Raw genomic sequence first — 115,343 nt, 5'->3', positions numbered from 1 at the left:
TTTACCGCCACAACGTGTTCGTATAGCAACACCAGCTCGTCTACTTGCGTCAAGCAGTGTAGTGCCTTGTTTTACCTTAGCCTTTTTACCCTCAGGCAGAAAGGTTACTTCTACCATATTCATTGCACATTATCCTCTACATATACATAATACTTCTAATAATAATTTCAACATAACACCTGAAATTTATGAAGTTAGACCAAAGAAACCACCATCATGGGCATTGCAATAATTAACATAGCAAAAGCAACGACTGATAATACGAACTTAACAGCCCCTTTTGTTCTTGTTCTGGCAAAAGTAATTAGCAAAGACGCCAAAACTAATAACAGGATCGCACCTAAAGAAATATACATTTTCGTCATACTTGACATAATTAATAATAACCTCCTAGAAACATAACCAGCTACTAATAATAAAATACTGAAAAATATAATAATCAAATAACAATCATTATAGCATTTAACAAATTCTTTGGAAAATGAACAAAAACGCACAAATACTTGTGTAACTGACTATCCATAAAGGAATATAGAGTAATGTTTTCCTTTCATTACAACAAATAAGCCTCCAAATCCACAATTAGAGTGGAAGTGAAGGCTTCATTCTCTCGAATCATTATTGCATGATCTACGAGACAGACTTAAGATTATTTTTTGAGTAATGCACCCATAAGCTGTGTGATGTTCGATCCGTCAAGATCACTAGATTTGACTGCATTGACAATCTCTTTAATAGTTTCTTCTGACACTGGAACATTCACAAGTGAAGCCACTTGATTAATTAACTGGCGAAGCTGAGCTTCACTCTTAACTGTTGAAGATTTTACACCGCTGGCTAATTTCTGTATATCTTTCTCGGAAACAGCCTTACCGGTTTTTTTCTTAACAGTGTTTAACACATTTTTAGAAAAATCCTTACTTGACATTTCAGCGCCTCCTTACATAAATGGACCCAAGCCTGCTGTTCGATTCCTTAGTCATTCAGCAACTCAGGTCCTGTCTATGGTATTATATGACGCCTTCATGTATACGTGTGGGCTGTGGATTACAACCACTCCGATTGTCCACTCTTAGCTACCTCTTCAAGCTCCCGCGTACGGACACGACCCATTAGAGCCTCCACAGCTTGCTTCGGCGGCTTGTTCTCGAACAAAACCCGGTAAAGTTCTGTCGTAATCGGCATCGTTACTTGATATTCAGCAGCTAAGGTGTAAGCTGCCTTCGTTGTTTTCACACCTTCAACGACCATTCCCATCTCTCTGAGAACATCCTCTAATGCCATCCCCTGGGCAAGCATGGAACCAGCACGCCAGTTCCGACTATGACTACTTGTACATGTCACGATCAAGTCCCCGACGCCAGCTAGGCCGGCAAATGTAAGCGGGTTAGCGCCCATATCAGCGCCTAGCCTCGCAATTTCAACTAGACCTCTTGTCATGAGCGCAGCCTTGGCGTTGTCACCAAAGCCAAGCCCATCCGACAGACCAGCTCCAAGCGCGATGATATTCTTAAGTGCTCCACCAACCTCGACACCAATAACGTCTGGATTTGTGTAAACACGGAAGTACGAATTAATAAATAAATCCTGCGCAGCTTCAGCACAATCATCGTCTTCTGATGCTACAACTATCGTTGTTGGATTACGGCGAATCACTTCTTCAGCGTGACTTGGACCAGACAACACAACGATTCGCTTGGAATCAATCTGTGGTAATTCTTCCGCAATTACCTGTGTCATCCGTTTAAGCGAGTCAGCTTCAAAGCCTTTAGTCGCATGTATGATCAGCATATCAGACTTAATATAAGGCTGCATTGCAGTTACAACCTCACGCATACCAGAAGAAGGAACAACAAGCAGAATTGCAGTTGCATTCTTAACGGCCTCTTCTAGAGAAGTTGTTGCTACGATCCGTTCAGACAACTTCGTCCCAGGCAAGAAGTGTTCATTCGTATGTAGCTCATTAATTTCTTTGACTTGTTCATTACGTCTAGACCAAAGCGCTACATCAATCTGGTTTTCCGCTAATACTGATGCAAGCGCTGTACCCCAAGAACCTGCTACTATGACCGCAACTTTTCTATTCATGACTTTAATTCCCCCATCGTTTATCACACCTTATTTCGCGCCGATCTTATTCTCCTTACCATGCGCGAGCTTAACAATGTTGCTACGATGCCTAATAAATGCAAACACACCGATGACTATACTTCCTATGATGATTTCATAAGGTTTGCCCATTATCCAAATAAAGATAGGTAGAAGTCCAGCAAAAATAAGAGAGCCAAGTGATACATATCGAGTAATGAATATAGAAATAATGGCAATAATCCCGGCAAACAGTGCCGGAAGAAAACTTAATGTCGCCATAGCGCCAATTGTGGTAGCAATTCCTTTGCCTCCACGGAATCCAAAGAAAATAGGCCAGTTATGGCCAGCAATGACAGCAAGAGCACACAAAACTGATACCCAAACTACATCTGTCATCCACATACCGATCCAAACAGCGATCATTGCCTTAAATACATCCAGTAGAAGAACCGCAATAGCGGGTCCTTTACCAAGAACGCGGAGCGTATTCGTTGCCCCCGCGTTTCCTGAACCATACTTACGAATATCGATTCCCTTAACAAATTTGGCAATAATGAAGCTAAAGCTGATTGAGCCTATCAAATAGCTGGCTACTATGGCTAATACGCTTTGCAAGAGCCCTCTCTCCTATTCATCCCCTGATTTTTTGCGAGTAAAGATTCGTATTGGCGTCCCTTCGAAACCGAAAGCTGCACGAATTTTATTTTCCAAAAAGCGTTCATATGAAAAATGCATAAGCTCTGGATCATTGACGAAAAACGCAAATGCAGGAGGTTTAACTGTAACTTGAGTCGCATAATTAATTCGTAATCTTCTACCTTTATCTGTAGGAGGTGGATTAAATGTCACAGCATCTGATACTACATCATTCAGTACATTCGTCTTAATCCGCATCGAGTGCTGCTCAGCTACCTGATCAACAATTGGGAGAATGCGATTCACACGTTGATGTGTTTTGGCTGATACAAATACAAGCGGAGCATAGGTCATGAACAAGAAATGATCGCGTATTTTTTGTGTGAATTGGTGTAGTGTTTTATCATCTTTCTCTACAACATCCCATTTGTTTACGACGAAAATAGCTGCTTTTCCTGCATCATGTGCATAACCAGCAATATGCTTGTCCTGCTCAATGATACCTTCTTCACCATTAATAACTACGAGCACCACATCTGCACGCTCAATTGCTTTAAGTGCACGCATAACAGAGTATTTCTCAATGTTCTCATATACTTTGCCTCGTTTACGCATACCCGCGGTATCAATGATCACATATTTCTGTCCATCTTTCTCAAACGTTGTATCAATCGCATCACGAGTGGTACCCGCTTCACTGGAGACGATAACTCTCTCTTCACCAAGAATAGCATTCACTAGTGATGATTTACCGACATTCGGTCGACCAATAAGAGCCACCTTAATGACCTCATCTCCATATTCCTCTTCTTGCTCATCCGGAAAATGCTTTGCGCATGCTTCCAGAAGATCTCCAATTCCAATCCCATGAGACCCTGATATTGCTACTGGATCTCCAAAGCCTAGGGAATAGAACTCATAAATTTCATCTTGACGTTTAAAATTATCTACCTTGTTAACAGCTAGCACTATGGGTTTACGTGAACGGAACAATAATTGTGCTACTTCTTCATCAGCCGGTGTAATACCTGCTTTTGCATCAACCATGAACACAATTACGTCAGCTTCTTCGATCGCAAGTTCGGCTTGTACACGCATAGATCTTAGAATCTCATTGTCACCTTCAAGCTCAATACCACCGGTATCAATGACACTATATTCTTTATCTAACCATTCGCCGATTCCATATAGACGATCTCGTGTAACTCCCGGTCTATCTTCAACAATGGCTAACCGATCACCTATCATACGGTTAAAAATCGTGGATTTGCCGACGTTAGGTCTTCCTACGATTGCGATAATGGGTCTGGCCATTCGTCCTCACTCCTTTATAAGTCAAAGCATCTTGCTCGCTTACAATTATTTAAGTTCACTATTTTCACATTTACCATCATAGCAAAAAACATGCATTTTGGCGAGTTCCAACCATGTTCATTCCAAGTATAATTCATGTCCATTCCATGTAATCATATGGATTGATCAATGTTTGAATAGGATCATGACACCATTTTTTAGATCATGTGCTGTTGAATCCGTTATTTTCTCAAGGAGAAAAGATACCTTTTGCATTTCATCAACATCAGGAACTATAAATGTCGGCGCTCCACCACTAACCTTATCGGGATTCGTTGTTACGACCGCTACAATCGTATTATTCATTGGTTGTTACTCCTTTCCGCCCATGGCAACAGATTCCAGAGGTAATCTCACAGCACTTTCGAGCACCGGTACTCGGTTTATGGCTACCATCGCTCTTTTGACGTCTTTAAATTGTGGGAGTAAAAATACAGCAAGTGTTCCCGAATCTTTATCCAGCTTCGCTAGTGGAACGAGTGATGGTTCTCCTGTATCTCGATAAACACCGAGAATGATAGAACAATCATGAAGAATAGCTTGTCTCTGCCCAATATGTGCAAGGACAGCCCGACTGTTCAGATTCTTCGGTTTAAGTAACAGCCCAAGTCCCTGCTCCCGAATAATTTCCTGCGAGTCCGCAAGGCCTACGTTCATGATATAAATGTCACCTACGTACAAATCAGGTCCTTCCATTCGAACATCAGCGACCTCAACATCAGCAATGTCACTTATGCTCTTTCCCTTCTTATATAGATTAGCCAAAAGAAGTGAAACCGCACCTGATATAACTCCCCACACTGTTCCTCCTAGAATAGTAAACAATGTCGTCATAAAGCTGCTAAAAATTACTAAGTAATTCCGACCCTCAAATGCCATCGCAATCCCTTCTATGTAGCTCATTCCACGAGGTACTAACTCCATTTTATCGAGTTGCAACAAGCTCTGTCTCTCCATATTACGAACGTCCCTAAACTGCTGAGCGGCGAGCGATAGAAAGGTAATCGCTGTGTAGTCCTTATCAAGTAAGGAAGGCACAGCAACAGCTCCTAAACCTGCTGCAATTACGCCAAGTGAGATGTGAATAATTTTGCCATGTGGATACGTCGGGTATTGACGATAATCCGTTCTTAGCATAGATAGTCTAGTTAGTACGCCAAAAAGCACGCCCATAATAATCCCTAAAGTATAAGGTTCCACAAACATCGCTCTTATCATTTCCAACCTCTTTTTCTGAATGTTTCATATCTAAGTGCAAAGCGTTTATATGAAATGATGATCGCTTGCATGAATACTGTAAGCATTCGTACAATAATTATGGCAAGCCACCATTTATCCTGAAAAAGAGAGGAACCAAGAAGAGTTGACAATGAATCTTGATGAAAGTAAGCGTAATAAATATCACCAAATAACAGTCCAATAGACAAGCTTGCAATTTGAGCATTCGATTCGCGTTTTAAGAATAAACAGATGATGCTAAGTATGACCGCTATATCAAGTTCTACATTGAATATTACAAAGATTGGATCAAGCGTATAAAATTCGAGCAGTAAAAAATGTACGGATGCCAATAAAAGCCCTACTAATAGGATATGGATTTTGTTCATCCAGCTGGTTTTCCAAATTAAGATATAAAGACATAATCCACATATAACTACGGCACTTCCATTAATTTGTAGGAAAGGAAAGTAAGTCAGTGGGACCGTTATCTGTGAGCCTGTGATCCAAAAAACAAAAAAAAGAAGTATTTCCTTGTGTGAAGCTTTACTCAGAAATACTTCTTTCCATCCGCTTGATAGTAGTACAATCGTTATGCAGATTAGAAGCAATGAAAGATAACCAGGATTCATTTTCAATCACCTATAGGGGTTAATCATCTGATACAACAAGAAACGGTTTTACCGGGCATTTAAGACGGATGCGCTTCTTCACTTAGATCAGATGGTACCCTTAGTATGAGAAAATCAACAAAAATTACTCATAATTCCCTCTCGATTCGCATATTCATTTATATTTATTCCCCTAGATACACACCATTCAGCTGTTTCTCCAGTAATAACAAGTGGTTTATTCCACAGCTCTTGAATACTTGAAGCACCAAGTGCTGTCATAACCATCGTAAGACCACTATGCAACTCATCTACAAAGTGAAGTAATGATTCTGTCCCTTCGGTCTGTAATACACGCAGGAAAGCCCCTGCCATTCCAGTCAACGATGCTCCAGCTATTAATGCTTTCACAATATCGACCGGATTCTGAATACCACCAGAAGCAATAACTGAACCGCGAGGGAATACCGTAAGCGACTCCAGCAGAGCAATGCTAGTTTTATTTCCCCAATTATTTAACCAATCCACCTGTGCAGGGCGCCTAGCATTCTCAATTGCAGCGAAATTCGTACCACCTGTGCCACCGACATCAATAATGGATACTCCAAGTTTTTTAAGACGAGCAGCACTTTCTCGCATGATACCAAAGCCAACTTCTTTAACGATAACAGGTACTGAAACATTGTCTATGATCGCCGCAATCCGCTCTTCCATCCCAATAAAATTACGATCTCCTTCAGGCATGATCAGCTCCTGCATGACGTTCAAATGAATTTGTAGGGCATTAGCTTCAACCATCTCTATAGCTTGCTTCGCTTGTTCAACCGTAGCTTCACTACCTATATTAGCGAAAATAATACCGTCTGGATTCACTTTCCGAACAATCTGATAGCTAGACGCAACTTGCTTGTCCTTAATCGCAGCCATTTGTGATCCTACAGCCATGGCTAGTTTCTTTTCACGTGCGACTACAGCCAATTCCCGATTAATTGTCTCCGTCTCATCTGACCCACCCGTCATCGCGTTAATTAAAATCGGCGAGCTAAGTTGCAGCTCGCCGATTAATGTATGCAGCTTAATTTGCTGCGATGATGTTTCAGGTAAACAATTATGAACGAGTTTGAGATCATCCAAACCCTGTTGTCCGGATTGACCGAGTCTTAGCGCATGAAGCACATGCTCCATTTTACGTGACGTGCGCATCGACAGGCCTCCTTGAAACGATCATTATTATTTGAATTTAGCTAGCTTATCGCCAAACAGTTCGCCCAAAGTAGTGCTTAATCCTTGGCTGTTTAGGGACACGTTCTCGTTACCAGCGATGTCTTTAGCATGATTGCCTGACTTCTCGCCTCTTGGTTGTCTTTCTCTCTCAGGTTTTGCTTCTTGAGCAGGTGCTTCTTCTGTTTCCTTGATTGACAAGGATACACGTTTTTCAGCTGCACTAAAATCAAGAACCTTAACATTAACTTCTTGACCTTGTTCAAGAACTTCTTGAGGAGTGCTGATGTGACGGTGAGCGATTTGGGAAATGTGTACAAGACCTTCAACGCCTGGAGCGATCTCAACGAAAGCACCAAAAGTTGTAAGACGTTTAACTGTACCAGTCACGATTTCACCAGATTTAAATGATTGTGCTGCTGATTCCCATGGACCATCTTGAGTTGCTTTGATGGAAAGTGAAATTTTATCTTTCTCAGGCTCAACTTTAAGAACTTGTACTTTCACTTGATCGCCTTCTTTAACAATTTCTGAAGGGTGACCTACGTGATTCCAAGCCATTTCGGAAATATGAACAAGACCATCAATACCACCGATATCAATGAATGCACCAAATTGTGTTAAGCGTTGTACTGTTCCTTCTAACACTTGACCAACTTGAACGCCTGCCATAATTTCTTTTTTCTTAACTTCGTACTCTTCATCAAGTACATCTTTTTGAGAAAGAATAACTTTGTTCTTCTCACGATCGATTTCTTTCACGCGAAGACGAAGTGTGCGACCTTTATAGTCGGCAAAATCTTCAACAAAATGGCGTTCAACCATCGAAGCAGGAACAAATCCACGAACTCCGATATCAACAACTAGACCGCCTTTAACCACTTCAGCAACTTGTGCTTCAAGGATTGTTTTGTCTTCAAGCTGTTTATTCAATACTTCCCAAGCATTCTCGCTGTCAATAGCACGTTTGGAAAGTGTTAATTCTTCTTTACCATCATTAATGTTGATTACTTTAACTTGTACTTCTTGGCCAACTTCAACTGCTTGATTAGCAGAATCGATGCCTACTGATGAAAGTTCTTTTAATGGAATAAGGCCATCGTATTTGTAACCAACATCGACAAGCGCTCCACCATCGTCAACTTTAACAATTTTACCGGTGACAATATCACCTTTCTTAAGTACTGTTACTTGCGACATTGCCGCTTCTGCTTCATTCTGAGCTTGCACATTCATTTCTTCTGACATTGCATTAACCCTCCTACAAGTTATGTTTAACTTAAACTTATACTTCATGTTCACGACTAGAGAAAATGTCGGCAGCATAAGCTTAGAAAACAACTATTTTCATATTTATATCGCAATTTGCGAGAAAAAGCACGCCATTATCCGAACTTATGCACGTTTAGTATCAATAATTCTACTTAAATCCATACACACAGTTGTTATTTTCTTAAATGTTCGGAAGTCATAGCGCGAATTACGACCATAATTTTTTCGGTGGCCTTCTCTAAATCCTCAGAAGATCCTCCATCAAATCCAGTTAAATCGACAGGTTTACCATATTTCACAAGTGTTGGACGAAAAATCTTATAAGTACCAATAATTGCTACAGGGATCACAACAGCACCAGACTTTAATGCAAAAGAGGCTGCTCCTTTTTTGCCCATTCCACCAGTGCCACGAGTACCTTCTGGGAAAATACCAAGAATATTACCCTCTCGCAGAATACCTAGTGAATGGCGAATGGATTCCTTGCTGACACCACCCCGTTTAACAGGAAAAGCACCAAGATTACGAAGAATATTGCCAAACAATGCGTTTTTAAACAATTCTTCTTTGGCCATGAAATAAACTCTTCGTTTAAGACGAATTCCTACAGTTGGTGGATCGAGTACAGAAATATGATTTGAACATAAAATCACGGGTCCATCAGTCGGGATATTCTCAATACCTTCGGTACGTAATCGAAAGAATATGGAGTAAATAATATTAATAAGCATTCTAATGAAACGATAGAACATCGCACTAAATCCCCCAACCCAATTTATTTCTGCACATTTCCAGTATATAGTCTACAACCTCATTGATCCCCATATCCGTACTATCAAGCAAACTGGCATCCTCTGCTTTGACAAGCGGTGATAATTCACGCTCTTGATCAAGCTTGTCACGTCTTGAAATGTCTTGCTCTAGTTCGTCAAGTGTCAACTCCGGTTGTGTTTTTTGTAGTTCGCGGAACCTCCGTTCTGCTCGTTGCCTTACACTTGCTGTCAAAAAAACTTTGACCTCTGCTTCAGGCAATACATGAGTACCAATATCACGCCCATCCATTACGACACCTTTTGCATTAGCCATATCTTGTTGCTTATGTACTAGCAGTTCTCTTACCCGGCCGATACTAGCAACATGTGATACTAGATTTGTTACAGCAGGTACGCGAATTTCATTCGTTACATCCTGTCCATCCACAAATACCAATTGCCCATTATCTCCGAGCTTCAATTCGATCTGCAGCATTTCGGCAGTCTGACCGATTTGCTCCGTTTGCTCCGGTAATAGGTTTAGCTGCAAGACTTTCCAAGTAACTGCGCGATACATCGCCCCAGTATCAACATAAATAAATCCTAGGCGTTCAGCAACAAGTCTTGCAATTGTGCTTTTACCAGCTCCTGCGGGTCCATCGATAGCAATGTTAAACGGTTTCAATCTGGCACTCCTCCCACAACAGCCTTACGAATGATAGGTTTCATTAATTATTCTATGAGCAGATATCACTCAAAAAAGCAGGCTATGCCTGCTAACGAAAGCCATTATACCATACTTTAGAGCTTCATGCAAAGGAAGGAACGGCTCATCGATGATACGGATGACCCTCTAACAAATCTACAGAAGTAATAATCATCCTCACTGCTGGTATTTGTAACATAACCTGCGATAGGACGAGGAGAATTGCTAGAGCGATACTTAATCTTAACAAAACACGCTCAACACGATTAAAGAATTTCTTAATTTGCTCCTTATTCAACATAAACACCTGACCTTACGTACCATGAAAGTTGACCCTAGTATTGCCAAATTACTGCTAGGATATCCGCACATATAATAAATCGAGCCATCCCCTCGCTGGTAAGAACCAATTGGGATAGCTCGATATCTTGTGAAATTATTTTTGTGCTGCAACTGCTTGCTCAGGTTCAAGCTTCTCAATTTTCTCTTGTGCACCTGTATCGGCATTAATAAATATGCGGTAGTTCGTATTATCCAGTTGACCAAGGAATTCAAAGCACTGTGTATCTTCTCGTAACTCGTTTTGAATAATCGCAAGGCCTTTGGATTTAATTTGCATTTTTTCATTCAAACTTTTTTGTGCTACATCCATATCTAACGCAGGTTGCTTAAGCTCACGCGCTTTATGATTATAGACATAATCAGTAGCTTGCATTCCAACTACTTCACCATTATCAAGGGCTACCTTGATCATTATCTTCTCCGGATAAATCGTCACATCATTTTGTTTACGAGCAAATGTAATATCTGCGGAATTTCCAGAGGTATCATAAGATATCGGCGTCATATTCTTATAATTGTGCTGACTCAGAAAATGCCCAGCTTTATCAATTGCTTGATTCAGATCACAAGTAGGAGCTCCCACTTCTCTGGAGTTCATAAAGTAATAAGGATAGCCGCCTTTGCGTGTGAAGTCCATCTGACTCGTTCCCGATCCATTGTTCATATTTGCAGTGAACGTCTGGAAGTTAGTTCCTTTTCCATTTTCCGTAATTACAATTGACTGAGGATCAACATTCCAGAAGTGGGCTGCTTTATTCTTAATATCATCAGGACTCATAACCTTGCCTTCAAGAGCTTGACCATCATTCTTACGGAACATATTCGTAACAGATGTGTCCCACTCTACGTCTTTATAACCACTTACTTGTTTATCCATGGCTTGAAACCCATCGACAATCATATTATCATGTGGGCCTTTGTCAGAAGACAAGGCCATCTCGACATCAGACCATTTGAGATTCGTTGACAATGCTTTGGCCTGCATACCACGTAGTTCTTTGGTTAACTGCTCTGAATGTTTATAGAGAGAATTTAGAGTTTGAAGCTCTTTCTCGTCGAGTGGTTTTTTGGAAAAATCACGAATTCCAGCTTGATAAGAGAAATTGGCAACATTGGATAGGAATTGCTCCGTTTTACTAAATTCCATACCAACGAGTGGAAGCTGTGTCACTTCACTTTTGGCTTCGTTGGTTAATTGCCAGATATTAACAAGACCTTTTCGATATGAATCAACCGAAGTAGAGCTCATCGCGAGCGTATTACCTAACTGTGCATTCAGACGATCCATATTATAAGACAAGCTATGGAACGCGCGTTGATATTGGTTTTCCGCCTTGACCATGATTTTATTACGTTTGGTATATTCCGTGTATCCCCAGTACGCCGTAATAATTAGCGCAATAGTCATGACCGGAAATAAGATCATACTAATTCTTCTGTACATAGTGCAGCTTACTCCTTTCGCAAGTAGCGATTGTTTGAAGTTATATTTTGCCTAGCTGCACACATTTATACAACAATCTGTATCAATCAAGGTAAACAAAAAAAGACTGCCTTATGATGGACAGTCTCTTGTTAATCTTCTGTTTCGATTTCTAGATCATGTGAATTTTCGCATACACATTGTTTAAAGCCTGTTTCAATTCGATCTCTGTCTTTTCTGCCTCTTAGAATAAATCTTTCACCACATTGCTTGCAGCGGATTGTAACCTTAACCCGGCCTCTATGCATCCCATCACTCCTATGAGCCTTTACCCACAGTATATACGGAATTATCCTAGCTTAACCTTCTCCTCACGTTGAAAAACCCGAAAAGGTGAGTGCTCATTAGCACGTTCTACCTTCCACATTGTTCTCAGCCACAGGAATATCATGAGCGGAATCATAATCCACATCCAGTATGTGGTTGAAATCATCAAGATGTAATCAAATAGTCCATGCCAAAAAATAGGAATAAATAAAGCTAACATCAGATACATTCGCTTTTTATTCGGTTCGAACTTGGCTTTGCCTAAATAATAGCCCATCATAACTCCAAATAAAGCATGTCCCGATACGGGCAATAAAGCACGAATAAGCAAATTAGAGAATGACATGGAATTAAACAAAGCGTAGAAGATATTCTCGAGTGTAGCAAATCCTAAGCTAATTGAAACCGCATATACAATCCCATCATACGGCTCATCAAATGCTCTGTGTTTAAAAATAATATGGTAAAGCAGAAAAAATTTAAGGAATTCTTCGATTCCACTTGTAATCACAAAAGAAAACACCAGGTCACTTACAATCCCTATGTCTAGCAAGGCAGTTTGTAATACCATTGAAGGAAACACAAGTAGAGCACCAAGTAAAAACACCTTTATTACGAGATGAATGGGTTCTGACTCATAACGATCCTTTAAGTAAAAATATGCTAGCAAAGAGAGCCCCGGCGCAATTGCTGCCATTAAAATCGACAAAACTTGCATCAAAGCTCCCCTTTCAAATATCAATCATGTAGTTCCAATTTTTCATTGTTATGCACATTATAAACATTATCAAATTTATTTACCATTAATTCTTGAGAAATTTCTCTTGTTTGGATTGAATTAACAACATAAATGAAGCATCATCCGAAATATATTCGAGACGATGCTTATTTTATATTTACTCTAGAAATAATGACAGAGTTGTTTGACAGCATCAGATTTCATTACCGTGTGTCCATACTCTTGTATGACTGCCTGCGTAATCGAACTGGCTTCTCCAAATTCGGATAAGATGGCAATTAACGTTTGGTACTGTTGTTCTTCCAATTCCATATGATCAAATTGTAGAATCCATTTTTCTTTATATTTATATAAAGCTCCACCTTCTTCGATCATCGGGAGGATTATCTTGGATACTCGAACTACATCTTCAAAATCCTTGAATACATAAGTGATGATATCACTTTGCTCCAGCATAACTTCCATCGCGTAAACTTCCTCAGCTTCACTATCATCTAATAGATCATCGTGAGAATGATAGAATCCAACGGTTGATGAAGTTACAATCACAACCATTCCTTGTGCTGGCATGGAGAATACCTCTACAGCAAGTGGACCTGAAGGATCAAATCCAAGTTCTGAATACGCCTGGTCCATCATTTCTATAAACAGCTCACGGAGCTTATATGTCTCATTTAGCATATCATCCTTCGGAATCCCACGCTCCGACAAATCGTCGAAAGTAAGGAAAATCCGAATCTTATCCTGACTCAAACGCTCCATCTTCATGATAGGATCTTCCCCCTTTGTATAACCTTTAGAAACGCCGCATGTCGCTTGTAGTTAAGCAAGCTACTATTGTCCTATAAGGATGATTAAAACTTTCCAGCTTATTTCCTTAATATTAAATTATGAATTCATTAAAAAAAGGTGTGTACGCAGGTCTCGCCACATTTAAAATAATCAATTCTTTTTATAATGTTATCATGATTCTATAATGAATGCACGCAAAAAAACACAGTTCTCATAAGGTTATGAGCTGCGTTTTTTGCTTATTTTAGCTTATATTCTTCTTATTGATCAATGTTGAGAAGGATTTGTTGCAGCGGTTTTAGGAGCATGTTCATCTTGATTAATGATATCCAAAATGGTTTGCTTCAGTTGTGAATCTTGTTTAATCAATTGCTTGAATTTTTTGAGTCCATCAAGATCGATTTGTGAACTATCTGCTGATGAATGATTTGAATTTGAGCTTTGACCGGATCTTGAAGACGTTGCATCACCGGATTTCATTTCACTCATCGACGATCTCACTACAGACATCAACCTTGACGACATTCTTGAATTCAACGTGTATACTACTGCAGCACCTAACATTCCTCCAGCAATAAATGAGCCTAATCGCATGTATAGTATTCCTCCGTTCAAACTTTATCAAATTCTCTAGACTAGCTTGCTTCGAAATCCATTCATCAATTCACTCGAAACAGAGGAAATTTAAGGATTTACAGTAGCTTAATTATGTTACAATATACTGACAACTTTCATATAGTATAGGAGTTTGAACGACCATGAATAATAACAAACAAATTATGATTGCAGCAGCATTGATATTTCTGTTGACTGCCTGCAAACAAAACTCAGCTCAAGAATCAACACCTGATCCTCAAGCTGTAGTTACAGTATCCCCAAACGCTGTGTCATCAATAACGCCATCTCCAGTGCCTTCATCGGTGCCTTCATCAATTCCTTTAACTGAACCATCGCCAACAATAACGACTACACCTACTGAAAAAGCTATTTCTATAGCCAAAACGTATCACATGAACAAGGTGTATGATATTGTTCCGAATGACCCAGAAGGTAACAAGAAAGTGGTTCTTCTAACTTTCGATGATGGCCCGAAAGATCAAAAAATGATTGAAAGCTTGATTACTACACTGGAAAAGCATCAAGCAAAAGCGATTTTTTTCATGAATGGCTACAGAATAAAACAACATCCCGAACTTTTAACGTATATACATGAGCAAGGACAAGTACTTGGTAATCATTCCTGGGATCATATCTCACTAAAGTCCGAAAGTGCAGATAAAGTTGCTCAGCAAATGGATGATGTTCAAACGATCGTCAAAGAAATAACAGGTGAAGAGCCCCAATTTTTTCGACCTCCATTCGGTTCTGGCGGCGATGTAGTTAAAGATGCGGCCAAACAGCGCGGTATGTTATTCATGACCTGGTCAAATGGTTCTCTAGACTGGGAAATGTCAACTAAAAAAAATGATCCCAATAAAGTTATTGATAATGTGATGAAACAGCTTCATCCTGGCTCAAATATACTCATGCATGAACTGCAATGGACCGTAGATGCGCTTGATAAACTATTAACTGAGCTAGAGGAGAAGGGATATAGTTTTGTGGACCCGCAATCAATTGAGCTTGAAATGAGATAAATGATAAAATAAGGAGCATTTCTAAGCGCTACTTGCACTAAGAAATGCTCCTTTAGTTTAACAAGATTTGACTAACTACTACTCCGTAAAGAATACACCCCAAACACCAAGACCAATCACAAGTAAGATAAGTAATATAAGCAGGATTCGATAGAAAACGATTGTCCATTTCCCTTTTTCTCTTTTATGTACTTGCTTTCTTGATGGTAAAAAGTAAATGTCCTTGTCTTCCTCTTCTTGCATTCACGAATCCTCCTTACTGTATTTAATAATACAGCCCATAATAAGATCGATAACAAAATGTGCTATTATGGGTACCCATAAAGTGCCTGTAAATTCATACATTAACCCAAGTCCATACGAAATACTAAACACTAGGCCAGTCATAAGCCAGTGTTGTAAGTAACGAACATGAATTAGGGCAAAAATAATACTTGTCCAGTATGGACCTATTGCTCCTCCTATTGCCCCACGAAACAATACTTCTTCGCAGATGGAAACAATGAAACAGATCAACACAATATGCCAGAGGGGTCTAGCGGCGAACAATCTTTTATTCATGCCACCATCATCCGTCATTTCCTCAGGTACAAACCTAGAAATCGCAAGATCAACGACAATAACTAAACCAGCGAAGCCAGCCCCGTATAGCGCGATTGTAGGAAGCCCCTGTTTAATAGAAAACATAGAGGATAAATCTGGATTTTGGAAAAACAGAATAACAACACCAATCAAAAGCGTGATAAACTGAGTGAGATATAAATTAAGTATAAGCGTTCGATCATCTATATCTGCTAATGAAATTTGCTTCAGTTTAAATCTACTAAAATCAGGTTTTTTCATTGAGCACCTACTAGTCTCAAATCATGTTCAATTTGCGACTTTTCCCCTATATTATTAATATACTTATCATAACATGGAATAGGCTTAACAATAAATTTTTAAAAAAATGATATAATTTAAGCTCAACTCACCATTCTGTGCTTTTTAATATTCTTTTTTGAATTGTGACATTCTTGTGATTATTTACTTCCAATCTTGACACTCTTCAAAACCTCATGTTACATTGGATGAAAATATTTTCGTTAAAGCGTTGATGGAGAAATGCGTTAGTGTAGCATCCAGAGAGTCGATGGTTGGTGAGAATCGACAGCAAAACTTACGTAAAGCACTCCAGAGCATTGTTTTGAAAGCTGAACAAGCAAGTAGAAGCAATCGGCAGGAATCCGTTATCATTCCTCATGAGGCTATGAGTGTAACTACTTATAGCGAAGTAGGGTGGCACCACGATCAGAAGCTTTCGTCCCTTTCATACGGAATACGTATGGGGGTTGGAAGCTTTTTTTGCATATATCGAATAGAGAATAGGAGTGTTCATATGTTTAAAGTACTAGTGTCGGATCCGATTAGTGATCAAGGAATTCAATTGTTGTATGATGCAAGTGATGTCGAGGTAGTTAAACAATCTGGCTTATCCGAGGATGAGCTCGTTGCAATTATTGGTGAATTTGATGCCCTACTCGTTCGTTCACAAACACGTGTAACTGAGAAAATTATGGATGCAGCTACCCGTCTTAAAGTAATCGGTCGTGCAGGTGTTGGAGTTGATAATATCGACTTAGAAGCTGCGACAAAACGCGGTATCGTAGTCATTAATGCTCCTGATGGTAATACCATCGCTACTTGTGAGCATACATTTGCCATGATGATGTCCGTTGCACGTTCCATCCCTCAAGCTTACAAAAAAACTGTGGACGGAGTATGGGATCGCAAAACTTTCGTTGGTGTTGAGTTACGCAATAAAACGCTTGGTATTGTCGGTATGGGACGTATTGGTACTGAGGTTGCTAAACGTGCCAAAGTATTTGGAATGGAAGTTATCGGTTACGATCCTTTCTTAACTGAGGAACGTGCAGAGAAGATTGGCGTTCAATTGATGACTGTAAATGAAATTGCTGCTAGAGCTGATTTCATTACTGTTCACACGCCATTAACTAAAGAAACTAGACATATCATTGGTCCTGACCAATTCGCATTAATGAAGCCTGGTATTCGGATTATTAACTGTGCACGCGGTGGAATCATTGATGAGCTTGCACTTGTAGAAGCAGTGAACCAAGGTATCGTTGCAGGAGCTGCATTTGACGTATTTACACAAGAGCCACCTGAAGCAGATCACCCTTTTCTAAACAATCCCAAAATTATTGTAACGCCGCATCTTGGTGCTTCGACAATTGAAGCGCAAGAAAATGTAGCAATAGACGTATCGGATGAAGTGCTGCATATCCTTCGTGATGAGCCATTTAAGAATGCAGTTAACATGCCTTCAGTACCTGCAAGTGTACTAAGTAAAGTTCAACCATACTTTGATCTTGGTGAGAAGATTGGACGTATTCTTGGTCAGATTACACAAGGTGCAGTTCAAGAAATCGTTATCGGCTATTCAAGCAGCTTAATTGATGTCGATACTTCGCCAATCACGCGTCATATCGTTAAAGGTGTATTAACAGATCGTCTTGAAGGTGTTAATATCGTGAACGCGATGCATCTTGCTAACACACGTGAGGTTAATATTGTTGTACAGAAATCTTCTACTCAAACTGCCTTTACGAATTTAATCACTGTTACACTTAAAACAAAGCAAGAAACCAAAAAACTCGCTGGAACACTAGTTGCGGAATATGGGCAACGTATTGTCCGTATTGATGGATATTCCGTTGATTTTGCTCCACAAGGGAATGTACTTCTTGTATCACATAATGATAAACCAGGTATGATCGGCCGCGTTGGTACGCTTCTTGGTAATAAAGATATTAACATCGCAACTATGCATGTCGGCCGTCAAATGATTGGTGGAGCCGCAATCATGGTGCTTACAATTGATAAGTCTGCTGACATAGACGTTGTCACTGAGCTAGAGAAACTAGCAGAAATTGTCGCTGTTCGCGAGCTATCCCTATAACTGTTTCACGAGCAACAAGATTTGTGTATAGGCTTCAACAAATAAAGGCGCAAACCGCTTTCATTAGTGGTTCGCGCCTTTATTATTTTGTCGAGCTTACGCACTTGATTGTATGACATTAATCAGTATTCGTATATTCCGGCAAGAAAATGGTGAACTTGGTACCTACACCAACTGTACTAGTCACATCTACGTTACCATTATGTGCTTCGATGATATTTTTAACAATTGCGAGTCCGAGACCAGTACCACCACCAGTAGATTTCCGTGTACGCGCTTTATCGGCTTTATAGAAGCGTTCAAAGACATATGGGAGATCCTCAGCGGGAATACCATCACCTTCATCACTAATTTCAATGAGTACGCCATCCATTCCATCCAGATGAGCTTTGCTTGCTCTCAGGTAAATACTAGAACCAGCATGAGTATGGCGAAGCGCATTATCGAATAAATTGGTTAGTACTTGCTCGAGTCGATCTTCATCGGCATGATGTAGCATTAGCTTTCCTTCAGAAACCTGACATTCAATCGAGATTCCTTGATCCTTGGATGATACAGAGAACTTTCTTTGAATACGCTTGAGCAAGCTGTTCAAATCCATCTCTCGATAGTACATCTGAAGATGCCCTGCTTCCATCCTCGCTAAATCAAGTAAATCACGTACGAGCCTTCCCATACGAAGCGACTCATCATAAATAACCTGAACTAGTTCCTTGCGCTCCTCTGGCGTGCCAGCGATATCATCGATCAAAGCTTCACTATAGCCCTGTAGCATTGACAAAGGCGTTCGAAGCTCGTGAGATACATTCGCCACAAAATCTTTACGAAGCTTATCTAGACGAAACTCTTCTGTTACATTCCGAAGTACGGCAACCGCTCCACGAACACCATCTCTTGCATAGAGTGGTGTCATGACAACTGACCATACATCACTTCGAACATGAATATTGCTTTGAATTTCCGTAGCATTCGTTAAAACTTCTTTAAACAAAGGTTGTAAGGGTTCAGGGATTTGTTCAAACTCATGCTTCCTGATTGCTGCATTCACATCTTGTGGCTGATCAGACCAATTACTAATACTACTCCATTCACGCAAAATCTTATTACCCTGTGGATTCGTAAGGATGATATTACCCTCCGCATCAAAGGTCATCACAACATCTGTCATCGAACGTAGAACGGATGCAAGATGTTCTTTCTCATGACTATGAGCGTTGATCGTCTCTTCCAATTCGCTAGCCATGCGATTAAAGGTAATAGCTAAATCACCGATTTCATCTGACGAGTCAATAGGTACACGAATACTTAATTCACCCATCGAAATCAGACCAGCTGCTTTCTTGAGACGTAGTAATGGTTGCGTGATTTTATAGAATAGGAAAAAAGCAAAAACTGTCGTCATCAATAACCCACATAAGGCTACATATACAAACATTCGGATAACATAAGAACTAGTCGTACTGTGTGAATTCAGTGGTTGATATAAAATGGCTACCTTATCAACTTCTTCAACTAAATTATTGATAGATTTCACAGGCACAGCGACAGCAGCATATTCGTTATGTGGACTGACTTTATTCGATTTCTGGATAATGGTACTATTATCGATTATTTGCCCTGCAAAAACTTGTTCAATCTCTGCATTCGTGAAAAAATCTATTGCACGATATAAAGTTGGTTTCTTATCCGTTTTTGGATAATTCGACTCTGATAATTGTTTGGTCAAAATAATCATATGGGCATCATGAAATCCAAGTAATTCATTCGTAAGCTGATTAAACATTGCATCATTCGTATTAGTTGTTGACAAAGTGGAGACGCGTTCAGCTAGCTTCGTCAGTGAAATCACCTGATCCTTGGATTCCGAGAAATAATTCTCCACATAAGGGATCATGAATGAACCTAACAAAATCATGACAACCGCTACTAACCCGATGATCGTCATCCATAGTTTACCAACAATGCTTTTGAAAATGAACACTTTATTTAGGCACCTCTAGCTTGTAGCCAACGCCCCAAACTGTCGTAATCATTGCTGCCGCATCAACAGATACTTTGTTAAGCTTCTCACGCAAACGCTTAACATGTGTATCCACTGTTCTTAAATCACCAAAAAACTCATAGTTCCATACGTCTTTAAGCAATTCCTCACGAGAGAAAACCTTATCAGGTGATACAGCCAAGAAATGAAGCAGCTCATATTCTTTAGGAGTAAGTGCAACTTCTTGTCCATCTGCTGAAACCCTGTGCGCGTCATGCTCAATAACGAGATGTGGGAAAACAATATTGTTACTCGAATACGTATCTTTAGATAAGAAAGCAGTTGCTGAAGAACGACGTAGAATAGCCTTAACCCGATAAATCACTTCACGTGGTGAGAAAGGTTTCACTACATAATCGTCTGCACCCGCTTCAAAGCCCTGAACACGATTCGTTTCTTCGCCCTTAGCTGTTAACATAATAACAGGCGTAGATTTAACTTGTCTTAGCTTTGCACATACTTCCACACCATCGATCCCTGGAAGCATAACATCCAGTAAAACAAGATCATAATTCGTCTGAGATGCTTTCTCTAGTGCACTTTCACCATCTTCAGCTTCATCAATTTCGTAGCCCTCTTTTTCTAGATACATTCTTAGAAGGCGGCGAATTCTTTCCTCATCGTCAACAACTAGAATACTAGACTTCATTTCCATAGAAAACACAATCCTTTCCTGTATCGATCGACAAGAAGTAACCATATTTCCCGTCTCTTAAGACGGGTGGATTCCTTGAATTAACTTCTATTTCATTTCATTAAACTCCTGCATAGGAATGTAAGCCAGCAATGACTAGATTCACACCTATCAATGTAAACATAACAACTAAGAAGCCAATAACCGCTAGCCATGCTGATTTCTTACCAACCCAGCCTCTTGAGAGACGAAGATGTAATAATACCGCATAGAACAACCACGTGATGAGTGCCCATACTTCTTTGGGATCCCATCCCCAGAATCGTCCCCATGCTTCCTGGGCCCATATCATAGCGAAAATTAGAGCGCCTAGTGTAAAAATAGGATAGCCGATTGCAATCCCTCGATACGAAATTTCATCTAGATCTTCAGGATCTACACCCTTCACAATTGGAGCGATTGCTGCCCCAAGCGGTTTACGAGTAATTAATCTCAATAGACCGTATACCAATAAACCTACAAATGCTGACCAAATAACTGTATTGAGCTTTCTAGCAGCAGAAGCACCTTTTAACCAAGAAGGGGATTCGAACAAAGGTTCTTTCATCCCTAGAAATGAATCCATTTCTACTACTTGCGAGTTACTAGGTGAAACGATAGGTGGTAATACATAAACACTTTCTTCAAGTTGTGCTTTGCCACTAACCATCTTCTCCGTTGTAAATGTAGCATTATAACCTGCTGCGTTAAAAGAGAAAATCAATACGATAAATGAGACTAATGCAACAATCGTAAATAATGAGAACTCAACACCAAAGCGTTCACGGCGATCATTCTTGGACGTTCCCGTGAAGTTAACCATACGAATCAAATACATTAAACCTGCTGCAAACCCAACTGCAAAAAATGCTTCTCCAAGTGCAGCCGTCGTAACGTGAATGCTGAGCCAGTAACTTTTGAGTGATGGAACAAGTGGCTGAATATCAGCAGGGAATACAGAAGCATAGGCAATGATAATAAATCCGACTGGCATTGCAAAAATACCAAATACAGGTGTTCTGTAAATTAAATATACTACAAGAAAGGCTAATATGACCATCATTCCAAAAAATGTTAAGAATTCAAACAGATTGCTAGTTGGAATATGTCCCGATTCTATCCAGCGTGTAATGAAATAAACGATCTGACATATAAACCCGATAACTGCTGTAAAATAACCCACCCAACCAAATCGTTTCATATGTCTTGCGGCAGACTCATCAGTACTATCGCGATTCCACCTTTTACCTAATATCGCTAGAACGAAAATAATGAACCCAATTAAATAAACAAAAAATGCAATTAATAAAGCTGATGAACTGAGTGAATTTAAACTCACGACTTATGGCCTCCATTATCTAGCGATTTTACTGTAATTATCTCTTCAGATTGATCCATAGATTTGTTTAAAGCATCTGCGATTTCTCTACGGAAACCAAACCAATTCTTATTCGTATAGGCACCGAGTGAAATAATCCGTTCATCAACTCGCAGCCAAACTCTTCTATGTTGCCAATAGAAGCCCATAATTAGTCCAATCATCGCAATTGCAGAACCAGTCCAAATAATCGGCATTGCTGAATCTACTCGTATATTTAATATGGTTGTATATTCTGCGAACTTTACATCTTCCATAGAATCAACAACAAGCTCGATTTTACTAGACATTGCACCGTTTATATCATCTTGCCTGAATTTGACCTTATCGATTTGTTTAGGAAAGTATAAATATATCTCTCCCTCTGGCTTAAGATTAGGACCTTTGATTAAGAAAATGAAAGCAGGAGCATTAGGAACATTAGAAAGCGTTGTCGGTACCCCTTGTGAATTCAATCCAAAATCAGGATAATAATCTCTTAAAAAGATCGTATAATCGCCTACTTTAATTTGTTCAGGTGGATTTAGCATCGGTAATTCAAATGTACCAATCTCATTGCCAGTCGCTTTATCAACAAGCTTCGGCTTCACAGTAACAAGTTGAAGCGTCGGTTCATAATTGTACTGATATGCTTGAAATCCTTTATAGGATAGTGCATCATTCACTCGAATATCATGTTTAGTTACCTCTTTCAAGACGGGTGTTGCACCTGGCTCATTACACTGTGCAGTACACTCGTAGAGGACGGCTTTGGTTTCGTACTGTTTAGGCATCGTCTTACCCTTAGCGCGGAACTCAACACTAACTTCATTCTCATCATAAACTTCTATTGTAAAATCTTTATTTTCAATATAATAATTCGTATTTGGTACTTGGACGATGCTGCCTTCCATGATGCTCACATATTGATCCATATGCCAACCTGGAATTGATCTAGCCAAGGTTCCTAATAAGAAAAGAATTAATCCGATATGTAGAACATAAGGCCCCCAACGTGAAAAACGGTTTTTCTCAGCAAGAAGTGCAGTTCCATCACGGTGAATCCGGTAATGCTTCTTTCCAAGTGCTTTTCCGATCGCCTCTGTCCACTCTTCATCCGTCATATTGTTCGGAACATTCCCAGTATATGAAACTTTCTGTCTTAGAAGAAAACTAAGATGCTTTCGAATATTTTGCCTCGATAAAGCGCGATAAAGTGGTAATACACGATCTAATGAACATATGACTAGTGAAACACCAATCATGAACAGTAACGTCATAAACCACCAAGAACTAAATGTATGTGATAAGCCAGTGAAATAATAAATGGATCCAAACATACCATAAGTCTCACTATAGTATTGTTTGGGATCTATATTCACTAGAATGCTTTCCTGAGGTAATATTGTACCAAGTCCAGCTCCGATTAGCGTGAAAATAATAATATAAACGGCGATTTTTACTGAAGAGAAGAAACGCCACACTCTATCAATTAGATTCGGATCTTGCTTCTGAGAACGACGGGCGATCCCATCGTATCGCATTTCAAGTAAGGCCGTACTATCTTCATCGTCAAACAGCGGTTTACCACAGTATTCACACAATACTGTACCGACAGGATTCTGATGCCCACACTCACATTTGGTATTCTCTATCATCCTGCACCTTCCTACCTCTCATTAACGATCCGTGAAAGCGTCTGTTCAATATACTGCTCTTTCATTTCACCAATAAAAATTTCTTTAATAATTCCATCCGCGCCAATAAATACGGTCGTCGGATATTCCCTAACGCCGTACATTTTGCGGACCACTTCCTTATCATCATGAAGAGAAGGAAAGCGAATCTTATATTGTTCTACAAAACGCTGAGCAGTGATCCGGCTACTATCCTCATTGATGCCGTAAACCACTACATTCTCTGATTGCCATTTATCAAATTGTCGCTGGATTGCAGGCATCTCATCTTTGCAATAGGTACAGAATGTCCCCCAGAAATTAAGCATGATTACTTTGTCTCGAGAAATGTCAGAGAAACTCGCTTTGTTCCCATCTAACCCAAGCAAGGTAAACTCAGGCGCATTAGAACCAACCTTAGGAATTTCTGGTTCTTTGGTTGACAGGTTTGTTATTACCGTAAAAGCACCTATGATTAATATCACGATGAATAAAATAATTTGTACTAACCTTTTATGTTTGCCCATGATAAAACCCCTTTACACAAGTAGCTTTATCTCGATTATAACGAAGTTTCCTGACATATCTCTAAACAACTTTTGAAATTTATGTGTCCTTAGAATAATTATCGAATAGCTTAGCGAACAGCTTCATCCTGTAATTCTTTAACTTCCTTAGGCGATAACAGTCTAAATTTACCCCGCGGTAGCCCATTTAACAATAAAGCGCCGAATTTAACACGTTTAAGTTTTTGGACTGGATAAGAAACTGCTTCAAACATTCGTCTTACTTGACGGTTACGGCCTTCATGAATTGTGATCGAAATAATAGACTGCTTACCCTCTAGATCTACGTCTACATATTCGACATCTGCCGGAGAGGTAATACCATCATCAAGCAATACGCCCTCACGAAGCTTGTCCAAGACAGAACCATGGGGAACACCCTTTACGGTTGCATGATATGTCTTAGGTACATGGTGCTTCGGATGCGTTAGTAAATGAGCAAATTCTCCATCATTCGTAAGAAGTAATAAGCCCTCTGTATCGTAATCAAGGCGTCCTACTGGATATACCCGCTCTGTAATTCCTTTCAAGTAGCTTGTCACTACTCTGCGTCCTTCCGGATCATTAGCAGATGTAATTACACCCTTAGGTTTATTGAAAATAATATATATTTTCTTCTCGCTTCCGATTGAGCGACCATCAACGGTAATAACATCCGTATTAGGATCGACCTTCACGCCAAGCGTTGTAACTGTCTCTTCATTCACTTGCACCCTACCTGCCACAATAATTTCTTCACATTTTCTACGTGATGCGACGCCGGCTGCTGCCATGACTTTCTGTAATCGTTCCATTGTTGATTCTCCTCAATATTTTGTACAAGCTCAAACTCAATGATAACCATCTGTAGATGAAATCACAAGTTCATTCCAAGGAAAATGTTCGCCTGGACAAGTATCTGAGTGTGCAAAGACATCATTAATCGTTAATTCGAAAACACGAAATAATCGCAGGAGCAGTTTTTGAAAAATAAACAACTGCTCGCGATTATCGTTCAAACTCGTATTTAGGGAGTTAAAATCCCCTTCTAAGCATATATGCAAGCTGCCAGCTTCAAATGGCTCAGTTGAAGCTATAACGGATCCTTCTTGCATGATCATATAATCATATCCTCTTCCATTTATCGAAGGACATGCTGAATGATGGACAATAATTCGCGTATACTGCATACAGTTCACCTCTTCTTGGTTGTCTGTAGCAGTATATGAGATTAGAGCTAAATTAGATTAGACGAAAGATCACATAAAGACAAGAAAACAGATAATAATGGAAGCAACAAAACCAACAAAATCAGATATGAGTCCTACTTTGAGTGCATATTTTGCCTTGCGAATGCCAACTGCACCAAAATAGACTGTAATTACATACAACGTTGTATCTGTACTACCTTGAATAGTTGCGGCGATACGCCCAATCATGGAATCAGGGCCAAACTGCTGAATCAAGTCAGTTGTAAAAGCAAGCGATCCCGCCCCACTTATGGGTCGCAAAATACCTAATGGCAATATTTCTGTAGGGACACCGATGCTCTCTAACATAGGCCTCAGCCATCCGGTGAGCAGCTCCATCGCACCAGAAGCACGAAATACAGATATTGCGACCATCATACCAACGAGATGTGGAATTATTCGAATGGCAGTATCAAACCCATCTTTAGCCCCTTCTACGAACGACTCGTACACGGGTACTTTACGATATGCTGCGTATAAAGGAATCGAAACAACCATAATCGGTATTGCCCAAGCTGAGATTAACGATATAATTGCATACACCAAGCATCATCCTTTCGAAACAGGTAGAGGTGGATGTTTCTCTCTACCTCGGTACCATCGATCAACCACAATGGCTACGGTAGTTGAAATCATTGTTGCCATTAAAGTTGTTCCAACAATTTCTGCCGGATTCATTGAGCCATATGTCATGCGGATGGCAATAAGAGTAGTCGGTACTAAAGTAACGGATGAAGTATTTAGTGCAAGTAGGGTACACATAGCAGCGGTCGGCGAATCTTTATTAGGATTAAGCTTCTGTAATTCCTGCATCGCCCGAATTCCCATCGGTGTTGCTGCATTCCCGAGACCTAAGATATTAGCACTCATATTCGTCATGATGTAGCCAATAGCAGGGTGATCCTTCGGCACTGATGGGAATAAGAAACGGATAAGCGGTCTAATCAGTCTAGCAATCTTACGAAGAATCCCCGCATCTTCAGCGATCCGCATAATCCCAAGCCAAAAGACGAGTATCGATATTAATCCAAAGCAAACTGTCACTCCGCTTTCTGCACCTTTGAACATCGCTTGGGTTGCTGCATCAATATTCCCTTGAACCCCTGCAACAATGAACCCTACCGCGATAAAAAATAACCAAATCAAATTCACCATAAATTGCTCCTCCTTTCATGAAACAATCAATTTAATGTAAACATAGAGTCCAAGGACTGATTAAGAGCATGTATTAGCCTTTGACCCCATGACTGCGACTGTGTTAAGGCTTGTTTAGTTGTGTCCTTAGCATAAAGTGGAATCGAACCAATTGTTCGTCCCTTTAATTGAAATTCAAGTTCTCCTCTTATCCCAAGCCGATAATCTGTAGAATCATCATAATTTACAACAACTTGTTCGACTAAATGAGATTTCTCTTCAGGTGTTAGTGGATAAAGAAATGATTGTCCGGCAATTAAATCCTGTTCACCAACTTGATCACCTTGCTGCATAACCATTTGTAAAGGGAATGACTCGAATCCGTAATTAAGCAATTTGGTATGATCAATCCAATCATCTGAATCATTTAAGGTAACAACTGCAAGCTGCTGATTGCCTCTAGTAGCTGATGAGATTAAGCAACGTTTAGCTAGCTTGGTGTATCCCGTCTTGACACCATCAGCTCCCTCATACAAAGAGAGCATTTTATTCTTGTTCGTCCACACATAATCCCATGTTTCATTCGGATTTGGTACACGCTTCACTTTCGTTCTTACAATCTCCCGAAAAGTTGGGTTCTGCAGGGCATATGCCGTAAGCTTGGCCATATCATTGGCAGACGCTGTATTTCCAGCACCCTCGTCAAGGCCAGTTGGATTGGAAAAAAGAGTGTGTTCCATACCGATTAAACTAGCTTTCGTATTCATGAGATAGACAAAGCCTTCCACACTGCCACCAACATGCTCAGCTATCGCGGTAGCTCCATCATTACCAGATCGAAGCATGAGACCATATAACATATGATTGAGGCTCATCGTTTCACCTAGTCTAAGATATAAAGAAGATCCTTCTTTACCCGCTGCTTGCTTATTCACCTTCACTTCATCGCTAAGTTTGCCATTCTCTATAGCCACGATCGCGGTCATAATTTTGGTGAGAGAGGCAATTCGCATAGGCTTATCCCCTTGTTTGCTATACAAAATACGCCCAGAAGCGACGTCAACCAGAGCTGCGCCTTGAGCCTGAATCCGAACTCCAACCTCTGCAGCCCACAACTGCGAAGGCATTGCTAATAAACAGACACACATAAGCAGGAAACATCCATATCTCAATCTGCGTAACATATCCTGTATCCACTCCAATCAAAGGGTTGTCTATCTCATGTATATGCTTGTATCATAGAATTAACTTCAACTTTTTTTCATTTCCTATATTTACAGAATTGAGAAATTTAGCTATAATACTATTTCAAGTGAATATTGGGAAATATACGGAGGAGCCTGCACACCAAGGCTTCTTTTTGCATTTTTTTGGCTTTCCCAAATGAAGGAGATGGAGTATATGGATCAAACATGGGTTGCACTGATCATTTTTTTAGTAACCTACGCGATTATCATTTCAGAGAAAATTAACCGCGCTGTAATCGCTTTATGTGGTGCCGGCTTGATGGTTATACTGGGTATCCTGGATATACATACTGTGTATACCAAATACATCGAATGGAATACGATTGTATTACTAATTGGAATGATGATTCTAGTCGGAATTACGAATAAAACAGGGGTGTTCCAATTTGTCGCCATTCGTGCAGCAAAGTTCAGTAAAGGACATCCGCTGAAAATCCTCGTTTTGCTATCATTAATGACTGCACTTGGTTCCGCATTACTGGATAATGTTACAACCGTGCTGCTAGTTGTACCTGTTACATTCTCGATTACACGTATTCTCGGTGTAAATCCAGTACCGTTCTTAATTTCCGAGATTATCGCTTCAAATATTGGTGGAACTGCAACCTTAATCGGTGACCCGCCGAATATTATGATTGGTTCTGCAAACCCACACTTAACATTTAATGCATTCCTAACAAATCTAGCCCCGATAGCAGTTATTATTATGGGTGTCACCACGTACTTATTGTATCTCATTTATCGTAAACAGCTTAAGCCAGATCCAGCTAAGCAAGCAGAGTTAATGAAGCTGGATGAGAGAGATTACATCAAGAATCGCACACTTATGGTTAAATCATTAATTGTTCTAGGTTTAACGCTTGTAGGATTTATGCTTCACTCCGTCATTCATGTTGAAGCTGCAGTGATTGCTTTATTCGGAGCTACATTACTGATGCTAATTGGTCTTAAAACAGAGCATGACATCGAAGAATCCCTCGGCTCAGTTGAGTGGACAACGATCTTCTTCTTCGGTGGGTTATTCGCTTTAGTTGGGGGCTTACAAGAGGTAGGTATTATCAAAAGTTTAGCGGGTAAAATGCTCGATATTACCAATGGTGATATCAGTATGGCAGCAACCCTAATTCTATGGGTATCTGGTTTCGCTTCTGCAACCATTGATAATATCCCTTTCGTTGCAACCATGATTCCAATGATTAAAGATATGGCTGAAGGAATGAACTTAGCTGTCGATTCAGTGGAGATCAACACACTATGGTGGGCACTTGCAATGGGAGCTTGCCTAGGTGGTAACGGTACTATTCTTGGCGCTTCAGCTAACGTGATTGTAGCAGGAATGGCCGCAAAAGAAGGTAAAGGCTTCTCCTATTGGGAGTTCCTCAAGGTCGGGGCACCGATTACACTTGTTTCATTAGCTCTTGCTTATGGATACTTATACTTCCGATACCTCATTTTCTTACCATAAAGTTAAACCAAACATACCCCCAAGCTCTTCCAGAATGATCCTGGATAGATTTGGGGGTATGTATGTTAGTAACCTTAATCCATTTATTGTAGGGAATTATTAGACGTACAGTTTGAGCTGTTGTTACCTTGAGTTATCGACGATTGAATATTCTCAACTAAAGTCGGAATTAATTCAATCAATTTTTCAACTACATGTGCACTGCGGTCCATTGAAAGCAGATTAACGCCCTGACTTCCAACTACTAAGAAAGCAATAGGTGTAATACTTAATCCGCCACCACTACCGCCACCGAACGGATAAGAATCCCCTTGTCCCTCTTTGGAACCCGGATTCCCCGTCACTGTAAATTCACTACCACCTGCTGCAAATCCAACACCAATTTTAGAAATAGGCATAATAACGGAACCATCGGGTGTTTCAACTGGATCACCGACAATTGTATTCACATCTATCATGCCTTTAATATTTTCCATTGCTGTCTTCATCAAGCCTTGAATCGGATGCTCGGACAATGACATAGTTTAAACCTCCTCTAAGTAAGAACATTTATTCACTTTGTTAATTAGTTTGTCCTCATTTCAATCCATTTATGTATGGAGTCTTAAGGTCCATTCAATTTACATTTTCTTAAGTAAGACGCTTTTCCAAACTTGAAAGCCTTTAGGTACCTTCATAATTCGGATGAGTAAGCCTATCAAAGCGGACAATAAATGAATAATCCTTACTCTACACGTAAATTGAATTTCAGTAGAGAAATCCCAAGTATTGTATTGAGGCATGACAGACATCTGTGGAATATTTCCTTTCATTTGCACAAAATGAATCCCGTAACCAACAAGCATCGATTTCAATGCATAGGCAATGCCAACCATACTAGCGGTTACAGGTGCGTCATTAAGACCAATTCTTGTATTCCACCGAAAAGAAGTACACTCAATTCTTCCAAGAGTTTGCTTGATCCAGCTACCCAATTGAATTGTATTCATTTGCAACTGTTTAAATTTATTTAAATAATTCTTAATAACTCTTTTGTTCACCTGATTCGATGATGCTTGCGTTTCTTCATTCGCATTCTCATTAATTTGTTCTTTCTTAAAAATGACTCCCTTACCCCAATTAGCCAATTTTAGCGTAGGGATATCAATTCGAATTTTAATAATCCCCCATAGAGCTTTAAATTCGACCATTACTTGATCATCTTTACCATCTCGCTTTGCAACCATTTTAGTTTCGATAAATGTCCAGGTTAGAGCAAATAATACACAAACAAGCAGTAAGAAGCACCATAAAAATAACGTCATAACTAACCTCCGGTGAACCTAAAGTGGCGTACCAACAAAAAAACTCCGATTGGAAGGTTTTTCTTCCATCAGAGTTAGTATAACAAGCTTTTTATAGGATCATACCTTACTTACCACATCTTCAAATGTCATTTGCTGATTATCCAATTTCTCAAATAACATCCTTGTCTCTTCTTCAAGATCAATTTGACCTTCAATCACAGCAGAATCAGGCAGTTCAGCTAATGATTTGAGACCAAAATATTCAAGAAATTGCTTGGATGTACCATACAGAATCGGTCTACCAACCGCTTCAGCACGACCAATTTCCTTAATCAGATCTTTACCCACTAGTGTCTGCAAAGCACGTTCAGACTTTACTCCGCGTATTTCTTCAATGTCAATCCGAGTTAGTGGCTGCTTGTACGCAATAATTGATAATGTCTCTAGAGCTGCTTGAGACAATGTAGACCTAGTAGGAGAATGGGCAAGCTTCTCAAAAATAGGGGCATGTGCTGGTAATGTCGTCAATTGATAGGCTCCTGCGACTTCAACAATTTGAACCCCTCGACGACCTTGCAATAACTCCTTTTTGAGATCTAGAACGAGCTCTGATGCCAAATGTACATCAATCTCAAGTACCTCTGCAATGGCTTTGGCATCGAGGCCTTCATCTCCGCTAACGAATAACATCCCTTCAATAGCTGACTTCATTTCCCGTAATTTCAACCGCGTATCCCTCCCCTCGCGTCATAATTACGATTTCGTCAAATGTCTGGAATTGATAACATATAACGACATTCCGTTTCATTAACTCTAACAAGGCTAAGAAAGTAACAACAATCTCTTCCCGTGTTAACTCATAATCAAATAGCTTGGAAAAAAGCAGCTTACTACTTTCTTCTAGCTTCGCTATAATTTCAGTCATCCTATCCTTAACAGATATCTCATCGCGACGAATTCTAGCAACGCTAGTTCGCCTCGTCAATCTTCGAAGTGATCGTTGAAAAGCAAGTAATAAATCATTAACATCCAGTCCTTGAACAGGATTCTCTTGCTTACGAGGTAAGAAAGGAGCTAAATCCTCAGGTTCTCTTGTGAAAACTAGGCTACGTTCAACCTCTTTTTCTCGAAGAACATCTGCAATAGACTTGTATTTTCGATACTCGAGCAACTTCTGAACAAGCTCCATCCGAGGATCGAGTTCTTCATCATATAAACCTTCTTCAATCTCAATAACAGGAGGTTTAGGTAATAGCATTTTACTTTTGATAGAGAGCAGAGTGGCCGCCATAACAAGAAATTCACTTGCTACATCAAGCTCAAGCTCGTGCATAGCTTGTACATATTCTAGGTATTGATCCGTAATTTCTTTTATCGGAATATTGTAGATATCAACCTCAGATTTATCAATAAGATGAAGCAATAGATCAAGGGGTCCTTCAAATACATCTAGCTTATATTGTACTTTCATTGAAGTCCCCCCCTCCTATTTTCTTGAAAATTAAATTCCAACTATAATCGATATCCATCGTTCTAGAATAACATAAATTTGGCCTAGGAGCCAACGTCCAAGTGGAACCACCATAAGAAAAATCACGAAGCATAAACCGATTATTTCCCATAGAGAAAAACGCCGACCTATACCTGATTTCTCCTGCCCAGCGGCATTCTCATTCGCACGATTAATAGAGTTATAAGGTTCAAGGCCTAAGAAAGAGCGAAGTGCATACCATCCCCCTAGTGGGTATAGCGGAATCAAGTGAAGGAAAGCATACATTAAGTTCACAATCATACTAAATTGCACGAATTGAGACCAGAACTGCCCCATCGTAGAGACATCGATACCACTCGTCAGGATCATGCGATGAATAAACCAGAACAACACACCTATCAGTAAATTCGCTAGTGCTGGAGCAAGCCAAACAATAACTGAACTTAATCGCGAAGATTTCTTGAATCTCCGCGGATCTATCGGCATTGATTTAGTAAAGCCATAAGGACCGAACAAGACCATTGCCAGCCCCAAAGGAGTGATATGTACAGCAGGATTGAAAGACAATCTCCCTTGTTCACGAGCTGTTCGATCACCTAGCAGGCTTGTTGTGTACGCGGACACGCTGTTATACAGAGTGGACGCCAGTAGAAATGCGAGCACTCTGTACAGTAACGTATCTAATTGTAAATAAGATGCGATTTCTATCATTATGATGAGAATTGTTTGCTTAGGTTAGCCATCTCAATCGCTGTTGTTGCAGCTTCCCAGCCCTTATTACCAGCTTTAGTACCAGCACGTTCGATCGCTTGCTCAATCGAATCAACAGTCAATACTCCGAAAATGGTAGGTACACCCGATTGTAAAGAAATAGCAGCCACTCCTTTAGTAACTTCATTCGATACATATTCAAAATGTGGTGTAGACCCACGAATAACCGCTCCTAGGGTAATAACAGCATCATATTTATTGCTTGTGGCCATCTTATTCGCAATGAATGGAATTTCGAATGCTCCTGGTACCCAAGCTACTTCCACTTCATCATCTTGCACGCCATGACGTTTAAGTGCATCAAGCGCTCCTGATAATAGCTTACCTGTAATAAATTCGTTAAACCGACCAGCAACGATTCCATATTTTAATCCACTTGATACTAAATGACCTTCATACATTTTTGGCATAATCGAAACACTCCTTCTGCTGTCTTTTGTTGAGAATGATAGTTCTTGTTACAATGATAGGGTATATTAGACATGTTTTTGTTAAAACATTAATCCTCAAATTGAAGCATATGTCCAAGCTTGCTTTTTTTGGTGCGCAAGTAACGTTCATTATTATCATTCTCTTGCATTTGGATAGGAACCCGTTCAACTACTTCGAGTCCATAGCCTTCAAGCCCTTTGATTTTGCGAGGGTTATTCGTTAACAATCGTATTTTACGTACACCAAGGTCTTTGAGAATTTGTGCCCCGATTCCGTAATTGCGTAGATCGGGAGCAAACCCAAGTTTTAAATTCGCTTCAACTGTATCTAATCCCTGCTCTTGCAATACATAAGCTTTCAATTTATTAATTAAGCCAATCCCTCGGCCTTCTTGTCTCATATATAAGAGAATTCCACAGCCTTCTTCTTCGATCTGTTGCAGTGCTGCTTCAAGCTGCGGACCACAGTCACATCGATGGGAATGAAATACATCTCCAGTTAAACATTCTGAATGTACACGGACAAGAGTGGGTATATTCGGATCAATCGTACCCTTCACAAGCGCGATGTGTTCTTGTTTATCCACTCGGTTCGAGTATACGCTCGCTTTAAATTCACCAAAATCAGTTGGAAGCTTAATTTCGGCTTCGCGCTGCACCAAGTTTTCCTTGAGGTTACGATACTGAATTAAGGCTTGAATGGTAATGATCTTCAGCTCATGCTTATCCGCAATTTTCATCAAATCAGGTACGCGTGCCATTGTACCATCCTCTTTGATCACTTCGCAAATAACACCCGCAGGATATGACCCACACATTCTTGCTAAATCAACTGCAGCTTCAGTATGACCAGCTCGGCGTAGCACGCCACCCTTCTTAGCAATGAGCGGGAATATATGCCCTGGCCGGCGGTAGTGTGATGACTTCGCCCTAGATGAAGTAATCGATTGAATCGTATGTGAACGTTCAAAAGCCGAAATACCTGTCGTTGTTTCTACATGGTCAATTGAAACCGTAAATGCCGTTTGATGATTATCCGTATTACGAGCAACCATAGGTGCTAAGTCTAGTTCCTGTGCACGCTCCTCAGTTATTGGCAAGCATACAAGACCACGACCCTCTCTGATCATAAAGTTAATGACCTCTGGAGTCGCTTTCTCCGCAAGCGCAATAAAATCCCCTTCGTTCTCACGATCCTCATCATCTACAACGATAACAACCTTACCTAACATTAGATCATAAATGGCATCTTCTATTGAATCGAATTTCTCTTTCATCTTGATAAACCCCTCCTATAGGTGATGTGGATATCTTGTTGAGTAAGCTGCGTGGACGGATTGTCCTTACGATCGCTATGCAACGCATATGGTCCTATCAATAGCTGCACAGACCAATTTACATAAATCCATTATCGACTAAGAAGCTTTCTGTTAATGAACTCATGCGTCCACTCTCTGCAGTTTTACTACTGTTCCTGGGATTTCCTATTCCGTTCAACTGCCCAAATAGCAGTCTTTCAATATATTTCCCAAGAATATCGCACTCAACATTTATTGTATCTCCTGGCTTCTTAAAATGAAGAACAGTTTCAGCAAGAGTGTGAGGAATTATGGATACAATGAACTCTTCATCTAATACATCTACAATTGTAAGTGAAATTCCATCCACTGTTATCGAACCACCACGCATCATATATTTCATGTGATCGGTGTGCTCGGGCTTGAAATGGAACACAACTGCATTCTCTTCAACCATACGAGATTTTAGCTTTGCAGTGCAATCCACATGCCCTTGTACGATATGTCCTCCAAATCGCCCACCAGCTAACATTGCTCGCTCCAAGTTAACAGGCATCCCAGCTCTTAGCTCACTTAAATTCGTTTTGCGATACGTCTCGGGCATGACATCGACTGTAAATGTAGTTGTCTCAAAAGCAGTTACGGTTAGGCAGACCCCGTTAACAGCTATGGAGTCACCTAGCTTTACATCGTTCAGAATCGTTCGTGCTGAAATGGTAAGCAGCATCGCCTGACCACTTCTACTTACGCGATTCATTGTGCCTACTTCTTCAATAATACCTGTGAACATCTGACACCTCCTTTCAATGAAATAGAAAAGCGTAGTATTGGCCAATATCGTGCAAAAACCCAGCCGTTTACGTTGCCATAGATTATGGATAATCTAAAGGTTAATCTAAAGCAGCCTTATATCTAGGATAACCAATTAGGCAAATATCGCTGCCAAATTGCTCAACACGCAAGCGATCCAGTTCAATCGCATCAGACATTCGTTCAAAACCTTCAAAAGCGAAGTTCGACGGGGCGCTCGAGCCGCCCCCAATAATCTTAGGCGCGTAGAACAGCGCCATCTTGTCAATCAGGCGCCGCTCGAGCATGGCGCCTGCAAGACCTCCGCCTCCTTCTAGCAGAATGGAGGCGATGTCTCGCTTGCCCAGCTCGCTGAGGGCAAGCGGTAGATCTACGTGCGGGCCATCGCCGCACGTTAGCACCTCAACGCCGAGCGCTTCAAGCTCGGCGCGGCACGTGGCTGACGATCCTGTGGTCGTCAGCACGATGGTGCGCTGCTGGGCCGTGCCTTGCAGCGCGCGAGCTGACGGCGGGACGCGCAGCGCGCCGTCTACGATGATCCGTACCGGTTGCAGAGCCGGTACGGATAGCCTTGTGCTCAGCTGCGGATCGTCAGCGAGCACAGTTTCTGCGCCAGCCATAATGCCTACATGCTGATGCCTCAGCATGTGGACATAGGCGCGCGAAGCTTCTCCGGTGATCCACTTGGAATCACCTGTTTTGGAAGCGATATGACCATCCAGTGTCGAAGCAAGCTTTAGTGTTACCCATGGCATACCTGTAACGATAAACTTGTTAAATACCTCGTTCATCGCTATGGCTTCTTCCTCCAGAATGCCTACATCAACTTGAATCCCTGCATCAAGCAGCTTCTTTATTCCTGAACCTGCTACTAAAGGGTTAGGATCTAGTGCTCCAACGACAACTCGTTTGACTTTCTGATTGATAAGTCTATCGCTACAAGGTGGTGTCTTACCGTAATGTGAACATGGCTCAAGCGTGACATAGGCTATACATCCTTCTGCTTTATTTCCTGCCATATGTAATGCATTCACCTCTGCATGTGCTTCCCCTCTTTGTAGATGGGCACCCATACCAATAATTCGGCCATCCTTCACTAACACGCACCCAACGACAGGATTGATCCCTGTTTGCCCCGTAGCGCTCTTAGCCAAATCTAGCGCAAGTCGCATATAGTACGTATCGCTGAGTAACTCCATTCATCACACCTCCTGATCATCAAGAAGCAGCTTTCCCATCTGTTTCGTTGAACACAAATAAACCCCGTCCATATAGGAACGGGGCTTTGAGAAAATGTCAAGTGCAATGAGGCGACCATGAATCACAAAATAACATCATGAAGATGAGTAGATTTAACTTGTCATGACCTTATAGGTATGACAAATAAAACCACCTTTGTTACTTTATGAGCATGTGAATAAAAGAACAACTTAAATTAAAAGTTGCTTTCCGTCTATGCAGCTCTCCTTCTCCCATCCAGACTATACTGTCGGTTCTGGTCTTGCACCAGATCAGCCATGGAGAATACAAAAATCTCGCGTTCTCCACAGGTCACGGACTTAGCTTAGAAAAAAACAACCCTGATTTTTAGAGTGTTGTTTCCACTGTCATAAAGTTAATTGATTCGTTCTTTATAACATAGAAAGTAAAAAATACTTTCTAGGCATCACCGTCGGTCGGGAATTTCACCCTGCCCCGAAGGATTGTATGAAATTAGTAATGCAGAATTAATTCATAAGGGGGCAATACCACCCGTATGAATTTAATTCGTTGACTGCATATTATCATTTTGCTATTTAAATAGCAAGGTAGTAACTCACCCGTGTTACGGTATTATTGAATCTCTCGAAATAAGTTATTCCCGATCATTTTGTTCGTTTGAAGTCTGGAATCGTTAACCAAAACACCCTTTTGCCAACCGATAAATGTGTTTTTTGAGACCGTCACACCATTAGAATTTTGGATGGAAAATAAGCCGTACTCCGAGGGGAGATTACCTTCTACAAGCTCAATGGTATTATCTTTGATGGAAATTTGATTGCAGCCTGATGATATATATATACCTATTACTTCGGCACGAATGATATTGTTTGAAATGATAGAATCCTGTGCATTCCACATATAGATTCCCACACCTAAATGATCGGAGAATCCTGCAACCGGACTGTTTGTATCTTTCGCAATATTCTCGATAATATTGTCTGTAATCGTTATGTCAGTGCTCTTCTTACCCGATGGTGGAAAAATCTCAAGCATCTTCATTCTATTATTGTGTATTGTTACATCTCGAGCACTTGAAATACGCATTTGACCGAATTCTGAACTTTCAATATGTATACCACTAAGATTCCACAATAAAGCATCTTGAAAGCGTGAGTTCCTGACAATAATTCCTGCCGATCTGTTCGAAGAAGCTGCATCCAGTCTAGTAAATGTGCAGTTTATAACCGTAACTCGCTTGACTAGGGGTTTCTCTGGCTCGATATCAAGCGAACCGGTTCCTGTACTATCTGTGATCTTAACATCGTAGCCATGAACAACCGCAATATCCTGACGACCAATGGACTCAAATGTAGATGCTTCAATGTTCACATACTGTGGAACAATTTTTAATTGTCCATCCTCCGTGATCCGGATGCCATCCCCACACATATTCTGAAAATGAACACGCTTGATCAAGACTTCTTTGCTACCGCCTTGTACATCAATGCCATGCATTTGAACATCACGCAGACCTATCATATCAGCTGATCCATCGATTGTTAGATCAGAAATAACAACATTTTTAGCTGGTACATCTCCTCCAGTGATGAGAACCATACTCCATACCTTACTATCAGAAGGCAGCTTTAACACAGTTGCCGCTCCTTCACCAATAAGATGAATCCCTGATTTTATGACAATATCTCGGACGATATAAGTACCAGCAGGTACTCGGATTTCTCCACCGTTTGGCAAGCTGTTTATTGCGTTCTGAAATGCGGTACTACTGTTAGTGGCACCATTACCACTGGCACCAAAGCTAGCAACATTAACGATATCGAGCGACTTCATAATGGATTGATCTCGTAATGAATAATAATAGAAAAGACTTGCAACCAAGATAAGACAGCAGCAAACTGCAACGATGATAAGTTTGGTCCGACGGATCATAACCTAGAACGAATGCAAAGCGTGAGAGTTAATGGCAGAAACTTGAGTTTTATTAAGATAAAGATACCATTCTAGTACTTTTTTCAAACCTTGCTCAAAATTAATTTGAGGTTGATAGTCCAAATAAGTTTGGGCTAGCTGAATGTCCGCCAAGCTATGTCGTATATCACCATTTTTAGCTTCTATATAAATGGGATTTACATTCTCACCTAACAACCGACACAATTTATTAAACAACTGGTTTAACGACACTTGTTCACTGCATGCAATATTAAACACTTTACCGCTGGACTCTGCTCCTGCATAGCAAGCTTTGAGATTCGCTTGAACAACATTATCAATGTATGTAAAATCTCGTGTTTGTTCTCCATCGCCATATATTTCTGGAGACTCATGGTTAAGTAGCTTGGAAATAAACTTAGGAATGACTGCAGCATATTGCGAATTTGGATCCTGCTTAGGTCCAAAAACATTAAAATAACGTAAACATATCGTCTGTAATCCATAAACACTATGAAAAACTGACGCATACGATTCCATTGCCAATTTGGAAGCAGCATATGGCGAAACAAGCAAAGGCAGCTCCGACTCTTTCAAGGGCATCTGCTCTGTATTTCCGTACGCTGCACAGGATGCAGCAAGCACAACTTTTTTTACACCTTCATCTCTTGCAGCCACTAGTATATTTAACGTACCATTCACATTGTTTTGATGTGTATGAATGGGATCTTTAATGGATTGGGGAACAGACCCTATCGCGGCTTGATGTAATACATAATCTATACCCCTAACCGCGCGAAAACATGTTTCTGGATTTTGTATATCACCTTTAATAAAATGAATATCCTTGATATAAGGCTGGATATTAGAAATTTTACCAGTTGACAAATTATCAAGTATTGTAACCTCATGCTGATTCATTAATAACGCCTCAACCAAGTTAGATCCGATAAATCCCGCTCCACCAGTCACAAGAAATTTAGACATTATCGATTTCCCCCATATTMCCTTAATTATGTCGTTTACTAAATGTATCAAAATAAGAATTTTAGATACGTTTTGTATCGTTACAGGAATAATCTATGATACTTTTTACGTATTGTCAAGATAATATTGGTATAAATTCAATATTTTAGGACAATTCTTTCACTGCTTTACATGATAGATATGCACTTTTAAGTTGTCTACTTTTTCTATTTCCTACTTATAATTTCTTTCTGATTAAATAGACTTATGCAAGATGATAAATCTAAAACTCTGAATATATTAAATTGAAACAAGGTATAAAAACGTAAGATAAATAACTTTAGGGGGAATCGTACGTGAGCCCATCTTCTGTAAATGTGATCACCTTTGGAGCTAAAGGCGATGGAAAAACGGATAGTAGTTCAGCTTTCCAGAAGGCGATTAATAGCTTAACTAACGGTGGAGAGGTTAGAGTACCAGTTGGTATCTTTATTATTAAGAATGTGGTTATTAAATCCAAAATTAGTTTAGTTGGCGAAGGAGCAGGAACGATATTAAAACTACCTGTAACCTCCAAGGTATGGGATATGGTTCTTATTACGGGTGGAAATGTACTAGCAGAGGACGTCATAATCTCTGATATGACAATTGATGGGTCTGCTGATATGATTAAGCTCAAAGATGTCCAGATGCATGGAATAGATGTTGAAGGTGGAAGCAAAAATTTAACCATCACTCGTGTTAATTTTCAAAATATCTGTGGAGATGGGATACGTACAACTGAGGATGGAGACCTTAAAATCGTCCCTCAATTTGTAAATATCACTTCTTGTAGTTTTAAGACAATAGGACGTCAAGATATTGCCGTTGTACATGCTTATGATGTATTGATAACTGATTGCATGGGAACCGGAGCGCTTGATATCGAACCTGAGAAGCCACTTGTTAAAAGAGTCACAGTAATTAACTGTACTTTTAATGAATTAGACGCAGCATCTAAGAACGACGCTGAACTAGCGGATATTGTAGTCAAAGATTCGCATTTTCAGGAATCACTGTTGTGGAGTTTGCGTGGAATGCTAGTTTATAATTGCGAAATCAATCACATGCGTATTTCGACTGCACGTGATGTTACGATTCAAAACAATACGATGAAAATGCTTGAGTTATTCCCTGCATCAGGTTCTGTTTGCAGTGCCATTACAGTTGTGGGTAATACCATTGATACGACGACAAGTGGTTCAGACAAACCGATTGCAGGCATTTCTGGGCAAGCAGGTACAGGACTATATATGTGGAATGCACAGAACTGCACCATCACAAAAAATACAATAGCTGGGGAAGTTTGCAGTATTTATGTTTCATCCGGATGTAATCAAACAACTATCAGTAATAACATTATCAAATATGTAAAAGGCAAGCTGTCACCCAAATCTGCTGTATTGGCTATCAATAAGTCAGATGGCTTAATAGTAACTGAAAACTCTTTGAATGGTTGGTCTAAGGGGATCGAAGCCGATGGATCAAGCAATCAGTCAAACATGATAATTGAGAATAACCAATTTACGTTGACTACTGAGCAATGTATTGATGTAAAGTCAAGCATCAATACATCAATAAAGAATAATACTTTCAATAATAATGGAGCTATCTATATTTATAAAGGCACAGCTTCGATAACCGATAATACTTTTAACAATTCAACCATGTACCGTGTCATTCTTGAAAAATGCACAGCAACAGTCGGAAGAAATAAAGCAACTAATTCAAATAATTTATACAAGAATGTCGGGTCTCAAATCACCTATTTATAAAATATCAAATGTTGATCAAAGAATAAGTGTTGTCCTGAAAGCAGAATATCCAAATTACTTTCGGGACTGCCCCATTTTTAACAATTCGGATTGAGTAGGAATTCCTTTATAATTTTGGATAAGGATTATAATTTTCCTTTTTATTACTTGTAAGCTTCTATAACTTACATAAGAAATAACGAATACACTAGGAGTATATAGCAGCTGAAATAAAAGTCTGTCAAATAAATAATTAAGTCCAAACAATTCTAATGAATTAACAACTAAGCTGATAAAAAAAGTATGTAGAACATAGATTCCAACAGATGTACTACCGATTTTTGAAAAAAAGGAGTTTTTGCCCAGGTTTTTACTCGTTAATACAAAGAGTATTAAACATATGATCAAAGGAATTGTCGAAAAATAATAATTTTCACCAGTGCCTAATCCATAATACTTCATTAGTATGCCTCTCTCCGCTATTTGAGTAATTGAAAAAACAAAAAAAAGGAATAGATATATCTTATTATTTAGTTTAAGTAAATTTGACTTAATCCAGTCAAATTGTGTAGCTATGAAGTACCCTAGCGTAGTATAGAATAAACCGTAGAATAAAGCGTCCCTTGTTTCAAGAGGTATTGTCAGAATTACAGAGTAGGATTGACCGAAAATCCCCACTATGTTTAACAACAAACTTCCAACTAACAAGTAGTTTAATTTTTTAAGTTTTATAAAAATAAATAGAATGACAACAGACCATATTAAGGATGTCAAGTACCACAACTGATGAGAGGTAGCCGGAGGTCCATAATACAAGGTATCTAATCTAAAAAAAGTCTCTAAATAATTATAAAATTTACCGCTTTCTCCCTTAATAAGAAAATAACATAATCGAGTGAAAATATCATAAATAAAAAAGAAAAGAGTCCAAGTTATAAATAATTTGCTTGTCTTCCATAAATATTTCTTGAAATAATTCTTTTTATTAACTAGATTATACGTTTTTTGTCCAATCAAAAATCCAGATATGACAAAGAAAAACGGAACTGTAAATCTTGAAAAAGTGTTTATAAAAAAGTGTAGATCAAACAGATTGGTAATATTAAACCCCTTCAAGAATCCAGTATGGACACATACTACAATTAATATTGCAAAAAATTTAATATAATCAATCGCATAATTTCGCTCCATCATTACATTAGACCTTCCCTCCAGTATTAATATTTATATAGAGGCGTATCAGTCACTAAAAAAACTTTCTGCAATTGATTTAACTTCTACTAAATCCGGAATCCAATAATAAAGCTCCATTCGTACTAACGGATCCATTAACCTTTCGCTGTGTCCTGGAATAGATCTGTATTCCATTTGATCGCTATTCATATCAGACATCATCCAAGCCAAGCTGATTAAATCCCCATCGGTAAAGTTTGTATCCAACACATCTTCTTTGACTTGCTCAATTAACGATGGCATTTGCTTCATATAATTCACTTGTAATAGCTTTTTAGCCAAAGCCTTGAGTATCAAGGCTTGATTTTTTTGCCTGCCGAAATCGCCGTCAGTAAGCGATTTTCGCTCTCTAACAAACATTAGCGCTGTCTCACCGTTCAGATGCACTCTTCCAGGACCAATTGTCTTGTGATCCGTATAGGTTAGGCTAACCTCATCTTCTAGTTCCACATCAATTCCATCTATCGTATTAATAAAACGTTCAAAACCTTCGAAATTTGTTTTAACATAGTAGTTAATCTTAATATTAAGAAAGTCGCTGATCACTTGCATAACTGATTGCGTCCCACCATGATTTCCACCTGTGCCTTCACCTAGAATATGCGAATGATTCACCTTGGTATAGCCTATCCCTGGGATGTTTACTCGTGTATCCCGTGGAATAGATATCAGATTAACTTGCTTTTTGATCGGATTCACATGCGCGACGAATATAACATCAGAACGAGAAAGTTCATCTTCTCTCGCATCCATGCCAAGTATCAGAACATTAAATGTTGGATCTCCTATAGGCTCTATCACATCGGAAGTTGGCATTGGATTGCTGGGTTCAACAGCCTTCTTTTCTAGCAATGAATCATTCTCTTGTGAAGGAGAGACATTCGGCATAACTAGCACAGGAATCTCTTTTTCATCAAAATGTCGTGAGGGCTCATATTGCCAATAAACCGAAAATCCGCAGCCAACCAAGCCAATCATGACCATAAGAGGAACGATGAACTTCCATTTCAATCTAACTTTCATGACCATTCACTCATTTCGTGAAACTTTGAATTTTCACATCTTTTCAGCAGATTCCGCAATGCTTGAGAGTGTTGTGACAGTCTGAACCCCTGCAGCCTGTTCTTTACTTAACACAACAAGTAGCGTTTGCAGCAAAATTTTGATGTCTAGCAGAAAACTATATTGACGTAAGTACATAAGATCAAATCGGTGTTTATCCTCTGCTGATGTATTATACTTTCCCATAATTTGAGCTAAACCTGTTATACCAGGCCGCATCGTCATTCGATAGCTGTACGTTGGTATTATTTCCATAAACTGATTGACGAAGAAGGGACGTTCTGGCCTCGGACCAATTAAACTCATATCACCTTTCAATACATTGATTAACTGCGGTAATTCATCCAGCCTTGTAGCACGTAGTATTTTGCCAACTCGTGTAATTCTTGGATCTTTATCCGTTGCTAGTATTGGTCCGCTTAACGATTCAGCATCATGGACCATCGTTCGGAACTTATAAATTTGGAACTCTGCGCCATTCAATCCTGAACGAATTTGTGTAAATATGGCTGACCCTGATGAAGTGAGCGTTATCCATATAAACAAAACCATAAACACCGGACTTAATAACACAAGTAATAAAAATGAAATAACTAAATCAAAAAATCGTTTAAAGAACCGTTCGCCCAAATTTAGACGGGGAGGTTTGATAGACAGTACAAGCAGATCATCCATATGTTGTACATCAGCATTCAAAATAAATAAATCTGACAATTCAGGTACAACTAGAACTTCCTTGCCTTTCAAAGCGCAATATCCCATGATTTCTTCCTTATCGGTAAAATTCAGTTGAATAAGAACGACATCAGAATTATCCAACTTATGCTTACTTTCCCTCCAATCTGTAGCATGAATGGAGTCCATGATCTCGAACCAACCACTTCCTATATTTTGAACCTTGTGCTCAAGTAACCTTCCTGCGTGAACACTTTCTCCAATAATCATCACCTTCTTTCTCCCAAACAAACGTTTATTCAAGCTGGAGAAGATGAGATGGAATAGGAAAATTAAAGCGATCTGAACCATGCATGCAGCTACATATACATAACTTGGCAAAGCAAATGGTTTAAAAAAGAGTGAAAGCAAGGCTATCGCACAGTTTAGTGTAATTACGGATAGTATCGTTGTGAAAACATCGCTTTGTATTCTTTTTCCTCGACTAACATTACTAAGCCCATATAGATAAAATGTAAATAGTGCGACCATGGAAACCCAAGGTAGATGTTTCCCATACAGCACTATAAAATAGCTAAGCGAGTGTAATTGATCATAAACCCAGTAGGCATATAGATACCCTAGATGAACCCAAGCAAGATCAGCAAGTAAAATCAATGCGTGAACCCATCGAAATTTGGAAATATTGCTCATACCCTACTCTCCCTTAAATCTATTTTGTCTTGAGTTATCTCCTCATATAAGGATAATATTTTGTCATTCATATGTTTAGACTTGAATTGAGTTTCAAATCTGTGACGACCTTCTTTTCCAAGCTGAACACGAAGCTCTGGATTCCAAATAAGCTGTTTCATCCGTTCAGTCAGTAGCTCAACATTACCTCGTGGTATGAGATATCCATTAACTTCATCCTCCACTGATTCTCGAACGCCCCCAACATCTGATGCGATTACAGGAATGCCCGCACGCATGGCCTCCAATATACTAATTGGGAACCCCTCCCAATTAGAAATCAACAAGAAAATCTGTGTATGTGTCAAAAGTCGGGGTACATCCTTGCATTCCCCTAAAAAATGAATATGCTGATCTAGCTGGAGCTCACGAACCATTATCTCCATTTGCGGTCTTAAAGGCCCGTCACCAATTAAATCTAATTCCCATTTCAAATCACGTATCTGTGCAAGTGCGAGAATGAGAGTGCGATGATCCTTCTGTGGCTCGAACCGTGCAACCATTACCAATTTTGCCGGATTATGACCGGGATGTGCTAATAGACTAGGTAAATCTGGAATGCCATTATGAATCGCAACAAGTTGATTCGCAGTCGCAACTTTGTGGCGTAACGCTAACACGAGATCATACTCGGATACCGTTACGATTCGTGTTGCCAAATGAGCAGCCAACTTCTCCGCAAATAAATACATCCTTCTCTGATTAGCAGGTACACCTTCTGCAAACGACCAACCATGTGCTGTAAATACAGTTGGTATGCCTAACGACCTGCCAACAATCCGTCCGATCCAGCCTGCTTTAGAGGAATGTGTTGCGACTAAATCTGGCTTCAATTGCTTGATAACCCGGCGAATTTCCATAAAAGCCCGCCAATCCGGAATCGGTCGTATCGAGCGAACCAATTGTCGTATCGATATACATGTAATTCCGTTACTTGTCAGAAGATCACAGAATGGCCCCTTCCCACCAACAAGCACAGTTACTTCATGACCTAAATTTTTTAAAGAGAGTGATAAGTCAAATACATGCATTTGAGCTCCGCCTATACTATCTGATCGTGTAATTAATTGTACGATTTTCATAAAAACTCCTCTTTACGATGATTGACGTGGATTCGATCCGTTAGGCATCCATGGAAGGGCTAGCAGCAGCCAAAAATGCCTCCAATGTAAAGTATCAACGAAAAAACTGTTAAATAAAATTCCTATCAAACATGAAAAAAACACAATAAAATACGCATGATACGGGCTTTTCCGTAAGCATGCGTTATAAAATGCCCGATATATCGTTATCATTAAGAACAACATGAAAGCAATAAAACCAATAATGCCATACTCGGTAATTACACGAACGTATAAGCTATGTGTAGCATATGAATATACAAGTTCCGACTGTCCAGGTCCAATACCAAGTGGGCTTTCTAAGACTTGACTCAGCGCCTTTTGTTGTGTTCCAAACCGATCATCATCGTACTTTTTCATCCCAAATCGATCAACAAACATGCTGTTTATACTCGGACTTGCAATAACATAGCCCATTATCGGCGCAGCAATGATTAAGATTGAAAGAAGCGCAATCAGCCTTTTTTTTAGATGAACTGAGTATGGAAATAATAAGTACGCTGTGCAGGCAATGAAACAATTGGCCCATGCTGCTCTTGAGAAACTTAGCAGTACCCCAACAGCTAGAAATATAAAGACAGGTATCCAGAACAACATCATCTGTCTTCGTTTGGTTACCATATTGTGCAGGGCGATAACAACTGCAGGCACTACAAACGGACCAAATACATTAGGATCTTTAAAAAAAGCTGTCACTCTTCCATATTTCGTTAATATATCGAATGTCGGAATAATATTTAGGTAAGCTAGCACACCTATCAAGGTTGAGAATAGGGCAGCTGCTACATAACCAGAGAAAATCACTTTTAAGATTTTTTCTTTAAAACGATTGTGGAGCCCAACAAAAAACAACCAAGACACAAATAAATAGAAAGTAATTAAAAAATATTTTATTGATGTTAATTGACCATCATTAACGAATAGCATTGGAATTAAATTGCTCAATAAGAAAATACCTATCAATAGTAAAGGTAATCCCATATAACTAGGAAAAATGAGGTAAGAACAATAAACACCGATTACAAATGCGAGTAAAATCACAAAATCATAAGGAGATGGTTCGATAAAAACAACTGCACAAAGTGGCATCAAAAACCAAATCATTTTAAAATATAAGGAGGGGAAAAAGGATACCTCCATAGGCACACTATTCATCTCACATCACCTCATAAGCATGAAGCTGCTTGAGGGGTTCATTCGCTTGTATAATGGAATGCAAAAATGTATCTAGAAGATGTGCTTGATCTTCTCTAGATAAGCCTACAATTGCTTCGAGTGGTTTACTTGGAATTGAAGACAATCGTTTTTCATCCATCCATTCAAGCAACAATGCGGCAATTTGTACTTCGTTCTGCAATGTTATACCTACGTTACGATCTCGTATTAGCTCCGATGCAACGTTGTCCTCACAACCAATAGCAAGAATAGGTCGCCTTGCCCCGATGTATTCAAATAATTTTCCGCTATAAATTCCTTTCTCCATCGGATCGTTCCATAGAAGTAGCAACAATATGTCTGCTTGGCATTGTAATTGAACAGATTCATGATATGGAACAGGCGAATTAATCTGTACAAGATGATCTACTTCATGTAGTTTAGCTAACTCTCGTACTGTTTCGAGGTAACGTCCATAGAACTCAATGCGAACCTTATGACTCTGATCGCCTATCAGTTTTAACGCTTTAAATAGTGGAGATGGATCCTCTCTTCCCTCATATACCATTCCTGTATAAACTATCTTAAGAATATCTTCATGATTATCCTCGTATTTTATACCAAAATCATCTATGTCATAGCCATTCATGATAACCTGAGTGGGCTTGCCGCTATACTTCTTTCGTAGCGTCTCTGCCAAAGGTTCTGAAACTGTGACGAAGCCTGAGGCAGTGGATAGCGTGTTATGCTCTAACCATGTCTCAATCGTCTTTCTAACTCTTCCGTAATGATAATATTGATAATCAACCCAAAGATCACGAAACTCAGCTATCCACGGTATCCCATACTTCTGAGATAAAGATTTGGCAACTAGGAGTGAGGAATGCGGCATTGCACTTGCATAAATAATATCTGGCTTCCAATTCCTTATAAGCTTTGATCCTTCTCTAATTGCATATGGCACCCAACCGATTTGACCATCCGGAAAATTAATTGCAGTTTTGTAAGTACGCCCCAGCCATTTGAAAGTTTGTCGAAGAATACCCTTAGGAGGTATATATCCTCGATCTGCTACGCTCGCTCTGCCACCTAATAGGAATTGTATAGGTTTGTTCACATCCACCCAATCTGTATAAACAACATGATCGTCTGGTACTTCCAAAGATAATGTTCGTTGTAAAGGCTGATTTTTAGCAGATATTATAAACACTTCATGCCCTAACTTTGTCAAATATTTTGCCATTTTACCCGTTCGAACGGCACCAATCGTATTATAGGGTGGAAAAAAATAAGAAATAAATAAAATTCGCAACCCTTTGTCCTCCCTTATACACCCTGTTAGATTACCTTGACGATATTTTGATAGAGCTCCCTTTGCTTAGGTTCGATTAATTCGTCATTATGCCACAATAGTGTGAAATCACCATTAAACATTTTGCAAATTCTGGACAATTCGATTGTTTTATCGTAAGCATCCTCTACAGATGTCTGCATATAATCCCCACTCAATAACGTTTGCTCCATCACAATAAGCGGACGCTCGCGCAGATTCAATTGTTGTCTCATGCGTAGATCAAACACGGGATATTCGTAACATACACCGCTTCGAAAGCCTACATGATCCGCATAACTCAGCGTGCTGTCGTAATCAAGACCCGTTAATTCCCAAGCTTGCCACGTATGAGCTGCATCAAAGCGCAAATAATGTTGACGTCCCCCCCATCGTTCCTGTACAATTTCTTCGTCTTGACAAGATGCCTTCAAAATAGAGAATTCCTTAAGAAGCATCTCTTTTTGATCAAATGAATTGTAGCTTGGATGCAAACCAATTTCATGACCTCGCGTGTGAATGTTTCGAAGCAGCTTCCGAATCCAAGGGTCTTGCATCGAATAATCACCATCAATAGTTCCTGCACTTCGGCTTGTAATAAAATAAAAAGCGCTTTGCACACCCTTTTGCTCACTTACATCCATAATGAAATCAAAAGTATTGGCATCATCCGAATCGTAGTCCCCGAGCTTCCCCCGCATATAGGAGCGCATACGCATGATCGCAGCAGTAAAAGATTTGTGTCTGACTATATCCCCTGCTGCGTTCTTCATAACCTGCCTGAGAGACCTTCCAGCAGCTAAGAGCGGCACGTCTACATCGTGACTAAGATAAGTTCGATAATGACGTTTTATTCTTGATATTTGTGGCCATAGCTGTTGTAAACAGCTATATAGAAGTTCCACATATTCATTCACAATCGGTCTTTCCAGAAAATTTCCCTCCAAAGCTAATGAAGCAGACGCTGGAAATCTTACTCGATGATCACGCTCTGGCTTAACCAATTCTTCATAACGAGTAAGCATAAAAAAAATGCTGCCAAACACATCAATTCCTAACTCTATCCTTGTTTCGGAGGCATAGAAATAAGTCCCTTCTGATAGTAGCTTCCCATAAATAACAGGCAAAGCACGCTGGTTCTGACTCTCATAATGATCTAGCGGAGTGATAGGCAGCGAATAAGCTGTTAGCCATTCATGCTCCTGCGTTTGCAGAAGCACATCACAGATCGCCAATTCCTTACTGTCTGTGCCATTTATACCATCGGAAAGTACAATTCGGATATCGGTTCGATCTTCTTCATAGGTCTGATAAGTTATTCCGAGAAATTCTTGAAAGATGACGTCATATATGTATTTTCTTTCTGCTAGATAGCCCGGTGGATGATGAAGGTGCAGCACACTCAACTTTTCTCACCTTTCTTCCTGGCATAACGAATCCAGTCGCGACTCCATTTGGTTAATGTCTGAATACTGAAACTATCTATTGTATAATACGGTTTAACGTTTACACCCCAGCTCATTTTGGCTTGAGCAACGCTAGGTATATTTGCCCCGCACAGATCCAGACCCTTTGCACAGTTCGACTTTAGATCTTCCATAGCAAAGTGCATCAAATATTGATTAACCCCATTTTTGAGATGTTCTTTCTTGTTTCCGCATGCCCAGCCATAGCCATAGCCACCAGGACTATACAGAATAATTTCTGCACTTACAGGCTCTCCGCTCGGTGTATAGGCAACATAAGCTAACAAATGATCTTCACTTATGAGCTCCAAGGCTAGCTCCAGATCTGCAAGCGTCAATTGATGTGTAAATCCTTGCCGGGTCTCGGTTTCCAAGAGGCATTCAAAGACATGACGCATATTCGTCGTACGCTCACAAACATAACCATGCTTCTGTGCTTTGTTAATTTTCCTGCGCACCTCAGTATCAGCCTGCCCAAGGTTGTAAGGGAATTCAACAACATACGTATAGCGAACACTCGTCCTAAGTCCAGCCCACTGCCATGGCCTTATATCAACGATTTGAGTCGGTAAAAAAATGGTATTAGAAAGATCGTGTTCACTAAATTCATGCATAAGTGACTTGCAAATACTTAACCATTGCGCATTCTGACGAAACTTATTACTCGTCGATGTTGTCTTAAACCTGATTGGCAAATAGGGATTCATCGGCGGTCGAACAATTTTGCCTTGCTTGTTTAGAAACAAATTCACTTCGAGACTCGGTTGATTGGTTTCGTTTCCATTGATGTGAACTTTTTTGCTGGTAACCCCCCATTTGATTTCGTTAAAAACAGTCCACCCCTCGCTGAAAAACACATCAGAATCTCCTACTTCGGAATGTTGTACATCAGCGATCATTTGGTTCATTTCCAATTCGACTAGCTGTTCTAGCTTCAATTGTTTTCTCCCCATTTCGATTTTAAATGCAACCATGTATTGAATAAAATAAAATACCAACTCTGCACAGTTCCAATTAATTCAAAACCAGATGATAGAATTCCCTTCTGGGATATCCTATTCCCTACCTCAGTATCGATATACATTTCAGTATGATGTTCATGATTTGAGGCTATATGTATTAATTCCGTTAAAACTCGCTTGTAAAATCCTTGACCTCTATACTTGTTAGAAGTATGACAATAAAATATCCAATATCCTTGATCAGGTACAATATGCTTAGGGAAATGCGGTGGACGGTTGGCCGCAAGCGTTGACATCCATCCATAACTAACCCATTCCTCTCCCGCATAAAGAAGCAGCCCGATATAGCCCTTTTTCAAAAATGATAAAAACACTTTTTTCCTTGCTCGATCACCATGGAAATAACGATTAATGACCTCTTTCTTCATGAGTTGCGATTGAACAGCTGACTGACACCCAATATCAGATGCCATAGGAACTTGACTTGCTTTATAAACCTGTATATTCTCTTGTCGAATCCGCAACAAGGTAAACTCTCCTTTAAATGAGTCTGCAATGCATCCTAACCGGTTATGAAACGATCATAAATTTGTTCTAATTTTTGCTTTTGAATGTAAAGATTAAACTCCGAGGAAACTCTTTGGATCCCTTGTTCACTGAATTTATGCCAAAGCTCATCATTTTCCAAGAGAATTTCGATATGCAGTGCTAGACCACGCCAATCTCTTTCTGGCAATAAAAAACCTGTTTTCTCATGTTCTACAGCCTCGGGTATTCCACCTGTCTCAAAGCTGACTACAGGCACGCCCATTGCATTAGCCTCGATAAACACAAGCCCAAATCCTTCGGATTTACCTGATTCAATCGTAATGCTCGGAACACATAATACTTTGGATTTATTTAACCAATGGCGTACCATTTCTTGCGTTTGTGATCCCAGAAAACGATATTTTATTAAGGATTGCTCAGCCATGCTTTCAAGCTCACTTCGAAGATCACCATCACCAATTATAATTAATTCAGTTTCGGGATGTGTTTGTTGCACAACCTCCATAGCACGAATGAGATATTCGCCCCCCTTGTTCTCAACGAGTCTTCCTACAAAAAGTACGACAGGCTCTCGAACGATGGTTGGATCGGGACGAAATATCTCTATATCAATTCCAAGATAATGCGTAATAATTTTATTTTCGGGATAGCCCTGAGCGATCATTTTATCCTTAATAAAATTGGATACGGCAAGAAACAATGCTGCTCGTTCCTGCAGTATCTTTCGTTTTTTTATATATAACCTATGAGTAAAATACTCTGTATCTGAGTCATCCTTAGAGGTTGCATCGTGACCATGAAAAGTTACAATAAGTGGAATTTTAAGTGCTCGTTGAATCGGTAAGACAAGTACGCCACCAAATCCATAGTGTGCGTGTATAAATAAAGGATCATATTTTTTCAGTGAGTGTGAAAGCCCCATAGAAAGACCGACTGTTTTGAATATTGCTTCTTTGATCCAACCGAGCAAAGATCCTTTATTCAAGACTTTGACCCTCTTTTCATCTAACGGCAGGGAATTAACGATTTTTCTAGAACCCACATAAATGGGCATGAATTTGTCAAGGCCTTCAGCTAACAATGGAAGATAAGTATCCGTATGATACAATAGGATATCCTTAAACATGATAAAGTTGATCATTCTTATGAGTACCCCCTAAGGATAAACGGCTATACAATAGCATTTCGCAACGATTCAACTATTGTTTCTTGCATATCGAGCTTCATCTGCGGCCAAATAGGCAAAGATATAACCTCATCTGCAGCTGAACTCGTAATTGGCAACCGGAATCCTAAATGCGCATATACAGGCAGCTTATGAACAGGTGTCGGATAATAAATCATTGTTCCAATTCCTTGATCTTTTAGCACTTGCTGGACATGATCACGTTTGCCGTCTAGTATACGAATCGTATATTGGTGGTAGACATGATCCGCATAGGTAGCTTTAAATGGAGTCGTTATACCACTTACATTTTCGAGCAGTTCATTATACCGACCCGCAGCTTCACGACGCATGTTATTCCAACGATCCAAATGAGGCAGCTTTACTCTCAAAATTGCGGCTTGCATTTCATCCAATCTGGAATTGTACCCGATCAACTCGTTGTAATATTTTTTCCTTGAGCCGTGAACTCTGAGCATACGGACGATCTCTGCAATTTCATCGCTGTTGGTAGTCAACATACCACCATCACCGTAAGCTCCTAAATTTTTGGATGGAAAAAATGAAAAACAACCTATATCACCCATTGTTCCTAGCCTAGTTCCCTGGTAACTGCCACCGAATGCTTGTGCAACATCCTCGATTACTTTCAAGCCATGTCTAGAACTAATATCAAGAATTGGCCCCATATCTGCGGCTTGCCCAAAGAGATGCACCGGAATGATCGCTTTCGTATTTGGTGTTAATGCCTGTTCAATTTGTGCAGGATCCATGTTCATTGTTTTCGGATCGATATCAATGAATACAGGTTTGGCGCGAACCTGGCTGATCGCCTCAGCTGTTGCAAAAAAGGTAAAGGAAGTCGTTATCACCTCATCACCTGGACCAATACCAGCAGCTTTTAAACCAAGTACAAGCGCATCTGTGCCAGAATTGACACTAATGGCATGCTTAACACCAAGAAAATCCGCTACTTCCTGTTCAAAAGCAAGAACACCGGGTCCCATTATAAACGTCCCCGACCGAAGAACACCTTGGATAGCCTTATTTAAATCCTCCCATATCTCATCAATTTCATATTTTAAATCTAAGATTGGAATAGCTTCCATCTTCTACCCCTCCGTTCTGATCAAGGCTATAATACCTTCTTTTACAAGCAAGACATGTGGAAATATCATCGTCTACCTCCAAAGCTTCCCCGCATTCACATGCCCAACCAATGATGACTGCTGGAACACCTGCAACGACAGCATGCTTAGGCACATCTTTGGTAACGACAGCTCCCGCTGCTACGAATGCAAATTCATTTATAATAACCCCACAAACAATCGTTGAATTAGCTCCGAGACTTGCCCCTTTTTTCACAATTGTTTTTCGATAATCTTCAGTCTTATTTCGAGGGAAGGCAGAACGAGGTGTTTTGATGTTCGTAAACACAACGCTAGGTCCGCAGAACACATCATCTTCAAGCACTACCCCTTCATACACAGATACGTTATTTTGAATTTTGACGTTGTTGCCAATTTTAACACCTTGTGCAACAAACACATTTTGACCGAGCGAACAGCAGAGGCCAATTTCAGTGCCTTCCATGACATGAGAGAAATGCCATATTTTTGTCCCTGCTTTTATCGCAGCACCTTGATCTACATAAGATGATTCATGTACATAATAGTCTTGTTCACTCATTACCATTACCTGCTTTCAATTGACTAATTGCTTTTTCAATTACTTGAACAACAGAAACGCCTTGACTCCCATCAGTTAGCGGCTTGGTTCGATCCCGTATACAGGTAAGAAAATGCTCACACTCCAGCTTCAGCGGTTCGGACTCGCCTTGAAACACAATCTCGCTTCCTTGGTCGATTTCTTTAAGGCTCGAGTCAATATATTGGCGGTGTAGTGTAACTGTCTGATCCAATTCGTTATAAACAAGCGAACCTTCACTACCAATGGCAATAAGCCGTCTTTCTTGAACGGGCCATATCCATGACGTATGTAAATGTGCCTGAACACCATCTTTGAATCGCATGTGTAAATAAACATCATCCTCAATATTCGGTTGCAATATGCGATGACCGGATACCGTAACATCTGGCTGTTCTTGACCGGTTAAGTACAAACAAACTGCAATATCGTGAACGCCCAAGCTCCACAGCACATTTTCAACGGATCGAACTTTACCAAGCTTCAATCTCTTAAGATGCAAGCTATGTAAACTACCTATTCCTCTATTATCAATCACACTCTTCATATAACGAATAGCAGGCTGGTAGACAAGCATATGTCCTACCATCAAAATACGATCATTCTTTTCCGCTAGTTCTTGCAAGTGCTCTGCCTCTCGAACTGACAATGTCATGGGTTTTTCCAAAAAGACATCTTTCCCAGCGAGAAGCGCTTTCTCAGCCAAATAATAATGAGTCTGTGCGGGTGTAGCAATTACGACAGCAGGTATAGAACTATCTAATAAGCGATCAAAGTCACTATAAACCTGAATATCGGGAAACTGCCTAATAATCCCCTCAACAATATCTGCGTTTAATTCTACAATTGCTTCCAAACTATTCATTTCATAAAACGTTCTTATTAAATTTTTACCCCAATGCCCAGCACCGATAACGCCTACTTTTATCATAACAATGTTATTTTCTCCCTATGATTTAATACATTTTTGGTTGCATTTCGAGTATCAAATACTAGCTTTGCTCTACTGACGATCCATTCATAATCAACAGTCTCATGATCGGTTAAAACGATAATAATATCTGAATTATCAATCAATTTATTTGTCAAGGGCATCGATTGCATATACAAGCCATGTTCTTCTAACTCAGGTACATAAGGATCATGGTAACAAACCTTTACAGTATCCTTCAGTAAACGAATGACATCGATTGATGGAGACTCACGGTAATCGGGCACATCTTTTTTATATGTAACACCTAGAACTAGAACCTGCACATGTGATATTGGTTTGTCTATGCGATTTAATAATCGCAATGCCTTATCCTTGACAAACTCCGGCATTTTCCTATTTATTTCACCTGCCAGGGCAATAAAATGCGTGTTAAAATTAAACTCCTTCGCCTTCCATTCCAAGTAATGCGGATCAATAGGAATGCAGTGTCCACCTACACCAGGGCCTGGATAAAAAGGCATGATTCCAAATGGCTTAGTAAATGCTGCATCGAGTACTTCCCATACGCTCAAATTCATTCGATCACAGAGCAGGGCAAGTTCATTAACAAGTGCGATGTTAACTGCTCGAAACGTATTCTCAAACACTTTTACTAATTCTGCTGCATTACTGCTGGAAACAGAAATAACATTATTAACCGTTTGCTTATAAAAGGTTTCGGCTACCTCCAGAGAGTTTGGACCTACACCACCTACGACTTTATTCGTATTTTTAGTTGAATAGCGTGTGTTACCAGGATCAACTCGCTCTGGTGAGTGAACGAGAAATAGTTCCTGCTCTACCATCAATCCTGATGCTTCCAGAATTGGAAGTATGACCTCTTGCGTTGTACCGGGGTATGTAGTTGATTCTAGACTAATCAATTGGCCAGGTCTTACATGCTTAGCTATTTCTTGTGCAACGTGCTCGACGTATTGAAGGTCAGGTGCCAAGTTTTTGGTCAGTGGCGTAGGTACGCAAATGACAATTGCATCCATTTCTTGAATGGAAGTAAAATCGGTAGTTGCCTTAATCCATCCTTCTTCAACAAGCAGTTTCAGCTCATCTTCATTCACATCATCAATATAACTATGCCCATAATTAATTTGGTTCACCTTAAGCGGATTTTGATCCACACCTATAACGTGAAATCCTACCTTTGCCTTCTCAAGTGCAAACGGTAGTCCTACATAACCTAATCCGATAACCCCTACAATTGCTGTTCGATTCCTAATCTTTTCGAGAATCGATTCTTTTAATGAAATGATCGACGTTTGAGACATATCCATCACCTTATCCCCATAAATTTTCTGATATACTTATAAAAAGGCACGTAAAACCTCGAATGATTCTGCGTATGTTTTACCGCATTGAACGCCTCGCATCATTGCCCAACCTTTAATAAACGATTCAGACATATAAGGACGATGACTTTGTGATTCATAACAACTCAATGCGTCCATTTTTTGCTGCAATAGTCTCTCATCCACATCCACAAATCCGTGTGCAGAAAAATCCACATTATTCCATGGAAGCTCATACGAAAATATAGAAGATGATTTAAATGCACGAAATCCTTCATTCGCAATTACTTGATGATCTTGATGTCGATCTCGCAGTGAAGGAATATACACAATATCAGGATTTAACCGTCTGTTCATCCGAACTAAATCCTCAAGTATTTCTTGTCGAAATGAATTGAACTCGCGCACGGGATACGATAACACATCCACATTATCAGGCTTAATCCCCAAAGCGAGTGTTGCCTTCTTCACTTCTTGTCTCAAGATATTAGAAGGATAGCCTTTGGGAACTGATTGCTCCGCACCTGTAAATGCTAGATAGTAAACCTCATGCCCCTTGCTTATTGCTCTGGCTAGTGTAGCTCCACAACCAAGCTCACCATCATCTGTATGTGGTGAGAGCACGACTATTTTCTTAGACATACTGCACCTCCGAGTCATTTTCATAATTACGATATTGTCGAATAATTTCAATTGCGTGAGGACCATGATTGAATATCATATCCAAAATCGATAAATGACTTATAAATGAACCCCATTGCTGATTGTAAAACGGGTGAATAAAGCGCTGGTAAACGAGATCAATGCCATTTCTTTGAAAATCCTCCTCATCGTTATAAGACTTAGCTCCCACACCCGACAAGTAAGTCGTCGCTCCAAGGTTCTTACAAATATTCACTATTCGCCTACTACCAACCTCAAACGTGGATTCTAATTCTGATTCAATAACGATTTTCGTCTCGATTTGTAGAATAGTACGAATTAAGTAAATTAAGTTCAAATTCAAATCATATAAACGCGTCCAATTTGAATGATAGATTTGCTTGAATGATGGTTCGTACAACTCCCAATACTTAGATCTACTATAATTATATGTAATACTTTTCCAATGATTTGCTTTCCAGTTATCCTCATTATGTATAAGCAATCTGTTAATCGGTTGACCTTTATTTTGAATTGGGACTGATAATAACAAGCTTCCGCTCGGACTCTTGATTGAGTTCCGATGCGTAACACTCTTTCTAGAATGCTGCACTGTATCCAAAATAACAAAAATATGGGACTGATCCATTTTGTCAAAAAATCCAATCCAGGGTATATAATTAGGTTGGTGAACAGCGACTATCAATCTATAGAACCCCCTTACCAAAATGTAAAACGAAACACTTTAGCTTACATTGTCATAAATTTGTACAATTTCATCTTACGCTTATCTTTCATTCTCAAGTAAGCAACCGCACCCCATAAACAACCACCTAACAAGAGATTAGCGCCAATACCTACGAAAGCCGCTCCTATCCACGAATAAATTGGGATAATAACAAAGTTCAATCCAATACTGAGGAACGTCACTGAGAACTGAATCAAGCTTCTATACCCTTGAAATCCAGAACTTGTTAATAAGTCTGCAGCAAAATAATTAATCGCTTTGAACAAAGGGATCACCGAGAGCAACTGAATCGCTACCATTGCATGTTGATAATCGGAACCCAAAATATAAGGAACAATTGGAGCCATTAGATACAAAACAATGCCTGAAGCAAATCCTAAAACACAACCAACCGGGAAAATTTTCTTTGCAAAATGCCAAGCACCTTCAATACCTGAAGCACCATGTTTAAAAAACCTGGATGTAGATGCAGCCAAAAGCGAACGGATTGGTGTGAATGCTACTTCTATAAATCGATAAGCTGAAGTATAGATACCTGACGCTTCGACGCTGGATAATCTGGGGAGCATCGTCTTGTCTGAATCATTAAATAGCCCCTGAGCTAGTTGACTCATACAAAAGTACAGCCCTTCTTTAGCCTCGCTCCAGTATTTAGTCAAGTTAATCGATGGTAAGCCAAGTTTAATCGTGACTGTGATATATCCAATTATTGCACTTAATACCGTTCCTGATAAATAGAATAACCCCCATTGCTCGGGTGTAGGACTCATAAAAAATACGGATAACGCAATAGCAGAAAGCATTCTGATTACACTTAACCAGACTTGTAATTGAGATGTCCAAAACATTTTTTCAAATGCCTGAAAAGCCTGCGTACTTATATCTAGCAGCGGTAAAAACAAAAGATCAGACAGCGCAATTGAAATTATTAACAATAATGAAACAGTCTCAGGAAAAATAAAGTGTGAGAGTCCAATTGATACTCCGATCATTGCAGTGCCAGACATAACGGTCACGAAAAGTGCATTTCCCCAGAAAATCGAAAACGAGCTTTGATCTCTTGAGACATTCTTAATCATTAAAATCCCTGTTCCTAAGCCTGTAAATTGCGATAGTATTGAAGTAAAAGCGACAACACCCACGAAAGCGCCAAAGCCGTGTGTGCCTAAAATACGTGCAATTAATATAAAATATACAGCTTGAATCAAAATCCTAGATCCATGTCCAATTAGCATCCATAAGGTGTTTTGTAAAAGCTTGTTGGTGAGTAGCCTACTTCTGAATTGAACTATTCTTGTTGACATATTGCTCATTAATTTGTAGCCCCTTACTCAAGATAATTGTTCTATTTAATCAATTCTTGATTAGATATCATTTGTTGACGGGAACACCAATCAACAATTGATTAAACAAAATAAGGGGCATCTAACCCCACCTCACATCATACCTTTGACAATAAATGCCTAAGGCACATAAATGCCCACAGTATAACCGAGTATCTACAATGATATAGGTATAGTAGATATTACCTTAGGTAAAAAAACTTCTTTCGCCTTTTGATATCAGCATCTTCTTTAAATCTTATTCTTGCTGGCAACGCTATTGATAATAATAATTTTTTATTTTCAACTTATGATTGTTCAGGACTACGCCAAGTATGTTTACATTTACACTCTCAAGCTGAGATTTCACTTTCAGTACATCACTCCGTCTTGTTTTACCTGAGCGAACGATAATAATGACTCCATCCGAGTTTCTCGCAATAATTTTGGAGTCGGCAACAAGCAGTGGTGGAGAATCGAATAAAACAAGATCGTATTGACTCTTTAATTGATCTAAAAGTTGATTCATCTCCAATGATCCTAACAATTCTGACGGATTGATTGGAATTGGTCCAGCTGTAATCACATCGAGATTACTAATATGGGTTTGATAAATGATCGTTTTTAATTCTTGGCGACTGCGCAATAGTGTAGACAATCCCAATTCATTATCCAATTGAAAGATTTGATGCAAAGAGGAACGCCTCATATCGCCATCAATCAGAATGACTCGTTTACCTTCGTTAGCGAAAGTAATCGCAAGATTTACAAGTGTAGTTGTTTTACCCTCACTAGAATTGGCTGAAACGACGGACATAACTTGAATACCATGTTCATAAATGAGAAATTGCAAATTTGTCCGTAGCATTCGATACGTTTCCGATACAGGTGAGAGTGAATTCACGTCGGTAATCATAGCTAGAGGATTAATTTGTTGCATACGTTTTTTCACCAACCTTATCTTTAGGTATCAATTTATTTTTGAATTTTCTTAGTTTATACTCTCGTTGATTTATTTTAGGGATAATCGCCAGAGTTGGAAGACCGATCATTTGCTCAATTTCATGTTCATTCTTTAAGGTGTCATCCAAATACTCAAGTAAAAACGTAAGACCGATTCCCAACAATAACGAAGTTGCGAAAGCAATGAATACATTGAACAATGGAGAAGGACCTATCGGTTCTGGTACAGCATACAAATCCGCCTCATTCAGTATCGTAATATTTTTGACCTCAATTAATTCAGGAATTTTCTGGTGGAACTGCTTCGTAATCGCATTCACAATTTCTACAGCGAATGAATACGAATGATCCCTTACACTAAAAGTCATTACCTGTGAGCCATTTGATTCACTTACACTAATTTTGTCTATCAAATCCTTGCTAGTCAGTTTAAACTCTGGATGAGAGAGCGCAACATCCTTCATGATCCAGTCTGTTTTTAAGAGGTCCTTATACGTTCCCATAATTTTGATATTCGTTTCGACATCACCCATACTAATTTCAGTTTCACCATTTACCGTACGTGTCTTATTTACGATTATTTTAGTCGATGCTTCATAGGTTGGTTGAGCAAATATATAAAAATAAACACCTACTGCAGCCGTAAATAAAATGACGACCATTGCAATCAGCCAGATCCTCTTTTTAAACATACTGAATATTACTTTCAAATCGAGTTCCATTACTATTCCTCCATTTCAGCATTTACAGTTCTACTAAACTTGAAGTTCTTCGATAATACCCGTTCACCCCTATCTCCCCAACAATTTCTGATAATTTATAATACCCCTCCCTCAGATAAAAACCTCTCGATACCGAGTTATGTGCATCCGAGGCAATAAAATGCACCAAATTCAGCTTACAAATTTCGATTGCTGTTTTCTGCATTTTTCTGCCGTTAAGTCCTAATAAGGAACCGGCAGTAATTTGTGTCATTATCCCCAAATCTATCCATTCCGCTAGTATTCGTGGCTTTTGGATGATAGCAGAATATCGTTCTGGATGTGCTATTACAATCTGGATTGACTTACTTAACATATACGCAACAAAATCGTAGAAATAGGTTGGTATAACACGTGTTGGTAACTCTACTAGCATATAAGGGGAGTTTGCTAGAGTTAGTAAGTTGCCTTGTTCGAATTCTTGTTTATAATCCTCATGCAAATAGAATTCTTGTCCTGGGAACACAGTAAGTGGAATATCCTTTTCACGGAGTTTATCGTTGAATATTTTCACTTGTTCGATAATTTTACTTGCTGGGTTCTCATACCGACCATTTCCATGATGAGGTGTAGCGGTAATCGTATGTATCCCATTATTTACGGCAATCATAGCCATCCGCAGTGATTCATTCCAATCTCTCGGACCATCATCAATTTGCGGGAGGATATGACAGTGAATATCGATCAAGGGTAACACCTACCTTATACATGGAAAAATTAATGCATCAATGTTTGAATTATAGTAAAATAAAGTTATTCGAAGATTTTCATAAATAATATGTGATACAAATCGTATCTTTTAATACTTTTAATTTATGATACATATAGTATCATGTCAAGTAAAATTTCTTGATATATGTGACGATATGTATCGTTAATTACAAAACTATGACAAACTTCATTAATCGGATGTTTATACGACATTTAAGGGGGCAATTATGAGTTATGGAGATCGAATTGCGGAGCTAAGGGGGCAATTATGAGTTACGGAGATCGAATTGCGGAGCTAAGGGAGCAACGAGGATGGACACAGGAATACTTAGCAGCCTCACTTAAAATTACACGAGCTGCGCTTTCACACTACGAAAAAAATCGTCGAAAGCCCGATTTTGAGACACTAACACAATTAGCTGATCTATTTCAAGTTTCTGTTGACTATCTCATTGGTAGAACACAAATACCAACAAATAGCTTAGATAACGAAGTTCAGCAATTTGTTGATGATTTGGAGCTATCTGATAATGAAATTCTTGATAAATTTAGTTTAATGGTTGATGGTCGGAAGCTGACAGAGGACGAAACGAAACGATTTATTGCATTTGTCCGAGCAGAGCGGATGATGAATCTTTAAACTCTAATGGCCACTTCGTTTGGTTAATACCTAACTGGGATAATATCATATATATGTCTAACTCAATTTTGGTTTGATTTGCCTCTACAAAGTTTTTCGTTGAGTTAACTAATTGTAGTTCTTCATTCATCATTTTTGTGAACCTCGCTTGTTATGAATTACCCTTTTCTTAAGTGGCAAACTTATTATAGCTCAACCGATTTGGTAATAATGTCGTTATCTGGTTGTCAGCAAAAAAACAATTTTTCTATTTTTGTCGAATACATTTAGAACACAAAAAACCTGTCAGTAAGCGCTTCGCGCCCACTGACAGGTTTATTCATGTATAAAGAATCCTACAAATCTACGACTTCTACTGTCTCCATAACATCGCGGCCTTTGAATTCATCAACGAATTCCATGCCTTTAGTTACTTTACCAAACACAGTGTGCCCACCATCTAAATGCGGCTGTGGTCCGTAACAAATGTAGAACTGACTTCCACCCGTATTGCGACCAGCATGCGCCATTGCTAGCGATCCACGCTCATGTTTGTTCGGGTTGATCTCACAGTTGATGTTGTAACCAGGACCGCCTGTTCCACTACCATTCGGGCAACCACCCTGAGCTACGAAACCAGGAATTACACGGTGAAAAGTCAAACCATTATAGAATCCTGAGTTTGCCAATTTCTCGAAATTAGCTACTGTATTCGGTGCGTCTTGATCGAATAAATCGATGACAACCTCACCGCCGCCTTGCATTTTAATTTTCGCTTGTTTAGCCATTGTGTCATTCACTCCTTATGTATAATGAGATGTGTTTATTTTACACGATTCCACTAGCCTATACAAATTAAGTGTATAAGTCAACCTTACAGGATAATTGAATAATAATCATTGCTGCTTACTTTCATGAATCCACAAGATAGGTACAGATTTAATGCTCCCTCATTACTAACAGAAACTTCGAGCGCAGAATAGGGTTTATGAAGTACATTTTGCCCATATATAATCGCTTGATTTAAAATGTTACGTCCGTGCCCTTGCCCCTGATATTCAGTCGCTACACAAAAACCAAATATAAAAGCATTCTTCTCTTGAACCATGATGCCAAGTTTGCCAATAGGTACACCATCTAATTCAGCTATCAGATTAATATCATCATCCGAAGAAAGTGAATGCTTGACCCACTCCTCAGCATCCTCATACGTCATTGAGAAGCCGTCCTGGTTAAGCTGAACAAGCAAGCTGGCATCAGCCTCTGTTGCCTGTCTCAAGCTTACTCTCGTTCCTTCTGCAGTCACAGGAGCACTAGAATCATTACGTTCCATATAATACTCTGAGAAGGAATACTCCGAATTAGCTTCTACTACGAACGCTTTACCTGAGTTAGAACTACCTGGGGCAATTAGAAGCATTTTCTTATATTGCCGATTCTTGCTTTCTATCAAAGCACATGTCAATAGTTCAGTGAATAGCCCGCTTCGCCTATAATCTGGATGAATCATTCCGCTAGTTTCAATCTCAACACTTCCAAAGCTATACAAACCTAGAAATCCAACTAACTTACCATCCTTATACATCAAGAAGTCGTTTACTTCTGTGCCAGTTCTACTACCAAGTGTATTCCAATTTAATTTAATCATCATCGGATCAGCGGTAGTACAAGCTTGTTCCAAAGCCTTAATCTGATCAAGCTCGTCCTTACTTAATTGATTACGTGCCACAATTCCATTTATTTGATTCAAAAAGCACCTCTAAATTTTTATATAATATTAATTCAATCATTCTTCTCGTAAAAACATCAATCCTACTAAATCATCTTTAGTGATTGCACCAAAATAACTTTGGACTTCAACTTCAGCCAAGGCTTCACGCACTGCTGATTCCTCATACCGAACACCGGACAGCTTGTCTTCTAGCTCGGTTACATCACCTACACCGAAGAAATCACCATAAATTTTGAGACCGTTGATTCGTCCCTCAGCAACATCCATACGGATATCGATAATACCCGCTGGGAAGCGTTTCATGTTCTGAATATTACTCTTTGGTGATAAGCCGTAATTCCAATCCCAGTTCTGATAGCGCTCTGCTGATATTTCGTGTATCTTTGCCCAATCTGTTTCTGTCAGGTGATATTGTGGTACTTGATCAACTTCTAAACCAAATATGTTACGAAGCAGCTCAGCTCTAAACTCAGCAATGGTCATTGTCTCATTCAAAAACTCAGAAATATTCGCAACCCGGCTACGAATAGACTTTGTACCTTTGGACTGAATTTTGGCAGCGTTGACCTTTAGTGCGGATACCACATGTTCAATTTCAGAATTGAATAAAAGCGTACCATGACTAAACATACGCCCTTTAGTAATAAACTGTGCATTACCAGAAATTTTACGTTCACCGACTTGGATATCATTGCGACCTGTCAGCTCACATTCGACACCTAGTTTATTTAATGCCTGTACGACAGGTTCAGTGAACTTGCGGAAATTGTGAAAAGATTGGCCATCATCCTTCGTAATAAAGCTGAAGTTTAAGTTACCTAGATCATGATAGACCGCTCCGCCGCCTGATAAACGGCGAACCACATGAATATCGTTCTCTTGCACATAATCCGTATTAATTTCTTCGATCGTATTTTGATTTTTACCGATAATAATCGATGATTCGTTAATATAGAATAACAAATAGCTATCGTCCAAAGGAAGATGCCTCAGCGCATATTCTTCAATAGCTAAGTTAATCCTTGGATTCGTAATGTCTTGGTTGTCGATAAATAGCATGATGTTATTCCTCCATTACATACATGATAAATAATAATGATATATCCGATTAGATTAACGACCTAATGCCGCTTCACTAACAGCTTTATTCAGACGTTCTGGAATGAGATCATTCGAGACGATATCTTGATAGGATTCACGTTTAATCACAACATCCGAGTGACCATTCTGAACAAATACAACTGCTGGACGACGAAGCCTATTATAGTTGCTCGCCATTGCATAATTATATGCCCCTGTACAAGAGACAGCAAGGATATCACCAGACTCCACTGTTGGTAGATTAACATCCCAGATCAGCATATCGCCACTTTCACAGCACTTACCTGCAATTGATACGATTTCCTCATTCGCTTCTGTTGCACGATTCGCAAGCATAGCTTCATATGAAGCTTCGTACAAGGCTGGTCTTGGATTATCCGTCATACCACCATCAACGGAAACATATTTACGTACACCCGGTATTTCCTTATAAGTACCAACCGTATATAAAGTTGTACCCGAATCACCTACTATAGAACGACCTGGCTCAACCCAAATCTCTGGCAATGGGTAATCATAGGCAGCAAAATTAGTTTTGATCGCATCCGTTATTGCCTTTACATATTGGGATACAGGTAATGGTGTATCGTCTTCCATATAACGAATACCAAAGCCACCACCCAGATTGATTACTTTAAATATAACATTGAGCTTCTTGCGTACCTCTTCAGCAAAACCAGCGACTTTATCTGTTGCCATCTTAAAACCTTCTACTTCAAAAATCTGTGATCCAATATGGGAATGAACGCCAAGCAACGCCAAATTAACTAATGAAGACGCTTCTTCAACTGCACGATAGGCAGATCCATTGCCTAGATCAAATCCGAACTTAGAATCTGTCTGACCTGTTGAAATATATTCATGCGTATGCGCTTCTACACCAGGCGTAATTCGAAGTAAGATATTAACGACTTTACCTTTTTCACCAGCAATCGCATTTAACATATGAAGCTCAACAAAGTTATCGACTACAAAACATCCGATATTCGAGTCAAGCGCCATTTCGATCTCTTGCGGGGTCTTGTTATTTCCATGAAAATGAATGCGTTCTGCAGGGAATCCAGCTTGCAACGCTGTATAGAGTTCACCGTCTGAAACGACATCCAGTGACAACCCTTCTTCTTCTGCAAGGCGACACATTGCCTTCACACAAAATGCTTTACTTGCATAAGCCACTTGAAAGCGAAACCCCGATGTACGGAATGCTTCCATAAATTCTTGGCAACGCTGACGAATAAGACCTTCATCCATTACATATAGAGGTGTGCCATACTTAGCAGCTAATTCAACGCTGTCGACCCCTCCAATTTCTAAATGACCTTGATTATTTATCGTACTTGTACCATGTAAATACATAAACTATCCCCTCTCCCCAATCAACCACCGCTCCAATGAATCTCTTCTATATAAAAGCATAACACAACCAGGAAGGTAGTCCTTCCTGTTGTCCATGCATTCAAACATATAGTATTAAAATTATCACAATTTTTACAGTGTTGACAATACGCAATCAAGCAATTTCATAAATAATATATAAAGTGTGCTAACTGAACGTTCACTTCTCTTGTTTACTGTTATCCATTGGCTTCACAATCGATGGACGTTTTTTGTCATCCCGTACGGGTAAGCGGACTAGAATCGACAATAACGCTTTAGCGTTAAATGGGAGGAACGGCCATAAATAAGGAGTATTGTAAGAGCGCAGTGTAGCCAAATAAATAATCCAGAGCGTAGTTCCCACTATTAAGCCCGGAGCACCAAACACAGCTACTGCAATAAGCAGCGCAAGCCTGACAACCCGATTAGCCAAACTAAGCTCATAGCTAGGGGTAGCGAAGGTCCCTAGGACCGCCACTGATAAAAAGAGGATGACCTCATTGACAAATAAGCCTGATTTAACAGCGACGTCTCCAATCATGATAGCAGCAACTAAACCCATGGCTATTGCAAGTGGAGATGGGGTATGAACGGAGGCCATTCGCATTAGATCTATCCCTAGTTCAGCTATAAGAAATTGTGCCAGTAACGGAATATCACTCATTTTCTTCGGTCCAATGAAGGATAGAAGTGCTGGTCTAAGCTCAGGGTGAACGACGAGTAAATACCACAGTGGCAACAAGAACAAAGATACGATAATCCCAATAAACCGCACCCATCGCAAGAATGTACCGATGACGGGAGCTTCTCGAAATTCCTCTGCATGCTGAAGATGATGAAAGAAAGTAGATGGAATAATCATTACACTTGGTGACGTGTCCACGAAGACAGTAACGTGACCTTCGAGTATATGAGCAGCAATAACGTCTGGACGTTCCGAGTATCTGACCAGAGGATAAGGACTCCATCTGTTTTTTTCTATAACAGCTTCCTCTAACTGCTTCTCGGCAAGTGGCAAGCCATCTATACTCACATTCTTGATCTTAGCTGTTACAGCATCAACAAGGACAGGATCAGCAATATCTTTAATGTACCCAATACATACATCCGTACGTGTTCTTCTGCCGACCTGCGTTGTTTCAAATCGTAGTTTAGGATCACGAATCCGCCTACGAACAAGTGTTGTATTCGTTAACATGGCTTCTACAAAACCATCTCGCGCCCCCCGTACAACACGCTCTAGATCGGGCTCAGCAGTTGTGCGAGTTGGGAAATTCTTGATATCAACGATAAGAGCGGTCTCTTCACCTTCAATAAATATTGCTGTAGAGCCTGTCAGTACGCTTTCTAAGACCTCTTTAAGTGTCCGATAGGGCTTAACCTGAGTATGTGGAATGAGCAGCTTTTCAAAGGTCTCAGGTGTATTTATTTCAGCTATGCTCTGACTTACATAGGATAATCGTTGAATCACCTCCGAAATTAGATCATCATTCGTAATCCCGTTCAAGCATAGAAACCCCGTATTTACATTTCCAAATACCATCTCGCGAAAATTGATATCATAGGACGCATTAAATCCAATTCGCTCTGCAAGCCTCTCTCTAAGCTCTAACAAACTAGTTGGTATGGAATCGTCCTCATCCTGCGAGCATTGTGATTCCGGTTTAGAAGCTTCATTCAAACTATTTCCCGAGTTATCCTTGATTTTGTTTTTACGCATACGATCAATAAGTTTCATCATACTGTTTCACCTCATTAATAGAACAACCATTCAAATAAAGATCCACATACTTTGCCTATCACCATAGCCATTAACAGCCATATCATATAAGGCTCCATACCGATTCGTTTAGCTAGTATCGGCAACACATTGATAACCTCTGTCAGCGCTGCTGTTAACATCCCAACAAAACACCCGGCAAATAAACCAAATACACTCGACATAATTGGCGCTATCGTAAATCGAGCATCATGGAAGTCAACGAGGGTGAATACAATCGAACCTACGATGACTGCTTCTTCATATCGTTGCAGATGAGCATTTGATCGTGTGATCTGCGCAAGCCTTGGGATGATATCTAGTACGACAAGAAACGCAACCATCCCACTCCCAACAGCTATACCCCCTGATAGGCCGATAAGTAGCATGATGATAATTTCTAACCATTCATTCACTTCAATTTTCCGCTCCCTTGATTTTTCTGATACTCCTCCATAATCACATATTGGTTAACATTTTCTTGATACATAAACATCTCAACTTCTAGCGGACTTGGTTCTTCATTGAATTTTTTTTGGAATAGATGGTTAAAGAAAATAATCATCCCCACTCCAATCCCGATCGAATAAGGAATCTGGAGCAATAAAGGGCGTTCAATGTGATTGCCTGTGATCATCTCATAGATTCGCCTATGCACAGCGAGCATGCTGACATCCGCATGGAAGTTCATGATCGTAAGACCTGCACCAATGAATAATACAAGCCAGACAAGTCCAATCAGGATTATATTTGTTTTCCGCTTTTGTGGTCCTACTTCAAGTAGTACATGCGGTTCTCCAAACAATTCAATCTGTAGACTTGGAACAACTGCTCTAATTTTGTTAATGATGAGGATCATGTCAATTAATACACGATTACCATCCTTTCTAAGTGGCATGTAAATAATCAGATTCTCCAACGTTTGTTCATATTCAGTAGGAGCAACCATCTCTGCAATTTCTTTTAGTTTCACATTGCATCCACGAGTGATTTGAACCACGCGTCTTAACCGTATGTAAAGAATCGGCAGTGTATTTTCCAACATCCATGTCCTCCCTCCATCATCCTATTTCAGGAATAGTATGCTAACACCTCACGATTTGTATCCTCTATACTTCTTATTAACGCAAAAAACCAGATCGTCATTGAGCGATCTGGTCTCTAATTAACTGTAATATTTTCTTCTCAAGCCGCGATACTTGTACCTGGGATATACCAAGCCTAGCAGCAACCTCAGATTGTGTCTGATCTCTGTAGTAACGCAGATAGACGATTAATCTCTCTCGCTCTGACAGTCCGCCAATCGCTTCGTTAAGCGCGAGCTTATCGAACCATTTCTCCTGAGATTCATCAGCGATTTGATCCATTAGTGTAATCGGATCGCCATCATTCTCGAAAACCGTCTCATGGATGGATGAAAGTGGCTTGTTTGCCTCCTGAGCAAAAACTACTTCTTCTGGCGTTATCCCAAGCTGTTCAGCAACCTCTTTAAGCGTCGGTAGTCTACCCAGTGTTTTGGATAGCTCGTCTTTCATTTTACGTACTTTATTGGCAAGTTCTTTGAGTGATCGGCTTACTTTAAGCGTACCATCATCTCGTAAGAAACGCTGGATTTCACCGATAATCATCGGTACTGCATACGTCGAGAACTTCACTTCATACGATAAATCGAATTTATCGACTGACTTTAATAGCCCGATACAGCCTATTTGGAACAAATCCTCCGCTTCATATCCCCTATTCAGGAAGCGTTGAACAACGGACCAGACAAGCCTGACGTTACAACCCACAAGCGTCTCTCTTGCCACCTTATCACCGGACTGACTGAGCGCAATCAGCCTCTTTACCTCACCATCGTCCAAATAGCTATGTGATCCGTGTTTCAAATCAACTTCCATAGATTTATCCTCTCAAGGTTACGCAGTATAGTAAAGCGCATGAACTTAATTATATAAAGCATGATTAGAGGCAATTCGCTTCGTCATTGTTATCTTAGTACCAATTCCGGCATTCGTTTCAATTTCAACGTCATCCATGAAGTTCTCAATGATTGTAAAGCCCATCCCTGATCGTTCAAGCTCAGGCTTAGACGTATAAAGCGGTTGTTTAGCTGAATCTAAATCTTCAATACCGATACCATAGTCCTCAATCGTAATGATCACGGTGTCTTGTACAATTTCAGCTCGGATCGAAATGACACCATCTGTGCGATTGTCATATCCATGAATAATCGCATTCGTTACAGCCTCAGAAACGACGGTTTTAATATCCGTTAGCTCATTCATATTCGGATCAAGCTGTGCAATAAATGCAGCAACTGCTACACGAGCAAATGATTCATTCTCAGAGCGAGAAGCAAATTGTAATTGCATGAAATTGTTATCATTGATCTTATTCATAGTACGACCTCCAAACTTGCGAGTGCCGCACGTTCACTATCTTCAACAGCAATAATTTTGAACAGACCCGATAGCTCAAACAGACGAGTTACCGCAGAATTCACATGACAAACTACTAATTTGCCACCTTTACTCGTTACTTGCTTGTAGCGTCCAAGAATAATACCAAGTCCAGAACTGTCCATGAATGTCAATTCTTTGAGGCTCAGAACTAGATGATACGTATCCCCATTCGCAATTGCCTCTTCCATACGTGCTTTGACTACATCAGCTGTATGATGATCAAGTTCGCCTTTAAGCCTTACAATTAACGCTCGTCTATGCTGTTCAAATTCGATTTGCAAACTCATAGTGTGTTCACTCCTAAATGTCCGCGGAACAAGAAACCAATTAGTTCCTGCATCCGCTTTATGAACACTGATTTCTACTTTTGACTGCTGGAATCCTGCCTCATTACAAAACTAGAAGAAATCCGCTAAAAGTAGTAAAAATATGAGTTTAACTGACAAACAGAATTAGAACATATTTGAAACAGATCGTTTGAACAAGATCCACCAGCCCGCTTTATTTACCACTACAGGGGATTGCAAAGGAAACTCAGATAAGACAGATTCACCTTTGTAGACAACAATTTTGCCAATGGGCTGACCAATTGTAATCGGAGCTTGTAGATCAGGATTAATTTGCAGCTCATGCCTAATACCTTCCTTGGAATCCCCTTTCTTCATAAGAATGGAGTAAGGCTGCTTAGCGACTAATGGAACAGTAGAGACATCGCCTTTTACGACTTTAAAGCTACCTAGCTGATCACCCGTTTTGAAAATAGGGAAGTTCGTGTATTGGGCAAATGCATAATCGAACATCTTGGTTACCTCAGCATTACGCGTCTTGGTGTTTGGTTCACCTAACACAACAGCAATAATGCGAAAATTATCCCGTTTAGCAGTAGCTGACAAACAGAATTTCGCTTCGCTTGTGTAGCCTGTCTTTAGTCCATCTGCCCCTGAATAGAATCGCACTAATTTATTTGTATTAACAAGCCAAAACGGTTTTTCGGAATCCTTGCGTAAATAATCCTGATAGGCACTTGTAAACTTGGTTATGATCGGATGTTTAAGTAATTCCCGAGACATAATCGCGATATCATTAGCAGTTGTATAGTGGTTGTCAGCAGGAAGTCCATTACAGTTAACAAAATGAGTATTCTTCATCCCTATCTGCTCTGCACGTTCATTCATCATCTGAACAAAATTTTCTTCTGAGCCTGCAATTTTCTCTGCCATTGCCACAGATGCATCATTTCCGGATGCCATAGCAATTCCCTTAAGCAAATCTTGAACTGTCATTTCTTCACCAGGTTGAAGGAATATTTGGGATCCACCCATTGAAGCAGCGTACTCACTTGCTGTTACTTTCTCATCCAAACTAATTTTGCCGGAGTCAATTGCTTCCATAACAAGTACCATTGTCATTATTTTCGTAATTGAGGCTGGCGGTAGCTTTACATCCTTATTCTTTTGAAGAATGATCGTACCCGTATCCGCATCCATGAGCACAGCTGATTGCGCATTCGGCATCAAATCAACTGGCTGCTGTACTTTATGTATGGGTTCAGCTAGCGCTAATCCAGTGCTTAAAGTGAGCACAAGATGAATACATAATATGCAGGATAAAAACTTTTTTAACACAATTAACTACCCCCTATAAACTTGTTGACTGAAATCTGACTGAAAATAAGGCAATTCTTTTCATTATTGTTTACCAAACCCATCATTAATATACTGAATCCCTCTCTATTGCGAGTAGGATTATATATCAAATGAAACGACCAAGAAGAAACGTATCCATCTGTACAAAGACGGATACGTTTCTTAAGGTATATAAGAGTAAAGATAAGTATGAAACTTATACTTACTTGAATCAAAAAAAAGAGAGGGCAAATGCCCTCTCTTCTAGTTGAATATCATATGATTATTCTACGACAAATGTAGAATGCATATCAGCATGACCAGCTCCACACATCAAGGAGCACACTAATTCATATGTACCTGGTTTATCAAAAGTAACTTCTTTAGAAGTATTAGCTTTGTCGAGCTTAACGTCTAATCCTTTGATTTCCATAGCGTGGACCCCATCTTTATTGCTAAACTTTAGTGTCCAAGTTTCACCCTTCTTCACCTTGTATTCAGGTTCGTTAAATTGAAAATTGGATGCTGTAATTTTAATCGTATTTCCAGCCTCTTTCTTATCTTGTTCTGCAAGAGCTGCACGGTCCGTAATGCTCTGATATAGGACGCCTACGCCCAACACAATTGCCACGACTAATAATACAGACATAAGCCACTTGTACATCGTTTATCCCCCCAATAAGTTGTCACTACTATTGTACATGAGATTTTACAAAACCCCATGTATTCCCAGCTTTAAAAAAAGAAAATTTTGTGACAATTATGAGATTTATCATTGCTAAATGGATTCGACTACCCCTAATACTAAATTCAGGAATTTAGTCTTCACGCGCTCAGTTGTCTCCATTACCTCAACATGTGACAACGGTTGATCTAGAATACCTGCTGCCATGTTCGATACACATGAGATCCCAAGCACCTTAAGCCCTGCATGACGTGCCACAATTACCTCAGATACAGTTGACATTCCTACAACATCAGCACCTATCGTGCGTAGCATACGAATTTCAGCAGGTGTTTCATAAGTAGGTCCTGAGAGTCCCGCGTATACACCCTCACGTATAACGAAGTTCTGCTGTTCAGCAATTGTGCGTGCTAATTGACGCAGATCTCTTGAATAGGCCGTAGACATATCAGGGAATCTATCACCCATTTCAGGATCATTCGGTCCAACAAGTGGATTACCACCCGTCATGTTCAGATGATCTGTAATGACAACGAGATCACCTGGCTCATAAGACGTATTAATACCTCCTGCGGCATTCGTAACGATCAAAGCTTCAACACCGAGTTCCTTCAATACACGAACAGGGAACGTAACTGTTTCAACGCCATAGCCTTCATACAAATGAAAGCGGCCCTTCATCACAACCACATCTTTACCCTTGAGCTGACCAATAACAAGCTCACCTGCATGTCCTTCAACCGTTGATACAGGAAAGTGAGGAATGTCTTTATAATTGATAACAGTTGGATTTTCAATTAAATCCGCAAGCACGCCAAGTCCTGATCCAAGAATAAGACCAATCTGGGGCTTCACCTGTGCTTCCTTAGCTATATAAGAAGCTGCTTCTTGAATTTGCACTTTACCTTTACGTGTTTCCATTAATTCTTACACCTCATATTCCATTATTTAAGTTCAGATAGAAAACTCGAACCATTACCAGTACCTGCCACCCCATAATTATCTGCAATTGTAGAGCCGAGATCAGCAAAAGTTGAACGTATACCAAGCGAGCCTGTCTCAGTAAAGCTCGGACTATAGATCAGTAATGGAACATATTCTCTTGTATGATCGGTCCCTGCATGAATTGGGTCGTTCCCATGGTCTGCAGTCAGAATAAGCAGATCATGATCACCAATACGCTCCATGATTTGAGGCAAATAGTGATCAAACTCTTCAAGTGCCTTCCCATAACCAATCGGATCACGGCGGTGTCCATACAAAGAATCAAAATCAACTAAATTCGTAAAAAGCAAGCCATCAAAATCTTTTCCAAGAGCTTCAATCGTCTTCTCAATACCATCTAAATTACTCTTCGTATGCAAAGCTTCTGTTACACCTTCACCTGTGTAGATATCGTTAATTTTGCCAATTGCTATAACATCCTTACCAGCATCCTTCAACGAATTCATCACAGTTGGAGCTGGAGGCTTAACAGCATAGTCATGACGGTTAGATGTCCGTTTGAACGCGCCTGGTTGTCCCATATAAGGTCTTGCAATAACACGCCCTACAGAAAACTTTTCCTGCAAGGTTAGTTTACGAGCAATTTCGCAAGCTCGATATAGCTCATCTAGCGGAATAATATCTTCATGAGCTGCTAATTGGAACACGCTATCCCCAGAAGTATATACAATCCATGCACCGGTCTTCATCTGTTCTTCGCCTAGCTCGTCCAAAATTTCTGTGCCTGAGGCAGGCTTATTTCCTATGATTTTACGTCCAGTTGCTTGCTCGAACTGATCCAATAGTTCTTGCGGAAAGCCATCAGGATACGTATTGAATGGTGTTGTTACATTAAGACCCATAAGCTCCCAGTGACCTGTCATCGTGTCTTTACCTACTGAAACCTCCGCCATTTTGCCATAGTAAGCTGCAGGCTGATCTACAGGATCAATTCCTTTAAGCGGTGCAATATTACTAAGCCCAAGCTTACCCATATTCGGTAATTTGAGCGACATTTGCTCTGCAATATGCCCTAATGTATGCGATCCCGTATCCCCGAATTTAGCAGCGTCTGGAAGTTCACCAATACCAACGCTATCCAGTACAATTAAACAAACTCTTCGAAATGTCATAAGAACCTCCACTCAATCAGTTTATTTCCTATTATTTTATTATCTCACTTATGCTCACCGTTAGCAAAATAAAAAACGATTAGTTGACCCCTATGCTCGGGGTTATAACATCTCTTAGACTTCCCGAATTCGTTGTTTTGTATTATAAAATACAGAGCCATTCAGCATAGAAATGATGATCACTCTCCATACCAATAAAAAAGCTTTAAACGTTCTGATATGGATTCATTCTCTTGGATTCCAGAATGATGGCTAAACACTTTAACTGCTTTTCCAGCGGGTTGATGATATTTATCAAGCGGTTCAATCCAACTGCCTATGATGGACATCGCCTGATACAGCAAATAAGTCAGAAATACAAACATCACGATAAATTTCATCCGATTGAGCCATTTACGATACAAAAAAATCATACAATTATCCCCCTGTGCTCGATACAACCTTCTGAAACTGTGGTATCGCTATAAGATTAGGACAAATGTATGATCAATTCTTATTAGTTATGACAGTCATTTATGATTTGAAAGTTATGAAATTGATTCTATCACGGACAAAAAACCTCCCTGCTTATGTTTAAGTGGAAGGTTCGTTGTTCGTATCGCTTTCCTTATCCAGCTGTTTCTCAGAGCACTCACTACAAATGCCTTGAAAATCGAGACGATGATCAATAACCATAAAATGATAATCCCTCTGTAAACGATCTTCTAAAGGTAATAGCCAGTCCTCTTTGATTTCTTTCACTGATCCGCATTCCACACATATCAAATGATGATGATGGTGATGATTATCATCGCTGCGTAGATCATACCTAGCCACACCATCGCCAAAATTCAATTTTTCGAGAACATGTAACTCGCTCAATAATTCAAGAGTTCTGTAAACCGTAGCAAGTCCGATCTCAGGTGCAATATCTTTAACTAACATATACACTTCTTCAGCGCTAAGATGATCCTGCTCATTCTCAAGTAATATTCGAACCGTAGCTTCGCGCTGTGGTGTTAATTTATATCCTCGCGACTGCAATTGTTGTTTAATCTTCTCAATCCGTGACTCCATGCTCCTCCCCCTCGGTAACCGTGCATCAAGAAGAAACGGCCATTCCATCCTTATTCGGAACAGATCGTTTCTCATGGTTATATGAGTTTATAGAACAAACCTATAAACTTCGTATGACTCAGAAAAATGAGCAAAACAAATGTTGACTGACAATTATATCATCAAACGTACAAATGTTTTACTTTCATTATAGAATTAGGAGGAAGACAAAGTCAAACAACTTTATCACACAGAGGTTATTGTAGGGGTAACCCAGCGCATAAGATACGGGGATAGATAACTTTCATATGCAGAGATACCCACGATGAATAAACAAATGCCAACGGTAATGATGATGGAGCGAAGGAACGCTTGCAGCATAAACCCCTGTTTATGACCGCGTATAAATTGGCTTTTGACCATAGAAATAGAGAATGCCGCTGCTGTAACGGAACAAATTATAATTAATGGGACAACAATTAGATTTTGGGGAGCAACGGTTACCAGTGAAAATAGTACACCTTCCCATGAGAATTGTCCTACGAGATAACCGACAGTAAATCCAATCAGAACTCCTTTTAGGAAATCCAAAACAAAAATCAAAGGTAGACCAATAACTGATAATCCTAATAACCAAATCAATAGGATCCATTTGAGATGCAGACTTAACGAATCTACAAAGCTTACCTGCCCACTTATGTCCGTAGAGTCAGTTAACGTATTCAGAAAGGAGCCTAATTGCTGCATGATCTCTTGCTTCTGATCTAGTGAAAGTGTATTTACCATCACCGCACCAAAAGCGACACCCATAACAAATAACACTGAAATAAAAATATAGAGCGACAAATTTTCTTTGAGGTACTTTCCGATTGAAATATGACGAATCCTCACTAGATAACCCTCCTGCTGTTCATACACCTTTATTTAATAAAGGCTTTGTAAGACAAGCATATGAGGAAACAGGCTAATCTAGAATCAGCAACTAGGAGGTTGTAATCACTTTACCGTATTTACCACCACCGCCAGAACTAACATCTAATCTACCTGCCTTTGCAGACGCTATATAAGAAGCTAACAGCTCACCTGCTACTGCGGTAAGCTCTGCAATAGGTACTCGGTGGAGAATGTTCATCTCTGTACCAAAATGATCTAACAAGATTTCGAATTTTTTAGGTCCAATTCCGGGAATGAAATCTAAGGGAACCTGGTAATAGTAAGGCGGCCGATTTGCCAGTTGATCTGGATGATCCTGGTCTGCAATATCTAGGATTCGATCCATAACACCTCGAACAATCTTGGTACTCCCACAGTGATTACACTTCTCTACTGTTCGGTTAACATCATCTATGATCGATTCACATTTGGCACAGTACGTCCGATGATATTTGCCTAACCTTGGATTTAATCCATAATTTGCTGTAACCTTCCTGCCATCTTGAACCTGAAGTGCTTTACGAAGTTCATTGAAAGTAGGAGCAGCTAATTGGATCCTATTATATTCCCGCCCAATTTTGGCTAAAGAATGAGCATCAGAGTTCGTTAAGAATGTAAATGGATCTAGTTCATTGATATGACCAGCCATCTCGGTATCTGCGCTGAGCCCCAGTTCAACTGCTGCAATTCCATTAAGGTTCAACAAATTGACCATACGATCCGTACAGGAGCCATATATGCCTTTGTGCGGCGTAAAAATATGTGCTGGGATTAGCATTCCGCCCCTTCCCAGCACTTCTTCTTGCAAGGCCTTAGCAGAAGCGTATATCCGCTGCGTACTAAGCTCGACATTCTTCAATTGTCTTCTTAACCATCCTGTAAAATCACTCATTGCATCTAGTGTAGGTAGATAGGCAAGTAAATGCGCGGCTCCCATGCCCGGATCACGGACCTCAATTTCACTACCCAGGATTACTGTTGTATCCCCGTAGCGAATGCCCCCGCCATCTAGCTGTACCATTTCACCACTATGCAAATAGGACTTGATCTCATCCTGCACGGACGGGGCGTGACAATCAATAATTCCGACCATATCAATCCCTTTACGCGTCGAGGCTTCCTTAGCTATATTATAGAAAGTAAGGTTTTTGGATCCGGTTATTTTCACTGGTCTCCCGAGTTCAGTCCTGCCTATATGAATATGTAAATCTACGTAATAGTCCCTTAATAATGGCTCAAGTAGGACTATCTCATTCATGACCATTTGCCCGTCAACCGATAAATTTGCCAAGCGTATACCGCGAATATAGTTTTGGAGTCAGAGATTCTCTGCTCTTGAATATAGCGCTGAGCTTCTTCAAAGGAGAGTGTCTGGCACTCCAGAAATTCATCCTCATCTAACTGCAAGTCACCGTCAGCTGTTAGACCTTCTGCTACATAGATATGCAGAATTTCATTTGCAAAGCCTGGTGATGTATAGAAAGAGCACAGATGACTCAAGGATGCACAGGTATATCCTGTTTCCTCCACAAGTTCACGTTTCGCTGCTTCAAGTGGCTCTTCACCCGGGTCAAGCTTACCAGCAGGGATCTCAACTTGGTTCTTCTCTAATGGCTTACGAAATTGTTCAACAAAGATCATCCGATCATTTACAAGTGCTATTATCGCAACAGCTCCTGGATGCTTAACGATTTCTCTAGTTGATAGTTCTCCGTTAGGTAATTTAACCTCATCTACTTGCAATGAAATCACTCTACCTTCGAAAATCTGTTTCGTGCTAACTGTTATTTCTTCAAATTCATTATGAGTAGTCGTCATACTTGATGTACTTCTTTCACAATCCCTACAACCACTTCAGCAAGCTTCACTAGATCAGAAATAGCAATATATTCTTCTGTTGTATGAATATTCTTATACCCTACAGCGAGATTAACGGTTGGAATGCCCATTTGATTGAAAATATTAGCGTCACTACCACCACCAGAATGGAATGTGCTTGTTTCACAACCAAGGCTCGCAAGCACACGTGTAGCAAGCTGGACAACTGGCGCAGAATCCTCGATCAAGAACGCTGGATAAGCAATGGATGATTCAAATTCACATTTGCCGCCATAATCACGTGCAGCTGTTTCACAGGCTTGCTTCATAGCTTCAACTTGCGCTAGTAGCTTATCTTGAACGATTGATCTTGCCTCCGCCTTCAACTGCACAAAATCACAAACCACGTTAAGTGCTCCGCTTCCTGCAAAAGAACCGATATTCGCAGTTGTTTCATTATCCACTCTACCGAGCGGCATACGAGCAACCGCTTTGGATGCTACTTGAATAGCTGAGATACCATCCTCCGGATTAACACCAGCATGTGCCGTTTTACCATAGAACTTAATGTTCACCTCTGCACGTGAAGGAGCTGCTACCGCAATCGCACCAATATTCCCATTGGAATCAAGTGCAAAACCAAATTCCGCTTCAAGTGAGTTCCGATCCATCGCCCGTGCGCCTACAAGGCCAGATTCTTCCCCGACAGTGATCACGAATTGAATTTTACCATGTGGGACATTCTTTTCTTTAAGTACTAGAAGTGCTTCTAGCATTGCAGCAATCCCTGCTTTATCATCGGAGCCAAGAATCGTCGTGCCATCTGAACGAATGATACCGTCGCTGCCAATTTGTGGCTTAATATTCTGCCCTGGAGTTACCGTATCCATATGACAAGTAAACAGAATAACCGGTGTCTTGCTTGATTCATCAGTAGCAGGAAGGGTACATATTAAGTTGCCAGCTCCATGTCCTGTCTTTGCTGCAGCGTCATCTTCCACTACAGACAAGCCGAGTTCTGTGAACTTCTGCTTTAGTACCTTACTAATTTCACCCTCATGTTTTGTTTCACTATCTACTTGAACGAGCTGGATAAATTCCTGTACTAAACGATCTTGATTGATCATTGCTCTTCCCTCCAACGTACTAAATGATTTACAATAGACTATAAACTAGAGAAAACGTCTCAACACTCTTCCGAGTACATGAGCACGTTTTCTAATTAAGTAAGGAGTGATCCATTTGAAAAATAAAAAGTGGTTTAAGGTTGTTATTTATCTCATGCTGCTTAGCATGGTGTTATCCACTATCGCGATGTCTCTTCAATTCGTAATGTAATTTCTAATACAACGAGGTTTCTCTATTATAGCTTTCCAAATTCTCTTTCACTCGTTGTAAGAATCTTCCACAGATAACGCCATCGAGAATACGATGATCTAGGGACAAGCACAGGTTAGCCATTGATCGAACAGCAATCATATCTTGAATGACAACTGGCTTTTTGACAATGGACTCGAATGAAAGAATGGCAGCTTGCGGGTAATTAATAATCGGATTCGATGCGATAGAACCGAACGATCCCGTATTATTTACCGTGAATGTACCACCTTGCAAGTCATTTAAAGATAGCTTGCTGCTTCTTGCTTTTCTTGTTAGATCATCGATTTCTCTTGCAAGTCCAGCGATATTCTTCTGATCAGCCTTCTGAATAACTGGCGTAACAACAAAATCTTCCGTACCAACTGCAAGTGAAATGTTGATGTCACGTTTAACAATAATCTTATCGACTGCCCAAACAGAGTTCATAATTGGGTAGTCTTTAATTGCGCCTACAACTGCTTTAATCATGAATGCAAGGTAAGTTAGATTGACGCCTTCTTTACGCATGAATTCGTCTTTCACTTTGTTGCGCAAGCTGACAAGATTCGTTAAGTCAGTCTCGATCATCATCCAAGCATGCGGTATTTCAGATACAGATTGACGCATCCGAGAAGCAATCGTGTTGCGGATTGGCGTTACATCGATAAAGTATTCTCCTCGATTACTAATCTCGTTACCCTCAACCTCAATTTTAGCTAACGGTGGATTCTCAGATAAATGAATGCCTGTTTGACGTACGGGTACTTTAGGCTGTACATGTGCCGTCGTCATTTGGAGCGAATGGTCAATGGATGCAAATGGTGATCCAGCCTGCTGTTCATTCATTTGTCCGCTGCTAATGACCGCTTCAATATCTTTACGTGTAATTCGGCCACCAAGACCAGTACCATTCACATGGTTTAAATTAATCCCATGCTCAGCTGCTAGCTTCTGAACAGCTGGTGAATATCGGTTACGCATGCTTTGATCCTGATTGGCAACTGCCTCACTTCCGCTCACAACACGAGTAGACGCGTTATTCGTTTGACTTGCATGCCCACTAGCTGGCTGTATACTTGTCGAATTCGCTAATTCACCTGCTGTATCAACCAAACAGATCGCTTGACCGACAGCAGCTGTTTCGCCTTCCTCAACTAATAGTTTTACTAGTTTTCCTGCAATGGGAGAAGGCATTTCCGTATTTACTTTCTCTGTAAAAAGTTCACACAGTACTTCGTATTGTTCCAATATATCGCCTGGCTTCTTCAGCCATTTACCGATTTGCGCAGAAACTAAGCTCTCTGCTAAATGCGGTACAGTTACCTCTACGATGGTATTGCTCATTTCGCTCACCTTTGCACCTCCTACTATATCGTTAGAACTGTGCTAATTTATGCATAGCTTCTTTTAGTTTATCTGTGTTCAGAAGGAAAAATTTCTCCATTGGTGCATTCATACCAACAGCAGGCACGTCTGGACCGCATAAACGCATAATAGGTGCATCCAGATCAAACATCAGCTCCTCAGAGATGATGGCTGATACCTCAGCTCCTACTCCGCCTGTTTTGTTGTCTTCATGGACGATCAATACCTTACCTGTCTTAGAAGCCGCTTCTAGAATCGCTTCATTATCTAGAGGTTGAATCGTACGAAGATCAAGTACATGCACAGAAATCCCTTCTTTGGCTAGCTCTTCGGCTGCCTGCAAGGCATAATGTACAGTCATACCGTACGTGATTACCGTAATATCTGAACCTTCACGTTTCACATCAGCTTTACCAATTGGAATGATGTAATCGTCACTTTGTACTTCTGCGGACTGTGATAAGTAGGCTTTCTTATGCTCGAAGAATAGAACAGGATCTTCGTCACGAATCGCAGCTTTCATGAGACCTTTGGCATCATATGGTGTAGACGGTGCTACGATTTTGATTCCTGGTGTACCGAAAAAGACCGACTCAGGACACTGCGAATGGTATAACGCACCTCCGCCAGTTGCGCCATAAGGCAATCGAATCACGATTGGACAATTCCAATCATTATTCGAACGATAACGAATTCTTGCTGCTTCACTAATGATTTGGTTCGTTGCAGGGAATACGAAATCTGCGAACTGGATTTCTGCAATTGGACGCATACCGTACATTGCAGCACCTATTGCAACACCAACGATGGCAGATTCAGCAAGCGGCGTATCAAGTACTCTTGCTTCACCGAATTGATCGCGTAGTCCTTTGGTGGCGTTCAGAACGCCTCCCTTACCAACGTCTTCACCAAGCACGAACACATTCTCATCACGTTGCATCTCTTCCTGCATCGCAGAACGAATGGCTTCAAGATATGTTATGACTGCCATCTTAGGCTTCCTCCTTATCCGCGTATACGTACTTCAGCGTATCTTCTGGAAGCGGGAATGGAGCATTGTCTGCATATACAGTTGCTTCATTCACTTCCTGCTTTATTTGTTCAAGTAGCTCAGCTTCACGCTCATTGTTCCACAATCCGCAGTCCACTAAATATTGTCTAAAACGTGGAAGTCCATCGCGATCGCGATTCTCCTCAACCTCTTCTTTGGTCCGATAGAGCATATCATCATCAGATGTTGAGTGTGGTGAGAGACGATACATAACCGCTTCAATCAGTGTCGGACCCTCTCCACGTAACGCACGCTCTCTTGCTTCTTTAGTTACACGATATACTTCAAGCGGATCCGCTCCATCGACACTAACACCTGTAAAGCCATATCCGAGTGCACGATCAGCAATCTTACCGCCTACTTGCTTATGATAAGGTACTGAAATCGCATATTGGTTATTTTCGCACATGAGAATAACTGGCAATTTATGAACGCCTGCGAAATTACAGCCTTCATGAAAATCACCTTGATTACTTGATCCTTCACCGAAGGTAACGAATGAAACGGCTTGCTCGCCTTTCATTTTGGATGCGAGTGCAAAGCCAACTGCATGTGGCACTTGTGTTGTAACTGGTGATGATCCTGTCACAATGCGTAATTTACGAGATCCGAAGTGACCTGGCATTTGACGTCCACCTGAAGATGGATCTTCCGCTTTAGCAAAGCCAGCAAGCATAAGATCTTTAACTGTCATACCAACGCTAAGCACGAATCCATAATCACGATAATAAGGTAAGAAATAATCCTTCTCACGATCAAGCGCAAAAGCAGCAGCAACTTGCGCTGTCTCTTGTCCGATACCTGATACATGGAATGGAATTTTGCCTGCTCTTTGAAGTAAAAACGAACGTTCATCAAATTTACGAGCAAGTAGTATGCACTTGTACATTTCAACTGCTCGTTCATCAGTTAAACCGATTGATTGATGTAAATTAAGCTGACCAATGGACATGGAGCATCCCCTCCTAGGTTACATATTACATTTTTTAATACCTGGTACTAAGACTTGACTCTATATCCTATTATAAGGCTTAATGATGACGAACACAATGGCATCTGTAGACTGTCCTAACTAAATACCAAACGCTCTTCCATCAACAGCTAACATCGCCTCACCAATCGCCTCTGACAGGGTTGGATGTGGATGAATCATCGTTCCAACCTCCCATGGTGTCGCGTTTAACACCTGAGCAAGTGCAGCTTCACTTATGTAATCTGTCGCATGTGGTCCGATAATATGAACTCCAAGAATATCATTCGATGTCCGATCTGCCACAACCTTCACAAATCCATCTGCATCCCCATATACATGAGCTTTACCGACACCTTTAAAAGGGAACTTACCAACTTTTACATCATATTTCTGTTCTCTAGCAGCAGCTTCGGTTAGACCAACTGAAGCTATTTCAGGACGGGTATAGGTACATTTAGGAACAAGCTCTGACTGAACTGGATGTGCATCCTGTCCACAAATATGCTCAACAGCAACAATACCTTCATGCGAAGCCACATGGGCAAGCTGCAAACCGCCTACACAATCACCAATCGCGTAGATGTGGGATTCCGCTGTTTGCATGAATTCATTCACAACAATGACCCCTTTATCCACCTTAGCGCCTGTATTCTCTAATCCAAAGCCATCCACATTGGCCTGTCTGCCAACTGAGATAAGAAGCTTCTCACTGCTCAGTTCAATAACTTCTCCATTATGCTCGGCCTGAAGCGTCACTAGATCATCTTGCCCATTGACAGAGTCAAACAATACCTTCGCACCTGTGACCGTTTTAATACCGCGTTTACGGAATAGGCGCTGAAGCTCTTTAGAAACTTCCTCATCCTCGTTATTAACAAGTCGCTTTTCATATTCGATGATCGTTACCTCTACCCCAAAATCATTTAGCATGGAAGCCCACTCTACACCAATAACACCACCGCCAATAATCATGATAGATTTAGGCAATTGATCCAGTTCAAGTGCTTCGTCACTGTACAATATATTATTCCCATTTGGCCCGAGTCCTGGCAAATAACGAGGTGAAGATCCAGTTGCGATAATGAGATTCTGAGGAACAAGCACTTCAATTTCACCATTCTCAAGCTCTACAGATACGGATCCAGTACGTGGAGAGAAAATAGTTGCCCCCATAATTCGTCCATGGCCGTTATAGACATCTATATTATTTTTTTTCATTAAATATTGAACACCATTATGCATTTGATTAATAACCGCTTGCTTACGTTCTTGTACTTTATCAAAATGAAGCTCTATTTCACCTGTCGAAATTCCATAACGATCACTCTCTTGCATGATCGAATATATTTCCGCAGAACGTAATAGAGCTTTACTTGGAATACAGCCTCGGTGTAAACAAGTTCCACCCAACTTGTCCTTTTCAACAATAGCGACAGTTTTACCTAGCTGGGCTGCTCGAATTGCCGCAATGTAACCACCCGTTCCTCCACCTAGAACCACGACATCGTATGTTTTATTGCTCATTATGTATTCCTCCTCATTAATTATTAGCATTATGCTATATCCATCTATAAATGATTCAACACTTTATAAAATCTAGCCTTCATTATAGTCCAAAATTATGAAATTAGACACAATATATGTAACTAGATATGTTAAAATAATCACAGGATTATACTTTGTTCAATGTATGTTAATACTTAATTATCAAGGAGCTAACTATGAAATTTAAACTATCTCGAATAATTGCCATTCTGTTGATTGTCATCCCTGGGATCATGTCAACATATGGGTTTATCATTATGAAAGAAGCATTTTTTGCTCAATTCGAGCCAGCAGTCGACCATTTACCTTGGGGTAAATTAATACTCGGACTGTTCCTCTTTGTTCTGGGTATTTTCTTCCTTGGAGGATGGATTCTGTTCCGCGACCGCAAGCGTAATTATGTCGTACCACGGTTCAAAGAAAAAAGAAAAAAAACGATTTAATGACATTACATGTAAGAACTAGTTGAATCAAGCATCCAACCTTTATATAATAAGATAATGCATATCACGCAAGATCACTTATCCCTATATGCAATTGATCGCCAAGGAGGAAATTTAAATGGCTTATCAACCTAAAGTCGTAGAAGCAGAAGTTGTGAGTGAGAATCCCAAGAATGGGTTATTTGAAATCAAAGTTGTTATGCAGGATCGCAATCATTGCCGTCTGATTTTTGAACGTGATTTAACAACTAACAAAATTACGCCTACGCATATTAACCGTCTATACAAAGAACCATGTGCGATTTGTAAAAAAGACTTTCTGTGTAACTGTATGACTCGTTTCTTAGATCCTATCGCTGAGCAAGCATTAGCTATGACTGGGAAATAATGCTGTAGATTGAAGATACCTTTCCGCATCATACTCGCGGAAGGGTATTTTTTATTCATATATAGCTTTATAAACCCCATCAACAAGCGAAACAAAGCTACTTGGGTTATAAGTCATTTCTCCGAATGACACTTGTACAACCCGTTCTGTATATCTGACAAGTGCAAAGCTATCTTCCTCATGCTCAGCATCTATGTAGATATAGCACTCCAAACTAGCATTCCCTGTTTTCTCTCTTAATCTATTGGTAGCATCTTGACTAAGTGAAGCAAATTTAGGCATATTCTATTCTCCTTTCTACTTAAACAATATGAAAGAATGGCCTCGTTTATACGAAGCCACTCCTGTATTATGATCGTCCTTACACATCCTCATGCTCAACATATTTGGCATTTTCATGAATAGGACCAACGGATGCTTTACTCACTTCCATCCATTCGTTATATTCCCATGTTAGCTCTTCTGTCCGTGACCTGCCTCGCAGTACATAGGTGATTTCTTTAATTTGAATAAATTGTTCTTCGTCATAGTAACTTGCGTCATGTTCACTAAATAATTGATCGAGTTCTTTCTTACTAATGCTGATCTTTCTACCTAGTTTGTTGACGATATCCACCGAAGTCACATCCTATATTCATATTGTCGTCCTACCTATTATAAAATCGAATTGATTCTTGCGCAAACCATCTACTTCAGATAACCTATCATTCACTTTAATTAGGATCTAGAACGATCGGCAGAACAACGGAAACTGATGTGGTTACCTTGTTCTATTCAATCTCAACTATTAGCTCAATTTCAACAGGTGTATTAAACGGCAATTCGTTGGAAGAAATCGCTGAACGAGCATGTCTGCCTTTCTCACCGAATATTTCAACTAGTAACTCGGATGCGCCGTTAATAACATAAGGTTGCTGAACAAAGCCATCAGCAGAGTTAACGAATGCAAGCATCTTAACAACTTGCTTCACACGATCCAAATCACCGATTTGTTGTTTAAGAACAGCAATAAGGTTAATCATGACTTGACGAGCTGCATCATATCCCTCTTCTACTGTCAAATCGAGTCCTACTTTACCTTCGTATTTCAATACGCCATTAATTCGGCAGTCGCAACCAGATGTGTAAACGAGGTTTCCTAGAGTTTTGGCTGGAACATATTCTGCAACTGGTGTTGGCACAACTCCAAGTACGATACCTTTTTCTTCAAGAATTCTTTCAATGTTAGCCATGATTCAAATCCCCCTTAATTTATCATTTATGTGAACAACAATGCTGTGCGATGATCAATGCACCGGCGTTTTTTACGATCAAATCCAGCATGTTCATTGCCTCCTAATCTTCTATTGCAGTAGACCTCTCCCAAGAACTGTCATGGGTACTAGGCCAGCTTCATCCTCTACATAAACCGTATTATGTAAATTAACTGTACTGCAAATATGATTAGGTACTATTTCAAGCGTATCACCAATTTGGAGATTATGCGGAACATTCATCCGGATCATGCCGTGCTCTTCATTCATCCGTTCTAGTACTGCTTCTTTATAACCAATAACTTCACCAAAACCACGTAAGTTAAGCGGTGCTTGATTCGGCTGAACATCAGTAGCAAATGTTTTACTTCCTCCATCTACTACAACCAGATCTGGTGATGGCATGCTGACAATCGAAACAATTACCTTAGCTGCACAATCTTCAGCTGTACATACACCCATCTCAGTAAGCATTCTATCGTAGAAAATATAAGTTCCTGGACGGATTTCTGTGACGCCCTTTACCACTGCAACTGACTTCGCACTTGGTGAAGAACCAACACTGACATGTATAATTTCAATGCCATTCGCACGTAGTTGCTCAGCAACTGCTACCATAGTCTCGCCTTCCTCACGACCAGCAGCTTCCAAGTCAAGCGTTGATTTACCTTGATAAACTGCACCTTTAAACGTAAATATGCCGTTCAAGTTCAAACAAGGGAGCTCATGAATTGATTTCGCTAAACTTAATGCGTCATCAGGCAATACACCAGTACGATTCAGTCCAGTGTTAATTTCCAAGCGAATCTCAAGTGTTACATTTGCGGCTTGAGCAGCTTCAGACAATCGCATAGCACCGACTAAGCTATCTACCCCAACGGATATCCGTATTCTTTGAGCTAACGTAATCATACGCGCAATTTTGGACGGCACTACAATGGGATAAGCAACAAAAATATCTTGTATACCATGATCTGCCATTACTTCCGCTTCTCCAACCTTAGCAACCGTTATACCAACTGCACCTGCTGCAATTTGCTCATGTGCAAATTCAGGAATTTTATGTGTTTTGACATGGGGACGAAGCTGTACCCCATTAAGTTTAGCAATAGCTGCCATATGTTCGATATTCTGCCTCATCACATTGCGATTAATCACAATAGCTGGAGTTTCAATCATCATTTATCACCTCATCAAATGATTAGCATACTTTGATTAGTAATATTCTCAGAACATTCACACATATGAACTAATTATAGCAAGCTATAATCATCGATGCACTATAAAATGATAGAAAAAAAGTGCTACTCTATTGAGCAGCACCTACCTACATGATGATTCTTTTATTTATGTAACAATATATGATCAAGCAGTTCGCTTAAATCGCCCAATAACCTGTGAAGTATCTACAACGTTAATGAATGCAGCCGGATCAACCACAAGGATTTTCTCACGAAGTTCAGGTAATTCATAGCGTGTCGTTACGGTCATCATCATATAATTATCCGTGTGATCATAACAACCCTGCGTCTTAATTAACGTAATTCCATGAGGAAGGGTAACAAGTGCTTCCGCCATTTCATCTTTTTTCTTGGTAATAATGAATGCTGTTACCTTCAGATGCCTTACGTGAATCATATCTACTACTTTTCCTTTAATATAGATAGATACAAGTGAATATAAAGCTAGATCCCAATTATCTAGGAATCCTAAGATAACCACAATCACCGAGTTCATGATCATCAGAACCATGCCAAGCGGGAAATCTCTCTTCTTCGTTACAATTGCACCAATAATGTCAAATCCACCAGTCGAACCCCTGAATCTAAAGGAATATCCAACCCCGATTGCGATTAATATGCCACCAAATACACCTGATATCAATGGATCTTTGGCAATTTGAATATCCGGTAATAATTTCAATGCTACTGTTGTTGTAACAACTGAGATTAGACTATATAAGACAAAGCGTTTACCTAGCTTCACCCATCCCCAGATCAAAATCGGTACATTCATCGCAAAATACATAACCGATATATCAACAACCGTAAAATAACTAATAATCATTGAAATCCCGGCGACGCCTCCACTAAGTAGGTGGTGTGGTTCCAAGAACCACTTAATTCCAATCGCCATTATTAAGGCAGATCCAATAATTACAGTCATTTCATAAGCGGTACATACTAGATTACGCTTATTTCCCTGTACCATCGACTGGTACTTCATCGCATACCCCTTCTTCCAATATTTTTCATATATAATTTTTATCACTATAATTATAAATTTTTATAGAAAATTAACTGTGATTAATATCACTATATCGGTAGATTGTGCTGGGCTGTAGGTACTTTTAAATAGGAAAACAGTCACCTATTTCCATAGAAATGGGTGACTGCTGAATTCATCATTATATAAAGTTCCGTGCATTCTCGAATCGATGGATTCCAAAATCACTTATCGTTGTTTCTAATATAATCAGGACGTCTTCTCATAAATCCTTCAGAATCCACTTCAAAATCATATTGTTTATATAGTTCATGTGCATCCCCTGTCCCTAATACCCCCGTCAAATCTTTCAGCTCATCAGACTCTACCAAGCTTTCAACCAACTTCTTACCTAGACCTTTGCCTCTATATTCTTCATCAATAAATACATCACATAAATAGAACATAGTAGCGTGGTCGGTAACGACTCTAGCAAATCCAACCTGTCTACTCGCATGATAAATTCCGTAACAAACTGAGTTTTGAATGGATCTTTCGGTTCTTTCTTCCGGTCTCTTATTCGCCCAATAGCTTCTTGCTAGGAAAGCCTTGATTGTCTGTATATCTAGCAGATCTTTATTATCACTTATTAAATAGTCATCAAATTTGATTTCCATGCTTACTCAGCTCTCCCTTGTAAAAGCATATATATATTTGTTGCGTTAATTCATATATCACTTACACAGAGTACTTAAGTATTTATTTATTTCTATTGAAGCAAATCTTGAATAAAATGTTAGCTTCATCATTTAAAATAGGCATATAAATTCCCATCATAATCCTTATCTAAATTTTCCTTGCTATCAAAAAATAGATCCAATTTATCAATGGCATAATAATCGAATTGATCATATCTTTTGACAAGTGTAAAATATGCACCTTTGATATCCGCCGTATGTCCGCTTTCATTGTGCTCTTTAACATCGTTATTGGTCATATAGAAGAAGGTAGCACTAGTGAACATACCTATAATATTCCATAAGTTATGATCCTTGTATGTAGAGAGTAATTCCTCTCTGTGATTTTCTAGCATTGTAAGATTAGCATGACACATGGCTTCCTTCTGGAAATCTGTGAAACAAACAAATAAATGCTGTGTATTATACATTTGGCTAGCCTGTACATCATTCATTACGATAGTAGCAAAATGATTTGCAATCTCCTGCTGATCCTTTTTCTTGAATCCAAAATGACCTTTACGAGAGTCTAGCATACTCCGATACTGATTGGTTGTATTTAAGATAATATTCAGCCTAGGTGTTTGATCTACATAGTCAAAAACATAATTTAGCATCTCTACATCAAATTTTTCCTTGAGATTGTTAACGAGCTCTTGGAACAATGGTTCTAACTGTATATTTCCAAGTTTGATGTCACATGTTTGTTGATATGTACTGGAATCAAGTAGCATATGATACACCTCCTATATTATTTCCAAGCTCTCCTTACAACTGTTTCATTCGAATCCATTAATAAATGGTATACATCAGGGTTTGAGATACTCATCCAATCATCAAATCCGAATGAGCTATCATAAAATTTAATTATTAATGACATGAGTGCTCCGTGTGTCACCACTACTATATTTGATTCATCGCGTTTCGTTATTTCCTCTACGACTTCCATTCCTCTATTCATTGCTTCATTGGAAGATTCTCCACCCTCAAACTTTAGATCAAGATTCAAGTATGTTTCCTTTAATTTATCCATCCAGTCAACATAATCTTCCGAGCTTAACACTCTCTCTTGTAATCTATCATCGGGTTCAATGGTCAAGTTCACTCTCTCACAAAAGGGTTTAATCGTAGCCACTGCTCGGAGATATGGGCTACACACTACGCCTTCAATATCTTTATCCATTAAAAATTCCGCCAGTTCTATTGCCTGCTGCTCTCCTTCATTAGTTAAAGCTGCGGTTGACTCCTGACCAGTTGCTTTACAATGTCTGATAAGATAAATATTTTTCATTGAAATTCCCCTTTGTCATACATTCGCCTCACGCATACCTCCACGAAACTACAAATCGCATACTCGGCTTAATTAGCCAAATGCTTATCAAGCCATTCTTTTGTTCGCTCTAGCATACCAAGTGTCACCTGATGATTCACCTCAGAATATTCCACTAACTGCAGATATTCCTCAGATATAGGATTCGTAGACATGGCATTCATAAAATATCGCTGACTTTCAATCGGAATCGTAAGATCCGTCTTCCCATGAAGTAATAACAGAGCCTTATCACGATCTATACTTAGATGAGTTAATGGATCGTGCTGTTCGAGAGAAGTCCTTTCGTCAGCAGACATCGGATTTCTTCCATCCATTTCTCGAAATAGTTCCTCACATTTGACCCAGGCACAAGAACCGTTGATAACTACCACGGATCGCACTCTAGAAACTTTGGATAAGGTACCTGCAGCTATAAAACCACCAGCTGAGTTACCGACGATCGCAATTGGATCATCCGTAGAGGCTAGCTCGTTGGTAATGGCTTCGGCTTCCTGAATAGACTTCAAAACGACAGGCCAAAAGTACTGTTGTAATTCTGACCTGTCAAAATAATTTAACTTGCCCCGCTCCCCATGATACGGTAATTCAGGTACAATGACCCTATATCCCCAACTTGATATCATGGATGCAAAGAACGAATAATCATCTATGCTTGAAGCCCAGCCATGATACAAAAGAACTGTCCCTACAGGTTTGATAGACGGGTTTATACGTAGACATGGAATTTCTGCTATTCTGCAGTTATGATTACTTTTCATGAAGTTCTCCTTAAAGAAAATCTAATTATCAAAGAATGCCTTCGGATAGATTAGTTCCCCCTGAATGGTGCCTAGTGCATTCTCCAGTACTTCATATACCATAAAAACCTCATCCGAAACTTCAAATTGCTTTAATTCGAGTCCAAATTGCCGAGCTGGTTTAAACCCAAACTTAGGATAGTATGTAGGATGACCGATTAGTAGAACGAGCGAAAATCCACATTCCTTACATCTCATTAACCCTTCTGTAATTAATTGCCTCCCTATCCCCTGCTTCTGAAAGCCAGGCTTAACAGCAATAGGAGCTAATGCTATCACTTCATACTTGCGTTCTCCATCCACTACTTCAGCCTTACTCATTAATAGATGTCCTACAATTTCATCATCTAGTTCTGCTACTATTGAAAGTTGCGGTACAAAATACTCCGTATCTCGTATCCGATCAACTAAATTCGCTTCATCTTCCCGATCTCCAAAAGCCTTATAATTAACATCTCGGACTTGATCATAGTCTTCTTTAGTTTCAGTTCGGATAGTGAGTGACATATCATAACTCCAATCTGTTTGTTTATTCAGATAAAAATAGTCATCAAGTTTACAGCACCTGATGACTTGATTTCCATCCCATAACACATGACCATCTATTATCTTGTTCCATAATAACATTTTTAATTCCAATTTCTAAATATTGAATTCATATTTCTTTATTTAGTGCTTCTACCATTCCTTACTCCACTAGATATACAACATCTCCAGCATGAACCGTACCTACTCTTACTACATCAGCGTACATACCAAAGCATAGGTTCATGTTCTGGTTTATCTGCTTAAGAAGGGTAGGGTCACGATCAAGAGAATCCGGGTCAATTGTGATCATGGCACAACGTTCGCATAATGATTTAATTGACAGTTCCGTATCTCCAATCCCTAATCTTCTACCAATATAATCTGATTCATTAAAATCAATATCATCGTTTAACACTAATAGAAAGTTCGCTCTAAATCGGCGGTCATCTACTGGCTTACCCCATAGTTGCTCAATTTTCCTGAGAGATTGGTTCGTTATAATCAGGATACTTCCATCATCAACCGCAAGTTGCTCCCCAGAATTCAAACTGAAGCATTCCATGGAGATGGTTTTATCCGATAACGCTTGAATATTCTGTAATAATTGCTGATTCCAATGATGGATTCGTCCATCAGGACAGGTTATCTTCACTTGCGGAATGTCTTGATCAGATGATTGAATATCTAATTCTGCTTTATATTTCAGCATTTGGGGAATTTGTCTCGCTGTGATGTATCGTGACCATCCTGCTTTGGTATTATCAACAAATGCATGGCTACGATCCCCATACAATCCATAGGATTTGAGTTTGACACTGCTCAACCTTTCCCCAGCAAAAGATTTAACAGGGTAACGATTAATTTGTTGAATTACACCAATTGGCTTAGCATTTATCACGGATCAATCGCTCCTCTATTTCTCCAAATTTATGATATACGAGATAGGTTATGGACAGCATGTAGAACTAGTCTTTAAATATTTGACTGTTTCTGGGAAATACTGATCTACCAGTTATTTTTACGGAATCTCTAACAACGAGGGTTGGTGGAATACTCCATTTAATGTTTGTATTTGTGTACGTGTTGATATGGTTCAGTAATTCTACAACAGCCAAACACATCTCTGTACGATTCACCCGCATAGTAGTAAGCGGTGGATTAGCGGATGACGATAGCTCTAGATCATCAAATCCAATAACAGAGACATCCTCAGGAACACGTACTTGACGTTCACGAAGCAGTTCAAGTAATAGCAATGCCGTTCTGTCATTTCCACACATAATCGCAGAAGGCTTGTCTATAAGTGCCTCCCAATATGTACCTATTTCTTCACGGGTTGCTTGAAATCCTGCGGACCTAATTAAACTCATCCTAGGATCTATGGGGATCTGGTTATCCATCATCGCCTTCAAATAACCAAACCAGCGTTCATCATGACTCGTTGTCAGATTCGTTGGCCCGATGAAACCAATCTTTCGATGACCCGATTCAATTAAGAACTGTACGGCTTCATAAGCCCCCTCTACATTTGCCGATGTGACGGCTGGACAAGCTATTTCTCGATGATAGGAATCGAACATAATTACAGGGGTATTGCACTCCTGAACCATCGAAGCATAGTCTTTACTTACGATTCCGAATAAAATTATCCCAGCATACGAAAGCTCATGAACTAATTGCGGCAGTTCTAACTTTCGCTCCATGTGATCACTAATCCGAGCTATAACAGCATTCCAATTCTGTTTACGAAGACTGGCTTCTAATCCCCATATCAAATCATGATAAAAAAGAAAATGCTCATTATCCTCATGACTCATGATTCGCTCAGGAATCATAATTAAGATATTTTTCACTTGCTGTTGCTTCTCTAAATTCCGCTCATAGCCTAATTCCTTAGCCGTTTCTCGAATCTGAACCCTTAATTCCTCACTAATACCATTTTTGTTCATTAGCGCTAGTGATACGGCATTCTTTGATATATGAAGTTTATCCGCAATGTCTTGCATCGTTATTTTCTTTTTGCGAGGCATACCTATGATTTCCTCCAATTATATGTTATTTTATTATTGTAACTTGATTTAAATAGTTCGGTCAAGTTTTGTCAAGTAAACGGTATAATTATGAAGTAGTAGGAGGGGCAACCCATGAATTTAGCAATAGGCATCGATATCGGCGGAACTAAAATAGCTATTGGAATTGTAGATGAAACGGGTCATATAGTTGGTCAATCTCGTCTTCATACTGATTTCTCTATCAAGCCAAGCGAAATGTTAGTTCGAATTGCTGAATCTGTAGAGGAATTAATCCAAGTCCATGCGATTGACACGAAGTCCATTATTGGAATTGGAGTTGGCGCGCCAGGTCCTCTAGATCCTCTAAATGGAAGGATTACTTGTCCCCCTAACTTGCCGGGATGGAACGACTTCCCATTAGTCGATGAAATGAAACAATTATTACCTTACACGATAAAAATGGAGAATGATGCAACAGCTGCTACCCTGGCTGAGAAATGGATTGGTGCAGCACGACATTCCAATAACTTTATTTATCTGACGATTAGTACAGGAATTGGTGCAGGCATCTACCTTCATGGAAGGTTAATTACAGGAGCTACGGGTAATGCCGGTGACGCTGGACATATCGTAATTAATCCAACTGCAGGTAAATGTTCTTGTGGGCAAAATGGCTGCTGGGAATGGCTTGCTTCCGGAACTGCCATTGCTAGACAAGCATCCGAGCTTGCGAGTAAACCAATAACAACCAAAGAAGCGTTCGATCTAGCTGAACAAGGCAATGCCTCCATGAAGCAACTTGTCGAGACTGCCTTTCGATATACTGGAATTGGCTGTGTCACACTCATTAATTTATTTGATCCTGATACAATCGTAATCGGTGGTGGCGTGTCTCAAATTGGAGAGCCATTATTCAAGGCTATACAAGACTATGTTTCACACAATGCACTTAACCCATCTGGCCGTAATACATCCATTATTCCATCCCAGTTGTTACAAAATACTGGATTAATTGGAGCTGCTGCTCTAATTCATAATCCCTATTAAACTCGAGAGAGGACGTTGACTTATGAATGAACCTATTTTTCTTGAACCTGTATTCAAAGAAAGAATATGGGGAGGAAGCAAACTGAATCAATTATTCGGCTACGAAATCCCTTCTCCTATTACTGGTGAATGTTGGGGCATCACTGCGCATCCTAACGGACAAAGCACAGTTAAGAATGGTACATATACAGGATTAACACTTGGAGACTTATGGAACAAGCATCCTGAATTATTTCATTCAGATTCCGATACATTTCCTTTATTGATCAAGATTCTTGATGCATCTGATGATTTATCTGTTCAGGTACATCCAGATGATTTATATGCTGGCCAAAATGAGAATGGTGAGCGTGGCAAGACAGAGTGCTGGTATGTGCTCGAGAGCGAGCCAGGTGCTGAGATCATATTCGGGCATCGAGCAAGCTCCCGAGAAGAACTAAGCCAAATGATTGATCAAGGAGATTGGGAGCAGCTTCTGTGCAAAGTCCAAGTGAAGGCTGGCGACTTCTTCTATGTTCCTAGCGGTACCATTCATGCGCTCGGCAAAGGAATAGTCGTGCTCGAAACGCAGCAGAGTTCAGACACTACATACCGTGTGTATGATTATGATCGTAGAGATGCTGAAGGAAATCTTCGTGCACTTCATTTAGATAAAGCGATTGACGTTACTAATATCCCTCATTATTCACCCGATCTAGAGTCCAAAACTGTACGCCTAGATGATGCTGAACTCATAACACTCGTGTCTAATGAATTTTTCACTGTTGAAAAATGGAATATTGATGGTACAGTTGCACTTAATTCAAATCCAAAGTTCATTAATGCGACTGTCATCAGTGGTGAAGGTCAGCTTATAGCTGATGGTCATAGTTATCCACTTCATAAAGGTGATCATTTTCTTCTTCCTGCTGAATACGGTCCTTATAAGTTAAACGGTCAGCTTGAGCTAATTATTTCATCGGAGTAAGAGTACCTGCGTGATTAATCTCAATAACAAAAAAACTCCTGTACCAGAGTTTGCTGATACAGGAGTTATTTCTACGCTTATCCAATCCACTTAAATGATGCACTCATACGGTCTTTGCCGCCACAGAAGAATATTTCTCCTTTTAAAAGTAAAGCACTAGCTTTATTTGGTTACTATGGCATTAGATTAGCTGTACAACTATTAATAGACAGATTGAATGGACGATCGATTTCACTTAAAGTTACAGTGCCTTATAAACTAATTGTTAGCCAGAGTTGTGGCGTAAAATAAGAGAAAAGAGGTTGCCCCTCAGTCGTTTTTATGACTTTTGGGGCAGCCCCAGCTGCATGGTATAGTATTGTGCTCCCTTGTTGTTATGTAACGCATAATAAGCAATCAGCAAAGTATGCTGCGAGTGATCGATTATTCCATCTTGAATTAGCTTCGGAAGATCAAATGAAAGTTGCTCAATTACAGTATGCTTGTACAATTCCTTCTCAGATAAACAGAGTGCCTCGAATTCAGCTGATACTCGGGATGGCTGTTCAGCTAATAAGCTCATATAAGAAGCGTACGTTTCTTTATCAAGCGTCATCTCCCACCATGGCTTACGCGGCTTGTTCTTGTGATTTAGGTAATAATCCAGCTTCATTAATCCTAGGGCCGCATCGAGATTCTGGGTCCCACGCTGTTCTAGAAACATCTTCAGCCTTAAAAATAGATCCTCTAATTGATGCCCGATCTTCGACCATCCCTGCCGAACCCAGTAATCTCCAAAATCCTGAAAAAAATCGAATGGCGTCATAAATTCATAGCTAATCAAATATTCAACCGTACGATCCATACGATGCGAATTCCAATATTTTTCGAGAATGTCTTCCACCTGTTTGATTCGCAGCACATCCTGAAACGGCAGTACATTGTTGCACAGTACCTCATACGGTGCATTGTCCATATACTTATAACCGTATAGCTCAGCATCCCTTCGCATACCTGTTCCACGCAGCATTTTTAGAAAGCCTAACTGCAATTCCTCTGGACGCATTGCAAATACGTCGTTAAAGGTTTGTGTGAAGGACTCGTAATCTTCTTCAGGCAAACCAGCTATTAAGTCGAGATGCTGATCGATTTTGCCGCTACCCTTAATCATTTGGACCGTACGCGACAGCTTGGCAAAATTCTGCCTTCTCTGCACCAGCTTGTTCGTCGCATCATTCGTTGATTGGATACCAATCTCAAATCTAAATACCCCTGGAGGCGCATGATCAATTAGGAACTGCAGTACCTCTGGGCGCATGATATCGGCAGTTATCTCGAACTGAAATACACATCCATTATGGTTATCAATCAAGAACTGGAAGATCTCAAGCGCATACTCACGGTTAATATTAAAGGTACGATCCAGAAACTTGATCACTTTGGCACCAGATTGAATGAGATGCAGCAAATCCGCCTTGGACCGCTCCACATCATAGTATCTAACCCCGATTTCCGTACTCGACAAACAAAATTGACAACTAAACGGACAGCCACGACTTGTCTCAAAATAGACGATACGCTTGCTCAAGTCCTCAAGATCCTTGGGAAAATAATGCGGCGAAGGCAGTTCATTCAGATCTATCTTTCCCCTTGCAGGGTTAACAACAATTGTATCCGTATGACGGCAGCGGTAGGCCATTCCATCTACACGATCATATCGACATTTATCATCGATCTCTTGTAGCAAATGATGAAATGTTACCTCACCTTCACCCATAACAATAAAATCTATCTCAGGCACACGGCTCATGAATACTTGCGGGTCAAAAGACACCTCAGGTCCGCCAAGCACAATTTTTACATCTGGCATAATCTTTTTAAGTATCTGAACAATATGTAAGGTTTCTTCAATGTTCCAGATATAGCATGCAAAACCGATCACATCTGGACGACGATTATATAAATCTGTAACTATATTTAACGCAGGATCTTTGATGGTATACTCAGCAATCTCAATTTCAAAATCACGCTCTGCATACGCCTTCAAAAGTCGAAGCGAGAGCGCCATATGTATATATTTGGCATTTAAAATTGCTAATGTCGTTCTTAGACTACTTTTCCCCATTCTCTTAACCTCTTCTTCTGACTGAATTTGTAGTAATAGGAGGACCTCTGAACATTGTACATCGAACAGCAGATGGATTGCACTATGTAATTTGGTCAGCCCGATACATGCAGCTCGTCGCGCAGGTTACGGAACTAAGTAAAAACGGATGCCGTCATTTAAGACGGCATCCGTTTCTGCGAGAAAAGCTGGATGATAGCGATTTTTATTTAGACCTTTCGAATCCAGAACTCATACTCCATATCTTGATCGGACTTGATATGATATTCCTCATGGACTGGAGCACCCCAGCTGTCGTCACCGCCTACGCCCATTTGGCGGCCAGCTACTGTAACGACTGTGTAATGGACTTGAGGCAGCTCATATGGATGCATTGCATGCTCAAGCTCGAATGCGGTATATGGTGAAATATTGCATTCCACTGGTTCAGATGCAGATGCACTAATCTGAATCCCTCGGCCTGCCTGATTCGTGATATTCACACGACGTACACCAGTACGATTACCCGACTCTTGCGGTACGATGTACGGAGATACATTATCTGCTGCTTCATTCTGGAAGGTACATAATCTGGCGCCATGGCAACGATCGATGTAGTTCTCGTCAGGTCCCATTGCATACCAGTCAAGCTTATGATAATCTGCCGACAGCTTGAAGGATACCGCGAAGATTGGCATATCTGGCAGCCCTTGGACCCCATGGTAGCTTGGCTTCACTTGAATGCTTCCATCTCCATACACCGTATACGCCACTTGTACACGCACATCTGGATGAATGTTAACCAGATACGCGAAAGTAATCGTTGCATGATCAGCTTCTTCCACCAATGCGGTATTGATGCATCTAGGCTTCAGACTTGCACCATACCAAGCGCCGAGGTCAAAGCCCATTACTGTACCCCGATCATTATCCGTCGTCGCTCTCCAGAATAGTGGATAAACAGGCTGCGCAATCAGCTCCTGACCTGCATAGTTAACTGAGGTCAAGCATCCTGCCGCTTTGGAGAACTGGATGCTAAAGCCTGCGCCTTTTACACCGATATTGACATCACCTTGAGCTACTCGGATTGTACCTGTAGGCATAGATTTAGCCTTCTCCAAGATCTGTTCGAACACGAACTGTCCAAATGCCACCTCATGTCCTGCCTGCGCCCATAACGTACTTGACTTTAGCTTCATCGACGCATTAAAGATATATTCCCCGTTTGCATCCGCATATTGTTTCCAATTCAGCTTAATATACTGCTCGTCTCCTGGAGCAACAATAACGTCCATCTGTCCGACATATACCTGATGCCCCTCATGACATACACTGTATTCCAGCACATAGCCCACTGTATCGATAAATAAATTCTCATTCGTAATTTTGACGCCTGCTTGATCTGGCACAAGCTTCACATTTTGATATAAGAATTTTACTTCCTGCAGCTTCGGAGACGGTGTGCGATCTGCACAGACAATACCGTTCGCAACAAAATTGTAGTCTGTTGGACGATCACCGTAATCTCCGCCATAGGCCATAAATTCATTACCGTAACGGTCCTTCTTGAGAATCGTTTGGTCGATGTAATCCCAAATAAATCCGCCTTGGTACATCTGATATTTGTGTTCAAGCTCCGTATACTTATGCATGCCGCCCAGTGAATTGCCCATCGCATGGATATATTCACAGTTAATGAATGGCTTGGACGGATTATCGTTTAAATAAGCTTCGATATCCGCTGGCTTCGCATACATTCGGCTTTCCATGTCGCTTGTATCATTGAAGCTGCGATCATGGAATATGCCTTCGTAATGAACGAGTCGGCTCGGATCGGTCTTGCGGAAATACTCTGATACGTTATAAATGACTTCTCCACCGTAGGATTCATTCCCGCATGACCAGATTATGATCGCAGGATGATTCTTGTCTCGCTCCAGCATCGACATCGCACGATCCATTACAATCGGCTGCCATTCAGGCAGATTGCCAGGGATTGCCCATGATGGGTCTACAGCTCCTTGCTTCTGCCATGAACCATGGGTTTCAAGGTTCATTTCATCAATGACATATAAACCATACTCATCACACAGCTCGTACCATAAGCTCTGATTCGGGTAGTGGGATGTACGAACCGCGTTGATATTGTTCTGTTTCATCGTTTGAATATCCCATAACATATCCTGCTTGGTTACAGCCCGACCCCTTCTGCAGTTGAACTCATGACGATTCACGCCTTTGAACACAATTCGCTTGCCATTTATGTACATCACTTTATCGATCAGCTCAAACTTGCGGAAGCCTACTTTTTGCGGAACGACTTCGACGAGCTGACCCGCTTCATCATAAACCTGCAAGAACAACGTATACAAATACGGCTGTTCAGCACTCCATAACTCCACCTGCTCGAGCGAGAATTGAACTTGCGCTCCATCTGCAGCTAGAACAGCTTCACCACTAGCAACCTCTGCTCCACTGCGATCACACAGCTCATATTTCACTTTGCCTGCTGGCTTGCCTGTCAGCTTAAGATCTGCCGAGAAGCTGGCTCCTTTATAAGCTGCATCCAGATCTGTCCGAACGAACATATCCTGAATATGAACCTCTGGCACTGTATAGAGATATACGTCACGGAAAATACCCGAGAAACGCCAGAAATCTTGATCCTCCAGCCAGCTTCCCGTGCTGCGCTGGTAGACTTCAACAGCCAGTTTATTGTCACCCTCTTGTATATAAGGGGTTAAATCAAATTCCGCTGGCGTAAAGCTGTCCTCGCTATACCCCACAAATTGTCCGTTCAACCATACATAGAACGCAGTTTCAACACCCTGAAAGGAGATATGGACAGGGCGGCCTTGCATCAGCGCTGGCAACTCAAAATGCTTCACATAACTGCCGACTGCATTAAACTCTTCTGAAATAGCAGGCGGGCGAAGCTCTTCATGACCATCCCACGGATATTGGGTATTCACATACTGTGGTGAACCGTATCCTTGCAATTGAATATGCCCGGGTACTTGAATCCCGTTCCAAGCCTCACAACTAAATTCCTTCATATAGAATTCTGCCGGACGACTTGCAGGATTCACAGTGTAATGGAATTTCCATGTACCATTAAGACTATACCGCATCGACATAGAAGCGGAGCTTTGCGCCTCCTCCATGCTCGTAAAGTAGCGGTGGTCCGAGTGTGCTGGCACCCGATTCACTGCAAATACATTCAAATCACTCAGCCATGCTAATGTCGGTTTCGCTTGCTCCATATCCCTATCCCCTTACCTTTGATTTTCATCAATTAATAATTACTTCACAGTACCTATCATACCAGCTACAAAGTGCTTCTGCACTATGAAGAATACTACTGCTGTTGCATAACCAGCACCTAAGTTGGAAATCAAAAGCGGAATGGTTGTGTTGGGTTTCAAAAGTTAATTAAATCGTAGTATAAGAATCAAATAAACTCCTGATTTGCAACTCTTGATTTAGCTGTTGCAGCGAGGCTGGCTTCGATAAGTCAGCTTTCTTCAAACGGATTTGCTTGGTTTCTCCTGCAGACACGTGGAAATAGTTATCCTCGAATCTTGCATCGAGATTAAGGAAGTCAAGCTCAATGAATTGGGCGAATGCATCAGCATCTACTTGGATTACATAGCAATCTTCTTCTTCGGAAATAGCTGCACGCAAGCCTGGCTGCACGAAGTTATAATGCTTTGGCTTAACAAAAAGTACACTGCCTTTGCTGATTTCAACTTCATCGACAATAAGTACATACTCTAGATACAAATTGCGTTTTATGGCTTCATCCGTGAAAACGTCTGCGAAATTTAAATCCAGACACTCTCTTGCTGACAAGGAGTCTGCAACAACTTCAGTATGACCGCTTTGTACAACGGCAGAGAATTGATCCCTTAGCTTCCATTCGACTCTTGCCTTAACCGTTTGGCGAGTATCATTTGTAATAACTAGCTTAACCTGTGTACCTTCTTCCTCGGCAGAAAGCAGGATTGGAGCATAGAATCGTTTGGCATAGTAATGAAGTGCCTTCCATCTGCCATAATAATCAATGCTTGACCATGATGCTACAGGCCAGCAATCATTCAGCTGCCAATAGATTGAGCCCATGCAGCGTCCTCTGTTGCGGCGCCAATGTTCAACTCCATATCGCATGGCTTCAGCTTGCAACAGCTGTGATACATATAACAATGAAGGAAAATCCTTAGGGATTAAGAAATTACCTGATATTCCAAGAAGAATCTTGGCATTTCCACCTGGATTTTTCTGATGACTTTCCATAACTGGTGTAAAAATATTTCTTTCCCCTGGTTCTGTAAAGGTACTAACTGTTTTCATTGCAGGGAAGGACTGAAATCCAAACTCTGAACAGAAGCGGAAATAGTATTTACGATATTCCGTAAACTCCTTATCTCCATGCCATACTTCCCAGTAATGAACGTCACCCCTGTCATAAGAATTCGGTTCATCGAATCCACCACCTGAAGATGGTGAAGCCTTCCAGTAAAATGTATTTGGATCATGTGCTTTAGTCACTTCAGGGACAATAATCTCAAATTGTTTCACATAATCTGTTTTCAGCTTTTCTCGCTTTGGAAATTCCCAGTCCATCCAGGCCATTTCCATTTCATTATTCCCACACCAGATACCGAGTGAGGCATGATGTCTTATGCGTTTAACATTGTCAGCGATCTCAAGCTTCACTTCCTCTGTAAACTCATCATTCATGTCATACTCTGCACAGGCGAACATATGATCTTGCCATACGATTAATCCATATTGATCACATAAATCATAGAAATAATCTTCTGGGTAGTAGCCTCCACCCCATACGCGAATGCAGTTAAAATTAGCTGCTACACAATCACGAATTAGTTGCTCTGTTCGTTTCTCATTCATCCGATCATGAATATTATCTTCAGGTATATAGTTAGCACCCATTGCGAAGATCGGAATCCCGTTGATTACAAATTCAAAGGATTCCCCCCACTCATCTGCATTACGATCTACCGTTAGTGTACGTAATCCAATCGAATAGTTCTTTTCATCGACAATCTTGGTCCCTTGCATAAGCTTAAGCTTTAACTCATACAAAGGTTGTTCTCCCAGTCCGTTAGGCCACCACAGCTCTGGACTTGCAACACTCAGCTTGATCGTACTCATCCCACTTGTAATTGATTGGGTATCCATTACTAGCCTTGTACCATTTGGTGAGATCAGCTCAGTTTCAAGCTCAAGCACTGTTTCGTGATATAACTTTGCAGACACTTGAACATCTAACATCACATTGCCAGACTCTTGATGCTCTTGCGTAATATATACATCCTCAAGCTGTCCTTTCTCATAGGCAAGCAAGTAAATATTGCGCCAGATGCCGCTATCAGGGACCTTCGGTCCCCAATCCCAACCAAACATATGATGAGCCTTACGCAAATGTGGAAAACCTTGTACGACATACTCACCATTCGCAGCCCATAAGCTAAATTCCTTCTGCTTCTGTTCTACATATTCAACAGGAGAACGGAATACGATTCTGAGATGATTCTTACCTGCTACTACCACCTCATTAACTGCAAAACGATAAGTGCGATGCATATTGAACGTAGTCGCAATGCTTATACCATTTAAATAAATTTCTGAAATCGTATCCAGACCTTCACAGCATAGCTCAAGTCGATCTGCAAGATCCAGCATGGAGGAATCAACCACAAATTCCCGTTCGTACTCATAGTCTTGCCTGAAAGCTTCAAATACCTCGTATTCCTGTTCTTTGTAGTACGGATCTTGAATCAGTCCAGCTCGAAGCAAGTCGGATGCTACTGAACCAGGCACCTGAGCTGCAGTCCAATCCTTATCTAGGGTACTTTTCATGCTCCATTGTCCATTTAAATCAAACTTTAGCATTTCCTAATCCCCTTTCTATTTCACCTGAACTACAGGGTTATTCTGATAACTAGCAACAACAGTACCATCACTTGATAGAGTAAACAGACTGCTTCTTTTACTTCCAACTGTCAGGGAATAGGTTTGTTGCATTACGCTATCTCGGATTTGGAGCTTCTTATCTTCCCCAGTTTCATTGATAACAGTATAAAGTACACCCTTGTCCCAGTTTAATCGGCTAACAAAAATTCCGTTACAATCGCCTTCTAGTAATTCAAATGACTTTGTCACATTGGCTTCCGTAATTAATTCGGCGTAAATCTCCTTCAACACATGAGATTCCTCTGCTAGCTCAATCGGAAGTGGGATCCAAATCAGACGACCTTTGCCCAGTTGTACGTCGACTACCTTCTGACCATCTGCGCATGTCTCTTTAAAGGCTCTGCTCACATTATCGTGGCTAAAGGAAAGCTCATAACTCTTATCTTTAAATGTCAATTGTTCGAATTTAGATAACTGCTTTAGACTAGATTCACCTACTAATGCTTGCGCCCGGTCTGTTTTGGCAAAATACTCATTCAGTGAAATAGGTCCAGTAATCACTAGTGTCGTATCCATTTCACTAACGATGTTAATCAGCTTATCAAACTGTTCTCCATTAATATGATGCGGACTTGGCAGGAAGATTAGCTTAGGCTTTGCCTCTATAAGTGGGTCAAGATCAAATTCACTTACGCCCATTGCCAACTGTTTATTATAGTAAGACAGTACCTTAATGATCTGTGTAGTAGACTGCTGAGCAAAATTCTTGTTGGAGAAGTCATTTGTGAATGGGAAAATAACCGCTATCTCTTCATGACTTGCTAGATCGCTCATATATTCTTGCGACTTGGCAAAGAAATCCCCAAACCTACGATACAGCTTCATTTCTGGTTTTTTACTACCGTCACAACGAATAGCCCCAATATTCGACTCATTTGCACTTTGTAAGTAGTAATTCGTGTTCCATATCCACTGAACAAAGCCTGCACCCCGTACACCAAAGGAGTATGCGAATTTTCTCTCAAGCAAATCGGCGATCTCACGTTCCGTGCGCCTTGGACTATTATCCGCATTCTCGAGGTACATGACACCCGTTTCCTGAATGAGTAAAGGTTTGTCATGATATTTCGTAAACACGCTGTCCCATACCAGATCATCAAGCAACCACCAAGTATGCTGATTATTATAATCAACTAAGTCTCCCATTAATAAAGGAGTAGGTCTTTGTCCTCTTAAAGCTTCATCTTGTCCAACTGTAACCATATGTAATGGCTGAATATTTTTGATCATTGCTTTCATTTCTTTTGTCCAATTTCGGAAGATATGAATACAGAACTTAAGATAATCCTGCCAAATTAGACCATTCTTACAATCACCCATATCGGTAATATCAAAATTGATATGGCTCCTATCTGGTAGCGGTAAAGCTGAGAACGTAGGTACATCAGAGATCGGTATATCAAGTGCAGCAGCCATTGCTTCCACTGTCTGATACTTGTTACGCATATAGGCCTGAAAAGCATCTCTCTCCAAAGTATCATCATCAGTTCTTCGTTGTGACGGGTGATCTGACACATAAGGCTCATTAATCAGATCCCAATCGACATTGGTTGTATGTTGATGTCTGATAACGATTTGTGAGATAAATCTCTTCTGTGCATCTAGACTCCTTAAGTCCAAATAAGGATGACTTCCTTCCCACGGTTCCGGTACAAATGTAAAGAACGTGAAGGTAACATGCAGATCATTTGCAGCTGCACACTGAATAAAGGCATCAATACTGCGAAGAATAAATTCATCAAAATGTCCGTCATCTAGCATAAATGTTCTCCAGTTACACCACATACCGGTACGAATCCAGTTAATCCCCTGTTTTCTCATATCCGCCATATCTTTCATCCAGGTCCTTGGGTTAGGATACTGAAGGAATGCACGAGAAACATCACTAGACATATACGTCGTTCCAATTACTGGAGCCGTTTTGCCATCTATTACAAAATAATCTTTGCCACATGCCACTCGTTCATAGTTACTTAATAGCTGATCATCCTTGACACAGAAGCCTTGCTCAAATAATCGCTTCTCTCCATCCTGACTAATCGCACACATATGAATCTCATAGTTTCCTGGAACGAGGTTGCTGTCAATTTCCACATTTTCCGTCAGCGTGAAGGATTGGCCTTTCAGTTCACGTTCTAAAGTGGTGATCAGCTTCCCGTCTTTCATGAGTTCAATCTGACAATTCCATGATGAGTCCATGGTAGGATTCTCAATCTGGATTTTGATACTCGCTTTCTCATTTGGCAAATAAGAAGCAAAAGATGGCTTAACAAATATTTCCCTAACTCCTCTTGCAGCGAATGCACCTAAATCCTGTACTACTTGGGCTAAGATATTGTGATCTTCAATAGTTATTTCTTGATTAACCAAAATCCATCTTCCACCACGGAACTTACCAGCCCGGTTCTCGATCAAAACAGTTGGTGAACTATAATGCTCCCCATCTGGATTGAGTCCCTTAATCAATGGATATATAGCAACATCCATCGAACCAACAGAGCCCCATTCTTTCGGTACATACTTGTTTCTTGTTGGCAACATAATCAGATTTGAAGTATCCTTAATGGTTAACAGCTGCAAGAGAGATTCTGCAACCGGGTTCATTACATTTGCTTCATAACTGGAAATCTCACATTCCTCGGCACTAACATTTATAAAGCTATGTATATTTAACTTACGCAAATAATTCCATTGTTGTTTCTGTACATCCCAATTGCTTCCGTTCCAAATGACTGGATACTGAAAAGGCGTAGCTCCAAAATTAACGAATCCTTTGCCTTTTTCAAGAAATCGTTCGATTGCGGGAAATGCATCTATTGGAAAATATCCTTTATGCATATTTACAAATACATCAAAAGAATCCGTCAACGTATCCTTTAGTTCCTGAGCATTGCAGCTAACTACATTCGGTGAATCAATATGGATCGATTGATATCCAGGAAAGGATTCATCACAAAACATTAAAATTTTATACATTATCTTTCCACTCCCTATCTGATTATGATAAAGCATGCAAAAGGCTGCCTTCAGGCGAAAGCTGATCAGATTGCATTCAATCTACTCCAACTAATGCGCTATCAGGCAGCCATGCAACCTGCTTTTTATTTTATATTTCTCTTCTCAAACACTTCCTTCTGTGCTTTAGCCCAATCTGCATTCATCTTAGCAACGATATCATCATAAGATTTGAAGCCTTCTTGTGAACGTCCTAGCGCAGTATCGATAATTCTACGTCCAAATTTCTCGTCGTACAGACCTACTTCAGACTGTGAAAGGATCTCTTCTACAAGACCTTCTTCACCTTGCTTAGAAGGCATTTCGATCATAAATTCTACATTCTTCTTCTGTAGATCACTTAATGAATCTGGAATTGCACCGCCAACTAGACCAGATACGTTTCCTTGATTTTGTGCATAACCTGATTCGGCAATAAAGAATTCAACAAACGCTTTTGCAGTTGCTTTATTCTTACTATTCACATTCACAGCCATACCATAACCAGCATTCAGCATGGCTTTATTATCCTTATTTGGAAACGGCATGAAACCAACATCATCCGGATTTGCTGCCATACCACGAGAATTAGCTAGTGCCCAAGAACCGATCCCCAAAGCACCAATTTGTCCATTTGCAACCATTTGTAAGGATTTATCAAAGTCAGAAGTAATTGGGTCTGCTTCAATTAGACCTTGCTTCGTCAACTCATATAGCACACTATAAAGAACATAGTTTGGCTTACCAGGAGCGAATGGCTCTTTATCATGAGGCAAAGTTTGATTACGGTATGCTGGATCATTCACAAGTACAGCTTCATTCCCTTTGAGCTGCGAAAGCGGCCAACCTGCATTGTAATTCGAATAATAAGGAATAGCAGAAGTTTTCTCTTTAATCGCTTTCATGTCAGCTATAAATTCATCAACTGTAGTAGGCCATTCTGTAATGCCTGCTTGTTCAAAAACTTTTTTGTTATACATGATTCCACTAACATCACCTGATACTGGCAGCATATAGACCTGTCCATCATATCCACCACGTTCAGCAAACGTATATTTCTGTTTCATTTCCTCAACTGTACCAAGCGGCTCATAGAACTGAGCAAACTTGTCTGCACTTAAATTCGGATTATACAGTACGTCGCCATAGTTCTTAGTGGACATACGCGTTCTCATGTTGTTGTCGTAATCCTGTACACCTTCAAATTTAACAGATGTAACTTCAGGATATTTCTCTTTAAAACGCTTCTCATAGTCCTTAAATATTGTGTCAATCGAATTGGAATCATTCGTAATAACTACAATGTCTCCAGCAATCTTAGACTCGGTCTCGCTTGAGCCAGAACCTGAATCACTTGAAGAGCATCCTGCCAGTGTTGAACCTACCATTAATACTGATAATGTGAGCGGAATCATTTTTTTGTAATTTAAAGCCATTACGTCCACCATCCCTAATGTATTTGTGTTTTGTGTCCCCATTCAAATTGAAACTGACTGTATAAATCTCTCTTGAATTTTGCGCATTCCCCTCTCATACTTGTGCTTATTTAACTGAACCCGATGTTAAACCGTTGTAGATATATTTTTGCAAAGTAAGAAAAACGATTAACATCGGAGTCATAACAACGATAATGCCAGCCAAAATAATCTCCCATGATGAAGCATATGGCCCTTTAAAATTAAACAATGAAGTTGAAATAGTGGCTAACTCTGCACTAGGCATATACAAGAATGCAGTGTAGAAATCATTGTAGATCGCTGTACCACTAATAATGATGATGGTTACAATAGCAGGCTTCAGTAGTGGGAATATAATCGTGAAGAACACTCGGAAATATGAAGCACCTTCCATTAATGCAGCTTCATCCAAATCTTTGGAAATGCTGTTAATGAACTGCATAAAAATATAAATCGCCATAATATCCGTACCTACATTTAATAGGATTGGCGCCATCAACGTATTAAAGGCTCCTAGCTTAGCAATCACCTGAAAGACGGTTACTTGCATGGTGACACCTGGAACAAGTGCAGCGAACAGAAACATATTTTGTAGAATTTTCTTTCCTTTAAATTTAAACCTTGAAAACACATAAGCGATCGTAGTTCCAGAAAGAATGGAGCCAGCTAAAGAAACCACCATAATAATTGCAGTATTTATAAAACCAGTAAGTAGTTTTCCTTCTACGAACACTGCTTTATAGTTCTCAAAATTTAGAAAGCTGGTTGGTGGTGATAAAGGATTGGATTCATAGAATTCGGTATGAGTTTTAAATGAACCAAAGATAATCACAATAATTGGTAGTAATATGATCAAACATGAAATAATCATCACCAAATATTTCATCATACTAGTACCTAATTTACGAGCTGACTTGATCCCTTTATTGTGCATTTTGTCCCCCTCCTATTTATCCTCTTTGAGAAAGAATTTCTGAACCACTGTCATGACAATAATGATAATGAAAAGAATCATGGCCATGGCGGATGCTAATCCAACTTTGTTATAGTTAAATCCCGTTTTAATCGTTTGGATGACAAAGGTCATACTTCCATTTGCCCCGTTCGTCATAATAAATGGAATTTCAAACACGCTTAGAGCACCTTTGACCGATAAAATAATTTGGAGCGCCAATATTGGTTTAATCGATGGAATAATAATGGATTTAAACACTTGCCATCCATTAGCACCATCAACATTGGCCGCTTCATAAACACTGTCATCAATGGATTGCATTGCACCTAAATAAAGCACAACAGCAAAACCTAATCCCTTCCACATCGATACGAAAACCATCGAATAGTTAATTAAATCCGGATTCCCTAACCACTGGTGAATCCAACCATTCAAGCCTAATAACGATAGGAGTGAATCTAAGATACCTTCAGGTTGAAAAAAGAATAGAAAGATCATGGCAACAGCAACGCCATTAATTAAATACGGAAAGAACAAAATGCCTTTAAACACATTGGCGAGCCTTAGTTTAAAATTCAAAATAGTTGCAAGAAATAGTGATAAAAACAAAGTTAGAATCGAACCGGCAATATAATACAAACTGACTTTAAACACTGAAAAGTATTGAGGATCACTGAATATACGGACATAGTTGTCAAAACCGACAAACTCCTTCACCTTGCTGATCCCATCCCAGTTTGTAAAGCTGTACCAAACCATATTCAGCATCGGCCAATACGTAAAGGTCAATAAAAATAAAAGTGGAAAAACGGTAAAGCTAAGGATCAATATTTTTTTCTGTCTGGTGTACCCGAACCCGAGTTTTGCAAAGGCTTTCATAAAAGTCACTCCTTTATTTAGATATCAAGTTTATTTAAATTAATTTACTTAATTTAAATTAAACAAATTTGATATTTAAACTAAATAACTTGATGAATAGATTAATATGTACTATTTTGTAAAATTAAGCGCTCCCTTTTTTAGTATTTTCATTGCTTTTCAATAAATATCTTAACTCTATACTTAAATGCTGTCAATATATTTACTTGATTTTAAGTAAAATACTATTAATAATAAAGTAAATAAGATATAATGGTTTACATAGAATATAAGTTTTAACGTTCTTTCTGTAGTTAATCTTTTCGTATAAGAGAAAATTTTACTTCCACAATTTAGTACTTGCTTGTATCCTAGAGTTAATAGACTCAACAAACTTAAATTCGTTAAGTAAAATAACCCCATATGAATTAATTTGCATTAAAGAAAGGGATTTCTATTGATATGAAAAAGAATGTTACAATGTCAGATATTGCGCAGTATTTAAATGTAAGTATCGTTACAATTTCTAAAGCTTTAAGCGGAAAAGAAGGGGTCAGTGAGGAAACTCGCCAAAAAATCATTAAAACGGCTTTTGAAATGGGCTACAACACAAAAACTGCAACCAAGCAAACGCGGGTCATTGGGGTACTTGTTTCTGAACGCTACATGAGGATTCGAAATTCCTATTACTGGGATATTTATCAATGTTTAGTTCAGTCTTTAACCGAAATAGGCTACGTCGCTCTGCTCGAAGTAGTTACTAAACCATCTGAACTGAACCAAATTGTTCCCAGCATCCTGCAAAATCAACAGATGGACGGTTTGATTGTACTCGGAAGCTTCCCCAAAAACTACCTGGATCAATTAATAGATGCTCCACTTCCGTTAGTATTTCTTGATTTTTATAACTGGTTATATGATATAGATGCTGTTATTTGTGACAACATCTTCTGCTCCCATATGATTACGAACTACTTGATCAGCTGTGGTCATAAACAGATTGGCTATGTTGGTAACGTTCATGCACTTGGGAATATTCTTGATCGCTATCTTGGTTATCATAAAGCAATGACAGAGAATCATCTTAAAATACATAGTGACTGGATTCTAGATGATAGAGACATCGAAGATAAGCTATTCTCCGACTTTTCACTTCCTAATAAATTTCCTACAGCCTTTGTCTGTGACTGCGATGAAACAGCTTATAATTTTATAGAATTCTTATCGAAGCAGAATATATCTGTCCCTAACGATGTTTCCATTGTTGGTTTTGACAATTATGTTTTTGCTACAAAGACCAATCCACAGCTGACTACCTTTGAAGTTGATATACAGCAGATGGCCGAGGAAACAATTCAAGGTCTTAATTGCAAAATTCAAGATCCAAACTACCGCATTGGTATAAAAACTGTACGAGGAAAATTAATCGTTCGTGATTCAGTAAAAATATTATCACGTCCCGAATAACCACTAAATGCAGCCAACTTTTAAAGAAGTTGGCTGCATTTTTTAAAAGGTCATTTAGAAGTCTTGTCAAACGCAAAAGTACACCACTATGTAATTAGTGATGTACCATTTTTGATATAATGTGCAACTTTGTGCCTGTAGAATTATAACCAGCCTTACTCAGGTAGTATCCGAACCAAATACTGAGCAATAGGTTTCATACATCCAATCTAATGTAGCGCTCTATTCCTACAGACACAAAATAACCCGACAAACCAAAAAGGTCTGTCGGGTGTTTCAAGTACATTCAAAACCGCACCTCTACTATCTTACGAAACCTTATGCTCAATTCTCAGCTTATCCGCAACCATCGCGATAAACTCTGAGTTCGTCGGCTTCGACTTCGAGATATTGATCGTGTATCCGAAGATGTACGAGATGCTGTCTATATTGCCGCGAGTCCAAGCAACCTCGATTGCATGGCGGATCGCGCGTTCAACGCGGCTAGGGGTTGTTTTGAAGCGCTCAGCGATTGCTGGGTACAACGTCTTCGTTATTGCACCGAGAATCTCGATATTGTTGTACACCATCGTGATTGCTTCACGTAAATATTGATATCCTTTAATATGTGCAGGTACACCGATTTCATGAATGATGGAAGTAATATTAGCGTCCAAGTTTTTGGTTTTGGGCATTTGGACTACATTCTGCCTCATAGCAGCGTTCATTGGTGATGAGATCACCGTTTGGTTAGATACTAGTTGGCGAATCCGGTTCGTTAGAACACCCATTTCAAAAGGCTTCAGTATGTAATAGGATGCTCCTAGCTGTACAGCCTTCTGCGTAATCGTTTCTTGTCCAAAAGCAGTTAACATAATAATTTTAGGGGATACAGGAAGATTCATTTCACGTAAGCATTCTAGAACACCAAGTCCATCTAAATGCGGCATAATGATATCTAAAATTAGAACGTCAGGTACTTCACGATGAGTCTCCATGAATTTAAGTACCTCGTTCCCATTATAAGCGATACCGACAACTTCCATATCTTCTTGCTCTGAAATAAATTCGGACAATAGGTGCGTAAATTCTCGATTGTCATCTGCTAACATTACACTAATTTTTTTCAATTTCTTAATCCTCCTTTGATTACCTCAAAAAACCTGTAATTATTTTCCTAATTTGAATTATTCGACAATTGAAATCGTTTTCCTTCTGTCGAACGATTTTTCTTTTCTTTTTTTTGAAAATATTTTATAATTTAATATTTCATTTCATTGTTCGCGTGACTTCGACAAAACCTTGCAAGAATAACAGTAAAAAACGAACCAAAGGCTAACTCGCCTTTAGTCCGTTTCCATTCAATTTCTGCATGATACCAGAATCCTGCAGCATCCATTCAATGAAGCATCCATATCCTTGTTCAGGGTTGTTAATAAATACATGTGTCACGGCGCCAATCATTTTACCATTCTGTATAATAGGTGAGCCTGACATCCCTTGCACAATCCCACCTGTTTTCTCCAATAATTTCGCATCCGTTACCCTAATAACCATTCCTTTGGTTGCAGGGTGATCCTGCTTCGCTACATGAACAATTTGAATATCGAATTTTTCTACTTTTTTGCCATTTAAAACGGTATATATTTGGGCTGGTCCTTCTTTGACTTCTTCTGCAAATGCAACGGGTATCGCTTGTTTAGAGAAGCTATTATCAGGTAGGCTCGTCATTCTGCCAAAAATACCAAATGCCGTATTTTTCTCAATGGTTCCGAGAATTTTACTATTGAGGCTAGAATGCTTCTCACCTGGCTCACCACTTCTACTCTTAGCAATTGACGTGACATTCGAATCAACAATCTGACCTTCCCCAACAACAATTGGTGTTTGTGTATCCATATCCGTGATAACATGCCCTAGGGCACCGTATACACCATGTTCTGGATTATAGAAGGTTAAAGTACCAATACCTGCTGCTGTGTCGCGAATATAGAGACCTAGTCGATGCATCTTGTCCACAACGTCGTATACAGGATTAAGTGATAATTGCAGCACCTGGTTATTCCGCTGAACCGTTAATTGCAGAGGCTTACGACTTTCGCCTGCTTTGGTAACATAATCAGCAACTTGATTCACATCATTGGTCTTGTGACCATTAATATGAGTGATTAGATCACCAATCTGGATTTTGGCTTCTTCTCCAGGCGATACACGCTTTTCTTGACTTGTACTTACT

Annotated in this window: 117 protein-coding genes, 1 pseudogene, 1 riboswitch and 1 other annotated feature (2 of these 120 only partly in view); of the genes and pseudogenes, 11 read left to right on the top strand and 107 right to left on the bottom strand. The window is 40.0% G+C overall.

The genetic code is table 11. The annotated features are described in order from the left end of the window. The 18 genes from AC1DOK_RS01465 to AC1DOK_RS01380 all read right to left on the bottom strand — a co-directional run. Window positions 1-123, bottom strand: partial view of a 2Fe-2S iron-sulfur cluster-binding protein gene (locus tag AC1DOK_RS01465; protein WP_477552444.1) — the beginning only. 234 nt of this gene lie to the left of the window's left edge; only the first 123 of its 357 coding nucleotides appear in the window; its start codon is at window positions 121-123; the stop codon falls past the left edge of the window. A gap of 71 nt (window positions 124-194) precedes the next feature. Then, window positions 195-374: a DUF2768 family protein gene (locus AC1DOK_RS01460; protein ID WP_477552443.1), complete on the bottom strand. Its 180-nt coding sequence runs from the start codon at window positions 372-374 to the stop codon at window positions 195-197. Between the two features lie 275 nt (window positions 375-649). Continuing rightward, window positions 650-928: a stage VI sporulation protein F gene (locus AC1DOK_RS01455; RefSeq protein WP_477552442.1), complete on the bottom strand. Its 279-nt coding sequence runs from the start codon at window positions 926-928 to the stop codon at window positions 650-652. A 119-nt stretch (window positions 929-1,047) separates the two neighbouring features. Further along, window positions 1,048-2,088, bottom strand: coding sequence for an NAD(P)H-dependent glycerol-3-phosphate dehydrogenase (locus AC1DOK_RS01450; protein ID WP_477552441.1), 1,041 nt, complete (start codon window positions 2,086-2,088; stop codon window positions 1,048-1,050). A 30-nt stretch (window positions 2,089-2,118) separates the two neighbouring features. Continuing rightward, complete coding sequence (gene plsY, locus AC1DOK_RS01445) at window positions 2,119-2,706, bottom strand: glycerol-3-phosphate 1-O-acyltransferase PlsY (RefSeq protein WP_477552440.1); 588 nt, start codon at window positions 2,704-2,706, stop codon at window positions 2,119-2,121. Between the two features lie 12 nt (window positions 2,707-2,718). After that, window positions 2,719-4,041 carry a ribosome biogenesis GTPase Der gene (der, locus tag AC1DOK_RS01440; RefSeq protein WP_477552439.1) on the bottom strand — a complete coding sequence of 441 codons (1,323 nt, stop codon included), beginning with the start codon at window positions 4,039-4,041 and terminating at the stop codon, window positions 2,719-2,721. Between the two features lie 165 nt (window positions 4,042-4,206). Further along, entirely contained in the window at window positions 4,207-4,386 is a 180-nt protein-coding gene (locus AC1DOK_RS01435) for a capping complex subunit for YIEGIA (RefSeq protein WP_477552438.1), read from the bottom strand. A 6-nt stretch (window positions 4,387-4,392) separates the two neighbouring features. Next, window positions 4,393-5,298 carry a YIEGIA family protein gene (locus tag AC1DOK_RS01430; protein WP_477552437.1) on the bottom strand — a complete coding sequence of 302 codons (906 nt, stop codon included), beginning with the start codon at window positions 5,296-5,298 and terminating at the stop codon, window positions 4,393-4,395. Beyond that, window positions 5,295-5,930, bottom strand: coding sequence for a YphA family membrane protein (locus AC1DOK_RS01425; protein ID WP_477552436.1), 636 nt, complete (start codon window positions 5,928-5,930; stop codon window positions 5,295-5,297). The genes AC1DOK_RS01430 and AC1DOK_RS01425 overlap by 4 nt, the downstream gene beginning before the upstream one ends. A 114-nt stretch (window positions 5,931-6,044) precedes the next feature. Next, window positions 6,045-7,112 (bottom strand): type 2 isopentenyl-diphosphate Delta-isomerase, encoded by a 1,068-nt coding sequence (fni, locus tag AC1DOK_RS01420; RefSeq protein ID WP_477552435.1) that lies wholly within the window; start codon window positions 7,110-7,112, stop codon window positions 6,045-6,047. 27 nt (window positions 7,113-7,139) lie between these two features. After that, window positions 7,140-8,378, bottom strand: coding sequence for a 30S ribosomal protein S1 (rpsA, locus tag AC1DOK_RS01415; protein WP_477552434.1), 1,239 nt, complete (start codon window positions 8,376-8,378; stop codon window positions 7,140-7,142). Window positions 8,379-8,575: 197 nt separating this feature from the next. After that, complete coding sequence (locus AC1DOK_RS01410; RefSeq protein ID WP_477552433.1) at window positions 8,576-9,154, bottom strand: lysophospholipid acyltransferase family protein; 579 nt, start codon at window positions 9,152-9,154, stop codon at window positions 8,576-8,578. A 4-nt stretch (window positions 9,155-9,158) separates the two neighbouring features. Further along, the gene (cmk, locus tag AC1DOK_RS01405; RefSeq protein ID WP_477552432.1) at window positions 9,159-9,839 is read right to left on the bottom strand and encodes a (d)CMP kinase; all 681 of its coding nucleotides are present in this window, start codon (window positions 9,837-9,839) and stop codon (window positions 9,159-9,161) included. Between the two features lie 457 nt (window positions 9,840-10,296). Continuing rightward, entirely contained in the window at window positions 10,297-11,646 is a 1,350-nt protein-coding gene (gene ypeB / locus AC1DOK_RS01400; protein WP_477552431.1) for a germination protein YpeB, read from the bottom strand. Window positions 11,647-11,777: 131 nt separating this feature from the next. Beyond that, window positions 11,778-11,933 (bottom strand): hypothetical protein, encoded by a 156-nt coding sequence (locus AC1DOK_RS01395; protein WP_477552430.1) that lies wholly within the window; start codon window positions 11,931-11,933, stop codon window positions 11,778-11,780. 41 nt (window positions 11,934-11,974) lie between these two features. Further along, window positions 11,975-12,670 carry a glutamic-type intramembrane protease PrsW gene (gene prsW, locus AC1DOK_RS01390; protein ID WP_477552429.1) on the bottom strand — a complete coding sequence of 232 codons (696 nt, stop codon included), beginning with the start codon at window positions 12,668-12,670 and terminating at the stop codon, window positions 11,975-11,977. A 183-nt stretch (window positions 12,671-12,853) separates the two neighbouring features. Next, a complete protein-coding gene (locus AC1DOK_RS01385) occupies window positions 12,854-13,459 on the bottom strand; it encodes a genetic competence negative regulator (RefSeq protein ID WP_477552428.1) in 606 nt (201 codons plus the stop codon). 291 nt (window positions 13,460-13,750) lie between these two features. After that, window positions 13,751-14,077 (bottom strand): hypothetical protein, encoded by a 327-nt coding sequence (locus AC1DOK_RS01380; RefSeq protein ID WP_477552427.1) that lies wholly within the window; start codon window positions 14,075-14,077, stop codon window positions 13,751-13,753. Window positions 14,078-14,241: 164 nt separating this feature from the next. On the opposite strand from AC1DOK_RS01380, the gene AC1DOK_RS01375 reads away from it, so the two are divergent. After that, entirely contained in the window at window positions 14,242-15,120 is an 879-nt protein-coding gene (locus AC1DOK_RS01375) for a polysaccharide deacetylase family protein (protein ID WP_477552426.1), read from the top strand. 78 nt (window positions 15,121-15,198) lie between these two features. Here the strand turns inward: AC1DOK_RS01375 and AC1DOK_RS01370 are convergent, their stop codons facing one another. Both AC1DOK_RS01370 and AC1DOK_RS01365 read right to left on the bottom strand, forming a co-directional pair. Continuing rightward, window positions 15,199-15,363 carry a hypothetical protein gene (locus AC1DOK_RS01370; protein WP_477552425.1) on the bottom strand — a complete coding sequence of 55 codons (165 nt, stop codon included), beginning with the start codon at window positions 15,361-15,363 and terminating at the stop codon, window positions 15,199-15,201. Further along, complete coding sequence (locus AC1DOK_RS01365; protein ID WP_477552424.1) at window positions 15,364-15,963, bottom strand: lysostaphin resistance A-like protein; 600 nt, start codon at window positions 15,961-15,963, stop codon at window positions 15,364-15,366. A 241-nt stretch (window positions 15,964-16,204) separates the two neighbouring features. Continuing rightward, window positions 16,205-16,431: a binding site (T-box leader), on the top strand. 67 nt (window positions 16,432-16,498) lie between these two features. Between AC1DOK_RS01365 and serA the strand changes: the two genes are divergently transcribed. Continuing rightward, a complete protein-coding gene (serA, locus tag AC1DOK_RS01360) occupies window positions 16,499-18,082 on the top strand; it encodes a phosphoglycerate dehydrogenase (RefSeq protein WP_477552423.1) in 1,584 nt (527 codons plus the stop codon). Between the two features lie 118 nt (window positions 18,083-18,200). Here serA and AC1DOK_RS01355 read toward each other — a convergent pair whose 3' ends face one another. The 10 genes from AC1DOK_RS01355 to AC1DOK_RS01310 all read right to left on the bottom strand — a co-directional run bounded on the left by AC1DOK_RS01355 (window position 18,201) and on the right by AC1DOK_RS01310 (window position 27,885). Further along, complete coding sequence (locus AC1DOK_RS01355; protein WP_477552422.1) at window positions 18,201-20,063, bottom strand: HAMP domain-containing sensor histidine kinase; 1,863 nt, start codon at window positions 20,061-20,063, stop codon at window positions 18,201-18,203. Window position 20,064: 1 nt separating this feature from the next. Further along, window positions 20,065-20,778: a response regulator transcription factor gene (locus AC1DOK_RS01350; RefSeq protein WP_477552421.1), complete on the bottom strand. Its 714-nt coding sequence runs from the start codon at window positions 20,776-20,778 to the stop codon at window positions 20,065-20,067. A gap of 100 nt (window positions 20,779-20,878) precedes the next feature. Then, complete coding sequence (gene ccsA, locus AC1DOK_RS01345) at window positions 20,879-22,135, bottom strand: cytochrome c biogenesis protein CcsA (RefSeq protein WP_477552420.1); 1,257 nt, start codon at window positions 22,133-22,135, stop codon at window positions 20,879-20,881. Next, entirely contained in the window at window positions 22,132-23,811 is a 1,680-nt protein-coding gene (gene resB, locus AC1DOK_RS01340) for a cytochrome c biogenesis protein ResB (RefSeq protein ID WP_477552419.1), read from the bottom strand. Before resB ends, ccsA begins: the two co-directional genes overlap by 4 nt. 11 nt (window positions 23,812-23,822) lie before the next feature. After that, entirely contained in the window at window positions 23,823-24,356 is a 534-nt protein-coding gene (locus AC1DOK_RS01335) for a peroxiredoxin family protein (RefSeq protein WP_477552418.1), read from the bottom strand. 110 nt (window positions 24,357-24,466) lie between these two features. After that, complete coding sequence (locus AC1DOK_RS01330) at window positions 24,467-25,189, bottom strand: pseudouridine synthase (protein ID WP_477552417.1); 723 nt, start codon at window positions 25,187-25,189, stop codon at window positions 24,467-24,469. A 36-nt stretch (window positions 25,190-25,225) separates the two neighbouring features. Next, window positions 25,226-25,564 carry a hypothetical protein gene (locus tag AC1DOK_RS01325; protein WP_477552416.1) on the bottom strand — a complete coding sequence of 113 codons (339 nt, stop codon included), beginning with the start codon at window positions 25,562-25,564 and terminating at the stop codon, window positions 25,226-25,228. Window positions 25,565-25,633: 69 nt separating this feature from the next. Continuing rightward, window positions 25,634-26,122, bottom strand: coding sequence for a spore maturation protein (locus tag AC1DOK_RS01320; protein WP_477552670.1), 489 nt, complete (start codon window positions 26,120-26,122; stop codon window positions 25,634-25,636). A gap of 51 nt (window positions 26,123-26,173) precedes the next feature. Continuing rightward, a complete protein-coding gene (locus tag AC1DOK_RS01315) occupies window positions 26,174-26,779 on the bottom strand; it encodes a nucleoside recognition domain-containing protein (RefSeq protein WP_477552415.1) in 606 nt (201 codons plus the stop codon). Between the two features lie 26 nt (window positions 26,780-26,805). Beyond that, a complete protein-coding gene (locus tag AC1DOK_RS01310; protein ID WP_477552414.1) occupies window positions 26,806-27,885 on the bottom strand; it encodes a D-alanyl-D-alanine carboxypeptidase family protein in 1,080 nt (359 codons plus the stop codon). 256 nt (window positions 27,886-28,141) lie between these two features. Between AC1DOK_RS01310 and AC1DOK_RS01305 the strand changes: the two genes are divergently transcribed. Then, the gene (locus tag AC1DOK_RS01305) at window positions 28,142-29,470 is read left to right on the top strand and encodes an ArsB/NhaD family transporter (RefSeq protein ID WP_477552413.1); all 1,329 of its coding nucleotides are present in this window, start codon (window positions 28,142-28,144) and stop codon (window positions 29,468-29,470) included. A gap of 83 nt (window positions 29,471-29,553) precedes the next feature. On the opposite strand, the gene ytfJ is transcribed toward AC1DOK_RS01305, so the two are convergent. The 11 genes from ytfJ to AC1DOK_RS01250 all read right to left on the bottom strand — a co-directional run bounded on the left by ytfJ (window position 29,554) and on the right by AC1DOK_RS01250 (window position 39,698). Further along, window positions 29,554-29,985, bottom strand: coding sequence for a GerW family sporulation protein (ytfJ, locus tag AC1DOK_RS01300; RefSeq protein ID WP_477552669.1), 432 nt, complete (start codon window positions 29,983-29,985; stop codon window positions 29,554-29,556). Between the two features lie 105 nt (window positions 29,986-30,090). Then, the gene (locus AC1DOK_RS01295) at window positions 30,091-30,774 is read right to left on the bottom strand and encodes a DUF2953 domain-containing protein (protein ID WP_477552412.1); all 684 of its coding nucleotides are present in this window, start codon (window positions 30,772-30,774) and stop codon (window positions 30,091-30,093) included. Window positions 30,775-30,873: 99 nt separating this feature from the next. Continuing rightward, on the bottom strand, window positions 30,874-31,482 hold the full coding sequence (gene scpB, locus AC1DOK_RS01290; RefSeq protein ID WP_477552411.1) for an SMC-Scp complex subunit ScpB: 609 nt from the start codon (window positions 31,480-31,482) through the stop codon (window positions 30,874-30,876). Next, entirely contained in the window at window positions 31,451-32,227 is a 777-nt protein-coding gene (locus AC1DOK_RS01285) for a segregation and condensation protein A (protein WP_477552410.1), read from the bottom strand. Before AC1DOK_RS01285 ends, scpB begins: the two co-directional genes overlap by 32 nt. A 30-nt stretch (window positions 32,228-32,257) precedes the next feature. Next, window positions 32,258-32,959, bottom strand: coding sequence for a site-2 protease family protein (locus AC1DOK_RS01280; RefSeq protein ID WP_477552409.1), 702 nt, complete (start codon window positions 32,957-32,959; stop codon window positions 32,258-32,260). After that, window positions 32,959-33,429: a 6,7-dimethyl-8-ribityllumazine synthase gene (gene ribH / locus AC1DOK_RS01275; RefSeq protein WP_477552408.1), complete on the bottom strand. Its 471-nt coding sequence runs from the start codon at window positions 33,427-33,429 to the stop codon at window positions 32,959-32,961. The genes AC1DOK_RS01280 and ribH overlap by 1 nt, the downstream gene beginning before the upstream one ends. Before the next feature lie 89 nt (window positions 33,430-33,518). Further along, window positions 33,519-34,727 carry a bifunctional 3,4-dihydroxy-2-butanone-4-phosphate synthase/GTP cyclohydrolase II gene (locus AC1DOK_RS01270; protein ID WP_477552407.1) on the bottom strand — a complete coding sequence of 403 codons (1,209 nt, stop codon included), beginning with the start codon at window positions 34,725-34,727 and terminating at the stop codon, window positions 33,519-33,521. A gap of 118 nt (window positions 34,728-34,845) precedes the next feature. After that, on the bottom strand, window positions 34,846-35,538 hold the full coding sequence (ribE, locus tag AC1DOK_RS01265) for a riboflavin synthase (RefSeq protein WP_477552406.1): 693 nt from the start codon (window positions 35,536-35,538) through the stop codon (window positions 34,846-34,848). Between the two features lie 100 nt (window positions 35,539-35,638). Then, a complete protein-coding gene (ribD, locus tag AC1DOK_RS01260) occupies window positions 35,639-36,757 on the bottom strand; it encodes a bifunctional diaminohydroxyphosphoribosylaminopyrimidine deaminase/5-amino-6-(5-phosphoribosylamino)uracil reductase RibD (RefSeq protein ID WP_477552405.1) in 1,119 nt (372 codons plus the stop codon). 261 nt (window positions 36,758-37,018) lie between these two features. Continuing rightward, a riboswitch (FMN riboswitch) is annotated at window positions 37,019-37,265 on the bottom strand. A 126-nt stretch (window positions 37,266-37,391) separates the two neighbouring features. Beyond that, window positions 37,392-38,711: a right-handed parallel beta-helix repeat-containing protein gene (locus tag AC1DOK_RS01255; protein ID WP_477552404.1), complete on the bottom strand. Its 1,320-nt coding sequence runs from the start codon at window positions 38,709-38,711 to the stop codon at window positions 37,392-37,394. A 3-nt stretch (window positions 38,712-38,714) separates the two neighbouring features. Further along, entirely contained in the window at window positions 38,715-39,698 is a 984-nt protein-coding gene (locus AC1DOK_RS01250; protein WP_477552403.1) for an SDR family oxidoreductase, read from the bottom strand. 335 nt (window positions 39,699-40,033) lie between these two features. On the opposite strand from AC1DOK_RS01250, the gene AC1DOK_RS01245 reads away from it, so the two are divergent. Continuing rightward, window positions 40,034-41,491 carry a right-handed parallel beta-helix repeat-containing protein gene (locus AC1DOK_RS01245; protein ID WP_477552402.1) on the top strand — a complete coding sequence of 486 codons (1,458 nt, stop codon included), beginning with the start codon at window positions 40,034-40,036 and terminating at the stop codon, window positions 41,489-41,491. A gap of 54 nt (window positions 41,492-41,545) precedes the next feature. Here AC1DOK_RS01245 and AC1DOK_RS01240 read toward each other — a convergent pair whose 3' ends face one another. The 20 genes from AC1DOK_RS01240 to AC1DOK_RS01145 all read right to left on the bottom strand — a co-directional run bounded on the left by AC1DOK_RS01240 (window position 41,546) and on the right by AC1DOK_RS01145 (window position 62,028). Further along, window positions 41,546-42,661 (bottom strand): acyltransferase, encoded by a 1,116-nt coding sequence (locus tag AC1DOK_RS01240; RefSeq protein WP_477552668.1) that lies wholly within the window; start codon window positions 42,659-42,661, stop codon window positions 41,546-41,548. Window positions 42,662-42,709: 48 nt separating this feature from the next. Beyond that, the gene (locus AC1DOK_RS01235) at window positions 42,710-43,726 is read right to left on the bottom strand and encodes an LCP family protein (RefSeq protein ID WP_477552401.1); all 1,017 of its coding nucleotides are present in this window, start codon (window positions 43,724-43,726) and stop codon (window positions 42,710-42,712) included. Window positions 43,727-43,759: 33 nt separating this feature from the next. Then, on the bottom strand, window positions 43,760-45,133 hold the full coding sequence (locus tag AC1DOK_RS01230) for a sugar transferase (protein WP_477552400.1): 1,374 nt from the start codon (window positions 45,131-45,133) through the stop codon (window positions 43,760-43,762). Next, on the bottom strand, window positions 45,130-46,254 hold the full coding sequence (locus AC1DOK_RS01225; RefSeq protein WP_477552399.1) for a glycosyltransferase family 4 protein: 1,125 nt from the start codon (window positions 46,252-46,254) through the stop codon (window positions 45,130-45,132). The genes AC1DOK_RS01230 and AC1DOK_RS01225 overlap by 4 nt, the downstream gene beginning before the upstream one ends. A 12-nt stretch (window positions 46,255-46,266) precedes the next feature. Then, window positions 46,267-47,397 (bottom strand): O-antigen ligase family protein, encoded by a 1,131-nt coding sequence (locus AC1DOK_RS01220; protein ID WP_477552398.1) that lies wholly within the window; start codon window positions 47,395-47,397, stop codon window positions 46,267-46,269. 52 nt (window positions 47,398-47,449) lie between these two features. Next, window positions 47,450-48,760 (bottom strand): glycosyltransferase, encoded by a 1,311-nt coding sequence (locus AC1DOK_RS01215; protein WP_477552397.1) that lies wholly within the window; start codon window positions 48,758-48,760, stop codon window positions 47,450-47,452. A 26-nt stretch (window positions 48,761-48,786) separates the two neighbouring features. After that, on the bottom strand, window positions 48,787-50,178 hold the full coding sequence (locus AC1DOK_RS01210) for a polysaccharide deacetylase family protein (protein ID WP_477552667.1): 1,392 nt from the start codon (window positions 50,176-50,178) through the stop codon (window positions 48,787-48,789). Between the two features lie 2 nt (window positions 50,179-50,180). Continuing rightward, window positions 50,181-51,218: a GNAT family N-acetyltransferase gene (locus tag AC1DOK_RS01205; protein ID WP_477552396.1), complete on the bottom strand. Its 1,038-nt coding sequence runs from the start codon at window positions 51,216-51,218 to the stop codon at window positions 50,181-50,183. Further along, complete coding sequence (locus AC1DOK_RS01200; protein ID WP_477552395.1) at window positions 51,179-51,733, bottom strand: GNAT family N-acetyltransferase; 555 nt, start codon at window positions 51,731-51,733, stop codon at window positions 51,179-51,181. The genes AC1DOK_RS01205 and AC1DOK_RS01200 overlap by 40 nt, the downstream gene beginning before the upstream one ends. A 35-nt stretch (window positions 51,734-51,768) precedes the next feature. Beyond that, a complete protein-coding gene (locus tag AC1DOK_RS01195) occupies window positions 51,769-52,896 on the bottom strand; it encodes a glycosyltransferase (RefSeq protein ID WP_477552394.1) in 1,128 nt (375 codons plus the stop codon). A gap of 29 nt (window positions 52,897-52,925) precedes the next feature. Further along, complete coding sequence (locus AC1DOK_RS01190; protein WP_477552393.1) at window positions 52,926-54,029, bottom strand: DegT/DnrJ/EryC1/StrS family aminotransferase; 1,104 nt, start codon at window positions 54,027-54,029, stop codon at window positions 52,926-52,928. Next, window positions 53,995-54,609: an acyltransferase gene (locus AC1DOK_RS01185; RefSeq protein ID WP_477552392.1), complete on the bottom strand. Its 615-nt coding sequence runs from the start codon at window positions 54,607-54,609 to the stop codon at window positions 53,995-53,997. Before AC1DOK_RS01185 ends, AC1DOK_RS01190 begins: the two co-directional genes overlap by 35 nt. Continuing rightward, entirely contained in the window at window positions 54,602-55,558 is a 957-nt protein-coding gene (locus AC1DOK_RS01180; RefSeq protein WP_477552391.1) for a Gfo/Idh/MocA family protein, read from the bottom strand. Before AC1DOK_RS01180 ends, AC1DOK_RS01185 begins: the two co-directional genes overlap by 8 nt. Then, entirely contained in the window at window positions 55,555-56,883 is a 1,329-nt protein-coding gene (locus AC1DOK_RS01175; RefSeq protein ID WP_477552666.1) for a nucleotide sugar dehydrogenase, read from the bottom strand. The genes AC1DOK_RS01180 and AC1DOK_RS01175 overlap by 4 nt, the downstream gene beginning before the upstream one ends. 36 nt (window positions 56,884-56,919) lie before the next feature. Beyond that, complete coding sequence (locus AC1DOK_RS01170; protein ID WP_477552390.1) at window positions 56,920-57,546, bottom strand: PIG-L deacetylase family protein; 627 nt, start codon at window positions 57,544-57,546, stop codon at window positions 56,920-56,922. Next, a complete protein-coding gene (locus tag AC1DOK_RS01165; protein WP_477552389.1) occupies window positions 57,539-58,252 on the bottom strand; it encodes a WbqC family protein in 714 nt (237 codons plus the stop codon). The genes AC1DOK_RS01170 and AC1DOK_RS01165 overlap by 8 nt, the downstream gene beginning before the upstream one ends. 44 nt (window positions 58,253-58,296) lie before the next feature. Further along, window positions 58,297-59,607: an oligosaccharide flippase family protein gene (locus AC1DOK_RS01160; RefSeq protein ID WP_477552388.1), complete on the bottom strand. Its 1,311-nt coding sequence runs from the start codon at window positions 59,605-59,607 to the stop codon at window positions 58,297-58,299. A 286-nt stretch (window positions 59,608-59,893) separates the two neighbouring features. Then, entirely contained in the window at window positions 59,894-60,556 is a 663-nt protein-coding gene (locus AC1DOK_RS01155; protein ID WP_477552387.1) for a CpsD/CapB family tyrosine-protein kinase, read from the bottom strand. Next, on the bottom strand, window positions 60,543-61,301 hold the full coding sequence (locus AC1DOK_RS01150) for a YveK family protein (protein WP_477552386.1): 759 nt from the start codon (window positions 61,299-61,301) through the stop codon (window positions 60,543-60,545). The genes AC1DOK_RS01155 and AC1DOK_RS01150 overlap by 14 nt, the downstream gene beginning before the upstream one ends. A 22-nt stretch (window positions 61,302-61,323) precedes the next feature. Next, window positions 61,324-62,028: a tyrosine-protein phosphatase gene (locus tag AC1DOK_RS01145; protein WP_477552385.1), complete on the bottom strand. Its 705-nt coding sequence runs from the start codon at window positions 62,026-62,028 to the stop codon at window positions 61,324-61,326. 291 nt (window positions 62,029-62,319) lie between these two features. Here AC1DOK_RS01145 and AC1DOK_RS01140 point away from each other — a divergent pair, with 291 nt between their 5' ends. Then, window positions 62,320-62,691 (top strand): helix-turn-helix domain-containing protein, encoded by a 372-nt coding sequence (locus AC1DOK_RS01140; RefSeq protein ID WP_477552384.1) that lies wholly within the window; start codon window positions 62,320-62,322, stop codon window positions 62,689-62,691. Window positions 62,692-63,026: 335 nt separating this feature from the next. Here the strand turns inward: AC1DOK_RS01140 and AC1DOK_RS01135 are convergent, their stop codons facing one another. The 20 genes from AC1DOK_RS01135 to AC1DOK_RS01040 all read right to left on the bottom strand — a co-directional run bounded on the left by AC1DOK_RS01135 (window position 63,027) and on the right by AC1DOK_RS01040 (window position 80,441). Further along, window positions 63,027-63,458, bottom strand: coding sequence for a peptidylprolyl isomerase (locus AC1DOK_RS01135; RefSeq protein WP_477552383.1), 432 nt, complete (start codon window positions 63,456-63,458; stop codon window positions 63,027-63,029). 86 nt (window positions 63,459-63,544) lie between these two features. Further along, complete coding sequence (locus AC1DOK_RS01130; protein WP_477552382.1) at window positions 63,545-64,420, bottom strand: GNAT family N-acetyltransferase; 876 nt, start codon at window positions 64,418-64,420, stop codon at window positions 63,545-63,547. 36 nt (window positions 64,421-64,456) lie between these two features. Continuing rightward, on the bottom strand, window positions 64,457-65,461 hold the full coding sequence (locus AC1DOK_RS01125; protein WP_477552381.1) for a lipoate--protein ligase: 1,005 nt from the start codon (window positions 65,459-65,461) through the stop codon (window positions 64,457-64,459). Between the two features lie 54 nt (window positions 65,462-65,515). After that, a complete protein-coding gene (gene lysA, locus AC1DOK_RS01120) occupies window positions 65,516-66,859 on the bottom strand; it encodes a diaminopimelate decarboxylase (RefSeq protein WP_477552380.1) in 1,344 nt (447 codons plus the stop codon). A gap of 199 nt (window positions 66,860-67,058) precedes the next feature. Beyond that, entirely contained in the window at window positions 67,059-68,621 is a 1,563-nt protein-coding gene (locus AC1DOK_RS01115; protein WP_477552379.1) for a spore germination protein, read from the bottom strand. A gap of 14 nt (window positions 68,622-68,635) precedes the next feature. Further along, complete coding sequence (locus AC1DOK_RS01110; protein WP_477552378.1) at window positions 68,636-69,055, bottom strand: stage V sporulation protein AB; 420 nt, start codon at window positions 69,053-69,055, stop codon at window positions 68,636-68,638. Next, window positions 69,052-69,684, bottom strand: a complete 633-nt coding sequence (locus AC1DOK_RS01105; protein WP_477552377.1) for a stage V sporulation protein AA — start codon at window positions 69,682-69,684, stop codon at window positions 69,052-69,054. The genes AC1DOK_RS01110 and AC1DOK_RS01105 overlap by 4 nt, the downstream gene beginning before the upstream one ends. A gap of 97 nt (window positions 69,685-69,781) precedes the next feature. After that, window positions 69,782-70,537: an RNA polymerase sporulation sigma factor SigF gene (gene sigF, locus AC1DOK_RS01100; protein WP_477552376.1), complete on the bottom strand. Its 756-nt coding sequence runs from the start codon at window positions 70,535-70,537 to the stop codon at window positions 69,782-69,784. Between the two features lie 45 nt (window positions 70,538-70,582). Beyond that, window positions 70,583-71,038 (bottom strand): anti-sigma F factor, encoded by a 456-nt coding sequence (spoIIAB, locus tag AC1DOK_RS01095; RefSeq protein ID WP_477552375.1) that lies wholly within the window; start codon window positions 71,036-71,038, stop codon window positions 70,583-70,585. Further along, complete coding sequence (spoIIAA, locus tag AC1DOK_RS01090) at window positions 71,035-71,388, bottom strand: anti-sigma F factor antagonist (protein ID WP_477552374.1); 354 nt, start codon at window positions 71,386-71,388, stop codon at window positions 71,035-71,037. The genes spoIIAB and spoIIAA overlap by 4 nt, the downstream gene beginning before the upstream one ends. Before the next feature lie 165 nt (window positions 71,389-71,553). Continuing rightward, window positions 71,554-72,726 carry a D-alanyl-D-alanine carboxypeptidase family protein gene (locus AC1DOK_RS01085; protein ID WP_477552373.1) on the bottom strand — a complete coding sequence of 391 codons (1,173 nt, stop codon included), beginning with the start codon at window positions 72,724-72,726 and terminating at the stop codon, window positions 71,554-71,556. A gap of 283 nt (window positions 72,727-73,009) precedes the next feature. After that, window positions 73,010-73,390, bottom strand: coding sequence for a cupredoxin domain-containing protein (locus AC1DOK_RS01080; RefSeq protein WP_477552372.1), 381 nt, complete (start codon window positions 73,388-73,390; stop codon window positions 73,010-73,012). A 114-nt stretch (window positions 73,391-73,504) separates the two neighbouring features. Further along, window positions 73,505-74,332: a purine-nucleoside phosphorylase gene (locus AC1DOK_RS01075; RefSeq protein WP_477552371.1), complete on the bottom strand. Its 828-nt coding sequence runs from the start codon at window positions 74,330-74,332 to the stop codon at window positions 73,505-73,507. A gap of 23 nt (window positions 74,333-74,355) precedes the next feature. Beyond that, the gene (gene deoB, locus AC1DOK_RS01070) at window positions 74,356-75,528 is read right to left on the bottom strand and encodes a phosphopentomutase (RefSeq protein WP_477552370.1); all 1,173 of its coding nucleotides are present in this window, start codon (window positions 75,526-75,528) and stop codon (window positions 74,356-74,358) included. Window positions 75,529-75,707: 179 nt separating this feature from the next. Next, window positions 75,708-75,941 carry a DUF4227 family protein gene (locus AC1DOK_RS01065; RefSeq protein ID WP_477552369.1) on the bottom strand — a complete coding sequence of 78 codons (234 nt, stop codon included), beginning with the start codon at window positions 75,939-75,941 and terminating at the stop codon, window positions 75,708-75,710. Between the two features lie 160 nt (window positions 75,942-76,101). Continuing rightward, complete coding sequence (gene fur / locus AC1DOK_RS01060) at window positions 76,102-76,584, bottom strand: ferric iron uptake transcriptional regulator (protein ID WP_477552368.1); 483 nt, start codon at window positions 76,582-76,584, stop codon at window positions 76,102-76,104. Between the two features lie 225 nt (window positions 76,585-76,809). Beyond that, window positions 76,810-77,454, bottom strand: a complete 645-nt coding sequence (spoIIM, locus tag AC1DOK_RS01055) for a stage II sporulation protein M (RefSeq protein ID WP_477552367.1) — start codon at window positions 77,452-77,454, stop codon at window positions 76,810-76,812. 91 nt (window positions 77,455-77,545) lie between these two features. Continuing rightward, entirely contained in the window at window positions 77,546-78,754 is a 1,209-nt protein-coding gene (locus AC1DOK_RS01050; protein ID WP_477552366.1) for an endonuclease Q family protein, read from the bottom strand. Then, on the bottom strand, window positions 78,751-79,314 hold the full coding sequence (locus tag AC1DOK_RS01045) for an NUDIX domain-containing protein (RefSeq protein ID WP_477552365.1): 564 nt from the start codon (window positions 79,312-79,314) through the stop codon (window positions 78,751-78,753). The genes AC1DOK_RS01050 and AC1DOK_RS01045 overlap by 4 nt, the downstream gene beginning before the upstream one ends. Continuing rightward, window positions 79,311-80,441 carry a M20/M25/M40 family metallo-hydrolase gene (locus tag AC1DOK_RS01040; protein WP_477552364.1) on the bottom strand — a complete coding sequence of 377 codons (1,131 nt, stop codon included), beginning with the start codon at window positions 80,439-80,441 and terminating at the stop codon, window positions 79,311-79,313. Before AC1DOK_RS01040 ends, AC1DOK_RS01045 begins: the two co-directional genes overlap by 4 nt. Window positions 80,442-80,556: 115 nt before the next feature. Here AC1DOK_RS01040 and prli42 point away from each other — a divergent pair, with 115 nt between their 5' ends. Next, window positions 80,557-80,652, top strand: coding sequence for a stressosome-associated protein Prli42 (gene prli42 / locus AC1DOK_RS01035; protein ID WP_477552363.1), 96 nt, complete (start codon window positions 80,557-80,559; stop codon window positions 80,650-80,652). A gap of 3 nt (window positions 80,653-80,655) precedes the next feature. Here prli42 and AC1DOK_RS01030 read toward each other — a convergent pair whose 3' ends face one another. The 4 genes from AC1DOK_RS01030 to lpdA all read right to left on the bottom strand — a co-directional run bounded on the left by AC1DOK_RS01030 (window position 80,656) and on the right by lpdA (window position 85,586). Further along, window positions 80,656-82,017, bottom strand: coding sequence for a dihydrolipoamide acetyltransferase family protein (locus AC1DOK_RS01030; RefSeq protein WP_477552665.1), 1,362 nt, complete (start codon window positions 82,015-82,017; stop codon window positions 80,656-80,658). A 31-nt stretch (window positions 82,018-82,048) separates the two neighbouring features. Further along, window positions 82,049-83,029 carry an alpha-ketoacid dehydrogenase subunit beta gene (locus AC1DOK_RS01025; RefSeq protein ID WP_477552362.1) on the bottom strand — a complete coding sequence of 327 codons (981 nt, stop codon included), beginning with the start codon at window positions 83,027-83,029 and terminating at the stop codon, window positions 82,049-82,051. Between the two features lies 1 nt (window position 83,030). Continuing rightward, entirely contained in the window at window positions 83,031-84,041 is a 1,011-nt protein-coding gene (locus AC1DOK_RS01020; RefSeq protein ID WP_477552361.1) for a thiamine pyrophosphate-dependent dehydrogenase E1 component subunit alpha, read from the bottom strand. A gap of 120 nt (window positions 84,042-84,161) precedes the next feature. Then, window positions 84,162-85,586, bottom strand: a complete 1,425-nt coding sequence (lpdA, locus tag AC1DOK_RS01015) for a dihydrolipoyl dehydrogenase (RefSeq protein ID WP_477552360.1) — start codon at window positions 85,584-85,586, stop codon at window positions 84,162-84,164. A gap of 197 nt (window positions 85,587-85,783) precedes the next feature. On the opposite strand from lpdA, the gene AC1DOK_RS01010 reads away from it, so the two are divergent. Together AC1DOK_RS01010 and AC1DOK_RS01005 are read left to right on the top strand one after the other, a co-directional pair. Beyond that, window positions 85,784-86,050 (top strand): DUF2627 domain-containing protein, encoded by a 267-nt coding sequence (locus AC1DOK_RS01010; protein WP_477552359.1) that lies wholly within the window; start codon window positions 85,784-85,786, stop codon window positions 86,048-86,050. 118 nt (window positions 86,051-86,168) lie between these two features. Beyond that, the gene (locus AC1DOK_RS01005; protein WP_477552358.1) at window positions 86,169-86,438 is read left to right on the top strand and encodes a hypothetical protein; all 270 of its coding nucleotides are present in this window, start codon (window positions 86,169-86,171) and stop codon (window positions 86,436-86,438) included. A 51-nt stretch (window positions 86,439-86,489) separates the two neighbouring features. Here AC1DOK_RS01005 and AC1DOK_RS01000 read toward each other — a convergent pair whose 3' ends face one another. The 12 genes from AC1DOK_RS01000 to AC1DOK_RS00945 form a co-directional block, all read right to left on the bottom strand. Continuing rightward, a complete protein-coding gene (locus tag AC1DOK_RS01000; protein WP_477552357.1) occupies window positions 86,490-86,720 on the bottom strand; it encodes a hypothetical protein in 231 nt (76 codons plus the stop codon). A gap of 79 nt (window positions 86,721-86,799) precedes the next feature. Continuing rightward, window positions 86,800-87,054 carry a hypothetical protein gene (locus AC1DOK_RS00995; RefSeq protein WP_477552356.1) on the bottom strand — a complete coding sequence of 85 codons (255 nt, stop codon included), beginning with the start codon at window positions 87,052-87,054 and terminating at the stop codon, window positions 86,800-86,802. Between the two features lie 154 nt (window positions 87,055-87,208). After that, the gene (locus AC1DOK_RS00990) at window positions 87,209-87,670 is read right to left on the bottom strand and encodes a RidA family protein (RefSeq protein ID WP_477552355.1); all 462 of its coding nucleotides are present in this window, start codon (window positions 87,668-87,670) and stop codon (window positions 87,209-87,211) included. A gap of 111 nt (window positions 87,671-87,781) precedes the next feature. Continuing rightward, the gene (locus tag AC1DOK_RS00985; protein WP_477552354.1) at window positions 87,782-88,873 is read right to left on the bottom strand and encodes an alanine racemase; all 1,092 of its coding nucleotides are present in this window, start codon (window positions 88,871-88,873) and stop codon (window positions 87,782-87,784) included. A 183-nt stretch (window positions 88,874-89,056) separates the two neighbouring features. After that, complete coding sequence (locus tag AC1DOK_RS00980; RefSeq protein WP_477552353.1) at window positions 89,057-89,917, bottom strand: YitT family protein; 861 nt, start codon at window positions 89,915-89,917, stop codon at window positions 89,057-89,059. A 224-nt stretch (window positions 89,918-90,141) separates the two neighbouring features. Beyond that, the gene (locus AC1DOK_RS00975) at window positions 90,142-90,573 is read right to left on the bottom strand and encodes a GNAT family N-acetyltransferase (RefSeq protein WP_477552352.1); all 432 of its coding nucleotides are present in this window, start codon (window positions 90,571-90,573) and stop codon (window positions 90,142-90,144) included. A 128-nt stretch (window positions 90,574-90,701) separates the two neighbouring features. Continuing rightward, entirely contained in the window at window positions 90,702-91,367 is a 666-nt protein-coding gene (locus AC1DOK_RS00970) for a hypothetical protein (protein ID WP_477552351.1), read from the bottom strand. A gap of 17 nt (window positions 91,368-91,384) precedes the next feature. Continuing rightward, a complete protein-coding gene (locus AC1DOK_RS00965) occupies window positions 91,385-91,924 on the bottom strand; it encodes a histidine phosphatase family protein (RefSeq protein ID WP_477552350.1) in 540 nt (179 codons plus the stop codon). A 68-nt stretch (window positions 91,925-91,992) separates the two neighbouring features. Next, window positions 91,993-92,724 (bottom strand): alpha/beta fold hydrolase, encoded by a 732-nt coding sequence (locus AC1DOK_RS00960; protein ID WP_477552349.1) that lies wholly within the window; start codon window positions 92,722-92,724, stop codon window positions 91,993-91,995. A gap of 21 nt (window positions 92,725-92,745) precedes the next feature. Next, entirely contained in the window at window positions 92,746-93,270 is a 525-nt protein-coding gene (locus AC1DOK_RS00955; RefSeq protein WP_477552348.1) for a GNAT family N-acetyltransferase, read from the bottom strand. A gap of 181 nt (window positions 93,271-93,451) precedes the next feature. Continuing rightward, window positions 93,452-94,189 (bottom strand): MOSC domain-containing protein, encoded by a 738-nt coding sequence (locus AC1DOK_RS00950; protein WP_477552347.1) that lies wholly within the window; start codon window positions 94,187-94,189, stop codon window positions 93,452-93,454. A gap of 67 nt (window positions 94,190-94,256) precedes the next feature. Then, entirely contained in the window at window positions 94,257-95,321 is a 1,065-nt protein-coding gene (locus tag AC1DOK_RS00945) for a LacI family DNA-binding transcriptional regulator (protein WP_477552346.1), read from the bottom strand. A 114-nt stretch (window positions 95,322-95,435) separates the two neighbouring features. Between AC1DOK_RS00945 and AC1DOK_RS00940 the strand changes: the two genes are divergently transcribed. Beyond that, a complete protein-coding gene (locus AC1DOK_RS00940; protein ID WP_477552345.1) occupies window positions 95,436-96,350 on the top strand; it encodes an ROK family protein in 915 nt (304 codons plus the stop codon). A 22-nt stretch (window positions 96,351-96,372) separates the two neighbouring features. Further along, window positions 96,373-97,317 (top strand): mannose-6-phosphate isomerase, class I, encoded by a 945-nt coding sequence (manA, locus tag AC1DOK_RS00935; RefSeq protein ID WP_477552344.1) that lies wholly within the window; start codon window positions 96,373-96,375, stop codon window positions 97,315-97,317. 319 nt (window positions 97,318-97,636) lie between these two features. On the opposite strand, the gene AC1DOK_RS00930 is transcribed toward manA, so the two are convergent. The 8 genes and pseudogenes from AC1DOK_RS00930 to AC1DOK_RS00895 form a co-directional block, all read right to left on the bottom strand. Further along, the gene (locus tag AC1DOK_RS00930) at window positions 97,637-99,421 is read right to left on the bottom strand and encodes a B12-binding domain-containing radical SAM protein (RefSeq protein WP_477552343.1); all 1,785 of its coding nucleotides are present in this window, start codon (window positions 99,419-99,421) and stop codon (window positions 97,637-97,639) included. 209 nt (window positions 99,422-99,630) lie between these two features. After that, window positions 99,631-102,663, bottom strand: a complete 3,033-nt coding sequence (gene lacZ / locus AC1DOK_RS00925) for a beta-galactosidase, LacZ type (protein ID WP_477552342.1) — start codon at window positions 102,661-102,663, stop codon at window positions 99,631-99,633. Window positions 102,664-102,702: 39 nt separating this feature from the next. Then, a pseudogene (locus AC1DOK_RS00920) lies at window positions 102,703-102,816 on the bottom strand (carbohydrate ABC transporter permease); the annotation flags it as partial. A gap of 16 nt (window positions 102,817-102,832) precedes the next feature. Further along, complete coding sequence (locus AC1DOK_RS00915) at window positions 102,833-105,316, bottom strand: beta-mannosidase (RefSeq protein ID WP_477552341.1); 2,484 nt, start codon at window positions 105,314-105,316, stop codon at window positions 102,833-102,835. 15 nt (window positions 105,317-105,331) lie between these two features. Then, on the bottom strand, window positions 105,332-108,373 hold the full coding sequence (locus tag AC1DOK_RS00910; RefSeq protein ID WP_477552340.1) for a cellulase family glycosylhydrolase: 3,042 nt from the start codon (window positions 108,371-108,373) through the stop codon (window positions 105,332-105,334). A 125-nt stretch (window positions 108,374-108,498) separates the two neighbouring features. After that, a complete protein-coding gene (locus tag AC1DOK_RS00905) occupies window positions 108,499-109,869 on the bottom strand; it encodes an ABC transporter substrate-binding protein (RefSeq protein WP_477552339.1) in 1,371 nt (456 codons plus the stop codon). Window positions 109,870-109,933: 64 nt separating this feature from the next. Beyond that, window positions 109,934-110,782, bottom strand: a complete 849-nt coding sequence (locus AC1DOK_RS00900; RefSeq protein WP_477552338.1) for a carbohydrate ABC transporter permease — start codon at window positions 110,780-110,782, stop codon at window positions 109,934-109,936. A gap of 12 nt (window positions 110,783-110,794) precedes the next feature. Next, window positions 110,795-111,682, bottom strand: coding sequence for a carbohydrate ABC transporter permease (locus tag AC1DOK_RS00895; RefSeq protein ID WP_477552337.1), 888 nt, complete (start codon window positions 111,680-111,682; stop codon window positions 110,795-110,797). A 441-nt stretch (window positions 111,683-112,123) separates the two neighbouring features. Here AC1DOK_RS00895 and AC1DOK_RS00890 point away from each other — a divergent pair, with 441 nt between their 5' ends. Then, window positions 112,124-113,128, top strand: coding sequence for a substrate-binding domain-containing protein (locus AC1DOK_RS00890; RefSeq protein ID WP_477552336.1), 1,005 nt, complete (start codon window positions 112,124-112,126; stop codon window positions 113,126-113,128). A 308-nt stretch (window positions 113,129-113,436) separates the two neighbouring features. Here the strand turns inward: AC1DOK_RS00890 and spo0A are convergent, their stop codons facing one another. Together spo0A and spoIVB are read right to left on the bottom strand one after the other, a co-directional pair. Beyond that, on the bottom strand, window positions 113,437-114,237 hold the full coding sequence (gene spo0A / locus AC1DOK_RS00885; protein WP_477552335.1) for a sporulation transcription factor Spo0A: 801 nt from the start codon (window positions 114,235-114,237) through the stop codon (window positions 113,437-113,439). A 205-nt stretch (window positions 114,238-114,442) separates the two neighbouring features. Further along, a protein-coding gene (gene spoIVB / locus AC1DOK_RS00880) for a SpoIVB peptidase (protein ID WP_477552334.1) crosses the window boundary here: on the bottom strand, window positions 114,443-115,343 show its 3' portion. 422 nt of this gene lie beyond the right edge of the window; only the last 901 of its 1,323 coding nucleotides appear in the window; its start codon lies beyond the right edge, outside the window — the gene reads right to left on this strand; its stop codon occupies window positions 114,443-114,445.

Source organism: Paenibacillus sp. P5_B5 (genome assembly GCF_056400365.1).
This window is presented reverse-complemented; position numbering and strand designations above follow the sequence as displayed.

What these genes read in the sequence shown, in the direction of transcription:
- AC1DOK_RS01460 (WP_477552443.1), bottom strand. Translation starts at nt 374, where the DNA reads ATGTCAAGTATGACGAAAATGTATATTTCTTTAGGTGCGATCCTGTTA.
- AC1DOK_RS01455 (WP_477552442.1), bottom strand. Translation starts at nt 928, where the DNA reads ATGTCAAGTAAGGATTTTTCTAAAAATGTGTTAAACACTGTTAAGAAA.
- AC1DOK_RS01450 (WP_477552441.1), bottom strand. Translation starts at nt 2,088, where the DNA reads ATGAATAGAAAAGTTGCGGTCATAGTAGCAGGTTCTTGGGGTACAGCG.
- der (WP_477552439.1), bottom strand. Translation starts at nt 4,041, where the DNA reads ATGGCCAGACCCATTATCGCAATCGTAGGAAGACCTAACGTCGGCAAA.
- AC1DOK_RS01435 (WP_477552438.1), bottom strand. Translation starts at nt 4,386, where the DNA reads ATGAATAATACGATTGTAGCGGTCGTAACAACGAATCCCGATAAGGTT.
- AC1DOK_RS01430 (WP_477552437.1), bottom strand. Translation starts at nt 5,298, where the DNA reads ATGATAAGAGCGATGTTTGTGGAACCTTATACTTTAGGGATTATTATG.
- AC1DOK_RS01425 (WP_477552436.1), bottom strand. Translation starts at nt 5,930, where the DNA reads ATGAATCCTGGTTATCTTTCATTGCTTCTAATCTGCATAACGATTGTA.
- fni (WP_477552435.1), bottom strand. Translation starts at nt 7,112, where the DNA reads ATGCGCACGTCACGTAAAATGGAGCATGTGCTTCATGCGCTAAGACTC.
- rpsA (WP_477552434.1), bottom strand. Translation starts at nt 8,378, where the DNA reads ATGTCAGAAGAAATGAATGTGCAAGCTCAGAATGAAGCAGAAGCGGCA.
- AC1DOK_RS01410 (WP_477552433.1), bottom strand. Translation starts at nt 9,154, where the DNA reads ATGTTCTATCGTTTCATTAGAATGCTTATTAATATTATTTACTCCATA.
- ypeB (WP_477552431.1), bottom strand. Translation starts at nt 11,646, where the DNA reads ATGTACAGAAGAATTAGTATGATCTTATTTCCGGTCATGACTATTGCG.
- AC1DOK_RS01395 (WP_477552430.1), bottom strand. Translation starts at nt 11,933, where the DNA reads ATGCATAGAGGCCGGGTTAAGGTTACAATCCGCTGCAAGCAATGTGGT.
- prsW (WP_477552429.1), bottom strand. Translation starts at nt 12,670, where the DNA reads ATGCAAGTTTTGTCGATTTTAATGGCAGCAATTGCGCCGGGGCTCTCT.
- AC1DOK_RS01385 (WP_477552428.1), bottom strand. Translation starts at nt 13,459, where the DNA reads ATGAAGATGGAGCGTTTGAGTCAGGATAAGATTCGGATTTTCCTTACT.
- AC1DOK_RS01380 (WP_477552427.1), bottom strand. Translation starts at nt 14,077, where the DNA reads ATGCGATTAGGCTCATTTATTGCTGGAGGAATGTTAGGTGCTGCAGTA.
- AC1DOK_RS01375 (WP_477552426.1), top strand. Translation starts at nt 14,242, where the DNA reads ATGAATAATAACAAACAAATTATGATTGCAGCAGCATTGATATTTCTG.
- AC1DOK_RS01370 (WP_477552425.1), bottom strand. Translation starts at nt 15,363, where the DNA reads ATGCAAGAAGAGGAAGACAAGGACATTTACTTTTTACCATCAAGAAAG.
- AC1DOK_RS01365 (WP_477552424.1), bottom strand. Translation starts at nt 15,963, where the DNA reads ATGAAAAAACCTGATTTTAGTAGATTTAAACTGAAGCAAATTTCATTA.
- serA (WP_477552423.1), top strand. Translation starts at nt 16,499, where the DNA reads ATGTTTAAAGTACTAGTGTCGGATCCGATTAGTGATCAAGGAATTCAA.
- AC1DOK_RS01350 (WP_477552421.1), bottom strand. Translation starts at nt 20,778, where the DNA reads ATGGAAATGAAGTCTAGTATTCTAGTTGTTGACGATGAGGAAAGAATT.
- resB (WP_477552419.1), bottom strand. Translation starts at nt 23,811, where the DNA reads ATGATAGAGAATACCAAATGTGAGTGTGGGCATCAGAATCCTGTCGGT.
- AC1DOK_RS01335 (WP_477552418.1), bottom strand. Translation starts at nt 24,356, where the DNA reads ATGGGCAAACATAAAAGGTTAGTACAAATTATTTTATTCATCGTGATA.
- AC1DOK_RS01330 (WP_477552417.1), bottom strand. Translation starts at nt 25,189, where the DNA reads ATGGAACGATTACAGAAAGTCATGGCAGCAGCCGGCGTCGCATCACGT.
- AC1DOK_RS01325 (WP_477552416.1), bottom strand. Translation starts at nt 25,564, where the DNA reads ATGCAGTATACGCGAATTATTGTCCATCATTCAGCATGTCCTTCGATA.
- AC1DOK_RS01320 (WP_477552670.1), bottom strand. Translation starts at nt 26,122, where the DNA reads ATGGTTGTTTCGATTCCTTTATACGCAGCATATCGTAAAGTACCCGTG.
- AC1DOK_RS01315 (WP_477552415.1), bottom strand. Translation starts at nt 26,779, where the DNA reads ATGGTGAATTTGATTTGGTTATTTTTTATCGCGGTAGGGTTCATTGTT.
- AC1DOK_RS01310 (WP_477552414.1), bottom strand. Translation starts at nt 27,885, where the DNA reads ATGCCTTCGCAGTTGTGGGCTGCAGAGGTTGGAGTTCGGATTCAGGCT.
- AC1DOK_RS01305 (WP_477552413.1), top strand. Translation starts at nt 28,142, where the DNA reads ATGAAGGAGATGGAGTATATGGATCAAACATGGGTTGCACTGATCATT.
- AC1DOK_RS01295 (WP_477552412.1), bottom strand. Translation starts at nt 30,774, where the DNA reads ATGACGTTATTTTTATGGTGCTTCTTACTGCTTGTTTGTGTATTATTT.
- AC1DOK_RS01285 (WP_477552410.1), bottom strand. Translation starts at nt 32,227, where the DNA reads ATGAAAGTACAATATAAGCTAGATGTATTTGAAGGACCCCTTGATCTA.
- AC1DOK_RS01280 (WP_477552409.1), bottom strand. Translation starts at nt 32,959, where the DNA reads ATGATAGAAATCGCATCTTATTTACAATTAGATACGTTACTGTACAGA.
- ribH (WP_477552408.1), bottom strand. Translation starts at nt 33,429, where the DNA reads ATGCCAAAAATGTATGAAGGTCATTTAGTATCAAGTGGATTAAAATAT.
- AC1DOK_RS01270 (WP_477552407.1), bottom strand. Translation starts at nt 34,727, where the DNA reads ATGAAAGAGAAATTCGATTCAATAGAAGATGCCATTTATGATCTAATG.
- ribE (WP_477552406.1), bottom strand. Translation starts at nt 35,538, where the DNA reads ATGTTCACAGGTATTATTGAAGAAGTAGGCACAATGAATCGCGTAAGT.
- ribD (WP_477552405.1), bottom strand. Translation starts at nt 36,757, where the DNA reads ATGGAGTTACTCAGCGATACGTACTATATGCGACTTGCGCTAGATTTG.
- AC1DOK_RS01255 (WP_477552404.1), bottom strand. Translation starts at nt 38,711, where the DNA reads ATGATCCGTCGGACCAAACTTATCATCGTTGCAGTTTGCTGCTGTCTT.
- AC1DOK_RS01250 (WP_477552403.1), bottom strand. Translation starts at nt 39,698, where the DNA reads ATGTCTAAATTTCTTGTGACTGGTGGAGCGGGATTTATCGGATCTAAC.
- AC1DOK_RS01240 (WP_477552668.1), bottom strand. Translation starts at nt 42,661, where the DNA reads ATGGAGCGAAATTATGCGATTGATTATATTAAATTTTTTGCAATATTA.
- AC1DOK_RS01235 (WP_477552401.1), bottom strand. Translation starts at nt 43,726, where the DNA reads ATGAAAGTTAGATTGAAATGGAAGTTCATCGTTCCTCTTATGGTCATG.
- AC1DOK_RS01230 (WP_477552400.1), bottom strand. Translation starts at nt 45,133, where the DNA reads ATGAGCAATATTTCCAAATTTCGATGGGTTCACGCATTGATTTTACTT.
- AC1DOK_RS01225 (WP_477552399.1), bottom strand. Translation starts at nt 46,254, where the DNA reads ATGAAAATCGTACAATTAATTACACGATCAGATAGTATAGGCGGAGCT.
- AC1DOK_RS01220 (WP_477552398.1), bottom strand. Translation starts at nt 47,397, where the DNA reads ATGATTTGGTTTTTGATGCCACTTTGTGCAGTTGTTTTTATCGAACCA.
- AC1DOK_RS01205 (WP_477552396.1), bottom strand. Translation starts at nt 51,218, where the DNA reads ATGGTTGCATTTAAAATCGAAATGGGGAGAAAACAATTGAAGCTAGAA.
- AC1DOK_RS01195 (WP_477552394.1), bottom strand. Translation starts at nt 52,896, where the DNA reads ATGATCAACTTTATCATGTTTAAGGATATCCTATTGTATCATACGGAT.
- AC1DOK_RS01190 (WP_477552393.1), bottom strand. Translation starts at nt 54,029, where the DNA reads ATGGAAGCTATTCCAATCTTAGATTTAAAATATGAAATTGATGAGATA.
- AC1DOK_RS01185 (WP_477552392.1), bottom strand. Translation starts at nt 54,609, where the DNA reads ATGAGTGAACAAGACTATTATGTACATGAATCATCTTATGTAGATCAA.
- AC1DOK_RS01180 (WP_477552391.1), bottom strand. Translation starts at nt 55,558, where the DNA reads ATGATAAAAGTAGGCGTTATCGGTGCTGGGCATTGGGGTAAAAATTTA.
- AC1DOK_RS01175 (WP_477552666.1), bottom strand. Translation starts at nt 56,883, where the DNA reads ATGTCTCAAACGTCGATCATTTCATTAAAAGAATCGATTCTCGAAAAG.
- AC1DOK_RS01170 (WP_477552390.1), bottom strand. Translation starts at nt 57,546, where the DNA reads ATGTCTAAGAAAATAGTCGTGCTCTCACCACATACAGATGATGGTGAG.
- AC1DOK_RS01160 (WP_477552388.1), bottom strand. Translation starts at nt 59,607, where the DNA reads ATGAGCAATATGTCAACAAGAATAGTTCAATTCAGAAGTAGGCTACTC.
- AC1DOK_RS01155 (WP_477552387.1), bottom strand. Translation starts at nt 60,556, where the DNA reads ATGCAACAAATTAATCCTCTAGCTATGATTACCGACGTGAATTCACTC.
- AC1DOK_RS01150 (WP_477552386.1), bottom strand. Translation starts at nt 61,301, where the DNA reads ATGGAACTCGATTTGAAAGTAATATTCAGTATGTTTAAAAAGAGGATC.
- AC1DOK_RS01140 (WP_477552384.1), top strand. Translation starts at nt 62,320, where the DNA reads ATGAGTTACGGAGATCGAATTGCGGAGCTAAGGGAGCAACGAGGATGG.
- AC1DOK_RS01135 (WP_477552383.1), bottom strand. Translation starts at nt 63,458, where the DNA reads ATGGCTAAACAAGCGAAAATTAAAATGCAAGGCGGCGGTGAGGTTGTC.
- AC1DOK_RS01125 (WP_477552381.1), bottom strand. Translation starts at nt 65,461, where the DNA reads ATGCTATTTATCGACAACCAAGACATTACGAATCCAAGGATTAACTTA.
- lysA (WP_477552380.1), bottom strand. Translation starts at nt 66,859, where the DNA reads ATGTATTTACATGGTACAAGTACGATAAATAATCAAGGTCATTTAGAA.
- AC1DOK_RS01115 (WP_477552379.1), bottom strand. Translation starts at nt 68,621, where the DNA reads ATGATGAAACTTATTGATCGTATGCGTAAAAACAAAATCAAGGATAAC.
- AC1DOK_RS01105 (WP_477552377.1), bottom strand. Translation starts at nt 69,684, where the DNA reads ATGTTGGAAAATACACTGCCGATTCTTTACATACGGTTAAGACGCGTG.
- sigF (WP_477552376.1), bottom strand. Translation starts at nt 70,537, where the DNA reads ATGGAAGTTGATTTGAAACACGGATCACATAGCTATTTGGACGATGGT.
- spoIIAB (WP_477552375.1), bottom strand. Translation starts at nt 71,038, where the DNA reads ATGAATAAGATCAATGATAACAATTTCATGCAATTACAATTTGCTTCT.
- spoIIAA (WP_477552374.1), bottom strand. Translation starts at nt 71,388, where the DNA reads ATGAGTTTGCAAATCGAATTTGAACAGCATAGACGAGCGTTAATTGTA.
- AC1DOK_RS01080 (WP_477552372.1), bottom strand. Translation starts at nt 73,390, where the DNA reads ATGTACAAGTGGCTTATGTCTGTATTATTAGTCGTGGCAATTGTGTTG.
- AC1DOK_RS01075 (WP_477552371.1), bottom strand. Translation starts at nt 74,332, where the DNA reads ATGGAAACACGTAAAGGTAAAGTGCAAATTCAAGAAGCAGCTTCTTAT.
- deoB (WP_477552370.1), bottom strand. Translation starts at nt 75,528, where the DNA reads ATGACATTTCGAAGAGTTTGTTTAATTGTACTGGATAGCGTTGGTATT.
- AC1DOK_RS01065 (WP_477552369.1), bottom strand. Translation starts at nt 75,941, where the DNA reads ATGATTTTTTTGTATCGTAAATGGCTCAATCGGATGAAATTTATCGTG.
- fur (WP_477552368.1), bottom strand. Translation starts at nt 76,584, where the DNA reads ATGGAGTCACGGATTGAGAAGATTAAACAACAATTGCAGTCGCGAGGA.
- AC1DOK_RS01050 (WP_477552366.1), bottom strand. Translation starts at nt 78,754, where the DNA reads ATGAATGAGATAGTCCTACTTGAGCCATTATTAAGGGACTATTACGTA.
- AC1DOK_RS01045 (WP_477552365.1), bottom strand. Translation starts at nt 79,314, where the DNA reads ATGACGACTACTCATAATGAATTTGAAGAAATAACAGTTAGCACGAAA.
- AC1DOK_RS01040 (WP_477552364.1), bottom strand. Translation starts at nt 80,441, where the DNA reads ATGATCAATCAAGATCGTTTAGTACAGGAATTTATCCAGCTCGTTCAA.
- AC1DOK_RS01030 (WP_477552665.1), bottom strand. Translation starts at nt 82,017, where the DNA reads ATGAGCAATACCATCGTAGAGGTAACTGTACCGCATTTAGCAGAGAGC.
- AC1DOK_RS01025 (WP_477552362.1), bottom strand. Translation starts at nt 83,029, where the DNA reads ATGGCAGTCATAACATATCTTGAAGCCATTCGTTCTGCGATGCAGGAA.
- AC1DOK_RS01020 (WP_477552361.1), bottom strand. Translation starts at nt 84,041, where the DNA reads ATGTCCATTGGTCAGCTTAATTTACATCAATCAATCGGTTTAACTGAT.
- lpdA (WP_477552360.1), bottom strand. Translation starts at nt 85,586, where the DNA reads ATGAGCAATAAAACATACGATGTCGTGGTTCTAGGTGGAGGAACGGGT.
- AC1DOK_RS01010 (WP_477552359.1), top strand. Translation starts at nt 85,784, where the DNA reads ATGAAATTTAAACTATCTCGAATAATTGCCATTCTGTTGATTGTCATC.
- AC1DOK_RS01005 (WP_477552358.1), top strand. Translation starts at nt 86,169, where the DNA reads ATGGCTTATCAACCTAAAGTCGTAGAAGCAGAAGTTGTGAGTGAGAAT.
- AC1DOK_RS01000 (WP_477552357.1), bottom strand. Translation starts at nt 86,720, where the DNA reads ATGCCTAAATTTGCTTCACTTAGTCAAGATGCTACCAATAGATTAAGA.
- AC1DOK_RS00990 (WP_477552355.1), bottom strand. Translation starts at nt 87,670, where the DNA reads ATGGCTAACATTGAAAGAATTCTTGAAGAAAAAGGTATCGTACTTGGA.
- AC1DOK_RS00985 (WP_477552354.1), bottom strand. Translation starts at nt 88,873, where the DNA reads ATGATGATTGAAACTCCAGCTATTGTGATTAATCGCAATGTGATGAGG.
- AC1DOK_RS00980 (WP_477552353.1), bottom strand. Translation starts at nt 89,917, where the DNA reads ATGAAGTACCAGTCGATGGTACAGGGAAATAAGCGTAATCTAGTATGT.
- AC1DOK_RS00975 (WP_477552352.1), bottom strand. Translation starts at nt 90,573, where the DNA reads ATGGAAATCAAATTTGATGACTATTTAATAAGTGATAATAAAGATCTG.
- AC1DOK_RS00970 (WP_477552351.1), bottom strand. Translation starts at nt 91,367, where the DNA reads ATGCTACTTGATTCCAGTACATATCAACAAACATGTGACATCAAACTT.
- AC1DOK_RS00965 (WP_477552350.1), bottom strand. Translation starts at nt 91,924, where the DNA reads ATGAAAAATATTTATCTTATCAGACATTGTAAAGCAACTGGTCAGGAG.
- AC1DOK_RS00960 (WP_477552349.1), bottom strand. Translation starts at nt 92,724, where the DNA reads ATGAAAAGTAATCATAACTGCAGAATAGCAGAAATTCCATGTCTACGT.
- AC1DOK_RS00955 (WP_477552348.1), bottom strand. Translation starts at nt 93,270, where the DNA reads ATGTCACTCACTATCCGAACTGAAACTAAAGAAGACTATGATCAAGTC.
- AC1DOK_RS00945 (WP_477552346.1), bottom strand. Translation starts at nt 95,321, where the DNA reads ATGCCTCGCAAAAAGAAAATAACGATGCAAGACATTGCGGATAAACTT.
- AC1DOK_RS00940 (WP_477552345.1), top strand. Translation starts at nt 95,436, where the DNA reads ATGAATTTAGCAATAGGCATCGATATCGGCGGAACTAAAATAGCTATT.
- manA (WP_477552344.1), top strand. Translation starts at nt 96,373, where the DNA reads ATGAATGAACCTATTTTTCTTGAACCTGTATTCAAAGAAAGAATATGG.
- AC1DOK_RS00930 (WP_477552343.1), bottom strand. Translation starts at nt 99,421, where the DNA reads ATGGGGAAAAGTAGTCTAAGAACGACATTAGCAATTTTAAATGCCAAA.
- lacZ (WP_477552342.1), bottom strand. Translation starts at nt 102,663, where the DNA reads ATGGAGCAAGCGAAACCGACATTAGCATGGCTGAGTGATTTGAATGTA.
- AC1DOK_RS00915 (WP_477552341.1), bottom strand. Translation starts at nt 105,316, where the DNA reads ATGCTAAAGTTTGATTTAAATGGACAATGGAGCATGAAAAGTACCCTA.
- AC1DOK_RS00910 (WP_477552340.1), bottom strand. Translation starts at nt 108,373, where the DNA reads ATGTATAAAATTTTAATGTTTTGTGATGAATCCTTTCCTGGATATCAA.
- AC1DOK_RS00905 (WP_477552339.1), bottom strand. Translation starts at nt 109,869, where the DNA reads ATGGGGACACAAAACACAAATACATTAGGGATGGTGGACGTAATGGCT.
- AC1DOK_RS00900 (WP_477552338.1), bottom strand. Translation starts at nt 110,782, where the DNA reads ATGCACAATAAAGGGATCAAGTCAGCTCGTAAATTAGGTACTAGTATG.
- AC1DOK_RS00895 (WP_477552337.1), bottom strand. Translation starts at nt 111,682, where the DNA reads ATGAAAGCCTTTGCAAAACTCGGGTTCGGGTACACCAGACAGAAAAAA.
- AC1DOK_RS00890 (WP_477552336.1), top strand. Translation starts at nt 112,124, where the DNA reads ATGAAAAAGAATGTTACAATGTCAGATATTGCGCAGTATTTAAATGTA.